The 115,343-nt window shown below is 40.7% G+C and carries 97 protein-coding genes, 6 tRNA genes, 1 other RNA gene, 5 pseudogenes and 1 riboswitch (1 of these 110 running past the window's edge); of the genes and pseudogenes, 72 read left to right on the forward strand and 37 right to left on the reverse strand.

Annotation, left to right across the window (positions count from 1 at the left end):
• Positions 1-236 precede the first annotated feature (236 nt).
• Complete coding sequence (locus IPH84_09750) at positions 237-464, forward strand: hypothetical protein (protein ID MBK7173502.1); 228 nt, start codon at positions 237-239, stop codon at positions 462-464.
• On the opposite strand, the gene IPH84_09755 is transcribed toward IPH84_09750, so the two are convergent.
• The 13 genes and pseudogenes from IPH84_09755 to IPH84_09815 form a co-directional block, all read right to left on the reverse strand.
• Positions 430-819: a DUF4402 domain-containing protein gene (locus IPH84_09755; GenBank protein ID MBK7173503.1), complete on the reverse strand. Its 390-nt coding sequence runs from the start codon at positions 817-819 to the stop codon at positions 430-432. The genes IPH84_09750 and IPH84_09755 overlap by 35 nt on opposite strands.
• Positions 820-1,006: 187 nt before the next feature.
• Positions 1,007-1,509 (reverse strand): annotated as a pseudogene (locus IPH84_09760) (DUF4402 domain-containing protein).
• Positions 1,510-2,259: 750 nt separating this feature from the next.
• Positions 2,260-4,890, reverse strand: a complete 2,631-nt coding sequence (locus IPH84_09765) for a response regulator (GenBank protein MBK7173504.1) — start codon at positions 4,888-4,890, stop codon at positions 2,260-2,262.
• 131 nt (positions 4,891-5,021) lie between these two features.
• The gene (locus IPH84_09770) at positions 5,022-5,465 is read right to left on the reverse strand and encodes a response regulator (GenBank protein MBK7173505.1); all 444 of its coding nucleotides are present in this window, start codon (positions 5,463-5,465) and stop codon (positions 5,022-5,024) included.
• A 51-nt stretch (positions 5,466-5,516) separates the two neighbouring features.
• The gene (locus tag IPH84_09775) at positions 5,517-14,780 is read right to left on the reverse strand and encodes a PAS domain S-box protein (GenBank protein ID MBK7173506.1); all 9,264 of its coding nucleotides are present in this window, start codon (positions 14,778-14,780) and stop codon (positions 5,517-5,519) included.
• A 622-nt stretch (positions 14,781-15,402) separates the two neighbouring features.
• Positions 15,403-15,780: a transfer-messenger RNA gene (gene ssrA / locus IPH84_09780) on the reverse strand.
• Positions 15,781-15,896: 116 nt separating this feature from the next.
• Positions 15,897-17,059 (reverse strand): annotated as a pseudogene (locus tag IPH84_09785) (sigma-54-dependent Fis family transcriptional regulator).
• Positions 17,060-17,179: 120 nt separating this feature from the next.
• Positions 17,180-18,584 (reverse strand): annotated as a pseudogene (locus IPH84_09790) (ABC transporter permease).
• Between the two features lie 13 nt (positions 18,585-18,597).
• Positions 18,598-19,545, reverse strand: coding sequence for an ATP-binding cassette domain-containing protein (locus tag IPH84_09795; protein MBK7173507.1), 948 nt, complete (start codon positions 19,543-19,545; stop codon positions 18,598-18,600).
• A gap of 167 nt (positions 19,546-19,712) precedes the next feature.
• Positions 19,713-20,858, reverse strand: coding sequence for a molecular chaperone DnaJ (gene dnaJ / locus IPH84_09800; protein MBK7173508.1), 1,146 nt, complete (start codon positions 20,856-20,858; stop codon positions 19,713-19,715).
• A gap of 69 nt (positions 20,859-20,927) precedes the next feature.
• Positions 20,928-21,494: a nucleotide exchange factor GrpE gene (locus IPH84_09805; GenBank protein MBK7173509.1), complete on the reverse strand. Its 567-nt coding sequence runs from the start codon at positions 21,492-21,494 to the stop codon at positions 20,928-20,930.
• 149 nt (positions 21,495-21,643) lie between these two features.
• On the reverse strand, positions 21,644-22,948 hold the full coding sequence (gene murA / locus IPH84_09810) for a UDP-N-acetylglucosamine 1-carboxyvinyltransferase (protein ID MBK7173510.1): 1,305 nt from the start codon (positions 22,946-22,948) through the stop codon (positions 21,644-21,646).
• Positions 22,949-23,149: 201 nt separating this feature from the next.
• Positions 23,150-23,812, reverse strand: a complete 663-nt coding sequence (locus IPH84_09815) for a DUF4290 domain-containing protein (protein ID MBK7173511.1) — start codon at positions 23,810-23,812, stop codon at positions 23,150-23,152.
• Positions 23,813-24,229: 417 nt separating this feature from the next.
• On the opposite strand from IPH84_09815, the gene IPH84_09820 reads away from it, so the two are divergent.
• From IPH84_09820 to IPH84_09830, 3 genes are all read left to right on the forward strand, one after another.
• The gene (locus tag IPH84_09820) at positions 24,230-25,639 is read left to right on the forward strand and encodes an MATE family efflux transporter (protein ID MBK7173512.1); all 1,410 of its coding nucleotides are present in this window, start codon (positions 24,230-24,232) and stop codon (positions 25,637-25,639) included.
• A gap of 170 nt (positions 25,640-25,809) precedes the next feature.
• Positions 25,810-27,342 carry a T9SS type A sorting domain-containing protein gene (locus IPH84_09825; protein MBK7173513.1) on the forward strand — a complete coding sequence of 511 codons (1,533 nt, stop codon included), beginning with the start codon at positions 25,810-25,812 and terminating at the stop codon, positions 27,340-27,342.
• 406 nt (positions 27,343-27,748) lie between these two features.
• The gene (locus IPH84_09830) at positions 27,749-29,284 is read left to right on the forward strand and encodes a T9SS type A sorting domain-containing protein (GenBank protein ID MBK7173514.1); all 1,536 of its coding nucleotides are present in this window, start codon (positions 27,749-27,751) and stop codon (positions 29,282-29,284) included.
• A gap of 2 nt (positions 29,285-29,286) precedes the next feature.
• Here IPH84_09830 and IPH84_09835 read toward each other — a convergent pair.
• Positions 29,287-31,608, reverse strand: a pseudogene (locus tag IPH84_09835) (UvrD-helicase domain-containing protein).
• Between the two features lie 244 nt (positions 31,609-31,852).
• Between IPH84_09835 and IPH84_09840 the strand changes: the two are divergent.
• The 42 genes from IPH84_09840 to IPH84_10045 all read left to right on the forward strand — a co-directional run bounded on the left by IPH84_09840 (position 31,853) and on the right by IPH84_10045 (position 60,872).
• Complete coding sequence (locus tag IPH84_09840; GenBank protein MBK7173515.1) at positions 31,853-32,584, forward strand: hypothetical protein; 732 nt, start codon at positions 31,853-31,855, stop codon at positions 32,582-32,584.
• Positions 32,585-32,627: 43 nt separating this feature from the next.
• Complete coding sequence (locus tag IPH84_09845; GenBank protein MBK7173516.1) at positions 32,628-33,683, forward strand: histidine kinase; 1,056 nt, start codon at positions 32,628-32,630, stop codon at positions 33,681-33,683.
• Positions 33,684-33,699: 16 nt separating this feature from the next.
• On the forward strand, positions 33,700-34,446 hold the full coding sequence (locus IPH84_09850) for a response regulator (GenBank protein MBK7173517.1): 747 nt from the start codon (positions 33,700-33,702) through the stop codon (positions 34,444-34,446).
• A 205-nt stretch (positions 34,447-34,651) separates the two neighbouring features.
• On the forward strand, positions 34,652-37,279 hold the full coding sequence (locus IPH84_09855; GenBank protein MBK7173518.1) for a carbohydrate binding family 9 domain-containing protein: 2,628 nt from the start codon (positions 34,652-34,654) through the stop codon (positions 37,277-37,279).
• A gap of 257 nt (positions 37,280-37,536) precedes the next feature.
• Positions 37,537-38,679, forward strand: a complete 1,143-nt coding sequence (locus IPH84_09860; protein MBK7173519.1) for an ATP-binding protein — start codon at positions 37,537-37,539, stop codon at positions 38,677-38,679.
• A 619-nt stretch (positions 38,680-39,298) separates the two neighbouring features.
• Entirely contained in the window at positions 39,299-39,688 is a 390-nt protein-coding gene (locus IPH84_09865; protein MBK7173520.1) for a 30S ribosomal protein S12, read from the forward strand.
• A 37-nt stretch (positions 39,689-39,725) separates the two neighbouring features.
• Positions 39,726-40,193: a 30S ribosomal protein S7 gene (gene rpsG / locus IPH84_09870; protein MBK7173521.1), complete on the forward strand. Its 468-nt coding sequence runs from the start codon at positions 39,726-39,728 to the stop codon at positions 40,191-40,193.
• A gap of 24 nt (positions 40,194-40,217) precedes the next feature.
• Complete coding sequence (gene fusA / locus IPH84_09875) at positions 40,218-42,311, forward strand: elongation factor G (GenBank protein ID MBK7173522.1); 2,094 nt, start codon at positions 40,218-40,220, stop codon at positions 42,309-42,311.
• 35 nt (positions 42,312-42,346) lie between these two features.
• Positions 42,347-42,652, forward strand: a complete 306-nt coding sequence (gene rpsJ / locus IPH84_09880) for a 30S ribosomal protein S10 (GenBank protein ID MBK7173523.1) — start codon at positions 42,347-42,349, stop codon at positions 42,650-42,652.
• Positions 42,653-42,711: 59 nt separating this feature from the next.
• Positions 42,712-43,341, forward strand: coding sequence for a 50S ribosomal protein L3 (gene rplC / locus IPH84_09885; protein MBK7173524.1), 630 nt, complete (start codon positions 42,712-42,714; stop codon positions 43,339-43,341).
• Positions 43,332-43,961 carry a 50S ribosomal protein L4 gene (gene rplD, locus IPH84_09890; protein MBK7173525.1) on the forward strand — a complete coding sequence of 210 codons (630 nt, stop codon included), beginning with the start codon at positions 43,332-43,334 and terminating at the stop codon, positions 43,959-43,961. The genes rplC and rplD overlap by 10 nt, the downstream gene beginning before the upstream one ends.
• Positions 43,962-43,996: 35 nt before the next feature.
• Complete coding sequence (gene rplW / locus IPH84_09895; GenBank protein MBK7173526.1) at positions 43,997-44,287, forward strand: 50S ribosomal protein L23; 291 nt, start codon at positions 43,997-43,999, stop codon at positions 44,285-44,287.
• Between the two features lie 6 nt (positions 44,288-44,293).
• Positions 44,294-45,118, forward strand: a complete 825-nt coding sequence (gene rplB / locus IPH84_09900; GenBank protein MBK7173527.1) for a 50S ribosomal protein L2 — start codon at positions 44,294-44,296, stop codon at positions 45,116-45,118.
• Between the two features lie 18 nt (positions 45,119-45,136).
• Positions 45,137-45,412 carry a 30S ribosomal protein S19 gene (rpsS, locus tag IPH84_09905; protein MBK7173528.1) on the forward strand — a complete coding sequence of 92 codons (276 nt, stop codon included), beginning with the start codon at positions 45,137-45,139 and terminating at the stop codon, positions 45,410-45,412.
• A gap of 16 nt (positions 45,413-45,428) precedes the next feature.
• The gene (gene rplV, locus IPH84_09910) at positions 45,429-45,854 is read left to right on the forward strand and encodes a 50S ribosomal protein L22 (GenBank protein MBK7173529.1); all 426 of its coding nucleotides are present in this window, start codon (positions 45,429-45,431) and stop codon (positions 45,852-45,854) included.
• A gap of 12 nt (positions 45,855-45,866) precedes the next feature.
• A complete protein-coding gene (gene rpsC / locus IPH84_09915; GenBank protein ID MBK7173530.1) occupies positions 45,867-46,625 on the forward strand; it encodes a 30S ribosomal protein S3 in 759 nt (252 codons plus the stop codon).
• Between the two features lie 40 nt (positions 46,626-46,665).
• Positions 46,666-47,094 carry a 50S ribosomal protein L16 gene (gene rplP, locus IPH84_09920; protein MBK7173531.1) on the forward strand — a complete coding sequence of 143 codons (429 nt, stop codon included), beginning with the start codon at positions 46,666-46,668 and terminating at the stop codon, positions 47,092-47,094.
• 49 nt (positions 47,095-47,143) lie between these two features.
• Positions 47,144-47,365 (forward strand): 50S ribosomal protein L29, encoded by a 222-nt coding sequence (gene rpmC / locus IPH84_09925; GenBank protein ID MBK7173532.1) that lies wholly within the window; start codon positions 47,144-47,146, stop codon positions 47,363-47,365.
• 11 nt (positions 47,366-47,376) lie between these two features.
• Positions 47,377-47,634 carry a 30S ribosomal protein S17 gene (rpsQ, locus tag IPH84_09930; protein ID MBK7173533.1) on the forward strand — a complete coding sequence of 86 codons (258 nt, stop codon included), beginning with the start codon at positions 47,377-47,379 and terminating at the stop codon, positions 47,632-47,634.
• 2 nt (positions 47,635-47,636) lie between these two features.
• The gene (rplN, locus tag IPH84_09935; GenBank protein MBK7173534.1) at positions 47,637-48,005 is read left to right on the forward strand and encodes a 50S ribosomal protein L14; all 369 of its coding nucleotides are present in this window, start codon (positions 47,637-47,639) and stop codon (positions 48,003-48,005) included.
• Positions 48,006-48,024: 19 nt separating this feature from the next.
• Positions 48,025-48,342, forward strand: coding sequence for a 50S ribosomal protein L24 (gene rplX / locus IPH84_09940; protein ID MBK7173535.1), 318 nt, complete (start codon positions 48,025-48,027; stop codon positions 48,340-48,342).
• Positions 48,342-48,890, forward strand: coding sequence for a 50S ribosomal protein L5 (gene rplE, locus IPH84_09945; protein MBK7173536.1), 549 nt, complete (start codon positions 48,342-48,344; stop codon positions 48,888-48,890). The genes rplX and rplE overlap by 1 nt, the downstream gene beginning before the upstream one ends.
• A gap of 10 nt (positions 48,891-48,900) precedes the next feature.
• A complete protein-coding gene (gene rpsN / locus IPH84_09950; protein MBK7173537.1) occupies positions 48,901-49,170 on the forward strand; it encodes a 30S ribosomal protein S14 in 270 nt (89 codons plus the stop codon).
• Between the two features lie 33 nt (positions 49,171-49,203).
• Complete coding sequence (rpsH, locus tag IPH84_09955) at positions 49,204-49,602, forward strand: 30S ribosomal protein S8 (protein ID MBK7173538.1); 399 nt, start codon at positions 49,204-49,206, stop codon at positions 49,600-49,602.
• Between the two features lie 16 nt (positions 49,603-49,618).
• The gene (gene rplF / locus IPH84_09960; protein ID MBK7173539.1) at positions 49,619-50,176 is read left to right on the forward strand and encodes a 50S ribosomal protein L6; all 558 of its coding nucleotides are present in this window, start codon (positions 49,619-49,621) and stop codon (positions 50,174-50,176) included.
• A 30-nt stretch (positions 50,177-50,206) separates the two neighbouring features.
• Positions 50,207-50,569, forward strand: coding sequence for a 50S ribosomal protein L18 (gene rplR / locus IPH84_09965; GenBank protein ID MBK7173540.1), 363 nt, complete (start codon positions 50,207-50,209; stop codon positions 50,567-50,569).
• 9 nt (positions 50,570-50,578) lie between these two features.
• Positions 50,579-51,097 carry a 30S ribosomal protein S5 gene (rpsE, locus tag IPH84_09970; protein ID MBK7173541.1) on the forward strand — a complete coding sequence of 173 codons (519 nt, stop codon included), beginning with the start codon at positions 50,579-50,581 and terminating at the stop codon, positions 51,095-51,097.
• A 19-nt stretch (positions 51,098-51,116) separates the two neighbouring features.
• On the forward strand, positions 51,117-51,296 hold the full coding sequence (gene rpmD, locus IPH84_09975; GenBank protein ID MBK7173542.1) for a 50S ribosomal protein L30: 180 nt from the start codon (positions 51,117-51,119) through the stop codon (positions 51,294-51,296).
• 30 nt (positions 51,297-51,326) lie between these two features.
• Complete coding sequence (gene rplO / locus IPH84_09980) at positions 51,327-51,779, forward strand: 50S ribosomal protein L15 (protein MBK7173543.1); 453 nt, start codon at positions 51,327-51,329, stop codon at positions 51,777-51,779.
• On the forward strand, positions 51,779-53,140 hold the full coding sequence (secY, locus tag IPH84_09985; GenBank protein MBK7173544.1) for a preprotein translocase subunit SecY: 1,362 nt from the start codon (positions 51,779-51,781) through the stop codon (positions 53,138-53,140). Before rplO ends, secY begins: the two co-directional genes overlap by 1 nt.
• Before the next feature lie 25 nt (positions 53,141-53,165).
• On the forward strand, positions 53,166-53,957 hold the full coding sequence (map, locus tag IPH84_09990) for a type I methionyl aminopeptidase (protein MBK7173545.1): 792 nt from the start codon (positions 53,166-53,168) through the stop codon (positions 53,955-53,957).
• 3 nt (positions 53,958-53,960) lie between these two features.
• The gene (gene infA / locus IPH84_09995) at positions 53,961-54,179 is read left to right on the forward strand and encodes a translation initiation factor IF-1 (GenBank protein MBK7173546.1); all 219 of its coding nucleotides are present in this window, start codon (positions 53,961-53,963) and stop codon (positions 54,177-54,179) included.
• 30 nt (positions 54,180-54,209) lie between these two features.
• Entirely contained in the window at positions 54,210-54,326 is a 117-nt protein-coding gene (gene rpmJ / locus IPH84_10000; GenBank protein ID MBK7173547.1) for a 50S ribosomal protein L36, read from the forward strand.
• A 32-nt stretch (positions 54,327-54,358) separates the two neighbouring features.
• Positions 54,359-54,739 carry a 30S ribosomal protein S13 gene (rpsM, locus tag IPH84_10005; protein ID MBK7173548.1) on the forward strand — a complete coding sequence of 127 codons (381 nt, stop codon included), beginning with the start codon at positions 54,359-54,361 and terminating at the stop codon, positions 54,737-54,739.
• A 33-nt stretch (positions 54,740-54,772) separates the two neighbouring features.
• A complete protein-coding gene (gene rpsK, locus IPH84_10010) occupies positions 54,773-55,162 on the forward strand; it encodes a 30S ribosomal protein S11 (protein ID MBK7173549.1) in 390 nt (129 codons plus the stop codon).
• Positions 55,163-55,223: 61 nt separating this feature from the next.
• On the forward strand, positions 55,224-55,829 hold the full coding sequence (gene rpsD, locus IPH84_10015) for a 30S ribosomal protein S4 (protein MBK7173550.1): 606 nt from the start codon (positions 55,224-55,226) through the stop codon (positions 55,827-55,829).
• Positions 55,830-55,867: 38 nt separating this feature from the next.
• The gene (locus IPH84_10020) at positions 55,868-56,860 is read left to right on the forward strand and encodes a DNA-directed RNA polymerase subunit alpha (GenBank protein MBK7173551.1); all 993 of its coding nucleotides are present in this window, start codon (positions 55,868-55,870) and stop codon (positions 56,858-56,860) included.
• Between the two features lie 5 nt (positions 56,861-56,865).
• Positions 56,866-57,477 (forward strand): 50S ribosomal protein L17, encoded by a 612-nt coding sequence (gene rplQ / locus IPH84_10025; protein ID MBK7173552.1) that lies wholly within the window; start codon positions 56,866-56,868, stop codon positions 57,475-57,477.
• A gap of 221 nt (positions 57,478-57,698) precedes the next feature.
• Complete coding sequence (gene eno / locus IPH84_10030; GenBank protein ID MBK7173553.1) at positions 57,699-58,988, forward strand: phosphopyruvate hydratase; 1,290 nt, start codon at positions 57,699-57,701, stop codon at positions 58,986-58,988.
• A 145-nt stretch (positions 58,989-59,133) separates the two neighbouring features.
• Complete coding sequence (locus tag IPH84_10035; GenBank protein MBK7173554.1) at positions 59,134-60,459, forward strand: hypothetical protein; 1,326 nt, start codon at positions 59,134-59,136, stop codon at positions 60,457-60,459.
• On the forward strand, positions 60,356-60,619 hold the full coding sequence (locus tag IPH84_10040; GenBank protein ID MBK7173555.1) for a tetratricopeptide repeat protein: 264 nt from the start codon (positions 60,356-60,358) through the stop codon (positions 60,617-60,619). The genes IPH84_10035 and IPH84_10040 overlap by 104 nt, the downstream gene beginning before the upstream one ends.
• A gap of 76 nt (positions 60,620-60,695) precedes the next feature.
• Positions 60,696-60,872, forward strand: a complete 177-nt coding sequence (locus IPH84_10045; protein ID MBK7173556.1) for a hypothetical protein — start codon at positions 60,696-60,698, stop codon at positions 60,870-60,872.
• On the opposite strand, the pseudogene IPH84_10050 reads toward IPH84_10045, so the two are convergent.
• Positions 60,873-61,903 (reverse strand): annotated as a pseudogene (locus IPH84_10050) (ATP-binding protein). It lies immediately after the preceding gene.
• 639 nt (positions 61,904-62,542) lie between these two features.
• Between IPH84_10050 and IPH84_10055 the strand changes: the two are divergent.
• Positions 62,543-63,538, forward strand: a complete 996-nt coding sequence (locus IPH84_10055; GenBank protein ID MBK7173557.1) for a redoxin domain-containing protein — start codon at positions 62,543-62,545, stop codon at positions 63,536-63,538.
• Positions 63,539-63,710: 172 nt separating this feature from the next.
• On the opposite strand, the gene IPH84_10060 is transcribed toward IPH84_10055, so the two are convergent.
• Entirely contained in the window at positions 63,711-65,909 is a 2,199-nt protein-coding gene (locus IPH84_10060; GenBank protein MBK7173558.1) for a S9 family peptidase, read from the reverse strand.
• Positions 65,910-66,176: 267 nt separating this feature from the next.
• Between IPH84_10060 and IPH84_10065 the strand changes: the two genes are divergently transcribed.
• Positions 66,177-66,251 (forward strand) — tRNA-Val (locus IPH84_10065).
• A gap of 201 nt (positions 66,252-66,452) precedes the next feature.
• On the opposite strand, the gene IPH84_10070 is transcribed toward IPH84_10065, so the two are convergent.
• Positions 66,453-67,739, reverse strand: coding sequence for an HlyC/CorC family transporter (locus tag IPH84_10070; GenBank protein ID MBK7173559.1), 1,287 nt, complete (start codon positions 67,737-67,739; stop codon positions 66,453-66,455).
• A gap of 218 nt (positions 67,740-67,957) precedes the next feature.
• A complete protein-coding gene (locus tag IPH84_10075; GenBank protein ID MBK7173560.1) occupies positions 67,958-69,892 on the reverse strand; it encodes a 4Fe-4S binding protein in 1,935 nt (644 codons plus the stop codon).
• A 168-nt stretch (positions 69,893-70,060) separates the two neighbouring features.
• Here IPH84_10075 and IPH84_10080 point away from each other — a divergent pair, with 168 nt between their 5' ends.
• Together IPH84_10080 and IPH84_10085 are read left to right on the forward strand one after the other, a co-directional pair.
• Positions 70,061-71,158 carry an endonuclease gene (locus tag IPH84_10080; protein MBK7173561.1) on the forward strand — a complete coding sequence of 366 codons (1,098 nt, stop codon included), beginning with the start codon at positions 70,061-70,063 and terminating at the stop codon, positions 71,156-71,158.
• 1 nt (position 71,159) lies between these two features.
• Positions 71,160-71,699 (forward strand): DUF192 domain-containing protein, encoded by a 540-nt coding sequence (locus IPH84_10085; GenBank protein MBK7173562.1) that lies wholly within the window; start codon positions 71,160-71,162, stop codon positions 71,697-71,699.
• Between the two features lie 50 nt (positions 71,700-71,749).
• Here IPH84_10085 and IPH84_10090 read toward each other — a convergent pair whose 3' ends face one another.
• Positions 71,750-73,852 carry a ComEC family competence protein gene (locus tag IPH84_10090; protein ID MBK7173563.1) on the reverse strand — a complete coding sequence of 701 codons (2,103 nt, stop codon included), beginning with the start codon at positions 73,850-73,852 and terminating at the stop codon, positions 71,750-71,752.
• A 131-nt stretch (positions 73,853-73,983) separates the two neighbouring features.
• On the reverse strand, positions 73,984-76,413 hold the full coding sequence (locus IPH84_10095) for a hypothetical protein (protein ID MBK7173564.1): 2,430 nt from the start codon (positions 76,411-76,413) through the stop codon (positions 73,984-73,986).
• A gap of 211 nt (positions 76,414-76,624) precedes the next feature.
• On the opposite strand from IPH84_10095, the gene IPH84_10100 reads away from it, so the two are divergent.
• Entirely contained in the window at positions 76,625-78,802 is a 2,178-nt protein-coding gene (locus IPH84_10100) for a CehA/McbA family metallohydrolase (protein ID MBK7173565.1), read from the forward strand.
• Between the two features lie 56 nt (positions 78,803-78,858).
• On the opposite strand, the gene IPH84_10105 is transcribed toward IPH84_10100, so the two are convergent.
• The 6 genes from IPH84_10105 to IPH84_10130 all read right to left on the reverse strand — a co-directional run bounded on the left by IPH84_10105 (position 78,859) and on the right by IPH84_10130 (position 84,511).
• Positions 78,859-80,028 (reverse strand): adenylate kinase, encoded by a 1,170-nt coding sequence (locus tag IPH84_10105; protein ID MBK7173566.1) that lies wholly within the window; start codon positions 80,026-80,028, stop codon positions 78,859-78,861.
• Between the two features lie 463 nt (positions 80,029-80,491).
• Complete coding sequence (locus IPH84_10110) at positions 80,492-81,052, reverse strand: tetratricopeptide repeat protein (protein MBK7173567.1); 561 nt, start codon at positions 81,050-81,052, stop codon at positions 80,492-80,494.
• On the reverse strand, positions 81,009-81,542 hold the full coding sequence (locus tag IPH84_10115) for a hypothetical protein (protein ID MBK7173568.1): 534 nt from the start codon (positions 81,540-81,542) through the stop codon (positions 81,009-81,011). Before IPH84_10115 ends, IPH84_10110 begins: the two co-directional genes overlap by 44 nt.
• Before the next feature lie 100 nt (positions 81,543-81,642).
• The gene (lpxB, locus tag IPH84_10120; protein MBK7173569.1) at positions 81,643-82,749 is read right to left on the reverse strand and encodes a lipid-A-disaccharide synthase; all 1,107 of its coding nucleotides are present in this window, start codon (positions 82,747-82,749) and stop codon (positions 81,643-81,645) included.
• 340 nt (positions 82,750-83,089) lie between these two features.
• Positions 83,090-83,869: a 5'/3'-nucleotidase SurE gene (surE, locus tag IPH84_10125; GenBank protein ID MBK7173570.1), complete on the reverse strand. Its 780-nt coding sequence runs from the start codon at positions 83,867-83,869 to the stop codon at positions 83,090-83,092.
• Positions 83,870-83,890: 21 nt separating this feature from the next.
• Entirely contained in the window at positions 83,891-84,511 is a 621-nt protein-coding gene (locus IPH84_10130) for a DUF502 domain-containing protein (GenBank protein MBK7173571.1), read from the reverse strand.
• Between the two features lie 203 nt (positions 84,512-84,714).
• Here IPH84_10130 and IPH84_10135 point away from each other — a divergent pair, with 203 nt between their 5' ends.
• A complete protein-coding gene (locus IPH84_10135) occupies positions 84,715-85,338 on the forward strand; it encodes a hypothetical protein (GenBank protein MBK7173572.1) in 624 nt (207 codons plus the stop codon).
• 4 nt (positions 85,339-85,342) lie between these two features.
• On the opposite strand, the gene maf is transcribed toward IPH84_10135, so the two are convergent.
• The 6 genes from maf to ccsA all read right to left on the reverse strand — a co-directional run bounded on the left by maf (position 85,343) and on the right by ccsA (position 91,874).
• Complete coding sequence (gene maf / locus IPH84_10140) at positions 85,343-85,945, reverse strand: septum formation protein Maf (protein MBK7173573.1); 603 nt, start codon at positions 85,943-85,945, stop codon at positions 85,343-85,345.
• A 15-nt stretch (positions 85,946-85,960) separates the two neighbouring features.
• On the reverse strand, positions 85,961-86,896 hold the full coding sequence (locus IPH84_10145; protein MBK7173574.1) for a geranylgeranylglycerol-phosphate geranylgeranyltransferase: 936 nt from the start codon (positions 86,894-86,896) through the stop codon (positions 85,961-85,963).
• A 62-nt stretch (positions 86,897-86,958) separates the two neighbouring features.
• Positions 86,959-87,867 (reverse strand): T9SS type A sorting domain-containing protein, encoded by a 909-nt coding sequence (locus tag IPH84_10150; protein ID MBK7173575.1) that lies wholly within the window; start codon positions 87,865-87,867, stop codon positions 86,959-86,961.
• 252 nt (positions 87,868-88,119) lie between these two features.
• Positions 88,120-88,641: an HAD-IIIA family hydrolase gene (locus IPH84_10155; GenBank protein MBK7173576.1), complete on the reverse strand. Its 522-nt coding sequence runs from the start codon at positions 88,639-88,641 to the stop codon at positions 88,120-88,122.
• A gap of 17 nt (positions 88,642-88,658) precedes the next feature.
• The gene (locus tag IPH84_10160; GenBank protein MBK7173577.1) at positions 88,659-89,447 is read right to left on the reverse strand and encodes a DUF2520 domain-containing protein; all 789 of its coding nucleotides are present in this window, start codon (positions 89,445-89,447) and stop codon (positions 88,659-88,661) included.
• 18 nt (positions 89,448-89,465) lie between these two features.
• Positions 89,466-91,874 (reverse strand): cytochrome c biogenesis protein CcsA, encoded by a 2,409-nt coding sequence (gene ccsA / locus IPH84_10165; protein ID MBK7173578.1) that lies wholly within the window; start codon positions 91,872-91,874, stop codon positions 89,466-89,468.
• Between the two features lie 349 nt (positions 91,875-92,223).
• Here ccsA and IPH84_10170 point away from each other — a divergent pair, with 349 nt between their 5' ends.
• The 19 genes from IPH84_10170 to IPH84_10260 all read left to right on the forward strand — a co-directional run bounded on the left by IPH84_10170 (position 92,224) and on the right by IPH84_10260 (position 108,936).
• Positions 92,224-93,354 carry a hypothetical protein gene (locus tag IPH84_10170; protein MBK7173579.1) on the forward strand — a complete coding sequence of 377 codons (1,131 nt, stop codon included), beginning with the start codon at positions 92,224-92,226 and terminating at the stop codon, positions 93,352-93,354.
• Between the two features lie 146 nt (positions 93,355-93,500).
• On the forward strand, positions 93,501-93,695 hold the full coding sequence (locus tag IPH84_10175; protein MBK7173580.1) for a 30S ribosomal protein S21: 195 nt from the start codon (positions 93,501-93,503) through the stop codon (positions 93,693-93,695).
• Positions 93,696-93,824: 129 nt separating this feature from the next.
• Entirely contained in the window at positions 93,825-94,784 is a 960-nt protein-coding gene (locus tag IPH84_10180; GenBank protein ID MBK7173581.1) for a tyrosine-type recombinase/integrase, read from the forward strand.
• Positions 94,785-94,797: 13 nt separating this feature from the next.
• Complete coding sequence (raiA, locus tag IPH84_10185) at positions 94,798-95,097, forward strand: ribosome-associated translation inhibitor RaiA (protein ID MBK7173582.1); 300 nt, start codon at positions 94,798-94,800, stop codon at positions 95,095-95,097.
• A gap of 176 nt (positions 95,098-95,273) precedes the next feature.
• A tRNA-Thr gene (locus tag IPH84_10190) sits at positions 95,274-95,346 on the forward strand.
• Between the two features lie 17 nt (positions 95,347-95,363).
• Positions 95,364-95,445, forward strand: a tRNA-Tyr gene (locus tag IPH84_10195).
• 9 nt (positions 95,446-95,454) lie between these two features.
• A tRNA-Gly gene (locus IPH84_10200) sits at positions 95,455-95,527 on the forward strand.
• A 73-nt stretch (positions 95,528-95,600) separates the two neighbouring features.
• A tRNA-Thr gene (locus tag IPH84_10205) sits at positions 95,601-95,672 on the forward strand.
• 51 nt (positions 95,673-95,723) lie between these two features.
• Positions 95,724-96,911: an elongation factor Tu gene (tuf, locus tag IPH84_10210; GenBank protein ID MBK7173583.1), complete on the forward strand. Its 1,188-nt coding sequence runs from the start codon at positions 95,724-95,726 to the stop codon at positions 96,909-96,911.
• Between the two features lie 121 nt (positions 96,912-97,032).
• Positions 97,033-97,105: transfer RNA gene (locus IPH84_10215), tRNA-Trp, on the forward strand.
• 15 nt (positions 97,106-97,120) lie between these two features.
• On the forward strand, positions 97,121-97,318 hold the full coding sequence (secE, locus tag IPH84_10220; GenBank protein MBK7173584.1) for a preprotein translocase subunit SecE: 198 nt from the start codon (positions 97,121-97,123) through the stop codon (positions 97,316-97,318).
• A 50-nt stretch (positions 97,319-97,368) separates the two neighbouring features.
• Positions 97,369-97,914 (forward strand): transcription termination/antitermination factor NusG, encoded by a 546-nt coding sequence (gene nusG, locus IPH84_10225; GenBank protein ID MBK7173585.1) that lies wholly within the window; start codon positions 97,369-97,371, stop codon positions 97,912-97,914.
• 49 nt (positions 97,915-97,963) lie between these two features.
• Positions 97,964-98,407 carry a 50S ribosomal protein L11 gene (gene rplK, locus IPH84_10230; protein MBK7173586.1) on the forward strand — a complete coding sequence of 148 codons (444 nt, stop codon included), beginning with the start codon at positions 97,964-97,966 and terminating at the stop codon, positions 98,405-98,407.
• A gap of 65 nt (positions 98,408-98,472) precedes the next feature.
• Positions 98,473-99,168: a 50S ribosomal protein L1 gene (locus IPH84_10235; protein MBK7173587.1), complete on the forward strand. Its 696-nt coding sequence runs from the start codon at positions 98,473-98,475 to the stop codon at positions 99,166-99,168.
• A 44-nt stretch (positions 99,169-99,212) separates the two neighbouring features.
• Entirely contained in the window at positions 99,213-99,734 is a 522-nt protein-coding gene (locus tag IPH84_10240) for a 50S ribosomal protein L10 (GenBank protein ID MBK7173588.1), read from the forward strand.
• Between the two features lie 68 nt (positions 99,735-99,802).
• Positions 99,803-100,183, forward strand: coding sequence for a 50S ribosomal protein L7/L12 (gene rplL / locus IPH84_10245; GenBank protein MBK7173589.1), 381 nt, complete (start codon positions 99,803-99,805; stop codon positions 100,181-100,183).
• A gap of 140 nt (positions 100,184-100,323) precedes the next feature.
• Entirely contained in the window at positions 100,324-104,127 is a 3,804-nt protein-coding gene (gene rpoB / locus IPH84_10250) for a DNA-directed RNA polymerase subunit beta (GenBank protein MBK7173590.1), read from the forward strand.
• A gap of 111 nt (positions 104,128-104,238) precedes the next feature.
• A complete protein-coding gene (rpoC, locus tag IPH84_10255) occupies positions 104,239-108,522 on the forward strand; it encodes a DNA-directed RNA polymerase subunit beta' (protein ID MBK7173591.1) in 4,284 nt (1,427 codons plus the stop codon).
• A gap of 102 nt (positions 108,523-108,624) precedes the next feature.
• A complete protein-coding gene (locus IPH84_10260; protein MBK7173592.1) occupies positions 108,625-108,936 on the forward strand; it encodes a DUF3467 domain-containing protein in 312 nt (103 codons plus the stop codon).
• A 43-nt stretch (positions 108,937-108,979) separates the two neighbouring features.
• Here the strand turns inward: IPH84_10260 and IPH84_10265 are convergent, their stop codons facing one another.
• From IPH84_10265 to IPH84_10285, 5 genes are all read right to left on the reverse strand, one after another.
• Positions 108,980-109,267: a hypothetical protein gene (locus IPH84_10265; protein MBK7173593.1), complete on the reverse strand. Its 288-nt coding sequence runs from the start codon at positions 109,265-109,267 to the stop codon at positions 108,980-108,982.
• 105 nt (positions 109,268-109,372) lie between these two features.
• On the reverse strand, positions 109,373-110,593 hold the full coding sequence (locus IPH84_10270; GenBank protein ID MBK7173594.1) for a homoserine dehydrogenase: 1,221 nt from the start codon (positions 110,591-110,593) through the stop codon (positions 109,373-109,375).
• 34 nt (positions 110,594-110,627) lie between these two features.
• On the reverse strand, positions 110,628-111,773 hold the full coding sequence (locus tag IPH84_10275) for a PLP-dependent transferase (protein ID MBK7173595.1): 1,146 nt from the start codon (positions 111,771-111,773) through the stop codon (positions 110,628-110,630).
• Positions 111,774-111,896: 123 nt separating this feature from the next.
• Positions 111,897-112,000, reverse strand: a riboswitch (SAM riboswitch).
• A gap of 118 nt (positions 112,001-112,118) precedes the next feature.
• Positions 112,119-113,720, reverse strand: a complete 1,602-nt coding sequence (locus tag IPH84_10280; GenBank protein ID MBK7173596.1) for a GMC family oxidoreductase — start codon at positions 113,718-113,720, stop codon at positions 112,119-112,121.
• Positions 113,721-113,855: 135 nt separating this feature from the next.
• On the reverse strand, positions 113,856-114,542 hold the full coding sequence (locus tag IPH84_10285; GenBank protein ID MBK7173597.1) for an NYN domain-containing protein: 687 nt from the start codon (positions 114,540-114,542) through the stop codon (positions 113,856-113,858).
• A gap of 618 nt (positions 114,543-115,160) precedes the next feature.
• Between IPH84_10285 and gatE the strand changes: the two genes are divergently transcribed.
• Positions 115,161-115,343, forward strand: the start of a protein-coding gene (gene gatE, locus IPH84_10290) for a Glu-tRNA(Gln) amidotransferase subunit GatE (GenBank protein ID MBK7173598.1). It continues 1,791 nt past the right edge of the window; only the first 183 of its 1,974 coding nucleotides appear in the window; the start codon lies at positions 115,161-115,163; its stop codon lies off the right edge, out of view.

The raw sequence follows: 115,343 nt of genomic DNA on the forward strand, positions 1-115,343 counted from the left end.
AATGATGGTTCAATTCAAAATAATAGAACACGAATTCCACGAATTCCACGAATTTTCACGAATATGATTCTGCTTTCTGACAAATTAATCCGTTTCAATCCGCGAAGCAATCCGTCAGCCGACGGATCCGCGTTCCTTTTTGGACAGCCAGCGCCCCAAGGTGGAGTCTCTAACACATTTTGCATTTTACAATTTGCAATTTTCATTTTGCATTAAAAAAAGAAACACCGGAGAACATGACTAACTCCGGTGCACATCTGTCGCCAAACAAGCAAAGGCAACTTCTGAAAAAGTATCTTGTATTAGTTATAGGCAAAAGTGATAAAGTAAGTACCAGTGTAATTTCCGACCGGGTTATCATTCATGGATCCAACAACAAGGGTTGCACCTACTTTACTTCAAGTGTACCCCCTATTAGTACTCCCGCTCCTATGCCGGGGCTGGGTTGGATTGCCAATCTTTAACGATCATGGTTTTTGTACCTGTACTATTGGTGAGTAATGATTGTCCGGAAGGTAAGCTGATGCTGAAAGTAGCCTGGTCCTCACCTGTGATGATAAAGCTTCCATTGCTATGTCCCCCTCCGCTTAGCACGACGCTGCCATTAACGGATCTCATACCCTGGGGCGAAAGATGAATTTCACCTCCATTGGTTTCCGGGGAGAACTTCCCGAAGCTTAGTTGCGAATTCTCCGTAGCTGTCAGGGCTGCAATCACCTCAGCAAACATGCTGGCTGCTACTCCCGCCTGGGCCTGAACCCGGATTCCAACTATGGTAAGTAGGAGTGTTATGGTGATATATTGGAGAATGAATTTCATTGAATGTATGGAGTAATTATTTGTATGTAAATCTTTAGTTATTGATCAGGGAATTGATTTTACAATTGCTGTTTGCCGATGAATTGACAATGCTGCTGAAGTGAATAGTGAAAATCCAGTGATTACTTTTTTAAAGCGTAGATACAAGGAGAACCTTGTATCTACAGGGGTTTTTGGTTGTTATATCTTAGTTGTAGTTAACGGTCACGAATAAGCTTGATTCGTTGGTGTAAGTTCCTGCAGCTTGAGCAGCGCCTACATTCAGGGTAGCTCCTACTTTTACTTCCTGGCTGCCATTGTTCAGGGCGCCTGTGTTGGAAGGGGTGCTTACAAAGTTTTCAACGGTCATTGTACCTGATGGACTGGTCAATGTGATGGCTGAAGAAGGTAAAGTGATAGAGTATGTGCTGTTGCCTTCACCGGTTACTGTGAATGAAGCGGCTGAAACAGTTCCTGTTACTACGGGGAGGGTAACTCCACCGGTCTTTGTGCGTGCTCCTGAAGTTGGGAGAACAACGGTACCGCCTAATGTTGGACTAACGGCGATGTTACCGAAATTCATATCTACATCTTTTCAATGGCGATTGGGGTGATGATGGTTGCTGTGGTTGATGCGGTTGCGGTTACCTGAGCGAAAGAAGTGGCAGTGAATCCGAGAACGATGATAGCGAGGGCGAGTAAGTTTTTCATTGGAGTAGAGTTTTTACGAGTTAGGAAAGATGAGAGAGTTTGTGAGTGTGCAACTATCTGTTCCAAAGTCGTGCCAAAGAGCAAAAATGAATGAAAAATGAAAAATGCAAAATGAAAAAATTAAAATGAAAATTAGGTAATTACTTAAATAACAACTATTTAAATAATTATAAATATTTTGAAAAATATTATTGGATATACTCGTTTGAATAAAAATCTGTGAGGGTGGGATGTAAGATTTTCTACCTACATGTAAAATAATTTACATGCCTTCGATGGGAAATTGGAAGTTAAGAGGTAATAATTGGACCACGAATCCGCCGGCTGGCGGACGAATAAAGGGTGCATACATGTAAATTTATCCGTTTCAATCCGCGAAGTAATCCGTCAGCCGACGGATCCGCGTGCCATTTGGACTGCCAGCGCATTTTGCAGATTGAATTTTTTATCCATTTATGCTTAAGAATATTTTAAGAGTTGATTCTCTTTAATGTAATTAGTAAATACAAAGGGGAACATTATTAACACAAATGACTCAAACGCTGTCACGGCAGTTGAATGAACACAAATATGTAATAGGTGAGTTAAGCTAAAGTGGTAAAATTAACCTTGAAACTCTAAAAGCATATTTTTTTCATTTTTCATTTTGCACTTTTCATTTTGCACTTTGCTTTTTGGGTTTTTTATCCACAAATGCCTATAATCCGTCGATTGACGGAGAAATTTTCACGAATAAATAGTGTTTACTTTCTAATCAAGGAATTGATGGAGTTTCGAGAAAAGTTCATCCCGTCTGATAGGCTTTGGGATATAATCATTACATCCGGAAGCTATGCATGTTTCTCTGTCACCACTGAGAGAATAGGCTGTAACTGCAATAATCGGAATATCAGGACGGGAGGATTTAATAATTTTTGTGGCTTCCAGGCCATTGAGAAATGGCATATTAATATCCATGAGGATCAGGTCAACCTTTTCAGTGCTTTTGCACAGATCCACAGCTTCCTGACCATTGGCAGCGCGTATAAGCCTGGCATTGGTTTTGGAAAGCAACCTTTCCATATATACATAATTAATGTCATCGTCTTCAGCAACCAGGAGGGTAAATGAGCTGAAGTCCTCATCAGGCAGGCTGGTTACTGCTTTTGGTTTTGCAGCAGTTTCCAATGGAAGATAAGGAATATGAAAATTGAAGGTAGATCCTTTACCAGGTGTTGATTTTACCCATATTTTCCCTCCCAGGAATTCAATGAAAGCTTTAGCAATGGCAAGGCCAAGACCGGAGCCCCCATATTTTCGGGTATAAGAATCCTCAAGTTGTCGGAATCTTTCAAAGATTATTTCCTGATTTTCAGGAGATATTCCAATGCCCGTATCTTTTACATAAAACTCAATGATGGAATCCTTGAGATTATAACCAAGTTCAATGCTTCCTTTATCGCAGAATTTGATTGCATTCTCCACCAGGTTACCAATGATTTGCTTCAATTTCATGTCATCAAAATTGATCATTGAAGACTCATCATTCATTCCAGGGTTGCAAGTAAATTTCAACTTCTTGTTTTTAGCTGAAGGTTGAAACTCAAGGACTAACTCCCTCAGCATTGCATTAAGGTTGAAAGCTATTGGGTTATCCTTAATCTGGCTGGTGGCTATCTTGGAAATCTCCACAATATCATTCATTATTTTTAGAAGTTGCTGCGAACTCTTGCTGATAATTTTAACATATTCCGGTTTCTCTTTTTCCGGGTAATCAGGTGATAGTAAAAGGTCAGCATATCCCATGATTGCATTCATAGGTGTTCGCACTTCATGACTCATATTGGCAAGAAATGAAGTTTTCAATTTGTCACTTTCTTCAGCTTTTTCTTTAGCTTTCAACAACTCTTGTTCCCCTTTTTTTCTCTCAGTCATATCCAGTACCATCCCAATAATCTGGTTCCCTTCAAGGATAGCATTTACCACAACGTTTCTGGTATGTTTTTTTAGTGTGAGTAACTCAACCTCAAAATTCAGGATTTTTCCATAATGTAGAAGGTCTTCAATCAGTTTCTGCCTTTGTTCCGGGAATTTATAGATCGTATCGATGTGTATTCCAAGTAGTTCGGATATTGAATTGCTTTCCAGAATTTTACAGAGTGGTTCATTTACCTGTAGAAACTTGCCTTCAAATGAGGCTGAATATATTCCGATTATAGCATTATCAACAAGTTGCCTGTATTTTCTTTCAGAGGCTTCAATAGTTATTTCAGCAATTTTCCGTTCAGTAATATCCTGTTTAATGGCTACAAATTGTGTGATTAAGCCATCACTATTATACACTGGAGTAATTGTGTTTTCTTCATTATAAAACTTCCCATCCTTTCTCCTGTTGATTAATTCACCTTGCCATACATTACCATTGAGGATGGTTTCCCAAAGATCTTTGTAGAAGTCCTGTTCATGAATTCCGGATTTCACTAATTCCTTGGGGTTTTTCCCTATTGATTCTTCAGCAGAATATCCTGTGAGCTTTGTATAGGCAGGATTGACTGAAAGAATTTGACCATTGATGTCAGTGATTACAATTGCATTTGCTGCTGAGTTGAGTGCTGTACCCTGAAGTTTAAGTAATTTTTCTGAATTCTCCCTCTCAGTAATGTCACGGATAAAACCTCCGATACCTATTTTCCCTTTCTTCAAAAAGACCGGGAATTTTCTTGATTCATAAACTCTGTCACCGATTCTTTCGGTTGAGATTACCAGTTTATTTTGTTCAATGGCCTGAAGGTCTGATGCTCTGCAACTAATTGCGTTTGTTTCTGGCATGAGTTCGGCATCAGTTTTTCCAACAATATCTGATTCATGTCTGCCAAAAAATTCCTGGTTGGCTTTATTAACAAGTATGTATTTGAGTGATTCGTCTTTCAAAAAAGCCAAATCATCAGTTGAATTCATAAATGTTCTATACCTGGCTTCACTTTGCTTAAGTTCAACCTGGGTTTTTTCGTTGGAGATTCTAATTTCTTTTTGAATGAGTGCTTCCCTTACTGCAAATGGAAGCCTTTTCATTTTATCCTTCAGGACATAATCAGTAGCACCTGCTTTTATGCAGGCAACAGCAGTTTCCTCATTAATTGAGCCGGTGAACAGGATTACTGGAATCCCGGGTGCATGTGCTAAGGTTATTTTTAATGCTTCAAGCCCATCGAAAGTAGGCATTGAATAATCAGAAATAATAATATCCGGATCAAAATGAAGCAGTTGATGGAGGAAATCCTCCCTGGTTTCAACCCTGATCCATGTGATATTAAAGTTTTCTTTTTGAAGCTCACGAAGCGCAAGCTCCATATCTACTTCAATATCTTCAACAAAAAGTATTCGAATAGAGTCGGACTTCATATCTAATACCCCAACATTAAATTATACCAGGACACATTCGCAGTAAGATCCTACAATTAATCGAAGGAATACGTAAAGGTCATCGTCCTTTAACAGGCTATTTTATGCTAAATCTGGTAATATTGTCATTTTCAATCTTCCCGGATAGGGGTCATATTGAATCCAAGCCAATATCTTCCAATTTCTGCTACAGCCTCCATAAAATGATCAAAAGCAACAGGTTTTACCATGTAACTATTAGATCCAAGAGTATAACACTCCAAAATGTCTTTTTCTTCAGCAGAAGAAGAAAAAATTACGACTGGAATCAATTTTGTTTTATCAGATGACCTGATCGTTTTCAAAATTTCAAACCCATCAATTTTTGGTAGTTTAAGATCCAGAAGTATTAGTTTTGGTAATGTAAACTGGTTAACGGCAGATAAATCTCCAAGTTTTTTCAGGTAAACCAATGCTTCTTCTCCATCAGCAATATGTTCAATTGAGAAAGAAGGATTGTTTTTGAGTAAAGCCCTCATTGCCAATTCAGCATCATTCAAGTTATCCTCAATTAAGAGAATATCTAATTTGCTCATAATTCAAATGTTTGATAAAATTTCTCTTCCAAAGGGTTAAAGTTACAAAAATCATTCACTTATGGGTTTATTAGGTAAAGAAAAGTAAAAAGTAGCACCCTTCCCAAGTTCACCGGTGGCCCAGGTTTTTCCATTATGGCGATTTATAATTCTTCTCACTATTGCCAGCCCAACCCCGGTACCTTCAAATTCGGAGGCTTTATGTAGCCGTTGAAATACGCCAAAGAGTTTATGTGTAAATTCCGGATTGAAACCTACTCCATTATCTTTGACAGAATAGGTTGTCATGAAACCATCTTTATAGCAGGAGATTTCAATTTTTCGATCCTCTTTAGGCTTGGTATATTTAATAGCATTAGAAATCAGGTTAACCCAAACTTGTTTTACAAGGTTGGTATCTCCGTTTCCATTCAGTAACTTGGGGATGGTAAATTCAATATTCAAATCACCCATTGTTTGAGAAAATTCATTAATGATTCCTTTAACCATTAAATTCATATCAATCTGGCTGTGTTTGATCTCAAACCTGGAAATTCGCGAAAGGGACAATAAATCAGTGATAAGCTGATCCATTTTCAGGGTATTGTCCCTGATTACTTTTAATATCCGATGGCCTTCATTATCGAATAACTGTTCATATTCGTCCTGAAGTATCTTTGAGAATCCTTCAATGGCTCTTAGTGGCGAACGAAGGTCATGAGAGACTGAATAGGAAAAAGCTTCCATTTCATGCATAGCTGCCTCAAGATCGGAAGTTCGCTCTGCTACTCTTTGTTCCAATTGAGCATTTAGCTGATAGATCTCTTCCTCAGCCTGTTTCCTGTCGGTGATATCCCTTATGGATTCTATACTTCCAATTCTGAGTCCGTTTACATCAAATAAGGGGGCCCCAATATTTGACAGGTAAGCACCTTTGCCGCCATAAAGATTAGGTGCAAAAATTTCAGCATGTAATGTATTTCCTTTTTTATAGATATTATGATATTTTTGTCTGAGTTCATGTTCATCAGAATCCAGGAAATCGAGAAGTTGCTTTTGCTTCTTACCATAAAACGGGATCGTATAATGGTGATCCCCTTTTCCTATCATCCCTGCTTTACTGATTCCTGTCATCTCTTCTATGGCTTTATTCCAGGCAATGACTTTTTTCTCATTATCGATTACGAAGGTTGCATCAGGCAGAAAATCAATGATATCCATAAGCTGCTGACGGGAAGACCGTAATGCCTCTTCAGCCAGTTTTCTCTCTGTGATATCAGTGATCATAGCAGCGAATTTCCTGGGTTCTGGAGAAAACGCCATCACATGATAGTACTTATTCAGAGAGGCTGCATAATCTTCGAAATTCAGTGGATTTCCTGAAATAGCCACCTTCCCGAAGTTATTTATCCACGAAGGTTCTATTGATGGAAGTACATCAAGCACTGTTTTCCCCACAATCTCACTTGCTTTTAATCCTGTCATCTTTTCAAAGGCCGGGTTCGCATCGAGGAAGCGATAATTGACAGGAGTATCATTTTCATCACAAATGATTTCATGTAAAGAAAAGCCTTCAAGCATCTCATTGAAAAGAGATCTATAGCGTTTTTCACTTCTTTGGATGGCTATTTCAGCAAGGCGGCGTTCTGTGATGTCATCCAGGGTAGTAAATACCTGGAACGGCTGTTTCTCGCCAGGATGGAATTGAGGGACAGCATCTATCTTAATCCACACTATTTGTTCTATCTGAGGATTAAAGATTCCCATAATTTTGTTTTTCACCGGCTTGCCAGTCTTCAATGCCTGCATCGAAGGATGCTCTTCACCGGGATAGGGTGATCCATCTTCATGGATACTTTTCCACATTGGAGAAGTGGACTCTTTGCCTTTCATTTGTTCGGTAGATAATCCCAATAACCTTTCTGCAGCTTTATTGCATGAGAGAATACGGCCTGTGGCATCCTGGTATACAACACCCTGAGCCATTGTTTCATAGAGTGTACGGTGTTTTTCTTCACTTAACCGTAATGCAAGATCTGTTTGTTTCCTTTCACTTATATCCCTTCCAATCCCTATCAGGCCCATAGCTTTACCATGATCATCAAGAAGTGGAATTTTGGATGTAAGCAACCATCTTTGGATACCCTCATTATCAATAAAATCCTCTTCCTTATTAAACAGAGGTTTCTTTGATTTCAGAACCTTTAAATCATCCCGCAATCCTCTTCCCCCAATCTCGGGCCCGAGTAGCTCAATGTCATCTTTCCCGATAACTTCTGATTCTGACTTAAACCCCATGACCTTTAAATCAGCACGATTGGCGAGGACTTTCCTTGCCTGATTGTCTTTTACATAAATAGTGTCCGGAAGATTATCAATCAATGTCCTGAGTAATAATCTTTCCCGCTGCACTTCTTCTTCTGCCAGTTTCCGATCTGTAATATCTACCACAGATATGATACCGGCAGGTTTCCCTTTGAAAATCAGGGAACTTCCGGTGAGGAAGACCCATTTTCTAATCCCATGTTTAGTGATGATCTGGAATTCATAGGAGGCGTCCGGTATTTGTCCTTTTTGCCTGTTCCTTCCCAGGTTTCTAATCTCATTTCTGAATTCAGGAGCAACAATTTCCCAGAATTTTATAGTATGAAGTTCTTCAGCACTATATTCACAGATTCTTTCACCCGACGCATTGGTATATACCCAGACATCATCCTGGTATATCATAATAGCATAAGGAGACGATTCAGCAAGGGTCCTGAATTTATCTTCACTCTCTTTTACCGCTTCTTCTGCTAGTTTACGCTGGGTAATATTTTCATGAGTAATAACAGCCCCTCCATTTTCTGATGACAAAGGAGTAACATACATAGAGAACCATTTCTTTTCCTGAACCGAATGGCAAGGGTATTCAGTTTCATATTTTCCTATCCTGCCATTAATTACATCCTTGATTCCCTGCTGTATTTCAATTAAACCAGAGTCTCCTTCCTGAATAGCTTTCTTAATGACTTCAAGGTAATTGACATTTTCAATACTACCCATGAAGGTATTTATCCCATTTTCCAGTCCGAAATGACGCCAGGGTTCATTAACAGAAATAATCATTCCATCAGAATCCAAAACAGCTACATGTGCATGAAGTGAATTTAGGACAGCCCTGGTGAGTCCTTCACTTTCTCTCAAAGCTTGTTCCGATTTTTTACGTTCAGTGATGTCCCTGAAAACACCATGCATGACTTTTCTGCCTTTCAGATTGATCACACTGGCAGATATTTCAACCGGGATTTCCAATCCGTTAGCACGGGTTATCAGGTTTTCAGTTGGATTCATCTCACCGGCTGATTGATATCTGCTTGATTTTACGTTGAAATTACCAACTGAAAAGTCGTGGAATCGCTTAGGATGCAGGCTGGTAAAGTGTTTACCAATTATTTCTTTTTCCTCTTTGCCTATGAGTTGAGTGGCTGCAGAATTCACTTCAACAATTATACCTGTCTCAACATCAGCAAGAATTATAGCATCGGGCGACGAATTGAATAACGACCTGAACCGGGTTTCACTCTCATTCAATGCTTCTCTTGCCAGTTTATCGGCAGTGATATCTCTTGATATCCCTTCAATGGCAATCAGATTGCCTACTGTATTATAGATGGGTACAATACGGCTCTCCATCCATTTATAGCCACCCGCTTTGATATTCCAACGAAGAAGGATCGGCTCCTTAGGGACTACTTTTTCTAATAAAAGTTGAATTAGTTTGGGCTTATCTTCTGGATATATTTTGTCGAGTATTTCTCTCTCTCCAGTCTCAAATTCACTTTGAGAAAAACCTGTTGTTGCTTTGATACTTGGACTGATATAAGAAACCTTAATTTCCGGGTTTAACTCGAGCCGGAATATGATATCCACTGCATTATCAGTAAGTCTGCGATATTTTTCTTCACTTCTTAACAGAGCCAACTGAGCTTCTTTTTGTTCAGAAATATCAATAAATGAGCCCATAAGCCCGATGATATTTCCATGTGAATCTACAATGTTGGTGGTGAGGAACCAAACAGGAAATGCTGTGCCATCTTTCTTTTCAGCCATCATTTCCCCTGAACAATGACCAAGGGTAAGTGCTTTTTGTATGGAATCAGTAAGTTCTTCCGGTGATTTCCAAAAGTTCATGGCAGGTTTTCCAAGCAGTTCTTCAGCAGAGTCATACCCCCACATTTGTACCAAAGCAGGGTTTACATAGGTCAACAGACCATCCAGATTGGTCATGCCAATGCCTGAACTCGCTGAATTTAATGCAGCATCTTTTACAAGGAGTGCCTCTTCAGATTTTTTCCTCTCCGAAATATCTGTATGCGTTCCTACCATACGGAGTGGTTTCCCGTCAGGACTCCACTGCAGGACTTTTCCCCTGTCGAGAATCCATTTGTAACTTCCATCCTTGCATAAAAGCCGGTGTTCAGTTAAATAGCTGGCTGTTTCACCTTTCAAATGCCGGTCTATTTCTTTAATAACAGCGTCTTTATCTTCAGGGTGTAACAGTTTTGACCAGGCATTAACATCTTCACTGATATCATTGGGTTCATAACCCAGCATCTCTTTCCAGCGATTTGAATAATAAACGGTGTTGTTTGAAACATCCCAGTCCCACATACCGTCATTACTGCCTTCAACAGCAAAAGCCCATCGTTCCTCACTTTCAAGTATAGCTTGTTGAGCCGCTTTCCGTTCCGAAATGTCCCTGACAATATTCATTAATGCCATCCTGTTATTATAAAGAATTGGAATAATGAACAATTCGACATCAATCAGATGACCATCTTTATGTATAATCTTAGTTTCAGTATTAACAAAGCCTTTAGTGAGCAACAGGTTTCTTCTTTTTTCCAGCAACTCTGGCCCGACATTTACCTCAAAATCGACGACGGAAGAGGCTAAAAATTCTTCTCTTGAGCAGCCAATCATAGCTGCTGCAGCTTCATTAACTTCTACGAAAGTGCTGAGTGTTTCATCCGGATTTACATAAAAAATGGAGATTCCATCCTTATTGGCTTCAAAAAGACCCTTGTATTTTGATTCACTTTCTTTAAGTGCTTGTTCAGCCTGCCAACGCTGGGTTATATCATACATATTGATAACCAGTCCATTGATGGAAGGATCGGTCAATTTATTGGCGGCTACACATTCAAGGTAATGCCATGATCCATCCTGATGGAGATTGCGAAATACAGCATTAACTGGTATATCTGGTGATTCAATTAATTGATGAATTTTATCACGAACCATTGGCAAATCGTCTTCATGAATAAATTCAAAGCCATTTTCGCCGATCCTATCCTTAATATCTCTTCCTGTAATCCTGCTATATGCGGGGCTTTCATATAAAATAGTGGCATTCTGGTCGATTACAATGATGGCATCTGAACTGTTTTCAATCAAAGCCCTGAATCGTTTTTCACTATTATGTAAGGCATCTTCAGCCTGTTTCCTTTCATTTATATCCCTGAAATTGATAACGATAGCCTCGACGCTTGGTTCTGATAACAGATTCCGCATCGTGCTTTCAATCCAACGCCAACTGCCATCTTTATGTTGAAACCGATATTGGATGGTGGGTATGAATGAGGGGTCAATCATTAAATGTTGGAGGGCTTCCAACACCATGGGTAAGTCTTCAGGATGAGTAAGTGAATCAGGATGGAAATTGGTTATTTCCGATTCTTCATACCCAAATATTCTCATGGCTGAGGGACTGGCATATACAAAACGGCCATCAGCTTTAACCAAAGCAATACCATCAGGGGCTTTTTCAATCAGATTCAGATAGTGATCATGAGTACTCTGAAGGATGGCCTGCGACTTTTTTTGTTCTGTGATATTATGTAAGGCAAGGATCAGGTGCAACTTCCGGTTCAGAATTATAGGCTCAATACTATAACGAAACCAGACGGATTTGCCCCCATTAGCTTGTTCTTGTAATAACTCTGATTCCCTGTCACGAATTACAATTTGTCTTTCAAGGGCTTCCAGAATTGAGTTATTTATGTTACAAGCTTTACATTCCGGGTTGTGGCCACAGCCGGCATCAGTTGAATTTCGGTTTATACAACCCAGGAATTCTCCACAAGGCATATTTAGCATTTCATTTAGGCGGATACCGAAAATCTCTGCTGCAGCTTCATTGGCTTGTGTTATTTTTTGATCTTCATCAAGGATAATCATACCAACAGGTGATGAAGATAAAATGGATTGCAGGTTATCACGCTCTACCTGCAATTTCTCTTCAGCCAAAAGGCGCTGAATGGCTATTGAAGCCTGGCTGACAAGTGTTTCAAGTAAATTCACATGGGTTAATGGCGCATCTTCCTTCAACATGATCACAACACCTCCATAGGCCTGTGTGTCATTACTGAATCCAATTGAGTAAAGTACCTTAATTCCCAGGAGTTTTTCGATTGATCGGGCTACTTTTCTACTGATTTGGCTGGCCGAGACAGTATAGATGATATCTTTTGTAATCCGTGAAAAGGCCAATCGCTTAAATAGTTGCAATTCAACTTCCGACATTTTATTGATCGGAGCGTTAAAGTGATTTGGGTCAATACCCAGGAGTTTTTTGATCATATCCAGAATTTTCCCAAAACCAAAAACTCCCGCAATCTGGACATAATTTTCTGATTCATCAATCGAAGAAACCACTACATAGGATTCACCTACTACCTTATGAATACATGACCCAATGTATTCATAGATATCTTTTCGATTCTTCATCGAAATCAGGTTACCTGCAACTTCAGCAAGAAATTTTTGCTCTTGCAGGTGACGGCTAATTTCTTCCTGCTCAATCCTGCGTTCAGTGATATCCCTTATAATGGCCAGTGATTCTGACTCTGAAAGGAGGATGAAACGGCATTCGAAGGTTTTTAATTCATCACCGATTTTCAGATTATATTCGAAATCTATTTGCTTTCGGACCAGGAATACTTCTTCAAGCTTGTTGTTCAGTAGCTTTGAAAGCTCCGGCGGAAATACCTCCTTCAATTTTTTCCCGATGAAATTTTCAGGGATGGTAAAAAGTAATTTGATATCATTTGCTCTGTAATTAAGGATTTTCCCCTCTCTGCTTATATGAAACAATAAGTCTGGTACAGCTTCAACAATGGCACGATTCTCAACTTCACTTTTCCTGAGTGATTCTTCTACTTCTCTCCTTTCTAATTCTCCGGCGGCTCTGATTGCTACCATTTTGAGAATGGTTTGCGCCAGGTGAGGATTTGATAAAGGATTCCTGTCGATCAGAGCCAGAAGCCCGATAGGATTGCCTGTTGAGGACCAAAGCGTAGTGCCAATATAGCTTTCTGCTTTCATTTCCTGAAGAACCTTGTCTTTTGGGTACAAGTCCTTGACTTTTTCCGGGATACAACACACAGTCTTTTCAACAACATCGCCACAAGGAGTATCTTTTAATGAATAAGTGAGATTGTCCTCAAAAACACCACTATAGAAAACGGCAATGGTTGTTGCCATTTTCATATTTTCTGAAAGTTTGTCAATACAGACATATTCCATATCCAGGATTGAAGACAGAAATTTTGCCAAAGACTGGAAGAATTCTTCCTGTTTCGAATTCCATCCGGAATGAATGAGAAATAGTTGAACCTCTTCTATTTTCTTTCTTTCAGTAATATCTTCAATAGCACCATAGAGATTGCATTTTCCAGGTTCCTGTTCCAGTTTAACACATTCAGCTGAGGCAGTAATCCAGATAATTCTACCATCTTTTCGTTTCATCCTTAAATCACATTTATCCGATGATCCGGGACTAACTTCAAGAATGTGCTTTTTAAAAATCGGGATGTCCTCATCAATAATCAGATGTCCCCAACAAGAGAAATTCTGGAATTCTGCTTCTGTGTAACCTGTAAGTTTTTCAACAGGCCCATATACCCAATCTAACGAAAATTCATTTTTTTCATTTGTGACACAGGAATAGGATAAATCTGAAATACTGGAAGAAATATGCCTGAAGCGCATTTCACTCTTCCTCAACTCCATTTCAGTCGTTTTTTGTTCAGTGATATCAATCAGGTTCCCAACCACTTTGATAATAGTATCACCGCTTTTCACAATTTTGCCAATGGTTCTTATCCAATGCTGTGTTCCATGAGCATCGATTAAAGTAACTTCAAGGTCAAAAGGGGTGCCATCTTTACGGAGTGAATTGAATGCATTTCTGATAACTTCCTGGTCAGAATCGGAATAATAGCTAAGTACAGATTGAAGGGTAGGTATATATTCATCTTTAAAAAGACCATGAATCAGATACATCTCATCCGTCCAGGTAAGCTGTTCTGTCCTTAGATCATATTCCCACCCTCCAGTATTTGAAAGCTCTTCAGTAACAGAAAGAATTTGTTGTTGCTGCTGTAAAAGAAGAGTCTTTTGCCTTCTGTTATCCTCGTTACCTATCGCATTCGAAATCAATTCTATCAAACGAAGATCATCTTCACTAAAATCTATATCATCCTGGTAGACAACACAAAGGGAACCAATCGCTTTCCCTTCGCATCTGACAACATGCCCACAATAGGTTTTAAGGGCATACGCTTTCACGTTAGGATCAGAGGTATTGTACGATGTATCAGGCAGATTCTTAACTATGATGGAGTTTTCAAGATTATTTCTGATGACATCAAAACAAATATGTCCTTCAGGAGCATCCCTTTCAATGAAATCTTTCGGTGTATTCCATTTACCTGCAGAGAATAATTTCCCATCTTCCAGGCGGTTATAAAGTGCACAGGTAGCTCCTAGTAATTCCCCACAAATTGAGGTCAGGCTATTGATATTTGCATCATGATCTGTACCTAAAGTGGTAATGCAATCAATCACACTTTGGATTCTTGTCCTTTGTTTCTGTAATTCTTGTTCTGTGTTCTTTTGAATGGTGATATCTTCAATCATGCTAAGAAAGTACAGGAAATCACCGTTATCAGAATTTATAATACTAACTTTTATCTTTCCCCAAAGGATTGATTCATCTTTACGCAGATATCTTTTTTCTGTTTGATATTCAGTTATTTCATTTTTTAACAGTTTTTGCAAATTATAAACATCTTGCTCTATATGATCTGGATGTGTAATATGTTTAAATGTTATACCTAATAACTCTTGCTTTTTATATCCAAGCATTGAGCAGAATTGCTGGTTTACATCAATAAATTTCCCGTCTGCTCCAGCCATTATAATTCCAAATGGACCTTCTTCAAAAATCTTCCGAAAACGAGTGTGGTTGTCGGAGTTGACTTTTTCAATATTGTTTGCCTTTTTACTCATAACCGGAGAATATGCAGGTTTGGATTGAAGTTTTTACTCTAATGTTTGAACAAGGATTCTTTTGAAAGTGGCATTCAATTCTGTGAATGATTCAAATGAAAGAATTGGCTTGAATGTGCTTTGTAATAGTACATTTCGGGTTCAGCTAAGCACTGATTTCCAGAACCTTCTTTTTGCTTGTAAACAGAAATATATTGCTTGCAACTCACTATTGATTGTTGAACTATGATCAAATATACATTAAATGTAGGGTTTTAGTATTTACAATGATCGATGGAAAAAAAATGATTTCAATTTTTTTTCATCACTTATAAAGGGCTTTTATTCCAGTCCTGTTAGATTTGAACTTGTATTGAAGAGTGTTATTCCAAAATTTTGGCTATGTTTTGAGGGAAGTATTTAGCCTGATTTTGTTATTTTGAGCTTTAGCCATAATTTCCTGAAGCCTACGGTTTGTAGTATTTTGAGTTTAAGTTCAATATAGAAGTAAAGCTGATATTGTTCGATCTCGCACTGAAAACCTCGGTATTTCAAAACCCCAATTCTCTCCCCGGAAACTTCTCCCCCGCAGATTAAAATTCAAAAGCCTGGAATTCATTCGAATTCCAGGCTTTCATCAATTTTGTGGAGCTGCCGGGAGTCGAACCCGGGTCCAAACAGTCAGCAAAATCGCTTTCTACATGCTTAGCCTTCAGTTGATTGTCGGGAGCCGGCCGGCAAAAAGCCGCCCAACCGGTTCCGTATTCCTTTTGGTTTTCGAATTGTCACCAGGACCTTAACAACCTTATCCTTCCATTTTTGATGCCCGGGTGCGGGACGCCGGAGGGCAGGGCTTCCCGTGGGGCAATCGGCAGGTTAATACTTGTGATTAAGCGGCCAATGCGTAGTTGTAATCGTTGCCATTTATGTGGCTTGAGCATTTGGTTTTAACGGGCCATCTACTCAAAGTCCCGGCATGCTTACCATCCCACTGTCACTGCTGTCAAAACCGGTCAGCCCCGATCGTGGATTGTGACTACAAAGGTAGTCCCAAATTCTATTAGCAAAAACAATCATTCCTGGAATAATGAAGGAAGAATCTTCCTTAACAAGAACTTTAATAAAGCAGGCGAATCATTATCCCCTGAATGGACGGGCATATTTTGTTACATCTTCAGCAGAAATAACCGGTCCGCACAAAATGGCCATTCTTTCAATAATGTTTCTTAGTTCCCTGATATTACCGGTGAACTGGATCTTTTTAACTCTTCAAGTGCATCCTCCATAAAGATTGCAGGCGTCTTTCCCTCGTTTTCTGCAATGGTTTGCATGAAATGATTGGCTAATAAAGGGATATCATCCGCCCGGTCGTTCAGTGATGGAACATGTATCAGGATTACACTTAACCGATGGTATAAATCTTCCCTGAAGGTTTTGTTTTGTACTTCTTCCAGCAGGTTTTTATTGGTGGCGGCAATAACTCTTACATTGACCGGGATTTCCTTCTCTCCGCCAACCCGCATAATCTTATTTTCCTGCAAGGCTCTTAAAACTTTTGCTTGTGCCGAAAGGCTCATATCTCCGATTTCATCCAGGAAAAGGGTGCCATCATTTGCCTGCTCAAAATCTCCTTTTCGTTGTTTGATGGCAGAAGTAAAGGATCCCTTTTCATGCCCGAATAACACACTTTCAATCAATTCAGAAGGAATGGCGGCACAATTCACTTCAACAAAAGGACCTTCTGCACGATTGCTCTTTTCATGCAGCCATCGGGCTACAAGTTCTTTTCCGGTACCACTTTGGCCGGTAATAAGAACACGGGCATCAGTAGGGGCTACTCTTTCTATAATATCTTTAATCGCACTAATAGCAGGTGCTTCTCCTATCATTTCCCACTGCTTGCTTACTTTCCTTTTCAATGCCTTTGTCTCAGTAACTAGTCTGGATTTGTCCAACGCATTTCTAAGGGTTATAAGCAGCCTGTTAAGATCCAATGGCTTGGAAATATAATCATAAGCCCCTTTCCTGATAGAATCTACAGCTGTTTCAATGGTACCATGACCAGAAATCATTACCACCGGGACTTCTGAAATCCGGAGTATTTGTTCCAGGACTTCAATTCCATCCATCTGTGGCATTTTTATATCGCAGAGGACAACATCATAAGTTTCCTTTGTAAATTGCTCTAACCCGGAAAGACCATCAACAGCTTCATCTACCTGGTAATTTTCATATTCCAGTATTTCCCGGAGTGTACTCCGAATGGCTCGTTCATCGTCTATTACTAAAATTCTCGACATACTGGTTTATTTAATCGTATTATTAAGGTATGATTATTTTGCAAAACTCTTTTTAGAACAGGATTTTTAAGCAAAACCTTTACTCTGGTATAATGATGATATTTTGGGCTTCATACCAGTTTAACCTCTATATCTCATCCATTTCCATAACTCCCTGTAATTCACTTTCTTGCCATACATCAAGATACCGGTTCTATAAATTTTTGATGCAACCCAGGTGGTAAAGAGGAAACCGGCAACCAGAAGAACCATGGAAAGTGCAATTTGCCATCCTGGAACTCCAAAGGGTATCCTTACCATCATGATAACAGGTGAGGTGAAAGGTATCATTGAAAGCCAGAAAGCAAGCGAACCATTAGGATCATTTACTATTGATTGTGCAACTACCATGGCAAAGATGAGAGGGGACAGTTATCAGCAACATAAAATTGTTGTGTATCTGTTTCATTATCCACAGCAGATCCTATAGCTGCAAACAGTGCCCCATAAAGAAGATAACCACCAATGAAGAAAAAGATAAATGAGGTGATCAGCAAAGTGAAGGGGATTGTGGCAAGTGCCTCAAGTACAACGTTACTCGCCTGGGACTGAGAATCTGCATTAATCACGTCTGCCGGAACCTGGCCATTGGTTTGGAGATCAGAGGTTACCGGAACCTGGATTTGTTGTTTAGGCTTAAATTGATCAGGGAATGCCTGCTGCACACCAGCAATCAGGATGCCTGTAAATAAAATCCAAAGCAGGAATTGTGTTAATCCAACCATAGCTACTCCGATGATTTTTCCCATCATCAATTGAAAGGGTTTCACTGAGGAAACTATGACTTCTACTATTCGGTTGGTTTTCTCTTCGATTACACCCCGCATCACCTGTGCTCCAAACATGAAGATAAACATGTATATCAGGATGGAGAATACAAGTCCGGTAATCATATATGCTTCAGTATAGCTTTTCTGTTCTGTACCACCTTCTGATAATTTGATAGAAGTTAATTCTACATCAGAGCGAATATTTTCAGAATAGTTTCACTCATGAGGTCTTCACGCGTGGTATCCCTATCACTCTCATGCTGGGGTGATAATTTGATCATCTCCTTTCGGATCTCAGCAGCGAGTTTATGTTTCTCAATCTCCCGGTTCATCACATTGGAGATGTAACCTTTCAGGTTTAAAGTGGGTGGATTATCGGAATAAAGGATAGCCTTGGCCGGCACCGATAATTGGGTTGATGGAATATACAGCAGGGCTTCTCCCGACGATTTTTGAAGATTCTGTTTTGCGTCTTCAAGGCTTAAAGCGATAGGAAGAAAAGTGTAATTATCTGTATTCTCAAATTTTGAAGCAAACCAACCGGTCTCATCGATCACCTGTATCTGCCTTTGTTCATCCTGTTGTGTGGCAAGATATACCGGAAGGATGAAAATTAATGCCATGAGTATGGGGCCGAGTATAGTCATGACAATAAAGGAACGTTTCCTGACACGGGTCAGGTACTCTCTCTGGATAATCAGCGAAATCTTATTCATAGCTTAACTTAGATCAGGATTCAAGGATTGAATTGGCATTCACCGCATTTTCTGCATTTACTTCTGAAATAAAGATATCATTCATTGAAGGAATCACTTCAGAGAAATAGGCAATCTGAAGGTGGGGGAGGAGTTTGCCTAATAGCACGCCCGAATCAGTCCCTTTGGGTATTTTAATCAATGCTTCATGCAATCCATCAGATTGGGAGGCTTCAAGCAGTTCAAATCCCGGCATTAACAATGGTTTAAGCTCCTGAGTCGGATTCCTGTAGTGAATTCTGTATGTATCATTAAAATGCTGCCTGCGGATCTCTTTTACATTTCCATCCAGGATTTTGTTTGACTTGTTGATTAGAACAATATCGTCACAGAGTTCTTCTACCGAAGCCATATTATGGGTAGAAAAGATGATAGTGGACCCTTTTCTTCTCAGTTCAAGGATTTCATCCCTTAACAGGTTGACATTTATTGGATCAAAACCACTGAAAGGCTCATCAAAGATTAATAATTTCGGCTCATGCACAACAGTTACTATGAATTGAACCTTTTGTTGCATACCCTTAGAGAGTTCCTCCACTTTCTTATTCCACCAGGCTTGAATTTCAAATTTTTCAAACCAGTATTTCAGTCTCTTAACTGCATCATTCCTGCTAAGCCCTTTTAATTGAGCAAGGTAAATCGCCTGTTCTCCAACTCCCATCTTCTTATATAAACCACGTTCTTCAGGAAGGTAGCCGATTTCAGCAATGTCATCGGGATGTAATTTATGCCCGGAATAAAACACTTCGCCTTCATCAGGTCCGGTAATCTGGTTTATGATGCGGATTAAGGTTGTTTTCCCTGCACCATTAGGCCCAAGGAGTCCGAAAATCGCCTGATCGTTGACTTCAAGGCTTACTCCATTCAATGCAGTAAAATCCCCGAATCGTTTGGTCACTTTGTTGGCAGTCAGAATTGCCATAGTTTTTACGTTAAAGTGGTTGAAAGGTACTTTTTATTAATTGAATGAAAAGATGCAACAGATGATCATGAAGGTGATGCTTTGTTTATATGCTCATGTCTAAAGTAACAGCTATATTGTTACTGGTCTTGAGATAAATTTGGCTTATGCTAACTTACATATTCCTCTCACTGGAAATATTCTCTCATTCTATCGAAAAAGCTTTTATCCTTGCTCCCCGGAGCGGGTTTAAAGTTTTCACTGGATTGCAGGTTTTCAAGGATTTCTTTTTCTTGCCTGCTGAGACTTTTTGGTGTCCATACATTGATGGTGATCAAAAGATCGCCTTTACCATATGAATTTAAAGCAGGTAAGCCTTTACTTTTTAATCGGAGTAACCGACCGGCTTGTGTACCAGGTTCAATTTTTATTCGTGCTTTACCTTCAAGGGTTGGGATATCAACTGAAGTTCCAAGGGCTGCATCAGGGAAACTGAGGTAAAGATCATACATCAGATTATTGCCATCACGTTGTAAAAAATCGTGCGGGGCTTCCTCAATCTGAATGATCATATCACCCGGTACGCCTCCCCTGGCCGCGGCATTACCCTTTCCACTCACCGAGAGTTGGATGCCTTCTGATACACCTGCAGGAATATTTACCGGGATTACCTCTTCACCCTTTATAACTCCATTCCCTGCACAATGAACACATTTATGCTGAATGGTCTGACCTTCTCCTCCACAAGCAGGGCAGGTAGAACTGGTCTGCATCTGGCCAAGAAAAGTATTGGTAACCCTGGTTACTTGTCCGGTCCCACGGCATGTTGAGCAAGTGCTGTAAGCCGAACCATGCTCAGCACCTGTTCCTTTGCAATGCGTACAACCAACATATTTACTGACTTTGAGCTTTTTTTCAACACCGGTATTAATTTCTTCCAGGGTTAGACGAACTTTCACCCTTAGATTTGATCCCCTGTTGACCCTTCGCTGGCGTTGTCCTCCACTAAATCCCCCGAAAGATCCTCCGAAAGCACCTCCGAAAATATCTCCAAAATGGCTGAAGATATCGTCCATACTCATACCGCCACCAAATCCACCACCTCCGTTTTTAACCCCATCATGACCAAACTGATCATATCGGCTTTTTTTCTCAGGATCGCTAAGCACTTCATAAGCTTCAGCGGCTTCTTTGAATTTATCCTCAGCTTCTTTATTGTTCGGGTTTTTGTCCGGATGATACTTCAATGCCATCTGCCTGTAAGCTTTTTTTAGCTCTGCTTCATTAGCATCCCGGTTCACTCCTAGGATTTCATAAAAATCTCTTTTGGCCATCTATTGGTTTTTTACTTAGGTTCCGATTTACCCGCAACCTACTCAAGGTTCAAATTCACTACATTTTTTCTAACTGCCTACTACTACTTTGGCAAAACGGATTACTTTTTCATTCAGTTTATAGCCTTTCTGGACTTCATCCACTACTTTATTTTTCAGATCTTCAGATGGTGCCGGAATATGGGCAATAGCTTCCTGCTGATCAGTATCAAAAGGTTCCCCAACGCTAGTAATTTCCTGTAATCCCTTCCCGTTAAGTATATTTCTGAATTTGGAAAAGATAAGATGTACACCTTCCTTAACCGCATCCAGGTTTTCTGTAGTGTTCATGGATTTTATTGCTCGTTCAAAATCATCTATCACTGGCAGAAGATCTGTAATAAGGTCTTCAGCAGCAGTTTTGCTCAAATCCTGTTTCTCTTTTATAGTGCGTTTCCGGTAATTATCGAACTCGGAGTATAAACGCAATAACTTGTCATTGAGTTCAGCTATTTTTTCCCTGGGATCAGTTTCAACTGTTTTTTCCTGGTCTTGATCGGAAGTTCCGGCAGCATCCTGATTTTCTGCAACATTGGCAGTGTCCTCAGTTTCCTTACTATTATCATTGTTCTTGCCGGGTTCTTTCTTGTATTTCATATTAAGCCTAATTTAATTTGTATTAAGTCATGCTAAAATGTCAAAAAGTCCTGATTTTACAGGACTTTTTTACTATGCAAAATTGCTGCCAAAGGGTTATTGCCGACAAATTGGCAGTTAATTGTTTAGCAGCCCAATCAACTGATGATTTATATCCTTCTTATTTGTGCTCCTATGGCATTTAACCTGCCGTCAATATCCTGGTATCCCCTGTCGATTTGGTCAATATTATCAATGATGCTGGTGCCTTTGGCGGAAAGTGCGGCAATTAGCAGGGAAACCCCAGCTCTAATATCGGGCGACGACATCCTAATGCCCCTTAACCGGTTCTTCTTATCCAGGCCAATTACGGTTGCACGGTGAGGATCACAAAGGATAATCTGTGCACCCATATCAATGAGTTTATCTACAAAGAAAAGCCTGCTTTCAAACATCTTTTGATGAATTAAAACACTGCCTTTAGCCTGGATAGCTGTAACAAGTGCAACACTGATTAGGTCAGGCGTGAATCCGGGCCAGGGTGCATCACTGATAGTCATAATGGAGCCATCCATGAAGGATTCAACTTCATAATGATCCTGCTCCGGAACATGGATATCATCTCCTTCCAGATATAGTTTAATACCTAGTTTTTTGAATACATCAGGAATAATCCCTAGGCTATCATACTGAACATTCTTTATGATGATATCTGACTGTGTCATAGCAGCAAGGCCAATAAAACTTCCAATCTCTATCATGTCAGGAAGCAGGGTATGTTCTGTTCCCTTTAGCGTTTCCACTCCATGGATATGAAGAAGGTTCGAGCCAATTCCTTCGATGTTTGCCCCCATCCTGACCAGCATTTTACATAGCTGGACCAGGTAAGGCTCACAGGCAGCATTGAAAATAGTAGTCTTACCTTTTGCCAGCACTGCAGCCATTACAACATTAGCTGTTCCTGTAACTGATGCTTCGTCGAGAAGCATATAAGTTCCTTTGAGTTCTTTGGCAGTTACCCGGGTAAAATGCTTCACTGAATCCTGGTCGAAATCAGCACCCAGCTTATGAAGCCCGATAAAATGTGTATCAAGGCGCCTTCTTCCAATCTTATCGCCTCCTGGCTTAGGAATAGAAGCTTTCCCAAAGCGGGCCAGGAGTGGGCCGAGTATCATCACTGAACCTCTTAAACTGGCAGCCTGCTTACGGAATTCATCTGTTTCAAGAAAGTCCAGGTCTATTTGGTCGGCTTTGAAAACATAGGAACCCACTTTATGTTTTGTAACATTTACACCCATGCCCCTCAACAACTCTATTAGTTTGTTTACATCCAGGATATCAGGAATGTTATTGATTACAACTTCTTCTGGTGTGAGAAGAACTGCACATAATATTTGAAGTGCTTCATTTTTAGCACCCTGAGGGATGATTTCCCCTTTTAGCCGATTCCCGCCGACAATTTCAAATGAGCTCATAATTCAATGGTTGAAATATGCGGCAAATTACAAAATCAAAACCAAAAATGCTGAATTATAGCTGAGAATAAGAAGTGGATTGTCATTTAAATGAAATGCTCCCTTTCCATGCATCTAATCATCAGTATAGCTGATAGATACCAGGATGACAGCTTCACCGGGCAACCCGGTAAGCGAATAAATCAAAAGGTGAATCGAAGATTAGTATTTTCTCCTGTGACGTCCGTTGTTATTATCCTTCTTGGGAATAAATTTACGACGATGCTGCTGCTGTTGTGGCTGGGTTGATTGTTGAGGTACTTGCTTGTTGGCTTTCAGGATATCCACAGTTGAATGAAGGCGATCATCTTCACCTAACTTCAGTCGTCCGGCTGAAAGGAGGTCCAGATGTTCATGAATCAACTCATCATTCACTGAATCGCGGTTCCAGTTAAGGTACATTTTCTTCAGGCCATTGGCAATGGTTTTCACAAGTGCTTCTTTTTCCGCGCCTTCTTCAAATAACGTAGCTTTTTCAATGATACGTTGCATATATTTCCCATAGGGCCTCAGTTTGATTTCCTCCTGGGTATAACGAACTCTCTGTGGACCAGGAGCTTCCTGGGGACTGGGTGGAATGGGATAGGGAGAATCAACATCAAGTTTAAATTCTGCCATTACATGGAGGTGATCCCATAACTTATGCTTTAAATCACCCTGCTCACGCATCTCAGGGTGCATATTAGCTAAAACATTGACGAGGGTATTTGCCATCCTGTTCCGCTTTTCACGGTCCTCAAGACTGCAGATGTATTGTACCATGTCCTGTACATTCCTGCCATATTCAGAAATGATCAGATTACCCCGGGTTGTATTATATTCCATAAAGGTATTTGACTATAAAGTTTTTGCGATTTGTCGCTATGACCTGGATCCGCCTTATTTGGCTGTTTTTAAATTCAGAAAAGCTGATCTGTAAAAACGTAGGATGGGAGATTTTTAAAACTGCTGCAAAGGTAAGTAAATTTTCCGGATATGCTTTTTAGTGATAATGAAATCTCTTTTGAATAAATAGCCTATTCTGAATTGAGACTAAATGTGATTGGGGGGGGGGGGGGGGGGGGGGGGGGGGGTGGGGGGGGGGGGGGGAAAAAAAATTGGGGGGGGGGGGGGGGGGAGGAAGAAGGAAGAGCCCCCCCCCCCAAAAAAAGGGGGGGGCCATTCAAAGGAGGGCGGGGGTGGGTTATTTTATCAATGTAACGCAGTAAAATTTGCCCATCTTTGCAAAAAAATGTAGCATTCTTGAATAAGAAAATCCTTCAACTTGCGATTCCGAACATAGTTACTAATATCACCATTCCTCTGCTGGCAATGGTAGACCTTGGACTGATGGGTCATATGGAAGGAGAGAAGTATCTTGGAGCCATTGCACTGGGTGGGATGATATTTAGTTTCCTTTTCTGGGGATTTGGCTTTTTGAGAATGGGAACAAGCGGTTTTACTGCCCAGGCATATGGCCGTCGGGACCTTGGTGAAGCAAGTGCTGTGCTGACACGAGGTTTCATCACAGCATTGTTTTCTGGTATTCTTCTCATATCCTTTCAATACCCGATTTCATGGGTAGCCTTGAGATTCATCGGTGGAAGTGAGGAAATCGAATCCCTCGCAATGAGCTATTTTCAGATAAGGATATATGCTGCACCTGCTACTTTGATCATGTATGCCCTGACAGGCTGGTTCATTGGAATGCAAAATGCACGGATTCCCATGATCCTCGCAATTGCAGTAAACTTACTTAACATCATACTGAGTCTCATATTTATCAGGGTTTTTGGATTGGCTTCTGATGGTATTGCCTGGGCAAACCTTGTCAGTCAATATATGGGATTATTGATGAGCCTTGTTTTCTTAAGGTTATACTGGAAGAAACTGAAGGCATACTTCAATATCAGGAAGGCTTTAAGCTGGTCACAATTCCAGGAGTTTATTCATGTAAACAAGGATATTTTTATCCGTACACTCTGCCTTATCTTTACGCTCTCCTTTTTTACAGTGCAATCAGCTAATACGAGTGATACCATATTGGCTGTAAATACGTTGCTGTTTCAGTTTTTTTACTTCTTCTCCTATTTTGTAGATGGGTTTGCCTATGCTGCTGAAGCCCTTACCGGACGATATATTGGCTCCCGTGACAAGAAAAATTTACATAGATCTGTTCGGTTGTTATTCATTTGGGCAACAGGTATAGCCACTGTGTTTACAATTGTATATCTTGTTTTTGGCAACCTGATTCTTAGGTTGTTGACCGATAATCAACAGGTGTTGCTGGCTGCTAAACCTTATTTAGTATGGATAGTATTGGTTCCGTTTGTAACTTTTTCGGCATTTGTGTGGGATGGAATTTTTGTCGGAGCCACAGCCTCTAAAGCAATGCGGAACAGTATGGTTATTATTACAACTGTAATTTTTCTCCCGGCCTACTACCTTCTTGAGCCGGTTATGGGAAACCATGGACTATGGCTGGCTATGATGCTCTTCATGGGGGCAAGGGGGATTTTTCTGAGTTTTTATGCAAGGAAGGCAGTGTTTGCACAAATTATACTCAATCGCAATGAATTTGCGAAGCAAGATTCTTGCAGATTGAGTTATACCGGGGCGCACAGGTATCCTCCGCCAGCCGGCGAATCGCAAACTGATTCAGCAACGGTATAATAAGCGCATTTCAGCATAATTTGCGTCTTCTATCTTTTCCTTTAACAGGAGGTTTTTTATTGAAACGGATAGAATTAAAGTCGTTGTTTCATTTTTTATGAATCATTTACTAAGACTGTAGGGGTAAAAGCAAGTTCGAGTGTCTTACGTATATTATTTAATATCTGTTTATGAAAAAGGTATGTACTTTAATCTGCTTAATTATTTTCAGTTGCCAGCTATCATTTTCCCAGGACTGGCAGTCCGTAAGAACAGGTGTAAGCCAGGTTTATTCAGGACCTGCGGATGTTTACATATACAATCTAAAGAGTATACGTATTGATACTTCCTATTCCCTGGATGGAGTCTCCCATTTAAAAAACCTTAGTTCAGTAGGAAGTGCTGATGGGAATTGCTTTTCTCCATTTGGAAACTCCTGGATAGGTAGAGAGGTAATTTCGTATCCAAACGGAGATAATTATTTTATTAATTACAATGAAGATTCATTGTTGATCAGGACTTTGGGCCTGATGGGTGAATCCTGGGTATTTCTCAGGAACCAGTTATTAAACCTCGAACTGCATGCTAATATCATGTCTGTGTCTGAAGACACCTTCCTGGGGATTACTGATTCAGTAAAAGTTATTGAATTGCAAGCATTTGATTTAACAGGAAATGCAAAAAGTCATGCATTAAACGGGACTCAGCTCATTTTGAGCAAACACTATGGATTAACCCGGCTTATTGAATTTTTTGCTAATCCACGTCAAACCTATTATTCTCCTGAGAAGATATACGACCTTGTAGGAATGACAGATCCCATACTTGGGATACAAAACCTTGAATATTCTCAAATATATAATTTCGAAATTGGAGATGAATTCCACACTCTTGCGGATGGTTATTATACCTCGGGTTCTGCCTGGGATTCTACCCAGAAAATTAGTTATGTGATTGATAAAGCCATAAGCGCATCTGGTGATTCTGTTACCTATACATTCTTTCACAAATGGAGAAATGTTTCATTTGTCGGACCGGAACTCTATTGGCTGAATTTCGGGCAGGATACTGCAATGATAACGTATTCATTTAGATCTGAAACAGCAATCCAGTTTTTGAAACTTCCGGGGGAAGCGATGGTTTTCCAATCCGGACCCACAGAAGCATATATTAAAGATGCAGCGCAAGGTTCTTCTCAATTGTATAACGGCCGGCAAATAAAGGAAGATCCCAGCGGCGGGAATGTTCATTATTTTGGAACCTGGGGAGATAGTTGTTTCCAGTATTATGCCTGGGGATATCCTGACCTGACTCATTTTGGCCAATATATTGAAGGATGCGGGGGACCTTACTGGTTTGAAACTGCCTATCATTTAGATAGGGAATATAAACTGGTCTATTTCAGGAAAGGCAGTGAAACATGGGGGAGTCCCTTTAATGATCAAACCTGGCTAGGTCAGGTGGAAATTCCGGCATCAATCGATAATATAAAAGTGTACCCCAACCCGGTTGTTGATAATCTTACTGTTGAAATTGCAAATCCAGGCAAAGAAGGTTGTTTGATATATATGATAACCTCATTACTGGGAAAAACTTCCTGCCAGGGCACGATCAATGAAATGAATTTCTCTATCCCGACTCGTGGGTTTGCACCAGGAATGTATGTTCTGAGAATATTTAAGGATGGACAGGCGATCGGACAAAGAAAGTTTGTCAAGCAATAATTCCGGATTAACCAAGGATTTTCAACTTGGCAAACCTGAGGAGTAGCTGTTTAAACCCTACCACCTCAAAAGCAATGCGCAACACTATGGTTATTATTACAACTGTAATTTTTCTCCCTGCATACTACCTTCTTGAGCCGGTTATATGAAACCATGGACTATGGCTGGCCATGATGCTCTTTATGGGAGCAAGGGGGATTTTTCTGACTGTCTTGTCAAAGAAAGCTGTAATAGTAAAATTATTCTGAAAGGAAGGAGAACCTTAATTATGCTAGTAAATTAGACAGTAAGTAAAAACATCTAAGAAACAGAAAGTATATAATCAAAAAATCAATTTGATAAAGATATTTGTCAGGGTAAAACAAGTTTCAAGGGGTTTACTTAAATTTGACTAAATCATTCGTAGATGAAGAGTATTTTTAGTTTCATTATTTTATTTATGATTTTCGGGAGCCGAATAAATGCACAGGACTGGCAGTGTATTCATGACAACTTCATTGCATATTATTATTCCACGGATGCTAAAACAACCTGGACGGTCAATATCGATTCTGTAGTCACGAAAGATAATTATAAATATTATTATAATTCTCCTATTATTAGATTAGAATATTCCTATTACGATTTTATTGGCAATTCTACTTCCTGTTATGATCCCTTTAGCCCGTCATGGATCGGAAATTCTATGTCAGCTGGGGATGCAGGGAACTTTTTCTTTAACAAGGCTGGTGATGGCATCAGGATTCGAACTGATAAGCATAAAAACGATTCCTGGATATGTTGCAGAATAACTGATACTACCCGACTATATGCAGAAGTGTCTTTGGAACAGGTAGATACAGTTTTGGGAATGGCTGATTCAGTTAAGTATATAACATTTCAGGCAAAGAACATAAACGGTGTACTGATATCACACCCACTGAACAACCAGGTATTTAAACTGAGTAAAAGCTTCGGAATGCTCACCTTATTCGATTTTTATACATTTCCTGAATATTTATCCACGCAGCCGGTTCATTTACTTTCAGGTATTTCAACATCCATTAAGGCTATCGGGACTCAAAATATAACGTATAGACAAGTATATTCCTTTGCACCAGGGGATGTATTTCATAGCTATTATGAACCTTACCATATGGAAATTACTGATCATGAAACCAGAAAAACTATCAGGATTATATTGGATTCATGCTGGAATTCAACAGGTGACACGGTAAAATACAAAGTTGCCAGGTTTATTAAGAGTGTCTGGCCTTCGGATAATATTCCAGTATATACTTATGATCTTATAACAGAGATATATAGCTTTATTTCAGAGACTGCTGAACAATTTGATAATAATCCAGGGCACACTTCAATTATCTATGATTCGGATGATACAGCAGCTTATTTTTACTATAATCAGTTTTGTGATTCAAAGTATAATAACCGTAGCACTAAAAATTTAGTTGGGTATTTCTATCCTGGTTCCATGTGTGGTGATACATTGGTTAATGGCAGTCGATTTGGGACCGAATATTCCTATTACATCGATGGATGCGGTGGAGAATATTATTCCCATAGATCTAAAATAGATCTCATACATTATAATGTAGCATATAACTATCTGGTCTATTTTAAAAAAGGATCAGAAACCTGGGGAACTCCTTTTGATACTTCAGATTGGGAAGAACATGGTTTAATGAATAACTATGATTCCGGCACAAAGTTATTTCTATACCCAAATCCTGCTGTAAATTCTATAACGGTCGCAATCCAGGGATACCAAAAAGGAGTTTACAGCCTGGAAATTGTTTCACTCCTTGGTATCAAACAGCTTAAAATTTATTTTGAAGCTGATGAGATGACAATTCCTGTTGGAAATCTAAAAAGGGGAATTTATCTCCTCAGGCTTTATAATGGAAATAAGCTTGTCTCACAAAAGAAACTGGTAAAAACCTAGTTTCAATGCAGTATTCTCAGCTTGGCAAATCGCAGTAATAACTGCTTAATTCCGACTCCATCAAATTTCACCGAGGCCTTTTTATTAGGTCCCGCGCCTTCCACACTCAAAACTTTTCCATTACCAAATGTGGCATGGTAAACACTCATACCAGCCTGTATGAGTTCAATATCATCACCATCTTGTGAAACCGGTGAGTGAGTTGATACAGGCGTATTACTCAGTTTTTTGAATCCTGGTCCGGGGGATGCTGGTTTCGGAGAAGGAGGAGGTGAAGAACTTTTTGGTTGAACCGGGGCGGCTGGCTTTCCAGGGATTTTTTGCTTGATTGTGCTTTTCCCGGGTTCCTCAGCAAGCCTGTTCCATTTGGTTTTTGTGGGTAATTCAAGAAATACTTCATCGATCTCATCGATAAACCGGCTTTTTTCTGCCATAGTCAGCTGGCCCCATCGGTATCGTGATTCTGCATACGAAAGGGTTACCTTTTTTTCAGCCCGGGTAAGGGCTACATAAAATAGCCGCCTTTCCTCCTCCAGATCTGCCCTTGATGAAATAGACATAAAGGAAGGGAAAAGATTCTCCTCCAGTCCGGTGATGAATACATAGGGATATTCGAGGCCTTTTGCCTGGTGAATGGTCATGAGTGAGACGCGATCGGTATCATTAGGGTCATCATTATCCTGATCGGTAATCAATGAGACCTCCTGCATGAATTCATCCAGGTATCTGACAGGAATGGCTTCTTCTTCAGGACCGGGTTCACGTTCAGTAAATTCCTGGACAGCATTCAGCAATGCTTCTATGTTCTCAAGCCTGCTTTGACCTTCAATGGTCTTATCTTCGTCCAGTTCTTTCAATAAGCCGGAAGCTTTGGAAATATACTCAGCAAGGTCAAAAGCATTTCGGGAGTGCAACTGCGCACCAAAGGCCTCAATCATGGTGCAAAAAGCCGAAATGGAAGCAGCAGTCTTGCCCGCAAATCCCATTGAATATGAATGATGGTTATTCAGGATTTCCCAGAGTGAACAATTATTCTGGCTTGCCTGGATCGCTATTTTCTGCATGCTGGTATCACCAATTCCCCTGTGAGGGTAATTAATTACCCTTCTCAGCGCCTCTTCATCATTACGATTAACAGCCAGTCTGAAATAGGCCAGCATATCTTTGATTTCCTTGCGGCTGTAAAAGGAGAGACCTCCATAAATCCGGTATGGAATGTTAAGCCTTCGAAGCGCTTCTTCAATGGAACGTGATTGGGCATTCGTGCGGTAAAGAACTACAAATGCATCATTTTTGAGGTATTGATTCATCTTGGTCTCAAAAATGGCATTGGCAACAAGGGTGCCTTCTTCACTATCACTGGTGGCTTTCAGAACTTTGATCAATGATCCTTCTTCGTTCTCTGTCCATACTTCCTTTTTGATCTGGTCTTTATTATTGGCTATTACCCCATTGGCAGCATTTACAATGGTCTGAGTTGACCTGTAATTCTGCTCCAGCTTATATAGTTTATACTCCGGGTAATCATTCTTGAAATTCAGGATATTCTGGATATTGGCACCACGGAAAGCATAGATACTTTGTGCATCATCACCAACCACACATATATTTTCAAACCTGGAAGCCAGTTTCTTTACAATAATATATTGTGAATAATTGGTGTCCTGGTATTCATCCACGAGTATGTACCTGAATTTATCCTGGTATTTATAAAGTATTTTATCATGGTCACGCAACAGGATATTGGTGTTGAATAACAGGTCATCAAAATCCATGGCTCCTGATCTGAAGAGTCGCGCCTGGTAGATGGCATAGATCTGGCCAATATGAGGTTTCCGGTTCTGACGGTCTTGCTCCATAATCTCCTGGTTATTGATGTAATCCTCAGCGGAAATCAGGTTGGACTTGGCAGCAGATATTCGTCCCAGTACAAAATTGGCAGGATATTCCTTAATATCCAGGTCCATCTCCTTAATAATGTTCTTTAGAAGGCTTTTGCTATCATCGGAATCATAGATCGTAAAACTGGAGGGATATCCCAGTAAGTGGCCATCAGCCCGTAATATCCTGGCAAAAACTGAATGGAACGTTCCCATCCATACATTCCTGGCTTCACTCCCTACAATACTGATAATCCTTTCTTTCATCTCCCTTGCTGCCTTATTGGTAAATGTCAGGCATAGGATATTGAAGGCATCAATTCCCTGGTCAATCAAATAGGCAACCCTATAGGTGAGCGCACGGGTTTTTCCTGAGCCGGCACCAGCTATAACCATTACCGGCCCAACGAGTTGCTCAACAGCTTTCCGTTGGGCATCATTTAATTCATCTAGTATTTTCCTGCTCACTCTTGGTTTTTCTTTGATTGTACAACCCACAAAAGTACAATTTAAGCCTGTTCAGCTAATGGGATTTTATCAACAGTGCCGTTTGAATCAGCATGAAGATATTTTCTATATTTACACAGTATCAATATTTACCGACCTATTTCCGGCATTCACCGAAATTGACTTTCGCCAATGGATGACCCGTTTTACTTTTGCTTCATTAATTTTAAAACATCGAAAAATGGAATACAATTATAATGAAACACAAGAAAAATCTGCTGCCCGGTTCAAAGGGAAAAGCGTTGTATTTGGCGTCCTGGTTATCCTGGCCGGCCTTTTACTTATGGCTCGTAATACCGGAGCATTGGAACCTTCTGTCAGCAGGATCATCTTTTCATGGGAGATGCTATTGATTGCTATTGGAGCCATTAACCTGTTCAGCAGGCACTCAATCTGGTCAGGTTTTATTCTGATGTCAATCGGAGTATTTTTCCTGTTAGTCAATTATTTCTCCCTCCCATTCACTCTATGGCATGTCTTCTGGCCTGTGCTGATCATCTTTGTTGGTCTCAGCATGATCTTCGGAGCGGTCAAGTTGAGGAAACATCATTTTTTCAAACAACCATCCACTGCCAATGAGGAAGTTTTTGAAGACTTCGCATTATTTGGTGGAGGGGAAAAGAAAATTCAATCACAATCATTCAGAGGGGGCAAAATCATCGCTGTTTTTGGGGGTTCTAAAATTGATCTCTCGCAATGTACCCTGGCACCAGGGACAAATATGATAGAAGTAGTTGCTGCTTTTGGAGGAACTTCCATAGTTTGCCCTGCCGATTGGAATGTGAAAGTGGAAGTATTCAATATCTTTGGTGGATATGCAGATAAAAGAAGCGTTTCACAGGTAGATATTAATAAAGTATTGATCATTAAGGGCGTAACCATATTCGGTGGAGGTGAGATAAGAAGTTTCTAAACTGATTGGCTAATTATTTCACTAAACTTTTAAATGCTTATCGATGATCAACCGATTTCTCTCCAGGAACTTATGGTTTTTCTATATTGTATTTTGGATAGCCCTTGCCGCTATCCAATTTGCATTGATAATAGAAAGGTTCGATTTTCCAATCTGGTTGAGTTTACTGGATTCCCTTGTTTTTAGCGTATTATTCGGGTTGATGGGTATTGGATTATGGTTCATGGTTCAGTTCTCTGGCAGAATGCAGCGCAACTGGCTGGAAACTATTATTTTTCATGTAACCGGTTCTGCATTTGCAATGCTTCTTTGGTTAGGATTAGGAACTTTCATTATGAAGTCTCTAGCTGATGATGAAGAAATTTACATCAATTTCCTGCTGCAATCGCTTACATTTCGCATTCTTGCCGGTATCCTGATCTATTTTCTTCAATTGGCAGTTTTTTACCTGATTCTCAGCTTTAAAGAGTTACAGGAACGAATGGAAAGGGAAGCATCCTTAACTTCAATGTTGCGGGAAGCAGAAATAAATACACTAAAAGCTCAGATCAAACCTCATTTTCTTTTCAATAGTTTAAATTCTGTCAGTGCTTTGACCCTAAAATCACCGGCTAAAGCCCAGGAAATGGTGATTAAACTTTCTGAATTTATGAGGTACTCACTTTCCATGTCAGAACAATCCATGAGTACCCTGAAGGCAGAACTGTACCATGCCAGCCTCTACCTTGATATTGAAAAGGTCAGGTTCAGCGATCGATTAAATGTAGAGGAAATCATTGCCCCTGATTGTGACAATTGGCCCCTGCCGGCAATGATCCTTCAACCTTTGCTTGAGAATGCCGTTAAACATGGAGTATATTCCCTTTCAGGACCTTCATCCATTCTATTAAACATCAGGTGTGAAAATGAATACCTCATCGTGAGTATAATGAATAGCTTTGACCCCGATACGCTGCCCAGGCGAGGCACAGGAACAGGCCTGGCGAATGTTACTAAAAGAATGACAGCCATATATAGCAGGCCGGACCTGATCACCATCGATAAAAAAGAAACAACTTTTGAGGTAGTATTAAAATTTCCCTCGATCACTTCCAATTAATTAACAACCAGGAATCATGTCAGTAAAAGTATTAATCATCGATGATGAGCCCCTTGCCAGAGACCTTGTCAGGAGTTACTTATCCAATCATTCTGAAATTGAAATACTTGGAGAGTGTGTGGATGGTTATGAGGCTTTAAAAAGTATTCAACAATGGAATCCGGACCTGGTATTCCTCGATATCCAGATGCCTAAACTTGACGGATTTGAATTATTGGAAGTTTTACCTCAAAAACCGGAAATCATTTTTACCACAGCATATGATCAGTTTGCCATCAAGGCATTCGAAATGAATGCAGTGGATTACCTGCTCAAACCTTTTGCAAAGGAAAGATTTGATGCAGCAGTAAATAAAGCCGTTCAGCGGATCAGCCAGGGCCAGGCAAACCAGGTTAGTCCTGTGGAAAAGCTAAAAGAACACCTGGAATCTGCTACTCAGATGGTGGAAAGGGTTGTTACCAGGTTGGGATCTAAAGTTACGGTTATTCCTGTCGACCGAATCTGGTATATTGAAGCGCAGGATGATTATGTGATGATCTATTCAGAATTAGGAAATCATCTGAAAGAAAAAACCATGAAGTTCTTTGAACAACATCTGCCCTCCAATAACTTCATTAGAATTCATAGAAGTTCTATCATCAATATATCTCAGATTGCCGCTGTTGATCAATATACAAAGGATACCCACTTAGTTACCCTCAAGTGTGGGGCTAAGCTTCGTGCCAGCGAAGAAGGCTACAAACGACTCAGGGTGTTTTTATAAACCGGGATAAATACTCTCGTAGATATACAGTCTCCTGATCCTTTCTAAAAACGGATTTTTCCTTGTCAACAAAACGATAATCAGATAATTGAGAATTCGGGTACTCATACAATAAGTTTATTTTGTCAATCTTGTAACTTATTTGCAGGCCCATTCGTTTTATTCTGATTGTTTAAATTACTAATAATACCTTCCCAACTGTATGATGAGCCGACTCCATACCAGTATTTTCCTCTTTGTTTTAGTCACCCTTCCATATCTCTCTTTTTCTCAGAAATCATATCAAACATCCCGCCTTTCCGGAAAACAACCGGAAATCGATGGGATGATCGATGAGGAATGCTGGAAGAGTGTTGAATGGGGGACAAATTTTACCCAAAGAGAACCCAATGATGGTCAATCGCCTTCACAAAATACTTCTTTCAGGATACTTTATGATGACAACAACCTTTATGTTGCAATAAGGGCATATGATTCAGTGCCATCAGAAATTGTTACCAGGCTGACCCGAAGGGATAATACAGATAGTGACTGGGTAGGAGTGATTGTTGACAGCTATGATGACAATCTTACGGGTTTTGGATTTGCTGTTACTGCCTCAGGTGTGAAAATGGACCTGATGATAACCAATGATGGGATGGATGATCCAACCTGGGATGCATTATGGCTCGCAAAAACAAAATTGGATGATAAGGGTTGGACAGCTGAATTTCGCATTCCCCTCACTCAACTCAGGTTTGGAAAGGCTGATGAATTATCATGGGGCTTAAATGTTTTCAGGTATATTTATCGCAAACAGGAAATGTCACTTTGGCAACCCATTGCGAGGAATGCTCCTGGATTTGTTAGCCTTTTCGGTACTTTAAATGGTTTGAAAGGAATTAAACCAAAGAAAGATATTGAAATATTACCTTATGCAGTTGTCAAAGCTGAGTATGATGAAAAGGAAGAAGGAAACCCCTTCGAAAAAGGCCATCAGTATGGCTCGGCGATAGGTGTAGATGGAAAGGTTTCCCTCACCAATGATATTACTCTCAACTTCACGGTTAACCCGGATTTTGGTCAAGTCGAAGCTGACCCCTCTGTTGTTAATCTTTCTGCTTTTGAATCCTATTTTTCCGAGAAAAGGCCCTTCTTTATCGAAGGTAAGAATATTTTCGACTATAGCCTTACAGGGGGTGATGGGGATGATACCCGGAATATCCTTTTCTATTCCAGGCGGATAGGTCGAGCACCGCATTACTCTCCTGATCTGGAAGATGGGGAATATGCTCAAATGCCTTCAACTACGCATATACTTGGTTCTTTCAAGGTTTCAGGAAAGACTCGGAACGGACTTTCCATTGGGGTTATGGAATCACTTACCCGTAAGGAACAGGCCACAATCGACCTGAATGGCGAGCGCAGAAAGGTTACTACCGAACCAATGACCAACTATTTTATCGCCAGGGTGCAGCAGGACTATAATAAAGGTACATCCAGCCTGGGTGGAATGGTAACAGCCACCAACAGGTCCATTCAATCCGATTACCTGAACTTCATGCCCAGGTCAGCCTATGCTGCTGGTTTGGATTATAACTATACCTGGAAAAATAAGACCTACTATTTCGACCTTAAATTTGTGGGAACCCGACTTGAAGGCAATAAGGAAGCAATCACTGAATTGCAGCAATCTTCAGCCCGTTACTACCAAAGTCCGGATAAGAATTATGTGAAACTTGATACAAATAGAACCAGCTTATCCGGCTACGCATTTACTTTTGATATTGGAAAATCCGGCAACGGACATTTTAATTATATGGCTTGGCTTACCTTGCGTTCACCTGGGGTTGATTTCAACGATGTCGGATATATGCGACAGGCCGATGAAGTTCAGCAGGTTGTTTGGATTGGATACAGGGAGTATAAACCCAAGAGACTCTTTAAATACTATGGACTCAATTTTAATGAGTATATAGGATGGAGCTTTGGAGGTCAATCCATCTACAAGGGTGCAAATGTTAATGGATTCGGACAATTCAACAACTACTGGAATATTGGGTCAGGGTTTAACATGGATGCCGAATCCCTGGATCGGTCACAACTCAGAGGCGGACCTGGACTCATGGTTCCCGGTGGTTACAATTACTGGATTGATTTATCCTCTGATGGCAGAAAGAAACTGAGCATGGGTGTGAATGCGTGGTTATACAGGGGATTTGAAGAATATACATCCATGAATGGGCTATCATTATCTGCTACCTTTAAACCCATTAATTCACTTTCAATCTCTTTGTCGCCGGATTACTCATGGGGGTTCAATGAATTGCAATATGTAACGGATTTAACTTATAATGAGTCCACAAGATTTATCCTTGCTCGTCTCGACCAACATTCATTTGGTGTATCGGTAAGACTAGATTATTCACTTACTCCTGACCTTTCTATTCAATATTATGGACAACCGTTCCTTTTCGCAGGGAACTATTCCAATTATAAACGGGTCATCAATGCAAAAGCCTCAGATTATGAAGATCGGTTTATCGACTTTACAGAAGGTGTTGAATTATTTGAAGGGGAAGATGAAAATGAATGGCAGGTTGATGAAAACAGGGATGGAAATGTGGATTATACATTTTCCGATGATGATTTCAATTTTATGCAATTCAGGTCGAACCTGGTAATGAGATGGGAATACAGGCCGGGTTCCTCATTATACCTGGTTTGGTCGCAAGGCAGAACCCAGGATGATACCCATGGGGACTTCGCATTCAGAAGGGATATGAATTACCTGTTTGATAAGCACCCCCAGGATATATTTTTGGTTAAAGTGTCGTATATGCTTGTATTCTGATTTCCATCTTTGATCAATTTTCATTCTGGAGTTATTGATATGACTATATTCGTGGAGTTGTTATCGATTATTGCCATATCTGAACTATCAATCACCCCATCCCCATTAACATCTACTGGAAACCTTCTGGGTTTAAGCAAATATAAGAAGAAAGAGCCGAGGCATGACGCAACCACTAAGTGTGTAACCAAATAGTTTGCAACCAGTAGGTTTCATGATAATAATGATTATATTTGCAATCAAAATAGTAAATAAATATGCAAATAGCTAATAGCCCGTTCATTTTCGGAAGGAAGGCGGTAGGAGATAATTTTACTGACAGAAAGGGTGAAACAGAGCGATTGATTTCCAATTTCCGAAATAAAGTAAATACTATTCTGATTTCACCCCGACGCTTGGGGAAGTCGTCGTTAGTGAAAAAAGCAGGTGATCAGTCAATTTCCAGCACATTGATTGTTATTCATCTGGATGCTTTTGGAATACGTGATGCAAATGAGTTTTATAAGGTTCTGGCAACCGAAGTCATAAGAAGTACTTCAGGTACTATTGAAACATGGATTGAGAATGCCAAACGATTCTTTTCGCGGATCACGCCTCGCTTCTCATTTGGTTCCGATCCTGTAAACTCATTTGAACTTTCATTTGACCTCGATTCAATAGAAAAAAATTATCAGGAAATACTTGATCTGCCAGAAAAAATTGCTTCTGAAAAGGATATTAAACTTGTGATATGTATTGATGAATTTCAGAATACAGCTCTTTTCAGCGATTCAGTTTTGTTTCATAAACGGCTCCGAACAGCCTGGCAAAATCATCAGTCTGTTACATATTGCATTTATGGGAGCAAATACCATATGATGTCAGCATTGTTCGAGAAACAGTCCATGCCATTTTACCGGTTCGGTGAAATTATTCACCTTGGTAAAATACCTGCTGATGATTGGGTAAAGTTTATTGCTAAAAGGTTTCGATCCACTAATAAGACAATTGATCTGTCATTGGCCCAATCCATTGCAGATACTGTAAAATGCCATTCATACTATGTACAACTATTGTCGCATCTTGTTTGGTTGCGTACTTCTGATGAGGCTAATGATGAAATCCTTACTATTGCTAAAGATGATATGATTGTTCAGAATGCGATGCTATACCAATATGAAACTGAAGCCCTTAGTGAAACACAGTTGAATTTCCTCAAAGCGGTGGCAACAGGTATAAAAGCCAATTTCAATAGCGGTCAGGTCATTCAACAATTCAGATTAGGCACTTCAGCCAATGTTAGTAAGGTAAAAAAAGTGCTGATTGATAAAGAGATCATTGACTTGTCTGGGCAAGGTGTGGAATTCCTTGATCCAGTCTATGAATTATGGTTTATCCGAAACATATTGAAACGAAAATAAAATTCAAATGACTGAAAAGTTGCAGGAAATAAGCGATTCGCTGGGTCGATATACTTTGTCATACCATTGAATGTCAGTACTTTTGTTAAATCAGGCATGGAGGAAGGTAGTAAAGCTCAGTATGACTGTGATGTACTGGAGTTTGTCTTCTTGTTGCATTGACAATGTCGGAATGCAAAATATTTAAAGTTTTTTCAACACTCCCTTGTTAATTAAAAATATTCGTGTAATTTTGCACCCTCAAAAAATGAGAACCCATCACTGGATAATCATTTATGATCGAGGGACTAAGGCTGGTACTGGTCCGGGAAACCTGAAAAAGTAAGACACCTATAGGTTTCAAAATACAACTTGGTTCGCTTCTGGCGGACAATTTACCCAAAGGTTGTGTTTGATGGTCTTACTTCTAAAGGTATATTCCCCTCTTAAACTGGCAAATTCCCTCCACGATTTCAGGTCGCGGCAATGTTTTTTTGTGTATTGACGCGACTTTCCGACAGGCTGAAATGGTGTTCATGTTTATTTTAAGTAACTGGTTAATAATTAAGAAATAAATTATACCTTTGCAGCCCTTTTTGGAAAAACAGAGCTGAAACCCCGAAAAATCAATAGTAACAATATGCCTACAATATCACAACTGGTTCGTAAAGGTCGTCAAAAATTGACGGATAAGAGCAAGTCACCGGCATTGGATTCATGTCCACAGCGTCGTGGTGTTTGCACCAGGGTATACACTACCACTCCCAAGAAACCTAATTCCGCAATGCGCAAGGTTGCCAGGGTTCGTTTAACCAATGGTAAGGAAGTGAATGCATATATTCCAGGTGAAGGTCATAATCTTCAGGAGCACTCGATCGTTATGATCCGCGGTGGTCGTGTAAAGGATCTCCCCGGAGTACGTTATCATATCATTCGCGGTGCACTGGATACATCCGGTGTAGATGGCCGCAACCAACGCAGGTCAAAATACGGAACCAAGCGTCCAAAGAAACAGGCAGCAAAGAAATAAATAAACTGATTCTTAAGAACGATAAGGATATCTTACAATGAGGAAATCAAAACCAAAAAAACGCGTCATCCTTCCTGACCCCAGGTTCAACGAAACAGTGGTGACAAAATTTGTGAATAATATTATGGAGCGTGGGAAAAAGAACCATGCCTATGAAATTTTTTACGATGCCGTTGATATCGTTACTGAAAAGATCAAGGAAGATGGACTTGAAGTATGGAAAAAAGCCTTAGCTAACGTTACTCCTAACGTTGAAGTTAGAAGTCGCCGTATTGGTGGTGCTACTTTCCAGATTCCTTCAGAAATCCGTCCTTCACGTAAACAATCAATTGGGATGAAAAACCTGATTTTGTTTGCTCGCAGACGTCATGAAAAATCAATGGCTAATAAATTGGCCAGTGAAATCATGGCTGCTTATAAAGAAGAAGGTGCCGCTTTCAAGAAAAAAGAAGATACTCATCGTATGGCCGAAGCTAACAAAGCTTTCTCCCATTTCAGATTCTAAATTAATACTACTCCGGATACTATCATGTCAGAAAAACTGAAATATACGCGTAACATCGGAATCATGGCCCACATTGATGCTGGGAAAACCACGACCACCGAGCGTATATTGTATTATACCGGTCGTAACTATAAACTAGGTGAAGTACATGATGGTACCGCTACTATGGACTGGATGATCCAGGAACAGGAACGCGGAATTACCATTACTTCTGCAGCTACTACAGTTAGTTGGGAATATAAGAACCAGGAATATCGTCTGAATATTATCGATACTCCGGGCCATGTTGATTTTACTGTTGAAGTAGAACGATCACTTCGGGTTCTCGATGGTGCCGTTGCAGTTTTTTGTGCTGTAGGTGGTGTTGAGCCTCAATCCGAAACTGTCTGGAAACAGGCTGATAAATATCTCGTCCCCCGTATTTGTTTCATCAATAAGATGGACCGTTCAGGGGCTGATTTTTTTAATGTAATAAACGAAATTAAGGAGAAACTGGGAGCTAATCCTATTCCTTTGCAGCTTCCTATTGGATCTGAGGATTCATTTCAGGGTGTAGTAGATCTTATTTCGAATAAAGCAATTGTTTGGGACGATGATTCCAAAGGAATGCATTATTTCGAAGGACCTGTGCCTGAGGATATGCTTGAAATAGTTGATGAGTATCGTACCATGCTGGTTGAAGGTTGTGCTGAAGAAGATGAAGCCCTCATGGAAAAATATTTCTCTGATCATAATTCAATCACAGAAGAGGAAATGCATGCGATTATTCGCAAAGCAACCCTCGAAATGCGCATTGTTCCCGTTGTTTGCGGTTCAGCTTTCAAAAATAAAGGTGTTCAGAATCTTCTGGATGCAATCGTTTCCTTCCTTCCAAATCCTTATGAACTTGCTGCTGTTACAGGAATCAATCCTGATACTGAAAAGGAAGAATCTCGTAAGCCGGATCCGGATGAACCTTTTGCTGCACTTGCATTCAAAATTGCTACCGATCCTTTTGTAGGCCGTATTGCTTTCTTCAGGGTCTATTCAGGTACTCTTGAATCAGGATCATATGTCCTGAATGCCGGTACCGGTAAGAAAGAAAGAATTTCCCGTATCTTCCAGATGCATGCCAATAAGCAGACTCCAATCAGTATGATTGAAGCAGGTGATATTGGTGCTGCAGTTGGATTCAAACAGATACGCACTGGCGATACGCTTTGTGATGAAAAGCACCCGATTGTTCTCGAATCCATGAGTTTCCCTGAGCCTGTTATCAGCATGGCTATCGAACCCAGGACACAGGATGATGTTGATAAACTGGATTCTGCCTTAGGCAAACTGGTTGAAGAAGATCCTACACTCACCGTTCGTACCGATACCGAAACAGGTCAGACGATCCTTTCAGGAATGGGCGAACTTCACCTCGATATTATTACAGACCGCCTGCGCAGGGAATTCAAGATTGAAATAAATCATGGAGCTCCTCAGGTAGCTTACCGCGAAGCTGTTGTTTCACTGGTTCACCATCGTGAAGTCTATAAGAAACAAAGTGGTGGCAGGGGTAAATTTGCAGATATTGAATTCGAACTCGGTCCTGCCGACGAAGGATTTAAAGGGCTGCAGTTTATCAATAATGTTCGTGGCGGTAATATTCCAAAGGAATTTATACCATCAATAGAAAAAGGTTTCAAAGCAGCAATGGTCAATGGCGTACTTGCCGGCTTTGCAGTGGAAAACCTTAAAGTAACCTTATTGGATGGATCTTTCCATACAGTAGATAGTGATTCATTGTCCTTTGAAATTTGCGCAAAAATCGCATTCAAGGAAGCAGCCAAAAAAGCTAAAAATGTATTACTTGAGCCTGTAATGAAAGTGGAAGTCAGTTGTCCGGATGATTACGTTGGAGATGTTACAGGTGACCTGAACAAACGCCGCGCAGTGCTGGAACATATTGATGCCAAAATTCGTTACCAGATCATAAGAGCCCGTGTTCCCCTTTCAGAAATGTTCGGATATGTAACTTCTTTACGAAGTGTCACATCCGGAAGAGGAACATCAAGTCTGGAGTTTTCACATTACCAGGAAACTCCAAAGGAAATAGCCGAAGCGGTTATTTTAAAAACCAGAGGATATTAATTCAGACAAAAATAAACGTTTAAAAGTTTACCAACGTGAACCAGAGGATTAGAATAAAGCTGAAATCATACGATCACAACCTGGTGGATAAATCAGCCGAAAAGATCGTGAAGACGGTGAAATTGACCGGAGCTATTGTTAATGGCCCGATTCCTCTTCCCACCGACAAGAAGATCTACACGGTACTACGCTCAACTTTCGTCAATAAAAAGTCGCGTGAGCAATTCCAGTTATGTACTTACAAAAGATTACTGGATATCTACAGCTCAACTGCAAAAACGATTGATGCATTGATGAAACTGGAACTGCCCAGCGGTGTTGAAGTTGAGATCAAGATCTGATGATAAGGAAGAAATAAGTTAAAAAAGTATTGAGTAAATAACACTAATACCTCGATATAATGTCAGGAATTATCGGTAAAAAAATAGGGATGACCAGTATATTCGATGCCAATGGCAAGAATATGGCTTGTACCGTGATCGAAGCGGGTCCCTGTGTTGTAACCCAGGTCAGGACCAAGGAAAAGGACGGCTATGAAGCTATCCAGTTGGCTTTCGACGATAAAAGTGAAAAACATGCTACCAAAGCTGAGATTGGCCACTTCAAAAAAGCTGGTATCTCTCCTAAAAGGGTGCTAATGGAGTTCACACGTTTTGAAGAAGACCACAAGAAGACTTTCGGTGATGTTCTTAAAGTGGATATTTTCGAAGAAGGAGAATTCATCGACGTAGTTGGAATCACTAAAGGAAAGGGTTTCCAGGGAGTTATCCGTCGCCATGGGTTCAGTGGAGTTGGTGGAGCAACACACGGCCAGCACAACCGCCTCAGGGCACCTGGTTCAGTAGGAGCATCTTCCTATCCAAGTAAAGTTTTCAAAGGAATGCGGATGGCAGGCCGTATGGGAAATGACAGGGTGAAATTGATCAACCTTCAGATTCTGAAGATTGTACCCGAAAAAAACCTGATCGTAGTTAAAGGTTCCGTTCCAGGACCAAGTGGTTCATATGTAATAGTTGAAAGATGGAGCTAACAGTATATAACATTAAAGGCGAAAAAACGGCCAGAACTGTTACTTTGAATGATGATATTTTCAATGTAACTCCTAATGATCACGCGATCTATCTGGATGCTAAACAATACCTTGCCAATCAACGTCAAGGCACTCACGACTCACTGGAGAAATCAACCATTAGCGGTAGTACCAAGAAGTTAAAAAAGCAAAAAGGTACAGGCGGTGCCAGGGCTGGTAGTATTAAGTCTCCCTTATTCAGAGGTGGAGCCAGGGTTTTTGGACCTCATCCCAGGGATTACAGTTTCAAGCTCAACAAAAAGCTAAAGAAACTTGCCAGGATGTCAGCATTGGCTTATAAAGCAAAAGAGAACAATATTGTTGTAATTGAGGATTTTACATTTGAAACCCCAAAGACCAAACAATTTTCAGCTGTCCTGACTGCATTGAAACTTACAGCCGGAAAAACACTTATGGTTTTTCCAGAAACTAATACCAATGTAGTTCTCTCTGCACGCAACCTTTCGAAGGCTTGGGTAACCAGGGTCAGCGAACTTAATACTTACGAAATTCTCCGTGCCAGTAACCTGGTAATTACTGAGAGTTCAGTAAGTGAAATTGAAAAGATTTTTGGCAATTAATAAACGGTAAGCATTAACTGATAAAAAATAAAGCGATGGGTATCATCATCAAGCCGATCATTACCGAGAAAATGACAGCCCAGGGCGAAACGCTGAACCGTTATGGTTTCATAGTGGACAAGCGTGCCAATAAGCTGCAGATCAAAAAGGCAGTCAAAGAATTGTACGGCGTTGTACCGGATGAGGTCAACACAATGAATTATGCCGGTAAGAATAAATCACGCTTTACCAAGAGTGGAGTGATCTCCGGTAAGACCAATTCATTTAAGAAGGCTATCGTAACTTTAGCCAAAGGCGAATCAATCGATTTTTACAGCAATATCTAACGAATAATGGCTCTCAAGAAATTCAAACCAACCACACCGGGTCAGCGCTTTAAAGTAGCGAGCGCGTTCGACGATATCACCACCTCGGTGCCAGAGAAGAGTTTACTCGAACCTCAAGGCAAATCAGGTGGCAGGAACAATGAGGGAAAAATGACCATGAGGTACATGGGTGGTGGTCATAAGCAACAATACCGCATCATTGATTTTAAACGCGATAAGGAAAATATTCCCGCTGTTGTTAAAACCATAGAATATGACCCTAACCGTACAGCCCGTATTGCTTTACTGCATTATGCCGATGGTGAGAAACGTTATATTGTAGCTCCTCATGGACTAAAGGTTGAACAGGAAATTATAGCTGGTAAAGGAGCTTCTCCCGAAATTGGCAACACACTATACCTTAGTGAAATTCCTTTCGGAACGATGATTCATAATATTGAACTTCGTCCTGGTCAGGGTGCAAAAATGGCTCGTAGTGCCGGTTCAGGTGCTCAGCTGATGTCACGCGACGGTAAGTTTGCCGTAGTTAAGATGCCTTCAGGTGAAACCAGGCTGATCCTTCAGTCTTGCAAAGCAACTATTGGTATTGTTTCTAATGGTGACCATAGTCTCGAATCATCAGGTAAAGCTGGTCGTTCCAGATGGCTGGGCCGCAGACCAAGAGTACGTGGTGTTGTTATGAATCCAGTGGATCACCCAATGGGTGGTGGTGAAGGCCGTGCAACCGGTGGACATCCACGTACACGTAAGGGTATGCCAGCTAAGGGATACAAGACACGTTCGAAAACCAAAGCTTCGAACAAATATATTATCGAAAGAAGGAAGAAGTAACCTAATAAATAAATTACCATGAGCCGTTCACTCAAAAAAGGGCCCTTCATAGAGTATAAACTGGAAAAGAAAATACTCGATCTGGTTGAAAATAAGAAGAAAGTCGTTATAAAGACCTGGTCGAGGGCATCAACCATCACACCAGACTTCGTTGGCCAAACAGTTGCCGTTCACAATGGTAACAAATTCATCCCGGTTTATGTAACCGAAAACATGGTAGGCCATAAATTAGGCGAATTTGCACCTACACGTATATTCAGAGGTCACGCCGGAAGTAATAAAGGTAAGAAGTAAATAAGAGCAAGCAACAATGGGAGCACGTAAACATAATACAGCTGAACAAAACAAAGAAGCGAAAAAGAAGCTCTATTTCGCAAAGCTGAACAATTGCCCGTCATCGCCTAGGAAAATGAGGCTCGTAGCTGAATTGATCAAAGGTAAAAATGTTGAACTGGCACTTAATATCCTTCAGCATACACCTAATTATGCTTCTGAGAAGCTTTTCAAACTGCTGAAATCAGCAATTGCTAACTGGCAGCAGAAGAATGAAGGTGTTCGCATGGAAGACAGCCACTTATTTGTGAGCCAGGTAATGGTTGATGAAGGAAGAATGCTGAAGAGGGTTCAACCTGCACCTCAAGGTCGTGCACACCGCATCCGCAAGCGTTCAAATCACGTAACAGTGATCATCGAAAGCCGCGTTAGTCAAGAAGAAACCAAAGTAGTAACCAAATAATCACAAAGCCTAATGGGAAATAAGACAAATCCGATCGGCAACAGGTTAGGAATCATCAAAGGATGGGATTCGAACTGGTACGGAGGCAAGAAATTTGAGAATAAGCTTGTTGAAGACGATAAGATCCGCAAGTACCTGAATGCCCGTCTGGCAAAAGCCGGGATTTCACGAATCATCATTGAGCGTACTCTCAAACTGGTTACGGTTACCATTAATACAGCCCGTCCCGGTATCATTATCGGTAAAGCAGGTCAGGAAGTTGATAAACTAAAGGAAGAGCTCAAGAAACTCACAGGAAAAGAAGTTCAGATTAATATCTCTGAAATTAAACGTCCTGAGCTTGATGCGATCATCGTTGGCAATGCAATTGCAAAGCAGATTGAAGGACGTATCTCTTATCGTCGGGCTATCAAAACTGCCATGGCATCAGCCATCAGGATTGGTGCTGAAGGTATTAAAGTTCAGATCTCTGGTCGTTTAGGCGGAGCTGAAATGGCACGCCGTGAGCAATTCAAAGAAGGACGTATTCCTTTGCATACACTCAGGGCAGATATTGATTATGCAATTGCAGAAGCACATACTACCTATGGACGTATCGGTGTTAAAACCTTTATCTGCAAGGGTGAGATTTATGGAAAAGTGGACCTCGTTCCTGGAACTGAAAATGTTATCAAGGACAAGGCTCCTGCAAGTCAGGGTGGAAGGCCTAACAAACCAGGCCGTTCAGATGATCGCAGGGGTGGTGGAAACCGTCCGCGTGGAAAGAAATAATTGGTAAATAGAAGTCTAATCATCATATTCAGTAATAGCGATGTTACAGCCTAAAAGAACAAAATTCCGGAAGCAGCAGAAGGGTAAAATGAAAGGCAATGCCAAACGAGGATCAGAATTGGCATTTGGATCTTTTGGAATCAAGACCCTCGAAGAGACCTGGCTTACAGGAAGGCAGATCGAAGCAGCCCGTCAGGCAATCACCCGTCACATGAAACGTGAAGGTCAGCTCTGGATCAGGGTATTCCCCGATAAACCTGTTACTAAGAAACCTGCAGAGGTGCGTATGGGTAAGGGTAAGGGAGCTCCTGAATATTTCGTTGCCCGTATCACTCCTGGTCGTCTGCTTTTTGAAATTGAAGGAGTAACAGCAGAAGTAGCTAAAGAAGCTATGAGGCTAGGAGCACAGAAATTGCCTGTAATGACTAAGTTCGTTACTCGCAGGGATTATGTGGAAGAGTTGGCATAAGGAATGCGCTGAAAAAGAAGAAAGTTGCTAATCGTACAATAAACGTAAAATGAAACAGGAAGTTATCCGTGAACTGTCGACTCCCGAGCTAATGGAAAGGCTTGAGGACGAACGCATTCAGCTTAGCAGGCTTAAAATGAACCATGCTATTTCTCCTCTCGAGAACCCCAACAAAATTAAAGCATACCGTAAAACTGTTGCCAGGTTAACTACTGAAGTTACAAGGCGTCAGAATGAAGCGGCCGGCGCAACCAAGCCAAATAACAAGTAATTCGCTTAGCAATGGAAGAAAGAAACCTTAGAAAAGAAAAAGTTGGTGTTGTCATCAGCAACAAGATGGAGAAATCCATTGTTGTCCAGGTTGAAAGGCGTGTAAAACACCCGAAATACGGAAAGTTCGTAAAGAAAACTTCCACTTTCGCAGCTCATGATGAAAAGAATGATTGTGGTATTGGAGATACAGTTCGTATTTCTGAAACCCGTCCTCTGAGCAAGACAAAATGTTGGAGATTAGTTGAAATTATTGAAAGAGCTAAATAATTATGATACAGCAGGAATCAAGACTAACAGTTGCCGATAACAGTGGTGCTAAAGAAGTTCTTTGCATCCGGGTGCTTGGTGGAACACGCAAGCATTATGCCTCTGTGGGTGATAAAATCATCGTTTCGGTGAAAAATGCCCTTCCTTCCGGCAATATTAAAAAAGGTACTGTTGCAAAAGCAGTAGTAGTCCGCACCAAGAAAGAGATACGTCGTGTAGATGGTTCCTACATCCGTTTCGATGACAATGCTGTGGTCCTCCTGAATAACGGCGGTGAAATGATCGGAACCCGTATTTTCGGACCGGTTGCCAGGGAACTCAGGGAAAAACAGTATATGAAGATTGTTTCACTTGCACCCGAAGTGCTTTAATCAATAAGGAATACAGAATATGAAACTTCATATCAGAAAAGGTGACAATGTGATGGTCATCGCGGGCGATTCAAAAGGCCGCACAGGAAAGGTACTGGAAGTGGAAGTTGAGAAATACAGGGCCATCGTTGAAAACGTGAACCTGGCAACCAAACATACCAAACCTAATGCCAAGAATACTAAAGGCGGTTTGGTAAAACAGGAAATGCCTATCCACATTTCTAACCTTATGTTGGTTGATGCCAGTGGTAAACCAACACGCGTCGGGAGAAAAACCGATCCTAAATCCAATAAAAGTGTACGTGTTTCAAAAAAATCGGGGGAGGTAATTAAATAATGAACTACTCAGCACGTCTTAAAGAGAAGTACTATACAGAAGTGGTTCCTGCTTTAAAGGAGCAATTTCAGTACAAAAACACCATGCAGGTCCCTAGACTTGTAAAGATCAGTCTTAACCAGGGATTGGGATCAGCCATCGCTGATAAAAAACTGATTGAAGCCGGCATCACAGAGATGTCTTCTATTGCTGGTCAAAGAGCGGTTTCAACAAAATCAAGGAAAGACATTTCCAACTTCAAACTTCGTAAAGCCATGCCAATTGGTGTGAGAGTAACTTTACGTGGTGAAAGAATGTATGAATTCCTTGACCGTCTGATATCTGTTGCCATTCCACGTGTTCGTGACTTCCGTGGGATCAATGAAAAGGGTTTCGATGGACGTGGTAACTTTACAATGGGTATCACAGAGCAGATCATTTTCCCAGAAATCCTGATTGATAAAGTAATGAAGATCAATGGTATGGACATCACTTTTGTGACTACTGCCCGTACCGATAAAGAATGTCTTGCTTTATTAAAAGAATTCGGAATTCCATTTAAGAAATAACAACTAAACCATGGCAAAAGAATCCATCAAGGCTAGAGAAGTAAAAAGGCAAAAAATGGTTGCTAAATATGCTGCCAAGAGAGCTGCCCTGAAAGCTGCCGGCGATTATGTTGGTCTTCAGAAACTTCCAAAAAATGCTTCCCCGGTTCGCCTCCACAATCGTTGTAAGATTACCGGCAGACCAAAAGGATATATGAGGCAGTTTGGAATTTCACGTATCAACTTCCGTTTTATGGCTCTCGACGGCTTAATTCCGGGAGTAACCAAATCAAGCTGGTAATAAAGTAGAAAAAACAAATACCATATATTCAAAATGATCACAGATCCGATTGCAGATTATCTTACAAGAATAAGGAATGCCGTGATGGCCAACCATAGGGTTGTTGAAATTCCTGCATCTAATCTCAAGAAGGAAATAACCAAAATCCTTTTCGACATGGGGTATATCCTGAATTATAAATTCGAGGATGAATCCAAGCCCGGGCTTATTAAAATAGCCTTGAAGTATCACCCTATCACCAAGCAATCTGCAATTACGCAGATTGAAAGAGTGAGCAAACCTGGCCTTCGCAGGTATGTGGGAGTTGAAGAACTTCCCCGCGTACTGAATGGCCTGGGAGTCGCTATTGTTTCGACTTCTCATGGTTTGATGACGGATAAGGAAGCCCGGACAAAGGGTGTGGGTGGCGAAGTTATTTGTTACGTTAGCTAATAAGGAGGACAGAAGCATGTCGAGAATAGGAAAACGGCCGATTGCCATTCCGTCCGGAGTACAGATAACCGTGTCGGATAAAAATTTAGTTACAATTAAAGGTAAAAAGGGACAACTTGTACAACAGGTTGATCCGGATATCATCATCAAGGTAGAAGGTACTGAATTATTGGTTCAACGCCCTACTGACCAGCAAAAGCATCGCGCATTACATGGATTGTACCGCTCCCTGCTTGCTAATATGGTTACTGGTGTTCACGACGGTTTTACCGTAGTACAGGAACTTGTTGGTGTTGGTTACAAAGCTGCTGCTACCGGACAAATCCTTGAACTTTCTCTTGGGTATTCACATAATATCGTTTTTGAATTACCTGCAGAAATACAGATCACTACCGTAACTGAGAGAAGTAAGAATCCTACCATCACAATGGTAAGTCATGATAAACAGCTCCTCGGACAGGTAGCCGCCAAAATCAGGTCACTCAGGAAACCTGAACCTTATAAAGGTAAGGGTATCAAGTTCCAGGGTGAAATACTCAAACGCAAGGCTGGAAAGTCAGCATCTGATAAATAATAATTGAGAACAGAATAATACCATCAAGCGATGTCTTTTAAGGTAGATAAAGAATACAGGCGGTCAAAAATCAAGCAGAGAGTCCGCAAGAGAATTTCAGGTACTGCTGAACGTCCCCGGATGACAGTTTTCCGTAGCAATAAGGAAATCTATGTTCAATTGATTGATGATCTTTCAGGTAAAACCCTGGTTGCAGCGTCTTCTCGCGACAAAGGGGTTGCGGAGAGTAAAATGACAAAAACCGAGCAAGCCAAAGTTGTTGGTAAGCTGGCCGCTGAACGTGCAGCAGAAGCAGGCATTCAGACAGTTGTTTTCGACCGTAATGGTTATTTATATCATGGTAGGATTAAGGCATTAGCCGATTCAGCCAGAGAAGGTGGCATCAAATTCTAATCAACGATCATGGCAAACGTTAATATAAAAAGAGTAAAATCGAGCGAAATCGAATTCAAGGACAGGCTCGTCGCCATACAGCGCGTTACTAAGGTTACCAAAGGGGGCCGTACTTTCAGCTTTTCTGCCATTGTTGTGGTTGGAAATGAAAGTGGTGTTGTTGGTTATGGTTTAGGTAAGGCAAAGGAAGTGCAGGCTGCAATCACTAAAGGGATTGAAGATGCAAAGAAGAATCTGATTCGGGTTCCTGTGCTTAAATCTACCATTCCTCATGAACAATATGGTAAATATGGTGGAGCTTTAGTATTCCTGAAACCTGCCGCTCCCGGTACTGGCGTAATCGCCGGTGGTGCTATGCGCGCTGTACTGGAAAGTGTTGGAGTAAAGGATGTACTTGCCAAATCAAAAGGATCATCAAATCCTCACTCTGTAGTAAAAGCTACAATTGATGCACTAGTTCAGATGAAAGATCCTTATACCATTGCTCAACTTCGCGGCATCAGCCTTGACAAGGTATTCAATGGTTAATCGATAAAAAGGAACCACGATGAAAACAGTAAGAATTACACAGGTAAAGAGTGGCATCAAACAGCCGGAACGTCAGAAAAGAACCCTGAAAGCTTTAGGCATTTCAAAATTGGGCCGCCCTGTTGATATAGAAGCTACACCACAGGTTGAAGGCATGATAAAAGCCGTAAGTCACCTGCTCAAAGTAGAAGAAATCTAATTGTAAACTATCAAAAGAAAAATATTAACCATGGATCTTAGTAATCTAAAACCCGCTACTGGTTCAGTCAAGACAAATAAACGTCTTGGACGTGGACAGGGCTCCGGCCGTGGAGGAACATCTACTCGTGGTCACAAGGGAGCCAAGTCTCGTTCTGGCTACAGCCGCAAGATCGGATTTGAAGGAGGTCAGATGCCTCTCTATCGTAGAGTTCCGAAATCAGGCTTTAAGAATATCAACAGGGTGGAATATAGTGGCATCAATATCGATGTTGTCCAGAAACTTGCTGAAGAAAAAGGTCTTACTGTAATTAGTCCGGAAGTACTGATTGAGAATGGTCTTCTTGCCAAAAGAGATTTATTGAAGGTATTGGGACGCGGAGAGTTAAAGCTAAAGCTGGATATTACCGCCCATGCATTTTCTGCTAAGGCAATACAAGCAATTGAATCAGTTGGTGGAACAGCAACAAAAATCGAACGTTAATGAAACGCTTCATACAGACATTACGCAACATCTATAAAATCGAAGAACTCCGCAAAAGGATCTTCTATACAATCGGTATTATTGCCTTGTATCGTTTAGGTTCGTATGTGGTACTTCCCGGTGTTGACCCAAGTCAATTGGCAACCTTGCAGAATCAAGGTTCACAAGGACTGTTAGGACTTCTGAATATGTTTTCAGGAGGTGCCTTCAGCAATGCCTCTATCTTTGCCCTGGGTATCATGCCATACATTTCTGCTTCTATTGTTGTTCAGTTGTTGGGGATGGCTATTCCTTACTTCCAGAAACTTCAGAAAGAAGGAGAAAGCGGTCGTAAAAAGATTAACCAGATCACCAGGTATCTTACTGTTATCATCACTGCTTTGCAGGCTCCAGCCTATATTGCTAACCTGATCTCACAATTACCCGCAGAAGCGATCTCACCTTTTGATCCTAATGTAACCACTCCTTCAGGATTCTTCTGGTTCTCTTCAGTTGTCATTCTTGTTGCCGGTACCATGTTCGTAATGTGGTTAGGTGAAAAGATTACTGATAAGGGCCTTGGAAACGGTATTTCACTTATCATCATGGTTGGTATTATGGCCAGGTTACCTTTCGCTTTATTCAGCGAATTCCTCTCCCGCATGGAGATGAAGGGTGGTGGTCTTGTATTCTTCATTGTTGAATTGGTTATACTGGTCCTGGTTATTTTACTCTGTATCCTGCTCGTTCAGGGAACACGTAAAATTCCTGTTCAATATGCAAAAAGAATTGTGGGTAACAAACAATATGGTGGCGTTCGACAGTACATTCCACTTAAGGTGAATGCTGCTGGTGTAATGCCTATCATCTTTGCCCAGGCAATTATGTTTCTTCCACTAACACTTGCTGGTTTTGCAGAAAGTGAAAGCCTGAGAGGTTTTGCTGCAGCATTTACCAACATCAATGGGTTATGGTATAACCTTACTTACGCTATAATGATCATTGTTTTTACTTATTTCTATACAGCTATTACGGTTAATCCTAATCAAATGGCTGAGGATATGAAAAAGAACAATGGTTTTATTCCTGGAGTGAAACCAGGTAAAAAGACTGCTGATTTCATTGATTCAGTAATGTCACGTATTACTTTCCCCGGTTCTTTATTCCTTGCGCTTGTGGCAATTATGCCTGCTCTTGTGAGTCTGATGGGTGTAAGTAATCAATTTGCACAGTTTTACGGTGGAACTTCTCTGTTAATTTTGGTAGGAGTTGTGCTTGATACATTACAACAGATTGAAAGTCACCTGTTGATGCGTCATTATGAAGGCTTGACAAAATCAGGCAGGATTAAAGGCCGTTCAGCTGGAGTTGCTGCTTACTAGATGAAGTCTGAAACAGGGAGGAAGAATGGCCCAGGTTAAGACAGATATTGAAATAGAAAAAATACGTAAGAGTTCTTTACTTGTTGGAAAAACGATTGCTGAAGTAGCTCGCCATATGCGGCCAGGGATTTCAACTATCGAACTGGATAAGATCGCTGAGACTTTTATTCGCGACAATGGTGCATTACCAGCGTTTAAAGGTTACCACGGTTTCCCTGCCACTCTTTGCATATCAGTAAATGAAGTGGTGGTACACGGTATACCGGGTAAAAGGGAATTGAAGGAAGGAGATCTCGTCTCAATTGATTGTGGAACTATCATTGATGGTTATTATGGTGATTCTGCATTCTCGTTCGGAATAGGTGAAATTGCTGAAGACATCAGGTTACTGATGGAGAGGACTAAAGAATCATTGAACCGGGCAGTTTTGGCTGCATGTGCAGGAAAGCGAATCGGTGATATTGGTTTTGAAGTTCAGTCGTATGTGGAATCCTTTGGATATGGTGTGGTTCGCGACCTTGTGGGTCATGGACTTGGGACCAGCCTCCATGAAAAACCTGAAGTACCAAACTTCGGGAAAAGAGGAACAGGTACGAAGTTGGAAGAAGGAATGGTGATCTGTATTGAACCGATGATCAATCTCGGAACCAGGGTAGTAATCCAGGAACGCGATGGTTGGACAATCAGAACAGCAGATATGAAACCTTCAGCTCATTTTGAGCATGCAATTGTAATCGGGAAAGAGAAGGCTGATAAACTCTCCAGTTTTGAAGAAATTGAACAGGTAAGTAATCAGAACATCTATATAATAAAGTAGCAAATGGCCAAACAATTGGTAATTGAGCAGGATGGTGTGGTGAGGGAGTCATTGGGAAATGCCATGTTCCGGGTAGAATTGGAAAATGGACACATGATTACAGCCCACATTTCTGGAAAAATGAGAATGCATTACATAAAAATATTACCTGGTGACAAAGTGAAGATTGAAATGTCGCCCTATGACCTGAGTAAAGGAAGGATTATCTTCAGATATAAATAAGTAACCTAACGAAAATAATAGATACAAGCAATGAAAGTCAGAGCATCCGTAAAAAAAAGAACCCCAGATTGCAAAATCGTGCGGAGAAAAGGGAGAATCTATATTATCAATAAGAAGAACCCTAAGTACAAGCAAAGACAAGGTTAATCATTGTGAAATTTCAAAAGCAGTAAAAAGATATGGCACGTATTGCTGGTATTGACTTACCGAAAAATAAAATAGGTGAAGTAGGCCTAACCTACGTTTATGGAATAGGCCGTCCATCTGCACAGAAAATTCTTAATGAAGCCGGAGTGGCTTTGAATAAGAAGGTTCAGGACTGGACTGATGATGAACAGAACAAGATACGTACAATCATCAATGACCAATATAAGGTTGAAGGTGCATTACGTTCCGAAACTCAGCTCAATATCAAGCGTTTAATGGATATTGGTTGTTATCGTGGGATTCGTCATCGTCTTGGTTTGCCACTACGCGGACAAAGTACGAAGAACAATGCCCGTACCCGTAAAGGGCGTAAAAAGACAGTTGCTAATAAGAAGAAAGCAACCAAAGGTTAATAAGTAACGAAACAACGTTGAAATAAATTCACTATGGCAAAGACCACCAAAGTTTCAAAGAAAAAAGTCGTAAAGGTTGACGCTATCGGAAGGGCATATATCTTTGCTTCTTTTAATAACATTATCATTTCACTGACCAATAGTGCCGGGCAAGTTATTTCCTGGGCTTCGGCAGGGAAAATGGGCTTCAGAGGTTCAAAAAAGAATACTCCATATGCTGCCCAGATGGCTGCAACAGATTGTGCAAAAGTTGCATATGACCTAGGACTGCGTAAAGTAAAGGTTTTCGTTAAAGGACCCGGTTCAGGACGCGAATCTGCAATCCGTACTTTACATACAGCCGGAATTGAAGTGACAGAGATTTTTGATATTACTCCTCTGCCACATAACGGATGCCGTCCTCCCAAACGCAGAAGGGTATAATGATCTCAATGAAACTTGGGGAAGAAAAATAACAGTTAAATCATCATAATAATTAGGCTTTATGGCAAGATACATTGGTCCCAAGTCTAGGATAGCAAGGAAATTCAAGGAAGCTATCTATGGCCCCGACCGTTCTTTCGAAAAGAAAAACTATCCTCCCGGACAACACGGACAAAGCAAACGCAGAAAGAAAGTTTCTGAATATGGTGTTCAGTTGAACGAAAAACAAAAAGCAAAATATACTTATGGTATTCTCGAGAAACAGTTCAAGAATACCTTCCTAAGGGCTTCTGCTAAGAGTGGAGTAACAGGTGTTATCCTTCTTCAATTAATTGAAGCACGTCTGGATAATGTAGTTTTCCGCCTCGGAATTGCACCTACCCGTGATGCTGCACGTCAGTTAGTTGGACATTGCCATATTACTGTAAATGGTAAAGTGATCAATGTTCCTTCCTATGAAGTAAACAAAGGCGATGTAGTTGGTGTCAGGGAACGTTCAAAATCACTTGAAGTTATCGTTAATTCACTCACCGGAAGGTCACATCGTTTCTCTTGGCTCGAATGGGATGAAGCCAGCATGAGTGGGAAGTTCCTTAATTTCCCCGAACGTGATGAAATCCCAGAAAACATTAAGGAACAACTTATCGTTGAATTGTATTCGAAGTAATCGTTTATCTTGCAACAATCAACCAAGAAAGGATATTTATGGCCATTTTAGCATTCCAGAAGCCTGATAAGGTTATTATGATACAAGCCGACGAGTTCGACGGTATCTTTGAATTCCGTCCTCTCGAGCCAGGTTTTGGTATCACTATCGGTAATGCTTTGCGCAGGATACTTCTTTCATCGCTTGAAGGATATGCCATTACTGGTATACGTATTGATGGAGTAGATCATGAGTTCTCCTCTATCAAGGGCGTTGTGGAAGATGTTACCGATATAGTTCTTAACCTTAAAAAGGTTCGCTTCCGTAAGCAAATTGAATCGGAAGAAAGTGAGAAAGTAAATTTCTCAATTACAGGCAAAGATGTCGTTACAGCAGGTGACATCGCCAAACACCTCTCTATATTTCAGGTGCTGAACCCGGAAGTTGTGATTTGTCACATGGAATCTTCTGTGAAGCTGAATATGGAAGTAAGTATCAATAAGGGTAGGGGATATGTACCGGCAGAAGAAAACAAAGTGCCTACAGCATTACTTGGAACAATTGCCATTGATTCTATCCATACTCCTATTAAAAATGTGAAGTATAATATCGAGAATTTCCGCGTTGAACAAAAAACCGACTACGAAAAACTCGTTCTTGAGATTAAGACTGATGGTTCAATCCATCCAAAGGAAGCTCTCAAAGAAGCAGCCAGGATTTTAATTCATCACTTTATGTTATTCAGTGATGAGAAAATTACCCTGGATACTGAAGAGAAAGCTGTTGCTGAAGAGTTTGATGAAAATACCCTTCACATCCGTCAGTTGCTCAAAACCAAGCTGGTCGATATGGACCTCTCCGTTCGTGCTCTCAATTGTTTGAAAGCAGCTGACGTGGAAACCCTTGGCGACCTTGTATCATTCAATAAGAATGACTTGCTGAAATTCAGGAACTTTGGAAAGAAATCACTTACTGAACTTGAAGAGTTGGTGAAATCAAAGAACCTTGAATTCGGGATGAATACCGCTAAGTATAAATTAGATAAGGAATAAGCGAAATGAGACATCAAAAAGCAGTTAACCACCTGGGTAGAACAAGCGCTCACCGCAAAGCAATGCTCGCCAATATGGGCAGTTCTTTGATCATGCACAAGCGCATCACCACCACCCTCGCTAAGGCTAAGGCACTCCGTTCATATATTGAACCACTGATTACAAGAGCCAAGGAAGATTCAACTCCCAGCCGTCGTTTAGTATTTAGTTATCTTCAGGATAAAGAAGCTGTTACAGAACTCTTCCGTGAGGTTTCCGTTAAGGTAGCCAATCGCCCTGGTGGATATACCAGAATCCTGAAAACAGGCTTCCGCCTTGGTGATAATGCCGATATGTGTATCATTGAGCTGGTTGACTACAACCAGGCAATGCTGGAGGCTAAAGAAGCTGCTCCAAAGAAAGCTACACGTCGCCGCCGTTCCACCGGTAAGAAAGCTGAAACAACAACTGAAGTAGAAGCAAAACCAAAAACCTCTAAAGCAAAAGATAAAGCTGAAGTAGTAGAAGAAAAAGTGGAAACCAAAGTTGCTGAAAAGGAAGTTGAAACTCCGGTAGCTGAAAACATTGAAGAAGCTCCTGATGAAACAACTGGTGAAGATACCGAGAACAAACAATAATATGTAATTGTATTATAAAAGGATAAGGTGAAGAATTCTTCACTTTATCCTTTTCGCTTGTCAGAACATTTAGTTATTTTAAATTAACAATATGTTCATTTGTTGTAAACATCAAAATCCTATTATCAACCAGTTAAAGGCGCTGTATAATAAATAGCTATTCTTAGGTATACTGACAACCTTTTCTTGTTGACATAATTAAATAATTTAAAACTTTAAACATGAGCCAGATTGTAAACATTACAGCCCGCCAGATCCTTGATTCTCGCGGAAATCCAACAGTTGAAGTTGACGTATATACCTCCAATGGTATTATGGGACGTGCTGCCGTACCATCAGGCGCTTCCACAGGTGTGCACGAAGCCTGCGAATTACGTGATGACGATAAAAGTACCTACCTTGGAAAAGGAGTTTTAAAAGCAGTTCAGAATGTAAATAAAACTATCGCTGAAGAACTCAAGGGTGCGTTTATTTCGGAACAGAACGAAATCGACCGTCGAATGATTGAATTGGATGGTACACCAAATAAATCAAATTTAGGAGCTAATGCAATTCTTGGAGTTTCTCTGGCTGTTGCAAATGCAGCTGCCCAGGAATCCAGCCAGTTCCTTTATCGTTATGTTGGGGGAGTTAATGCCAATACCCTCCCTATCCCAATGATGAATATCATCAACGGTGGTTCTCATGCCGATAATAGTATCGATTTTCAGGAATTTATGATCATGCCTGTTGGAGCTCCAACATTTGCCGAAGCTCTCCGTATGGGAGCCGAAGTTTTTCACAGCCTGAAATCTGTTCTTAAAAAATCTGGTTATTCGACTAATGTAGGTGATGAAGGCGGTTTCGCACCAAACCTTAAGAGCAATGAAGAAGCAATTACTGTTATTCTTCAAGCCATTGAAAAAGCAGGTTACAAACCCGGACAGGATGTTTATATCTCCCTCGATCCAGCTTCAAGTGAATACTATCTCCCCGAAGAAAAAGTATATCACCTTCATAAATCAACCGGCGATAAACTGACCTCTTCACAAATGGTTGATTATTGGAATAACTGGATCCAGAAATATCCTATTATTTCAATTGAAGACGGTATGGCAGAAGACGATTGGGACGGTTGGAAACTGATGACCGACACCATGGGTAAGAAAATCCAACTCGTTGGTGATGACCTTTTTGTTACTAATACCAAACGCCTCCAAATGGGTATTGATAAAGGCGTTGCTAATTCCATTCTGGTAAAGGTGAACCAAATCGGGACACTTACTGAAACCATTGAAGCTGTTACCTTAGCCTATCGTAACTCTTACACAGCAGTGATGAGCCATCGTTCAGGTGAAACGGAAGATACTACGATTGCCGACCTGGCAGTTGCACTTAACACTGGTCTTATCAAGACCGGTTCAGCCAGTCGTACCGATCGTATCTGTAAATACAACCAGTTACTCAGGATTGAAGAAATCCTTGGCAGCTCCGCAAAATACCTTGGCAAAGACTTCAAGTACGCACGATAACTGGTAAAAGGGAAGCCTCTTTCCTGATAAAATACCAAAAACACCCCCTGCAGAGGTTCTCAATTCTGGACTGCTGCAGGGGGTAACTTTTCTTCAGATACAGACAATTTAAATAAGAGTTGTATTTTTGAATAAAATCCATTTTGTGAAAATTGCCACTAAAGAATCAGAAAAATTAAGTTCAAGTACCCGGGTTGAGAACCAAACCTGGTTTAAAGGTGTCAATCCCGGCCTGATTCTTTCGGGAAGCCTGCTATTGATAGCTGTTGTAACATGGTTTACTTATCATTCCTCATTGTGGAATGGGTTTGTTAACTATGACGACAACCTGTATATCTATGAAAACAGTGATATCCGGAATTTATCCTGGAACAATATCCTGGGTTTCTTTAAAGGGAATATTGGGCAGTATCCTCCACTTACCATGATTGCCTTTTCATTGATTTATCATTTCATAGGTCCTGAACCAACCTCTTTTCATGTGGTAAGTTTGGTATTACATGTTTTCAATAGCCTGCTCGTATTTTTATTTATCTATCACTTTGACCGCAAGGTTCTTGCCGCACTTGTTTCTGGATTGTTATTCGGGCTTCATCCCATGCACGTAGAGTCGGTGGCATGGGCAACGGAACTAAAAGATCTGTTATATACGGCTTTTTTCCTGGGTGGGCTTCTGGCATATCAATCGTATCAGCAATTAGGAAACCAGCGAAAATACCTGGTAATAGCCCTGGTTTTGTTTATTCTCTCTTGTCTTTCGAAAGGAATGGCAGTGGTTTTTCCATTGGTATTGTTGCTGATGGATTTTTACAATTCAGGGAAGATCAGTAAGAAACAATGGTTGGAAAAGAATTCCATTTTTTGTTTTGGCTTTTATTTGGGGTTTTTTGACCCTGATCACCCAGCAATCGATGGGGGCATTGGATGGTGGAACCTCAGTCACCTTTTTGAAAGACTATTTGTTTTTTCACATGGAATTCTCTTTTACCTTACAAAAGCCATTTTCCCTATTCAGCTTTCTGCCTTCTATCCTTTCCCCATGGGATATGGCGGAGGTCTTCCTAATTCGGTTTACTTTAGCATAGTTGGAGTGATATTTCTTTGTGCAGTACTTTATTTTGCTAAGAAATACCGCAAAATTCTGGTTTTCGGTTTTCTTTTCTTTCTTGTAAATTTATTACTTGTCCTGCAGCTCTTGCCAGTTGGTATGGCTATTACTGCTGACCGCTATTTTTACCTGTCATCCATGGGTCTTTTCTTTATTATAAGTTATTTCTTGGATGAATTGATTCACCATCAGCCTCGTTTAAGGGCCAGTGTGCTCAGTATAACAATTTTCATCCTGGCAGGATTGGCAGTGCTGACTCATTCAGCTAAAGATTTGGGAAAACAGCATATCACTCTGGAACCAGGTTTTAACAAATTCACAACCATACAAAGGATATGCCTTAGCCTATACCAACCGGGGTGATGCCTATGCTGACCGCAATGATTTTGATGCTGCCATCAGGGATTATGATAAGGCGCTTGAATTGAATCCTGAATATATTGATGCCTTGAATAACCGTGGAATGATTAAAGGGTTGAAACAAGAATATGCCGGAGGCAAACTCGATTTTGATGCTGCCTAGTCATTCGTCCCGATTTCGCCAAGGCCTATAATAATCGCGGGAATGCTAATCGTTTTCTGGGGATGCCGAGGCTGCACTGGACGACTTCAACAAGGCCATCACTATCAAACCTGATTATCTTGATGCCTATATCAACAGAGGAGTTATGTTATACCTCGTTGGTGATTCCCTGGCAGCCTGTCGTGACTGGAAAAAAGTCAGGGACGCAGGTTCCGGTGCGGCGGACCAGTTGTTAAAGGATTATTGCAAGTAATCAGGCTGGCAATAGGAATTGCTTGTAATTTTCTTTGGTAATAACCTTACATTCACTTTCAGGATAAGCACCACGAAAAGTTTTAGGAAAAAACACCTTTCTTGCAGGGTTCCACTTGAATTCGTAGGCGAATAATTTGCCGTCCTGTTCTTCAAGATAATCTATTTCCTGCTGTGCAGTGGTCCTCCAGAACCAGCGGTTTACCAACTTCTCATGGTAGTCAAGGTATTTGGTGCGCTCACTTATAAGGAAGTTCTCCCACAATGCTCCTGTGTCGTTACGCAATTCCAGCGGCTGAAAGTTAGAAATTAGGGCATTCCTGATCCCATTATCGTAGAAGTAAATCTTTTTCGCTGCTTTTAATTCATTCCTGAGGTTTCTGCTGAAAGAGTTCAACCTGAAGATTACCTGCATCTGTTCCAACAAAAGGATGTATTTTTCAATGGTTATTTTATCGATTTCAATCAGGTTGCTGAGTTCATTGAATGAAACTTCATTCCCAATCTGAAAGGCAAGCGCCTGTACAAGCCTGACCAATTTATCCGGTTTTTTAATTCGTTCCCATACTAGTATGTCTTTATATAAGTAACTCTCTGTCAGTTCATGAAGTACTTTTTTCTCATTTCCGGGATTTGATACTACTTCCGGGAAATATCCATAGATCATTCGTAATTGCAAATGTTTCATTTCCTCAAAAAGTCCGTGATGAGCTGCCATTTCCCCAAATGATAACGGAAAGAGCTGATACTCCCATTTCCTGCCTGTAAGTGGTTCATTAATCTCGTTAGCCAATTCAAGAGCTGAACTTCCAGAGGCAATAACCTGGATTTCAGGGATATTATCAATTACCAATTTTAGTTTAAGCCCGATATTTTCAATCCGTTGTGCTTCATCAATCACAATTACTCTGTTATCCTCGAAAAGTGTTTTGAATTTTTCCGTTGTAATGTTCTCAAATAGTGTCCTGATGTCAGGTAATCTCGTCTCCATTGAACCATAGTACCTTTTGCATGTTCCGTTTGAATCAGCATTTTCAGTAATGTAGTTTTACCTGCCTGTCGTGCCCCAATAAAAATAATTGCTCTTCCCTGTCAAAATTATTTCTGATGGTTCTGTAATAATACTATTAATCATTTTGCAGCATTTATTCGACAAAAGTATAATAAAATGCGATCGTAATCGAAAATTAATATAATAATTTGTGATTATACCCTAAAAATATACATAAATGTATGAATCAAAAGCAGGTTTAAATCAGCCGATACGTTGAAAAAAGTTCTAAATCATTAAGGTTTCAATCAGTTTGGGCTAACTATAAATGCATAATTTTTTTGAATCATCCTTATAATGTAATTCAAGCTATTATCTTTGATAAAAAAGTGTTGTGAAGAATCTGTATATATTACTTGTTTTTTTGTTGTGTTTAAGTAACGGCTTTTCACAAATTGTCATTCGTTTAGTGGGAGCTTGAGAAGAAAATACTATACTTCCAAACCTTCACCCTTTCAGGCTACCAGAAAATTGACAGTGCAAGGGTAACCAATGGTGAACTTACATTCCCGATTACAACAACGACCCCTTCTGGAGTTTATAGGATTGGGGATGGGAAAAACGGGTTTGATTTTATATTGAATGAGAAAGAGATTCGCTTTTCTACCTCCTGGCCGCAAATGCAGGAAAATCTGAAAGTGCTGAAATCTGATGAAAATCAGCTTTGGCAAATATACAGTAAGAAAAGAGATCAATCCTATCTTCACCTCGACTTGTTAAACCAGGTGCTGGTTTATTATGATTCCCAAACTGATTATTACGCAACTACATTAAAGGAATTTACCGGAATTCAGGAAACCTTCAGGAACTGGACCGATTCTATTATCACTGTTCAACCTAAATCCTATGTTGCCAGGTACATCCGTGCCGACCGGAAACCTGTTATTCCACCGGGGTTAACATTGAATGAACAAAAAGTATTTTTCAGGGAACATTGGTTTGATGGCATCGACTGGAAGGATAATTCCATGATGACCTCAGAAGTGCTAACAGCTAAGATTACTTCATACCTGGGATTATATTCGAACTCCAATGCAGGGAAAGCTGAATTATCACAAGGATTTATGATGGCGGTGGATAAGATCTTACCTCTTGCAAAGCAGAATCCGGAAGTTTATGATTTTTGCCTCAAGTACCTTATCCGTGGTTTTGAACGATATGGTTTTGAAGATGTGATCTTGCATATGGCAACAAATTATACATCTTCCCAGCAATGCGAAAATGAACATCAGGCTGAAACACTTGCCCGGCTTGAGAAGTACAAGTTGTTAAGCGTAGGGAAAGTTGCACCCGATATTCATATGAAGGACTTGTCAGGAAAGGATTTCATACTTGGCAGTATTAAACAACAAAAGCTAATCGTTTTCTGGGCCAGCTGGTGCCCACATTGCAAGGAGCTGATTCCGGATATTATCAATTGGTCGAAGCAGCCTTCAAATCAAAAAATTCAGGTGGTACCTGTTAGTCTGGATGAAGACAAAAACGCTCTTGAGAATGCAATAAAAGAGCTGGGAATTCCCTGGCCGGTTATGTGTGATTTCAAAAATGGAGTTCCCAGGTGGCGGTGGATTATAATATCTATGCTACCCCACCATGCTGCTATTGGACAAGGATAATAAGATCATGGCAAAACCTATGAACCTTGCAGAACTTCAGCAAGCGATGAATAAATAGTCGCTAAGGAATAAATAGCCTGCCGGCAAGGCAGGAATTTCACGGATCAGGACGGATTTACGCGTGGATCGCTGACGTTCCATTTAGGTCAGTTGTTCTGTGTCCTAAAAGCTTTTACAGGTTTTTTAACAGGAAGTCAGTCATTCTGGTATAGAGGTGATGGGAAGTATTCCCTCCATAAATACCATGATTCCGGTTGGTATATAACTGCATGTCAAATTGTTTCTCTGCCTGTACCAATCGTTCCGAAAACTCAATGGTGTTTTGAACATGCACGTTATCATCTGCTAAACCGTGACAAAGCAGGAGTTTTCCTTTCAGGTTCTCGGCAAAATTCAGTGGTGAATTCTGGTCATATCCTTCAGGGTTTTCCTGGGGAGTACGCATGAATCGTTCGGTGTAAATATTGTCATAATACCGCCAGTTAGTGACCGGAGCCACTGCAATACCTGCTTTGAAAACATCTGCTCCCTTAACCATACAGGAGGCGGAGACATATCCGCCGAAACTCCAGCCCCAGATACCTATGCGTGAGGCATCTACATAAGGAAGGCCTGCCAGGTATTTACCTGTTTCAATCTGGTCGATGGTTTCATATTTGCCCAATTGAAGATAGGTCATCTTGCGGAATTCTTCACCACGGGCACCAGTGCCGCGCCCATCCACACATACGATCAGATAGCCGAGCTGTGCCATATAATTTTCCCAATCCAGTTCCCAACGATCAATAGCGCTCTGAGAGTTTGGCCCGCTATACTGTGTCATAAATACCGGATACTTTTTATTGGCATCAAAATCAGGTGGTTTTACCATCCATCCGTAAAGCTTTACATTTTCGGAAGTAGTGAATGAAAAGAATTCCTTAGTGTTGAACTTGTATTCTTTGAGTTTTTCTGCCATTGCTTTATTGTCGTCGAGAACCCTGACCAGTTTCCCTTTTGTATTGTATAAGGAGGTTTGGGTAGGAGTGGTTGAATTACTCCATGAGATAGTGTAATATTTAAAGCCTTCACTGCATCGAATGCTGTTATTTCCTGCCTTTTCCGACAGTTTTTTCTTATTGCTGCCATCCCATTTTATGCTGTAAATTTCCCTCTGATAAGGCAGGGGCTCGGCTGAAACATAGTAAATGGTCTTGTTTTTTTCGTCGCAACCGATATAATCCATTACATCGAAATTGCCTTTTGTCAGATTAGTAACAAGGGTGCCATCCATTTTAAAGAGAAAAATATGGTCCCAGCCATCTCTTTCCGAACGGGCAATAAAGTGCTGATTATCTTCGAGAAACTGAATGTCGTCAAATGTTTTTTCGTCAATAAAATATTTATTCTTTTCCTCATATAATAAAGTGGTACTTCCGGTGAATGGGTTGGCTAACAGAATTTCAAAATGATTTTGAAGCCTGTTTAAGCGGAAAACTGCAAGTTTATCAGCATTCTTTGTCCAGCGGATTCGCGGAATATAGATGTCGGTTTCTTTTCCAATATCAACTAATGTTTTTTTACCATTATCCAGTTGATAGGTATGCACGCTCACAATTGAATTAGCTTCCCCTGCTTTGGGATATTTAAAGCTGGAGCAATGTGGATATAATTTGTTTTCATCCAATGAGGGTTCAGCCCCCTGGAACATACTCATGCTGAACTCAGATACTGCAGTCTCATCGAAACGGATCCATGCCAGGGTTTTGCTATCCGGTGACCATTCATAAGCCTGGTTGAATTCAAATTCTTCTTCATACACCCAATCCGGGGCGCCATTTATGATGAAGTTAAATTTTCCATCTTCAGTGATCTGAACTTCTTTCCCCGTGGTGAGATCAACGTAGAACAAATTGTTTTGCCTAACAAAAGCTACTTTGGAGGCATCGGGAGAGAAAGTGGCAAGCTGTTGTTTGCCGTTTGTCGAGAGTGCTTTTAATTCCTTCGATTTCAGGTCGAAAATATAATAACTGGCAGTGAAAGAACGGCGGTAGATAGCTTCCTGGTCAGTGGTGAGTAAAACCTTGCTTTCATCTGAACAGAAGGCAAAGTCACTGAAAGCAGCGATTGCAGGATTGTTTAGCTTTTTGAGGTCGATGAGGGTGCCAACGGTATCTCCTGTTTCATAGCTTCTTTTTACAAGTTTAGTACCACGGCCTTCAGCGGCGCAATAATGGATCCCATCTTTCATTGAGCGGAGTCCTCGTGCCCCGCGGGCATAGAAACTGTAGTTTTTGGTGAAGTCTTCAAGGACAAATGATTTGGTTCCATTCTGTGCTTCAGCTAAAAGAATGGTGAGTATGAAGGTAATGAGGAGGAAAAGTGGCTTCATCTGCGATGTATGTTTAGAATTTGAAATCAAAAGTAGGATTTTAGGGGGAGACTGCAAAGTTTGTGAGAGATTGCTCAGGGAAGTGCAGGATGCCTGTGTGAGTAGGCTATAATTCTAACAATACTTATGATTTCCATTAATACCAATTGCCGACCTTGGTTTTTCGTTGGAAATTTTTACTTTTGCATTGAAATCGCGTCGTTAGCTCAGTTGGTTTAGTCCGCCAGCTGGCGGATGACAGGGTAGGGGGCACAAGAATTATTATATGCGTCGTTAGCTCAGTTGGTTTAGAGCATTACCTTGACAGGGTAGGGGTCACTGGTTCGAGTCCAGTACGACGCACAAAAGGAAGGCCGGAGGCCTTCCTTTTTTATTTGCATTTTAGAGAAAAACTCATAATGTCTGCTCAAACATCAAGTTGTAAGTAATTTTAAACCTGACAGGTTTCCAAAACCTGTCAGGTTTAAAACCAATTCGCTATTGTTGAGGATCAGCTATATTGAGTCTTCTAAATCGCTTATCCATGCTTGCTATTTTTTAAGTTTACATTTTCCTTGCCTTCACTAGTGCTACCCTGTTACCATCCATTTCCATAACTTCCAGTACATAGCCTTTAACTACTATCTGATCGCTTGTAACTGGGATACGATTAAGAGTAAACATCATAAATCCGGAAACTGTATTAGGCCCAGTAAGTGGCTCTTCTGAACTGAAAAGGGATTTGATGTCAAGTAAATCCTGCGCATCTTCTATGGTCATAGCTCCACTTATTAACAATGACCCATCTTCAAGCCTTTCAGCCTCTGATTCACTTTCATCATTGCTCATAGGCATATCGCCCAGTAAATTTTCTGTTACATCGTGAAGCGTTACCACTCCTTCCATTAATCCATATTCATTGAGAACAATTCCGAAATGCTTCCTGGCTTTCCTGAATTCTTCAAGGACCCTGATTGCAGGCATATGCTCAGGGAAGTAAAGGGGGTCAGTGATGAGGCTTTCAAGATGAATATGACCATGCCTGATATAGGCCATCAGAATATCCTTCTTTGGAATGATACCCAGTACTTCTTCTGTCGGTTTTCGAATAATCGGTAACACTGAATGACTTGCCTTTTCAAGTTTTTCAAGAATCTCTTGATCATTTAACCCCGTGTCAAGCCACTCCACATCTACCCTGTGTGTCATAAGGGTATTGGCAAACTTGTCCCCAAAACGGATCACTTCATTGATAATGACGGATTCTTCTTTCTCAATAATACCATGCTCTGATCCCTGTTTTAGCAGTAACCTTAGCTCTTCTTCTGTTACCGGTGCATCGTCAGTTTTTTTTATTCCGGATATTCTGAGGACAATATTCGTGGAAATGCTTAATAGCCAGACTGCCGGATAAAGCACCTTTCCAACGGAGTGCATGGCTGGAGAAAGCAGAATGGCAATTTTTTCCGGATTATTGAGTGCAATGGTTTTAGGCACCAGTTCACCAATAATAAGTGAAAAATAAGTAATCAGTCCTACAACAAATATTACCGACAAGGTATCAGCATAAGGGGCCAGCCAGCTTATTTTCATAAGAAAAGGTACCAAGTCTTCAGCAAGCGCCAGCCCGCCATATGCCCCGGAAACAATTCCTACCAATGTAATCCCTACTTGTATGGCTGATAGTATTTCTTCAGGTTTTTCCCTTAAAGCCAATGCCACCTTGGCCCCCTTACTGCCATCACGCTCTTTGTCCTGCAGCCTTGATTTCCGGGAGGAAACCAATGCAATCTCATACATGGCAAATAGTCCATTCAACAATAGCAGAAGGCTGATGATAAGTATTTCCATGGAAAAGATTTAAGAGTACAAATTTAAGGTAGAATGAATCGGTAAAAAATTGTGGGTGAATCTTTGAGAGAACTTACTTAATTCTTTCAATGAAGATTAAGAAGCGGGATAATGAATTTAAACCTGACAGGTTTCCGAAACCTGTCAGGTTTTAAATTACTCAACAAATAGTCAAACTAGATTGAAATATAATTTTCCCTTAAACTTCCCGGCATTGATTACTCAATAATCCTGTTATCCCCCAGTTTAAATGGATTTTCCACCTCTTTCACCGACTTATCCGGGTAATGAACCAGGAATTTCGGGGCATTTATGAGTTTATTAATCTTTTCAGGTGTGGTGAGTGATGGAACATAGGTTATTTCCAACAGCGGGTCAGTGGCTGTAAACAGAGTTTTGAAACGTACAATTCCATCATCATTGGATAAATGCGAAATCAGGAAAGGCATCCATTGCTGAAGAGCCGGATCAATAGCTTCATTGAAGATGAGCCGGTAAACTTTCAATTCCTCAGTTTTATAAGTATCGAATTTGTTGAAACTCACATCATTGGCGTCAAAGTAGGTAGCAAGGAATACCTCCTTCGAAACATTGCCTGTCTTTAAACCAGCCTTATTTACAACGAAATCAAGCTCTTTTTCTACCTGGTCTTCTCCTTCACCAAATATGACAGACTTCTGGCCAATCCATGCTTCTATCTTACCGGGTTGTGTTAGGGTGGAATCATAGTAGAAGGTGGCTTTTACCGGTTCGCCATAGGAAGTTTCCATCGCTAATATTCCCTTATGCAAAGTCATTAAATCGGCAAGCAGATATTGATCATTGGGATCAAAGCAATGGTCGATGCCCAGGGTTACAAAACTGATATGCTCAATTGCAGAAGCCGGTGGGTTCATAAACAGGGCCACCGGACTGAAAATAGCTTTTTTCAGGGCTTCCGGATTAGTAAGGGATTTATCGTAATACACCACAACTTTAAAATGTTTCACATAGGTTTCAACCCCTAAAACTCCCGGAACATCCTTCATCTGGTTGGCAAACGCCCTTGAACTGCCAAAGCACTTAATGTTTTTTAAACCTGATAGCTCAAAAACCGATGCATTGCTAATCTTTTCAGAATCCACCCATCGTTCGCTGATGGTAGGAAGTTCGTAGCGGTTGGCAATCAGGATGGAAGCGGCAATCAGAATCACAGTGGCAACGGCAGGCAACCATTGAATGGGCCTTTTATTAATGCTCAAAGCTCCTTTTTCAGGGCATTTTACAATGCAATCGGTGCAAAGGTGGCAATCAATATGGTTAACCTTATCTACAGTGGAAATCTCCAGGGCCATCGGGCATTTTTTATCGCAGATTCTGCAGCTCGTGCAAATATCCTTGTCGCGGGTGATGCGTAATGGAGGGAAAATTAAAAATTTCAATGTAGTAGCTTCGAGGATAAATCCTGTAATACAGGCTGCTCCCAATAACCAAACCCAGGAAATATCCAGGTTCAGGAAGCTGTTCAGCATGACCCAGAGAAGGGATAGAGCTGCCACGGGTAAGGCATACACTGCAAGATTCGTTACCGCACTCAAAGGGCAGAGGTACTTGCACCAGAACTGACGGATAAAGAAAGAGCCAATAATTGTGAAGATCAGTGCCGGCAGGGCAAAGTACCATACTACATCTCCCGAAAAGCCTGTGAATGCAGCATAATAGGGGTCAAATTTCTTGCAGAACAGTTCGCTGTTGGTAATAGAATAATAGAAAGTGATGAAGAGCAAAGCATATTTAATAAGCCTGAGCGCTTTATCGGCAGGGCCTTTGATGGTAACCTGCATTTTCAGCTTCCTGGCCTGCATTCCCAGCCATTCGGTAAGGGTGCCAATGGGACAGACAAAGCTGCAGAAAAGTTTACTTAACAAGATGACACCCAGGAGAAGTGCCAGTCCTAATGCAATCTGCACTGTGGTCATGGAGCAGGTGAGGGTATTACGCTGGAAGAAGCTTCCCAGGGCTTGCATACCACCAAAAGGGCAATAGGCTTCGAAATCAGCAAAGTACTGCCTGTCGAAAAAGGGCCGTACCGACATATATGCCAGCAGTGTTAGTATTCCCCACTGAAGGGTAAGCCTCAGGTAATTGCGACGGTTCCTGGAATTTTTACTCATGTAGCGTGGTTTTTTCTGGTATGTATTTGAAAGACCGAAATTAACGAAAGCATAAACCTGTTAATAATTAGGAGTCAATTTAGAATTATTCCAGCGAAGCATGGCCTGATTATTGAAACTTTACGAAACCTTACTATTCTGTATCTTTGAACCGTCAATATTTTCATTATGACCTTGTTGAAATTTTCATTAGCCATTTGCACCTTATCTTTTGTAATGCTGACCTCCTCATTTTCTCAGGAAGCTGGGAAAGGGGCTGGTGAAGCATTAAATGCCACCAAATCAGCCGATTCCAGAAGAGGAGAAACAGGTATCAGGCTAATGTTTTATAATGTGGAGAATCTGTTTGATGTGGTGAACGACAGCCTGACTGCAGATGATGAATATACTCCGGAAGGAATGCGCAGATGGACTTATGCCAGGTTGCAGCGCAAGATAAATAATATATCAAAGGTCATCATCAGGGTAGGAGGCTGGGAACCCCCTGAAGTGGTGGGACTTTGCGAGGTTGAAAATCGTTATGTTCTTTCACAGTTAGTGAATGATTCGCCTTTGAAAAACATTGGCTACAAAATCATTCATAAGGATTCACCTGATCCCAGGGGCATAGATGTTGCCTTGCTTTATCGTCCACTGAAGTTCAAACCAGTCTATTCAGAGTTCATCACTGTGAAATATCCTTTTGAACCCTCTTCCCGCACACGGGATATCCTTTATGTGAAAGGCCTGGTATTGGGAAAGGACACTGTTCATATATTTGTAAATCACTGGCCTTCGAGGTTTGGCGGACAAATGGCTACTATTCCGAAAAGGAATTACGTAGCGCAGTTGCTCCGGACCAGGGTCGATTCCATTCATTCAATAAATCCAGCTGCGAAGGTGGTTATCATGGGAGATCTGAATGATGAGGCAACAGATGAAAGCGTGGCAGAGGTGCTTGGTGCTAAACGGGATTCTGTCAACCTGAAACAAATGGATCTATATAATATGATGTCCGGGGCCGGAGGCAATTGGAATCGTGGCACCATAAAGGACAAAGAGGTTTGGATCATTATCGACCAGTTTATTGTTTCGGCTTCGATGCTTGAGTCAACAGGATTTCACACAACTCCTCATTGGGTTCATATCATGGATGCACCATTCTTATTACAGAAGGATGAGTCCTGGTTTGGCCAGAAGCCCTTCAGAACTTATTTCGGTGCTAAATATACCGGAGGGTTCAGCGATCATTTGCCCATTTACATGGATTTGAAAATTAAAGACTGAAATGAAAAAAAGAAAAATCTCACTCTTTCATATAGCATTGGCATTTATGCTAATTGCAGTGCTCACACTTGCCGGACTCCTGGTATTTATGAAACCTGCTAAGAAGCCTTTAAACAGGAATGTTGCTTCCAATGATACTATTGCAGAAGAGCCAAAGCCGGTTTTCAGGAAGGATGGCGAAGTTGTTTTCTGGAAAAAGGAAAGCAATAAGGAAATTGTCCGTATTGATGTGGAAATTATGGATGATGAGGCTGAAAGGGCTTTGGGCCTGATGTATCGCGATTCATTGCCGCAACAATCGGGGATGCTGTTTCTTTTCCCGATGGAAGCCCCAATGGCTTTCTGGATGAAGAATACCCGATTTTCACTGGATATTATTTATATCAATGAAAATAAGGAGATTGTGGATATTGCGAAAGGCACAACTCCTTATTCCGTCGAACAAGTTCCATCAAAATTACCAGCCCAGTATGTAGTGGAAGTTCCAGCAGGATTTACTGACAGATATGGAATTAATGAAGGAGATTTCCTGAAGTTCTAAGGCCCTGAAAAAAGCCAATTTTACTTTTGAAGTACATCTGTTTTATTCAGTTATCTCAAATCTGCTATAAACGCACCCTTTTCTCTTGTGCTCCAGTATGGTATGCCCTTCTTTTTGCAGGATTCTATATACTTATTACATCTGGATGTTGCTACTGATCCATCAAGAATAATCATTTCAGGGGAATAGTATTTAAGTAACTGATCCAGTGTTAGCCATTGATTTCCGGTAATCACCAGGTAATCAAGCGTAAGTTTTGAAGCGCATTTGCGTGCAAGTGGTAACCCTTTTATCAGGCCAATCTTTTTATTTTGGTATTGCAGTATTTGCCCGTTTATTAGACTTTTTGGAATTTGTTCATATAAAAAGGTTAGCTGGTGATATGTAATGTCCTTTAAGCCGAAAAATGTACGGCTTCCACCCAGGTTAAAATCAATGGATTTAATATCCCCGCTTAATAAAGAATCCATGTGTAATAGGCTACTTCTGCCATTAATAAAACCAATGGCTGTATGCTTGTTAATATGATAAACTACAATCTTGTTTTGGTGCATGAATTTCAAGTTGTCAAAAGTGCTGAGCAGACAAAAGGCTGTCCATAAGCAGAAAGCGATTTTAAAGTAAGTTTTCCTCTTCAGGATGAGAGAAGAACTGATGGCAATAATGCATCCATAAATCAGCAGCATGCGGGGCATAGTCAGGTACAAGTTGGGAACCAGGGAGTAGGGCAGGGAATCGATAAAATGTGCAATCCCATTAAGGGCAGTTACCATATAGGAAGTTATGAGTGCAATAATATTACATAGCCATGGAATGAAGGAGGTAGCCAATACACCCATTCCTGAATAAATGACCAGGTTTGAAAGAGGTATTACCAGCAGGTTGGCCGGAAGGAAATACACCGGGAATTGATGGAAATAGTATAGCGACAAAGGGAAGGTAACCCATTGTGCAACCAGCGACATGGCTGTCAGGCTCCAGATTTTATCGATCCACCAAGATTTGGGTTGCCATATCCGGTAAACGTATTCATAGATGAGTACAATTCCGCAGACTGACAGATAACTGAATTGAAAGCCAATATTGGTTATCAGGTATGGATCCATCAACAACAGGAAAAAAGCGGAAGTAGCCAGTGAATTGATGATATGCACATTCCTTTTACCGGTATTGCCAAGCACCACAAAGGTGAACATGGCTGCAGCCCGCTGAGCTGCCGGGGAAAGTCCGGTGATAAAGGCATAAAACCAGATCAGAACCAGGATCAGTACCAGCTTGATATATTTCCCATGCCTGATCCGATCCAGAAAGCCCAGCATCATATTCAGGACAAGGTAAATAATACCCACATGTAATCCCGATATCCCGAGTATATGAACCACTCCTGCACTGCTGTATTCCTTGCGGGTTGAATAATCCAGCTCATCATCATATCCAAGGATCAGGGTAGCAGCCACTCCAAATTCCTCGCCCTTTAAATCAGTGTTCTTCAGGATATTCAATAAATAGTCGCGAATGCTGACAGCTGCTGATTTTAAGGATAAGGATGAGTTTTTTTGTACTATTATCCATTCCTTTCCTGTAAGGTAAACCTGGTGATAAATGCCTTTGCTTTCAAGGTATTTTCGGTAATTGAAAGAACCCGGATTAGAAGGAGGAGCCACCTCAACGGGACGTTTACCAATGAAAAGGATATCACCATAGGATGGCAACTGAATGGCACTATCTTTAGATAAGTAAATTAAAACGTTCCCTGAACAAGCTTTGTAAATGCCTTGATCCCTAATGGCAATAACTTCTGCAATCAGCTTCCAGGATCTTTCCTTTTCAGTTGCAGGTTCTGAAATCCTGACCATACAAGAAGTTCCGGTTTCTATGGAAAGATGGCCCGGGCGGTCTTTGTAAATATGATTAATCAACGACTGATATCCCAAAAGGATGAGGCATAAACTCAACAGAAATCCGAAAATCCATCGGCTTTCATATTTGCCTTTTCTTTTATTCCGGCTGTTCCAGGCTACAAGTGCAAAAAAAAATGCCAGGATAATCGGGCCTATCCACAAACTAATGTATTGAAGCCAGATTGCCAATATGATTCCAAGCATGTAAGGAGCAAGAAGCCTTATCATCGGGAATTGATGACGGTATTGCATAACTAATATTTAAACTTTATAAAAAATTGATAATAAGTATAATAGAAAATAATTGTAAGCTATGTAATGATATGTCAAAGCCTTGGCAAAGATACAATAGCTCTGTCTGGTTTGTTCCCGGTGTTATAAACTTATTTCTGAGTTACAAGTTCTTTATATGCAACTTGTATGTCAGGATTTGTGTGATTACTTAGAAGCTGATCGATGCGGGAATGATAAGCTGATTGCGCATTAAAATACTTCAGGCAATCAAGACTGGCATTCCTTATTTTGTAGTTCCAGTGAATAAGCCCGCTGCCAAGATTCAGGATTACTTCATCATTGCAGTAATTCAGCTTTTTCAGGACATTCATGGCGTTAATCCTGGTCTCAAATTCATAGCTTTCACTGCTGTAACCGACTAATTCATTCAGATGCTTTTTCGATCGTTCTGATGAAATTTCAAGCCATTTCATCCGGATATTCTTCCCTCTCCAGCCTTCTTCATTTTTTGTTAAGGAAAGGTATCGGGATTGTTCAGAAGGAAATGACCGGCACAGAAGTTCCAGTGCAAGTTCCACATTCAGGTAGGAGGGGTCGGTAAGGCATTTTTCCAGTCCGGCTTTCAGTTCTGCAGGTACACTTTTGAGGTTTTTAAGCACTGCCAGTCGCACCTTGTCATTTTGATCCGCTATCGCTTTTTGTAATATTTCAATGGATAAAGGATGAGTGTCGCTTGCTAACTGGGCCACTATTTCTGACCTGATCAGCACTGAAGTTTCCTTGTAAAAGCGTACATAAAGATCTTCTCTTTTTGTTTCGAGCTTAATTTCCTTCATTGCGAGCAAAGCATCATACCTGTCGATCATGTTTTCTGCTGAGGAAAGTTGTGCAATCAGTTCAGAATAAGTCCTGTTGAATGTCACATGTTTAATGATTTTCCTTCCGGGGTCAAAAATTACAAAAGCAATTTTCTTTCCTTCTGGATTTGGAATGCTAACCCATTCGCGTTTCTCACTTATCCATTGCTCTTTGGAACTAATACTCCCGTCAGCATAATGAACTTCAAAACCAATGGGCATTTTGAAAAGGCCGATAAGCTTTCCTGTCTCATGCCTCTGTTCCACCATGATTCGTGTTTCATCCTGACCGGTTTTATTTTTAATCTCTTCATAAGAAACCTGGTAGCTGGGTTCACCTCCGTGAAGGATCCATTCCTCGAAGAACCATTCCAGGGATTGCCCGGTGGCTTTCCTGATACACTGAAGAAGGTCAGAAGTTTCGGCGGTTTGATAGGGGAATGTTTCAAGGTACAGCTTGATTGAAGCTTTGAATTCCTCATCTCCCAAAACATCCCGAAGCATATCAAGTACCAGCGAACCCTTAGGGTACCAGCGGTCACGGCCACCCATCGAATGGCCTACCGGATAAGCATCCTTCATACCTGCATCAAGCGTTTCCTGAAGTTCCTTATTCCTTACTTCCTGGTAATAATCCTCTCCGAATATATGTTGCTCAAATTTCTTGGCATAATAAGTGGCAAAACTCTCTGTAAGCCAGACATCCTTTCCTTTAAGATGGGAAACATAATTCCCAAACCACTGGTGCGCCAGTTCATGTGCGTTTACATTCACATAATTCCTTCCTAAAAAGCCTCTTTCATCCACCATGAGATAGTCGCCGAAAATGGTGGCAGTGGTGGTTTCCATGGCTCCATACATATAATCAATTACCGGAGCCTCCCGATAGAGTTCCCAGGGGTAGGCCAATCCAAACTCCTCTTCAAAAAAATCAAACATCTCAGGCATATACCTGTAGGCTGGTTCAACATGATCTTTCCAGTCGGGGTAATACCAGAGTTCCAGCGGTAAGCCTTTATTTGTTTTACGACCTTCAAACTCATATTCACCAATTACCAGGCTTGTAGAAAAGAAGGGGTGTGGGTGGTTCATAGCATAAACCCAGGTTTGGGTGTGATCATCGTTTTTAATCACTTTCTGCCTTACACCATTGTTAAAAACCTTGTACCTTTCATCCACCTTAATGGCCATATTAACTGTTATAATCCCATCCTGGTAAGGAATCCAGTGATTCGGGCGATGTGCCCATATCTGCTTTCTTTTTGTCTTTTTTGGATCATTCCATCCTACAAAATACAATCCATCTGTTGGTTTGGCTGAATACCTGAAATAGACCGTATTTCCGGATGACCATTTGGGAATGTTTCCTGGAAAAATCAAAACATCACTTCCTTTCATGGAAAAGGGGACATCCACACCATTGACCCTTACACTGTCGATATTGATTTCTGGAACTGAGAAAACCAAAGAATCAATTGTTTCTTCGAGACTGCTGAAGGTAAAGGTGGCTGATCCCTCAACCAGTGTATCATAAGGCTTTATGTATAGATGTGCGTCCAGGTGATTCAGCCGGATATTTTTATCTTGTATTTCATGGGAAGCGTCATAAGGATAAAAAATAACCTTTTCCTGTCCTGAAGTAGGAGAAATCAAAGCACTGATTTGAACAATAATCATGAAAGCAAGTAGCGCTTTCTTCCGGGAAAGTAAATTGAATAGCATCTTTATCAATTGTGATTTGAACTCAAAACTAAGGGATTAATTCTTTGTAATGATATTCTTAAAGCAGAAGATTTACTGATTTGTATGTGGCGATAGAGAAAACTGATGTTAAATGTATTTCATTTCAATCAAAAAAAATTTGCCGGAGGCTTGTAATGAGTGAGATATTATGGTATCTTTAAACTTACCAAACCCTTCTATGTTTTTCAGAATGAACCGAGTATCAGTGTCCCTGGCTTTCGTGCTATTATTATTGGCATGCAGAATTGAAGCCCAACCCGTATTAGACGGTTATAAAGTATATTATGGTGATCTGCATAATCATTGTAATGTTTCTGATGGACAAGGCACAGTTGATGCAGCTTATAACTATGCTAAAAATACATCACAACTCGATTTCTTTGGACTCTCCGATCATGCAAACCTGATGAGCCAAAGCGAATGGACATTAATTAAGAATACTGCCAATGCCTATAACGAGGATTCGGTGTTTGCAGCATTCTATGGTTTTGAATGGACAACCTACTTCAGTTATGGGCATGTCACAGTGGTAAACACCGATGATTTCTGCTCGAGTGGCTCTCCTACCAATACCTTTGTGGGGTTAATGAATTGGCTGGGAACCCGGAATGGGATTGCCTTTTTTAACCACCCGGGCTGGGATGCTTTAGCTTTTAATGAATTTGATCATTTTGCCGATCCTCCATCCGATAAATTTGTGGGTATTGAACTTTTTAATGATCAGGATGGATTCAGCAAGTATTATTACAATAATGGATATTATAATAATGATGGTAACAAAGGGTATTATGATGAAGCCTTAATCCGCGACTGGAAGATTGGGGCTGCAGGTGGTGACGATAACCATACGGCCAACTGGGGAAATAAAACACCCTGGAGGGTAGGGGTCTTGGCTACTGCTTTAACAAGGACAGATATCTTCAGTGCTTTTCAAGCCAGGCGATTCTTTTCCACTATGGACAAGAACCTGGTTGTTTCGATCAATATTAACGGGTTCGATATGGGCTCAACTATTCAGGGGGGTAATTGGAATGCAGTGGTTGAAGCATTTGATGGCGATAATGAACTGATTACAGATATTAAACTGATGAAGAATGGATCCCTTTTACTAACATGGGATCAGGATGATACGCATCCAATAGCTTCATTTCCCGTTGCTTGTGCCGATGGTGACTACTTCTATGCGATAGTGCATGAAGCGGATGGGAATGAAGCCATTTCTTCCCCGGTATTCATTTCAGGCATTGCACAACCGCCCTTAATTACACTTACGGCCCCAACCAATGGAGCCATTTTTCCTTCCGGTTCCAATATCTCTATGGCCGCAACGGCATCCGACAGCGATGGTTCAATCACCTGGGTCAAATTCTACCTGGATGATGTATTAATTGGCCAGGATAGTCTGGCTCCTTATACTTACTCGTGGAACAATGCCAGCACCGGAACTTACAGTATTTATGCCAGGGCTTTTGATTTCACAGGCTTAGTTACTGGTTCGGATACTATTGTCGTTACGATCGACCCTCCCCCGACGCTTTCGGTTACACCTGAATCCAGGCAAGTTAGCTATGAACCTGGAACCACGACCTATGAAGTTAGTTCTAACATAGGGTGGGTGGTAAGTTCTGATCAGACGTGGTGTTCTGTAACTCCTGCCGGATCAGGAAATGCATTGATAGAAGTATCGTATAGTGAAAATCTTTCTCCATCGCCGAGGACGGCTATCATTACTATTGACGGCCCGGGCTTGCCTCCTGTAAATGTTACAGTTAACCAGGATGGAGTCCCTTCCCGGATGCTTAACCTTGGTTTACTTTTGCAAGGATTATACCTCGAAGCAGGACAGATGCGGCCGGCATCGGATGCGTCAGGAAATCCTTTTTTTGGACAAGGAATTGCTGACAAGATTATAGTTGAACTTCATGAAACCGGCGATTATTCCAGTATTGTGTATTCCTCCGAACCTTCAAACCTGCTTATTGATGGTTCTGCGGTAGTATTGATTCCGGAGATTTATGGGGGTAATTATTTTGTGACTGTTAAACACCGGAATAGCATAACTGTTGTAAGTGCCCAGCCCTTATCATTCGCGGTATCTGCAGTAGAGTTGGATTTCAGGTTGGAAGGAACGGCTTTTATGGATAATATGCAGGTTTTGCCCGAGGGAGAAAGGCTGATGTTTGCAGGTGATATTAACCAGGATGGAGTTGTGGATATGAACGATGTAAACCTGATAGAATATGAAGCAGGTATTTTCTTGTCGGGGTACAGACCCACTGATATTAACGGCGATGGATGCATCGATAGTTCAGATCTGATCCGGGTGGATAATAATGCCCGTTCGAATGTGAGTGCTGTCTTTCCTTAAGATGCCTCTGCAAAGGAAAGCATCCTTTTTAAGAAAGATCTTTTGTGTCGATTTGCTTACCTGATGCTCCGGAACTTTCCTTCAATTTCAGAGGAAATTCTTCCAAAAACCTCCTCAAAGGAACCCAGTCCATCCACCTTGCTCACCCCATGAAGCTGGTTGTATTTCTGAATAACTGGCATGGTTTTTAATTCATGCTCCTGCAATCGCTTAACAATTTTTGCCGTACTGTTGTCGTAAGGCATACATCGTTCGGTTTTGCTCCTGGTATCCAGCCTGCTGATCAGTTCAAGGGTAGGAACTTCTATCTCAATCACCATTGAAATGGAAGAATTATGCTTCTTCAGCAGTCCATCGAGAATATAGGATTGCACCAGTGTTCGGGGATATCCTTTAAAGATGAATCCTTTTATCCCCTTACTTTCTTCCAGTTTCTTTTCAATGAGTTGAACAACTATCTCATCAGGAACAAGTTGTCCGTTTTCATAGAGTTCAGTTATTCTTTTCCCTGTTTCTGTTTTTTTTCTGATCTCATGATCGAGCATCGGGCCAGTAGCTACATATTCGAGGCCGAAATGCTTTGCCAGTGCTATTCCCTGCGACCCCCTGCCGGATCCAGGATAACCGAATAAAACAATATTGAAAAGGCTCTTGCTTAATTCAAGGGCAACAATTGACTTTATTTTTTCATGAACCTTTTCGATACTGAGCGTTCCATCAACTTCAAAATAGATACCTCTGTCGCGATAAAACTGAAGCACTGGCAGCGTTTTTTCATTGTATTCACGCAAACGGTTCCTGATTACCTCTTCATTGTCATCAGAACGTCCGGAAGTCTTTCCCCTGTTCATCAGCCTGCTCACCGATTCCTCTTCCGGCACGCTAAGGCTGATCAGGCAATTCAGAGAAGTATTCAGTTTGATCATGAGTCCTTCCAGAATATATGCCTGAATATAGGTCCTGGGGAATCCATCGAACAGGAAGCCATTTGAACCGGTATTCTCAGTAATGGTTTTTTCAATGATCTGAACGATGATTTCGTCAGGAACCAGTCCACCAGAGGCAATGATATGCTGGGCTTCAATGCCTAATTTGGTTTTTTCAGCCATTTCCTTACGAAGTAAAACACCTGTTGAAATATAGAACAGGTTATATTTCTTTACAAGGAATTCTGATTGGGTTCCTTTTCCTGCTCCCGGAGGGCCAAATAATGCGATATTGAGCATAACAATGATTAAAAGTTTACTATTCAAAGGTAACCTGATTAGCTCTCATTTTAAAGAGTAATCTGTAAACTTTCGTACGTCTCAAATGGAGGAATGTTTGGTGTTGCGCTGAATCTGAAATAATCGATGCCTGTTTTTCACTTTGAATCCTGGAGGGTAGAGGCAGTATATTATGGATACCTTGCAATTCTGCTCGTCGGCTACATTCTTCAAAAGTCAGTGAATCCGCATCAGGCAGAGATGTAGACTAAGTGATTGAGTTCTTATGATTCATGAATATGGATTCAATATATAGCATTCTTCGTTTTCAACTGCAAGATATCTGAAAAGAAGTGTCTTGTATCACTGATTACCAAAGCGTCAAATAGAGTGAGTGTTCCTACCTGGGAGATGCTACATTGAAATAACTCCCTGTGCGATTCATTACCAGAGGCATGAATCTCCACAGGGAGTTATTCCGGTCTTAAGATTTTATAATCTTACTTGCAGTATTTTTCAAGGTAGCCCTTAGCCTTGTCATTGCCCATTGCTGCAGAAATTCTCCAGTCGGGGCACATGAGTCCGTCGCCCGACAAATAATGTGCAGCCCCCTGTTGAAATAGGCGTCCTTATTTTTTGGCTCATGAGAGATAGCAGAACTGAAATCAGCTATACCCGATTTGTAATCCTGTAACTGAACGTAGCAGTTTCCCCTGTTGAGATAGCTCAGGACATGTTTTGAATCGAGTTCAATAGCTTTACTAAAGCTAACGATTGCTCCCTCGTAATCTCCTGTTGAGGCCTGGGATGTACCTTTGTTGTAATAACTTAGCTGGTAATTTGGATTACTGATAATGGCAGAGTCGTAATCTGACAATGCTTCTTTATGTAAACCCATTTTAGCTCGTTCTACCCCACGGTAATTATAAGCATCTGCAAAGTTCTTTTTTAATCGTATGGCTTTTTCGAAATCTATCAGTGCCTTACCACTCTGGAAAGCATCACTGTACATTTTTCCCTCTGTAATAATAGTAAATTGCTTCATCTGGTTTGTATTGAATCGCCATATTAATATCTTCCATGGCTCCTTCTTTATCACCGGATTCGATACGCGCTTTTGCCCGATAGAAATAGGCATTGAAATTTTTTGGAAATTTTTTAAGTGCAGCAGTGAAATCAACGATTGCTCCCTCTAAATCACCCTTCTGGGCTTTTTGTAATCCTTCAAGTAAAACCGGTGGGCGATAGGGGTCAATAAATTTTGGGGGAGCTGGCTTTTTCCCGGTTTTTGAAAGTGTGTCACCGCTTTCAGCATTCATCCTTTCACTTGCCTGGCTCCATGAAGTATCCGTCAATGCTGATGATTGGAATCCAGGCTCTTTTTTCACCTTCGTTGAATCCGGAAGGTTTTGCTCCCAGTTGAAAAGAGGGAATGATTCAGTGAAAGAAATGGATTTGTTCCCAAATAGGTTCTGATTGAAACTTATCAACAGCACCAGGAGGAGGATTGAAAATCCGTTATTTAATTTGGTCATATTTTTTGTCTGTATTTGTTATATAGTTAAGTGCATTTTTTAATTTGACTTGGTTTAAATTCAATCTTTTTTGATCATCAGTCAAATGTACCAGGATTCCTTACTGATGATTTTCAACAATTAGTTTCGCTGCTTTTGCTGAAGCTCCGTTCTCTCCTAATTTGGTTTTCATCTCTTTATAATCAGATTTCATTTGAGAATACTTATTCTCATCTTGCAATATCGAGTGAAGTTCCTTTGAAAGGGCACTCTTTGTAAATCGATATTGAATCAGTTCTTTTACTGCTTGTTTCCCAAGTACCAGGTTAACGAGTGAAATAAATTCAACTTTAACCAGCATCCATGCCAGCAAGGCTGTAATAAAACTCATCCTATAGCAAACCACCTGGGGTGTTCCGATGAGTCCGGTTTCAAGAGTGGCTGTGCCTGAGGTAACTATTGCCGCTTTAGAAAAATGTAGAAGGTCATAGGTTTTCCCGGTAATTACTTTTATCGGTAAATCCCTGGTAAATTTCTTATAAAAACCTTCTCCCAGGGAATTTACTCCTGCAATCACAAACTGGTATTCTTTGAATTCAGGGATGATACTAAGCATAATGGGGAGAATTCGTGAAATCTCCTGTTTCCTGCTGCCCGGTACAACTGCAATAACTGGTTTGCCTTCCAAACCATATTCCTTAATAAATGATGGGTCTGGAATAAACTCATTGATCGTATCTAATAAAGGGTGACCAACAAATTCTACATGATATCCGAATTTAGCATGGAAGTCTTTTTCAAATGGAAGGACTACAAAAGCCAGGTCCGTTCTTTTATGGATATTATGTATGCGACTTTGACGCCAGGCCCAAACTTGCGGGGAAATATAATACACTATCCTGATTCCTTTATCATGGGCATATTTTGCAATTCTCATATTAAATCCGGGATAGTCGACCAATAGCACGGTATCTGGTTTCCAGGTATCAATATCAGATTTACAGAACTTAATATTCTTTAGGATAGTCCTAAGATTAAGCAAAACTTCCAGGAATCCCATAAAAGCCAGGTCCTTGTAATGCTTTACAATTGTGCCTCCGGCTTGTTGCATGCGATCACCTCCCCAACACCTGAACTCAGCGGAAGGATCAAGTAATTTGATTTCCCTGATTAAGCGTGAACCATGCAGGTCCCCGGATGCTTCTCCTGCTATTACGTAGTATTTCATAAGCTAATACTTGAAATGATCAGAAAGGCAGGTTGAAAGGTTTCCCATGGATGAATATAAAGAAACATGCCATCATAATTACGGTGATCCCAAGGATGGCACGTCCGGATTTCTCTAGCTTTGCCTTCACCATAAAGTATCTCATGATCAATAAGTTGGGGATGAGACATAGCAATAATAAATTGGAGTCAAAAAGGTTTGTCATCCTGAAAGAAGACATTATGAGTCTACCGATAGGAATAAAAACCAATACCGATACACAAGGGATGATCAAGGCAATAATTATACCATTTAAATACCCGTCAGATTTTAGAAAGGATTTTATACTCATGAACCTCGACTATTTATTTTCTATTGAAAAATCCCAGTCATTCAACTGTTTAATGGACAGGTAAGAAGTCAGGTCGATATGAACAGGGACAACACTGACATAATTATTCCTGATTGCCCATTGATCAGTATCTGTGCCTTCATCCAGGTCTACGAAGCGGCCCTGAAGCCAGTAATAATTGCGTTTATGAGGGTCTTTACGTTCATCGAAGGATTCATCCCAGATTGCTCTTCCCTGCCTGGCAACCTTCACCCCTTGGAGCACTTCATCGTTCTTTGCCGGGAAGTTCACATTCAGGCATACTCCGGTATGCAGCCCTTTCTCAAGGACATTATTGCATATAGTGGTAATATAATCCCCACAATGGCTGAAATCAGCATAATAAGAATAGTCATTCAACGAAAACCCAATCGATGGAATATCCTCCATGGCTCCTTCCAATACAGCAGCCATAGTTCCTGAATACAAAATATTGATAGAAGAGTTAGACCCATGATTGATTCCGGAAACAATAAGATCCGGATTTTGCCTCATGATCACTTTCTGACCAAGTTTAACACAATCGACAGGCGTTCCGTTGCAGCTATATTCTTCGTATCCTTCTTCTTTTGCAATTTCATGAATCCTGAGTGGAGTCTGGATGGTAACAGCATGTGCCATCCCGGACTGAGGCTTATCAGGAGCAATAACTGTTACATCTCCCAGGTTTCGCATAATACCAATCAGGTATCTTAAACCAGGTGCAGAAATGCCATCATCGTTTGTAATCAGTATCTTAGGTTTTATCATCTTTAAAATGCAATAAAAATCTTAATTATTGGCCTTATCCTCGGTTAAGGATGCTTCGTGGTGGTGACTTTCCGGTATACTGGTTACACCGGCTGTAACAATAAACTTCATCACCTCTGTGGGTGATGCGTCAATAGCAGTAACATTTTCAGCAGCAATAATGAACAGATTGCCTGAAAAGTTATAGGAATGAGGCAGATAAACAGCAACCATTCCTTTTTCAATGCCTAGTTTAGTGAGGTCATGCTGTGTGATGAACCCCAGTTTATAGAGTTCAGCATCTTTATTAACCCTAACAAGCACAGGCTCGGTAAATTTCTTATCCTTCCCTACAAAGGCTGACATGAAATCTTTTATAGAAGTATAGATGATTTTTACCAATGGAGCCTGGCTGATGATTTTGTCCAGTGAATTCAGAATTGGTTTAAAGAGGATGGTTCCTCCAAGATAACCAATAAATGTAATGGTTACAAGGATTATTACCAATCCTAGTCCGGGGATCTTTATTCCTGTGAGGTTTGTGAGTGCCACAATCAACAATCCATCCACAAACTCAAAAAGCATCACCAATGCATAGATTGTAATTGCTAATGGAGCAATAAGTATAAGTCCCTGCAGGAAAAACCGAACAATCTTTGCCATTTTTATTGAATAATCTGCAAAATTACGGATTTAATTGCCAGCTCTTCTATCACTTACTGATTTAACAGCAATTAACAATCTTCCTTTTATTACTTACCCCATACTGTTACACGAAATGTAAATCCAGCAGAATAAAATGGAAATACAACCTTTTCTTCAGAAATTCCCCCTTTGTACTTGTTTTAATATTAAATCATTTTATAATGAAAGCAATATTTATAGTTTTAAGTGTCAGCATTTTAATCGCTGGTTGTGGGAAATTGACTGATGATTCTGATGCTTCGGTGGAAGTAATGAATTATCATGACCAAATCATCAAATCCTATGATACAATAATAGTGATTCCATATAGCGACGATGGAGGCAGCTATTATCCGAGGAAAGACGAAGCCTGCGACTCAATTGACTATGATAATGATGGTGTATTGGATTTTCTGCTCTATTCAAGTCATGAACAGCGCACAGGTCAATCCCCTCATGCCTGGTATATTGACCGTCTCGCATTTATCCGTTCTATTAACCCGGATTATACAATTGCTTTAAGTCCTTCAATCCCGGAAGGGATAAATAATTTTACAATGGGTGACAGGGTGAACAAAAGCTTCCTTTATTCCGAGAAGGGATTTATCTACCGTGACTTTAACGATGTGAACTCTGTTGAAAATGTGATACACAATGCAGGGGAGATTTTTATTGGTATCCGCAAGGAGAATGGATATCACAAATATGCATATGGATTTATTCAAATGCGGTTTATAGGGTATATTATCCTGCAAAGGTCAGTGCTTGGGAGCCATTGGACAGGTTGCCAGGTAGTGCCTTATTAAAATACTAGTGCGTATCATCTTTAAGGAATTTTTTTAATTCCTCCCAAAACAATTGCACCGGAAATCCCATTACATTGTAATAACACCCTTGAATGCCGGTTACCCCGGTATACCCTATCCAGTCTTGTATCCCATAAGAACCCGCCTTATCATAAGGACGATGGTGGTCGATGTAAAAATGTATCTCAGCATCAGAAAGGATTTTGAAACTGACTGATGTTTCAGCATGGAAAACATGTAATGAATGATTCGATTTCAGACAAACTCCTGTAAATACCTGGTGTGTTTTACCTGATAACATTTTCAGCATTTCGATGGCCTCCTTTTTCCCGGAAGGCTTTCCGATATACATCCCATCCAGCCATACAATGGTGTCTGCAGTGATAAGTAATGACTTGTCAGGATATGCTGAGATGTTGAATGCATTGGCTTTAAGTTCACATAAATACCTTGCAATTTCAACACCTTTAAGCTCTTCAGGATAGATTTCCTCCACATCAATATCCACTAATTCATATTGTAAGCCTAGTTCTTTAAGCAGATGTTGCCGACGGGGCGATTTTGAACCGAGAAGAAACCGGTGTTCAGGAAAGCTGTGTGGTATCATTTAATAATATGTATTTCAAAGTTTAAAGTTTATCCAGATCCAGGCCATTGAAGCAATACCTCCAACCATAATCCATTTTACCAAAGTACTTAGTCTGTGGAATGATGCCTTTGATTTTGCCCGGAAGAGCAATAGTATTAACACTAACATCGGTAACTCCACAGCAAATATCAACCAGGCCACAACCATTGGGAAATCCATTTTACTTAAAAAAACCTGTCCAATTATGAGCAGAGCGAGAAGCACTATGCACAATCCAAGCAAAAGAAATCGTGTTTTTTTTACCCCGAGTACAATCGGAACTGACCGGCAGCCATGGCGGGAGTCACCTTCCATGTCTTCCACATCTTTGATAATTTCCCTGATGAAACTGAGCAGGAAGGCAAACACTACTATACCAATAGCAATTTTTGAAATAGGTTTTGTTTCATAAAGATTGATGCCAGAACGTTTCAGCAAAATCCATTCAAAAAACCAGGCCATTCCAAGTGTTAACGATGACATGAACGACACAGCAAGATTTCCCCAAACCAGGCTTTTTTTAAGCCGGATAGCATACCACCAGACAGATATTAAAGCAAGTATGAGTGGAATCAAGGGTGTAGAGGTACCCATCATATAGGATAGTAACATCATTCCGGCCAGGCTCAGTAAACTCAAGGCAAGGGCACTTCCCTTTAGAATACCTGCATTGAAATTACCATCAACAGAAGGTCTGTCGGGGCGATTTACAAGATCAATATCGATATCATGATAATCATTGATTAAATAGCCTGTTACTGCTATGAGCATGGTAATCATCACCATTAGCCCGAAAGCAGTTGTTCCCATCTGAAAATCAGTGCCACTCATCGAATAATAAGGCTTCACAACGAAATACCTGAATGCATACATTGTCAATGCAATAATGACCAGGTTTGGTAATCGGATGAGTGTGATAAGCGACTTCAAGGACTTGGATTTAAAAGATGAGAGGCCTGTTTGAGATTTTATCGGATTTGAGATTTGAATATTTAGGGATAAATGATAATCTTCTGCACTGATTGTAATCTTTTGTCTTTAACAACCTGTAGCAGATAAATGCCTGGTGTTATCCCATTTATAGTGAGATTCGGAGATTGAATTTCGGAACGCTGAAACACGATGTTGCCAGGCATGTTAACAATAAACACATTTTCCAGACTCTCGCCGGACTCCTGCCATATCGTAAATGAGCCTTTAGAAGGATTTGGAAAAACCTTGCAATGATCATCGCAATTGTTAAATATGGGTATTGATGTTATTAACCCGCAGGGAATTGTATTGTCGGGATATAGTGTGATACCATCCTGACGGAAACAGTTAAGTACAAAGGTAGAAGCATCAGTTATATATCCGGGAGTAGGTTGTATCAACCCAAATGAGGAACCTAAACCTTCAATGATCGAAATTCCATACCAGTTGTTGATATTCCAACTTTTGCGATACGTTTCTCCAATCTTTACAGAATCAATGGATTCAACAATGGCAGGTGAAAAAGTAAATGTTGAAAGTACTCCCTGAATTGTATCTCCTAACAGAAGATTAAAATCATAAAGAAGTTGTTCTGTTGTTTCAGATGGTGCTATAAAGTAGACTTTTCTCTGTTGTTCATCTTCCCTGATCGCACCTTTATATCCGGGAGTATTGTAAGGTGAGCATGAGCCTAATGAACTAAAATCAACAAATGGAACTGTCAGTTTCTGGCAGGATGTTCCATTGATAGTAGTATCTCCTGAAAGAGTAATAGAGTATTCTTCAAAGCCAAAACCAAACATGCATTGTGCCTGGGTGTAATCAAAGTTCCAGGTGGCATTGCTATCTGGAAAAGGATGATAAAGGCTTGTCTGGGAAATGGCCTTAAAAGAACCTATCAAAAGAAAGAGAATGAGTAACTTTTTCATCAGCCTGAATTACTAAATAGGGTATATATAAATAGGATTTTAAGAGCATTAAGGTTGCAGTGTTATTTTTTCAAATTGCCGAGCCGAAGGCTTCCCTTCGGGAAATTGTCGAATTGTCGAATTGTCGAATTGTCGAATTGTCGAATTGTCGAATTGTCGAATTGTCGAATTGTCGAATTGTCGAATTGTCAAATTGTCAAATTGCCGAATTGTCAAATTGCCGAATTGTCAAATTGTCGAATTAACAATTGATCACCAATGGTAAGCATCTTCATTCATCCACTGTCCCTGGACTTTCAGAACCTGCTCAATCACATCGCGTACGCATCCATGTCCTCCGTTATGATGTGAAATATATGTTGCCAGTGCCTTGATTTCTTCAGCCGCATCAGAAGGACATGTGGGAACCCCTACCTTACGCATGATTTCATAATCAGGGATATCATCACCCATGAACAGAACTTCTTCAGTGCTGAGGCCATGTTCGGCAAGATATTCTTCAAAAACTTCTATTTTGCGTTCTACTCCGAGGAAAACATCACTTACCCGTAATGATTCAAAGCGTTTTTTTACTGATTCAGAATAAGCTCCGGATATGATGGCGATGCGATATCCCTTTTTCATAGCAAGCTGTAAGGCATATCCATCTTTGACATTGGCAGTCCGCAAAGCTTCCCCGTTACTCATGAGGATTACTGTACCATCTGTTAGTACTCCATCGTAGTCAAAAATGAAAGTATTGATCTTGAGGAGGCGTTCCTTATAATTTGACATAACTTACCTGAATGAAATTAAGCATTGAATCTTGAGATGATTTTTTCAGCCAACAATCGGTAAAGTTCTGCATATTCAGGCTGAGAAGCAAGTAAGTCAATGTGTTTCTGAATTACCTCAAGATCATTTCTTTTCGCCGGTCCTGTCTGGACCATCGCTGGATCCCCCAGGCAGGCTTTCCTGGATGTTTCGGTTATCAGAGGTTTAAGATCGTCAAAGTTCAGACCTTCCTTCCGAAGGATATCACTGGCCATCGTGAACATGAGGTTGGTATAATTTGAGGCAAAAACAGCCGCAACATGTAACATCATTCTCTGCCTGCTATCTGCAAAACGAACAATATCTGAAAGATCGGAAGCAAGTTTTTCTAAAAGTCTGAGTGTTGTTTGCCCTGAAGCTTCAATAAATATTGGAACTCTTGTGAGATCCAGTGGGATATCTTTTGAGAAGGTCTGGAGAGGGTAAAGGATACCATATTCGGAAGATAGGCTTGCCAGTGCCTCCATATTTATTGAACCTGCTGTATGCACGACTATTTGATTCTTCAGTTTGAGTTCTTTAACAACTGATGAAATCGCTGAATCAGTAACAGCAAGTATGAATAGATCCGTGTCCTGTCGGAGGTTCAAAAGAGAGGAAGTGTGGAAACAACCAAGTTCGTTTGCCAGCTTTTGTGCAGAATCTTCATTTCGGCTGTACACCTCTCTGATCAGGTATCCTTTTCTTTTCAATCCTTTCCCCAGGTGCCAGGCAACATTTCCGGCACCAATCAGACTAATACTCCGGATTTCGGAAGGGAAGGTCATGGGTTAGAGCTGCTAATCTTATTCTTTGGTAGTTTCTGTCGTCTTTCCTTCTTTTTTAGTGCTAACCCTTCGTATGATAGCATAACTTAAGCCTGAGAAAAGCAGGATGATCCCAAACCAGAGTACATTCATATAAGGGAATATCACAGCCTTTATAACAATGAAATCTTCCTTCTTTTCATAAATTCCAACCATGATGGCCTGAGAATCAGGGGACACGCCTTCAAAACTCAATTTCACGTTCAAAGCATCAATATTTGCATCTTCCCTCTTAAGTTCACCATTCACTATAAGGTACTTCATACTGGTTTCCAGGGCCCCCGCATTCATACTGAGTACCCTGAAATTGGCAGTCAGGGATGCATTATTGGGGTCTTCCTCCTTCATGTCGGCGATAATGGTATCGAGGATTACATAGCTTCTGGAAATGATGATCGTATCCTTCATATGCATCTCTTCCACACCTGACCTTGAATAGCCTGCTGAATCCACCGGACCATTGATTGTCTGGGTAAAACTGATGAAAGTATAGATGTCCTTATCAATAAAGTGCTTGGTATCCGGATTGTATACATTTCCCATTCTTTCATTATGATTCACGGAAGGGAATACAGAAAATGCGATTTTCCCTTCTGAAAAGTCCTCTTTTTTAACAAAATCAAGTTTATAGAATGTTTCACGGCCTTTTTCCTCACTACTGCTATATGTCACCAGGTATTTACCCATAGGCTGACTTATACCTTTCATCAGAAGCAGGTTTTCCTTATTGTCTTCTGCCTGACCGAGGTCCATTCCTGAAGTATTCCTGGAAATTACTTGTGAATTGCTGAAAGCAAGCAAAACGCCAAGAATGAAAATGGCAAAACCCGCATGAGTGAAAGCTGAACCAAGGTTCGTAGTTTTGCGCATGTATTTAATGATATAATCAATGGAAACTGTGGTGGCAAATATTACAAAATATAACAACAACAGGTGACTAATACGGGTAATGCCATCTCCAAAAGCCACCAGGGCAGATACCAGCAATGCAATTCCCGCATTGATCATCATCTTTTTTAGAAAGGGCTTTACTTCATTTCTGCCATAAGTAAGATACTGGCTGATGGATATCAGTAATGCGACAAGTAAAGCGAATGGTAGTTGCCATGTGTTATAAAAATTGACATTATCAACAGGAGGTGCGATAGCAGTGCCAAGGACTTTGTTAATAACTGGGATTGAAGTAGTAAGGATTACCTGGAATGCTGAAAGTACTATGATAACAGAACCAATAAGCATCCAGAATTCCTTCGAAATTACCTCATCACCATCTTTCTTTGCGAAATATTTCCTCTTTATTATCAGTAGAATAATTGGTATAATAAGGAAGAGCCCGTTGAAGATTAGCATCTGCAATGCCATTCCGCTGTCTCCAAAGGCATGAACAGAAGTTTCTCCAAGAACCCCGCTTCTGGTAAGATAAGTTGCATAGACCACAAAGAACCATCCTAAGAAGGTGAACAGGTAGGTTGTTCCATAGGAATGGAATCTTTTACTGGCAATCAGCATGAGGTGTAAGGATGCCACGAGCAATAACCAGGGAACAAATGAGGCATTCTCAACCGGATCCCATGCCCAGAATCCACCAAAAGTAAGGGACTCATAAGCCCATCGACCACCCAGGATAATCCCGTTTCCGAGTAATAAGATTGAAGCCAGTGTCCAGGGAATAGCAGGACGAAGCCAGCTATGATATTGACCTCTCCAGAGAGAAGCCAATGCATAACTGAAAGGTATAAGGGTGATGGCATATCCAAGGAATAATGATGGCGGGTGAATGACCATCCATATGTTTTCAAGTAATGGATTCAGTCCATTGCCATCAATGATCATGGAAAGATAATTTGGCTCTTTAAAAAGGTCAATTCCCATATTCTGTGGCATTTCCCTGAGGAGGTTGAATGGACTGGCTCCAATGTTAATGCCACCTAATTTAACGCCTAATACCATAGATATAAGGAATACCTGGCCGGAAAGAAAAACCGTCATTACCCATGGTTTCCATTCCTTTGCTGTCCTGAAGAGGATTAAACCGAGGAAGCCTTGTAAAAGTGCCCACGTCAGGAAACTTCCTTCCTGACCTGCCCATAAACTTGAAAGGAGGAATTTGGGAGCCAGGTCTTTTCCCGTATATTGCCACACATAAGAATATTCAAAATAGTGGTTGAATATTAAGAAATAAAGAGTTCCTATTGTAGCTAAGAGGGTTAGGAAGTGTAGGATAAAAAATGAATCTGCCGTCAATTCGTACTTCACGCGGATCCCAGGTTTCCGGGTAGCCTGAATGTAGAAAAAGATGGAAATCAGCAATGAAATTGTGCTTGCCCAGATAAATCCTTTACCTAAAGAACCAGCGAGGAGGTGCTCTCCTATATATTGTATATTCATGTATCGAAATATGTTTATGGCACAAATTTAATCTTAAAAACAAATAGAAAATGAACCTGCTTGTAATTTGGAATGCAATATTTAGAATCATTCAATGAAATGGAAACTGCCTAACCATTTTAAAGTATTGATAATAAGTCGTTTTTCCAATATTATTTCATTTGGCAAGACAAGATAAATTGAATTGAAGCAGTTGCTGAATATTCATATGTACATTACGACCGGCCATTTATTTCTTTCGTTGTGAAATGAAAGCCCAATTCTATACCTATGGATTAATTATTAGTGAATAATTTATTAATTTATTATTATTGCCTGTCGATTTCTTGTTTGTATCAAAATTTGTCTAATGGTTATTGAGATAAAGGAAGTTAAAAGCAAAAAGGATTTGCACCGGTTTATTCATCTGCCTGCTATTATTCATGAAGGTCATTCCAACTGGGTACCTCCAATTTATCTTGATGATCGTACTTTTTTCAATCCTTCTAAAAACAAAGCATTTGAATATTGCGACACCATTCTGGCACTTGCTTACAAAAATGGTAAGGTGGTTGGTCGGATTATGGGGATTGTGAATCACCGGTATAATGAGATTCATCAGGAGAAAGATGGACGTTTTTGTTTTATGGAGACATGGAATGATACGGAAGTATTCCATGCACTTATCTCATATGTAGAAAACTGGGCAAGGGAAAAGGGAATGCAGAAACTTGTCGGCCCCCTTGGCTTCTCAGATAAAGACCCACAGGGATTCATGGTTCATGGTTTTGGTGAGCCCATTGTATTGGCTACCAATGGCAATTTCCCTTATATGCCTGAGATGCTTGAAGCAGAAGGTTATACAAAGAAAATTGACTGTGTGGTATATAAGGTATTAATTCCTGATACTATTCCGGAATTCTACCAGGCCATTTATAAAAGAGCCTTGATTAATAATGATGTCGAAATCCTGGAATTCACCGAACGGAAAAAAATCAAACCTTTAATTCACCCTGTACTTAGGTTACTAAATGAAACATTTGCTGATTTGTATGCATTTGCTCCATTCGATGAGAAAGAAATGGATGATTTTGCCAACCGATACCTGCCATTGCTAGATCCCAATTTTATAAAAGTTATACGCGACCGCCAAGGCAATATTCTATCCTTCATTATAGGAATGCCTGATATAAGCAAGGGGATTATCGCTTGTAAAGGGCGGATTCTGCCATTTGGTATCCTTAGAATCATTCATGCCAGAGCAAAATCAAAGCAGTTAAACCTCTTATTGGGAGGAATAAGAGAAGAATATCGGGGGAAAGGACTGGATGTAATCATGGGGATAAAGATGCTGGAGACAGCAAAAAGGAGAGGGATGCATTTCATCGACAGTCACCTGGAACTCGAGACAAACCATAGGATGCGTCGTGAGATGGAGAAAATGGGAGGGGAGGTTTATAAAAGGTACAGGATTTATCAAAAACAAATAGTTGATTATTGAGCATTGAGTATTGGTTCACAGGTAGCCTTGTCGTAAAAGAATATTATTTATTTTGAATTTCTTTATCATTATAAATTCTTTTCATATCTTTGCACCCCTCTAAATAATTCAGTATTAATCACTAACCGAAAGGAAGTTATTTCATCATGATCATTGTTCCTGTAAAAGAAGGCGAAAGCATCGACCGCGCGTTGAAGAAACTGAAACGTAAATTTGAAAAAACCGGTGTCGTTAAAGAACTCCGCGAAAGGCAGAAGTTCACGAAGCCATCTGTGAAACGTAGAGAAGAGATTCTCCATGCTGTTTACGTTCAGCAGCTCCAGCAGGCAGAGGAAAAGTGATTTTAAGGTAATTTTTTTTACCGATTGGCAGGAAGTAAGTCTTGCTCTTTTCAAAATAATGTTGTATTTTTAGCGTTAGCTAATTAGAACTTTTGAAAGAGCGTGGTTACTTCCTGTTGATTTTTTAGAATGCTGAAAGAGAGATTTATTGATTATCTTAGGTTTGAAAAGCGGTTTTCTCCGCATACCATCAAGTCATATGAGCATGATTTAATGCAATTCTCTGCATATCTGCAGGCTCAATACAATGAAGAACATCCGGAAAATGCCTTACCTGAAATGATTCGGTCATGGATGGTATCCCTTCTTGAGGCTAATATCACATCCCGTTCAGTCAACAGGAAATTATCCACACTAAATTCATTTTATCATTTTTGTCTTCGGAGTGGAGAAATTGAACTCAATCCATTAAAGAAAGTGAATGCTCCGAAATCATCTTCCGGTTTACCTGTTTTTTTGGACAAGGATAAAATGGAAGATTTATTCCAGGAAATACATTTTGAGGATACTTTTGAAGGATGCAGGGACAGGACAATGATTATGCTGCTATATTCAACCGGAATCAGGCGATCGGAACTACTTGGGCTAAAGAGTCAGGATTTAGACCTGGTTAAGGGCACATTAAAAGTGTTAGGAAAGAGAAACAAAGAAAGAATTATTCCAATTGGTAGTTACATTTGTACTCAATTGGAAATATATATCAGGAGTAAGGAAAAAATTATGCTGGAACAGGCTTTAATTACTGATGACTTATTACAAACAAACAGGAGGAAGGTGAAGTCTGCCAATTATTCAAAACAGAGAAACAATACCGATATTTTATTTGTTACATCTGCCGGACGACCGATCGGGGCCAGGCAGGTTTATGATATTATTCATAAGCTGTTATCGCAGGTTTCATCACAGTCGAAGCTTAGCCCTCATGTATTGAGGCATACTTTTGCAACACATATGCTGAATGATGGTGCTGACCTGAATTCAATAAAGGAATTACTCGGACATACCAGCCTGGCGGCTACCCAGGTTTATACTCACAATACGATAGAGAAATTAAAACTGATATTTAAACAAGCCCATCCAAGGGCGTAAAAAAGGAGGAACTATGAGAGTGAAGATTAACTCAGTTCATTTCAAGACGGACAAGAAACTTGATGATTTTATTTCCGAAAAGATGGACAAACTCGTAAGCCTTCACGATGGAATCATCGGGAGCGAAGTTACCCTCAGGGTTGATAATACGGATGCACCGGATAATAAGATAGCCGAGATAAAGTTAATGGTGCCGGGGAATGATCTTTTTGCGAGAAAACAGAGTAAATCCTTTGAAGAAGCGGCTGATACTGCTGTGGAAGCGCTACGTCGCCAACTAACTAAACACAAGGAAAAACAGAGAGGAGAATAAATATTAAAAAAATATTCATTACTCATTTGGTAATTCAAATAAAGTGTCTAAATTTGCAGTCCTTTTTGAAAGGACTGCTTTTGTTTTATAAAATATCATTCTAATTTACTGGGATTAAGGTTGTTGGATTGCGAGGATTGAGTAAAAGCTAGTATTTTAAACAAAAGTGGGAAATTGCCGATGTAGCTCAGTTGGTAGAGCAGCTGATTTGTAATCAGCTGGTCGGGGGTTCGAGTCCCTCTATCGGCTCTGTTCATTAATATGTTGGGGGGATACCAGAGCGGTCAAATGGGGCAGACTGTAAATCTGTTGGCTAAGCCTTCGGAGGTTCGAATCCTCCTCCCCCCACAAACATCAGCGGAAGTAGCTCATTTGGTAGAGCGATAGCCTTCCAAGCTATAGGTGGCGGGTTCGAGCCCCGTCTTCCGCTCAAGATATAGTTCTCGGCTCCCGGTTTTCATTCCAAGATTTCCGGGTGATGCTGTTAACAGAAGGGATTAAAAGCCTTTGTAGCTCAGTGGTAGAGCACTTCCTTGGTAAGGAAGGGGTCAGGAGTTCAACTCTCCTCAAAGGCTCAATTTTTTGTGCTTAAACATTAACAAGTAAATCCATAAACATTAATTATCATGGCAAAAGAAAAATTCGATCGTTCAAAACCTCACGTGAACATCGGTACCATTGGTCACATTGACCATGGAAAGACCACGCTCACGGCTGCTATCACTCTTGTGTTGGCTGAAAAAGGTCTTTCGGAATTCAGGTCATTCGATTCAATTGACAACGCTCCGGAAGAAAAGGAAAGAGGTATTACCATTAATACAGCCCACGTTGAGTATCAGACTGCGAATCGTCATTATGCTCACGTTGACTGTCCAGGTCATGCTGACTATATTAAGAACATGGTTACTGGTGCTGCCCAGATGGACGGTGCTATTATCGTTGTTGCTGCTACTGATGGTCCAATGCCTCAGACCCGCGAGCATATCCTTCTCGCACGTCAGGTAGGTGTTCCTCGTCTGGTGGTTTTCATGAACAAGGTTGACCTTGTTGATGATGAAGAAATTCTTGAAATCGTTGAAATGGAAATTCGTGATCTTCTCACATTCTATGGATTCGACGGTGACAAAACTCCTGTTATCCAGGGTTCAGCTCTTGGTGGACTGAACAAGGAAGAGAAATGGGTTGATAAGATCATGGAACTCATGGATGCTTGTGATAATTGGATCCTTTTACCAGAGCGTTTGGTTGACAAACCATTCCTTATGCCTATTGAAGACGTATTCTCAATCACAGGCCGTGGAACAGTTGCTACAGGTAGAATTGAAACCGGTATCATCCATGTTGGTGATCCAGTTGATATCATCGGTATGGGTGCTGAAAAAATGAAATCAGTTTGTACTGGTGTTGAAATGTTCCGCAAACTTCTTGACACTGGTGAAGCTGGTGACAATGCAGGTTTGTTACTTCGCGGTGTTGATAAAGACACCATCCGTCGTGGTATGGTTATTGCAAAACCAGGTTCAATTACTCCTCACAAACATTTCAAAGCTGAGGTTTATATCCTGAAGAAAGAAGAAGGTGGACGTCATACTCCATTCCAGAATAAATATCGTCCTCAGTTCTATTTCAGGACCACTGATGTAACAGGTGAAATTACCCTGCCAGCTGGTGTTGAAATGTGTATGCCTGGTGATAATATCACAATTGAAGTTCATTTGATCGCTGAAATCGCTATGAATATGAACCTCCGTTTCGCTATCCGCGAAGGTGGTCGTACAGTAGGTGCAGGTCAGGTAACTGAAATTCTGGACTAATACATAAAAAACACAGGAGTGGTGTTCCCGTCATGAGGAACACCTTTCCTGCCTTAAATAATTAATGTTTGTGGTTGTTTTGCCTGTCCTAGGGCAGACGAACTGAACAGGCAAGAACTGAACGGGTGTAGCTCAATTGGTAGAGTGGCGGTCTCCAAAACCGTAGGCTGTGGGTTCGACCCCTACCACCCGTGCTAAATATTAGAAAAATGGCAAAGAATAAGTTCGTAGAGTACGTCACAGAGAGTTACGATGAACTCATGCACAAAGTATCCTGGCCTACCTGGAGTGAGTTACAAAACAGTGCTGTCGTAGTATCCATTGCTTCCCTTATCATTGCACTTGTTGTGTTTTTGATGGATAAGGCGTTTACAGTATTGTTGCAGCAGTTTTATCAACTGTTTTAGCAGATTTACTGCAGTCTAATATTAATACCAACCTTAATTCACCATCCGGCATGGGCGATCAAGTGAAAAAATGGTATGTGGTACGAGCCATCAGCGGGAATGAGAAAAAGGTTAAACAATACCTTGAAAGTGAAATTAATCGCCTGAATCTTCAGGACTACATTTCACAAGTGCTTATTCCAACTGAGAAAGTATACCAGGTGCGTAATGGCAAGAAAATCAGCAAAGAGCGTAGCTATTTGCCTGGATATGTTCTTGTTGAAGCAGTTTTGGTGGGCGAAATTCCACACATTATTCGCAACATTCCGGGGGTTTTGGGATTCCTTGGCTCGAAGGATGAACCCGTTCCCCTGAGACCGGCCGAAGTGAACAGAATTCTGGGTAAAGTCGATGAGCTCTCTGAGCAAGGCGCCGAACTCAGTGTACCGTTCATAGTTGGTGAAACCGTAACTGTGACTGACGGTCCTTTCAACAGTTTCAGCGGTGTGATTGAAGAAATCAATGAAGAGAAGAAAAAGCTGAAAGTCATGGTAAAGATTTTCGGGAGAAAAACACCTCTCGAATTATCATTCATGCAAGTTGCAAAGGAATCTTAATTCCTTTTACGTTAATCCGCAAGTACAAATCCTTTAAGAAAATTGCAAAATGGCAAAAGAAGTTGCTGGCTTAATTAAACTGCAAATCAAAGGAGGTGCGGCTAATCCTTCGCCCCCTGTTGGACCTGCTTTAGGCTCCAAGGGTGTGAACATTATGGAGTTTTGTAAACAGTTTAACGCACGTACGCAAGATCAGTCTGGGAAAATTATTCCAGTGATCATTACTGTTTATAAGGACAAATCATTTGAATTTGTCATTAAAACATCTCCAGTAGCCGTTCAACTCCTTGAAGCAACAAAGCTGAAAAGCGGCTCTGCCGAACCTAACCGTAAGAAAGTAGCATCTGTTACCTGGGAACAGGTACAAGCTATTGCCGAAAACAAGATGCCTGACCTCAATTGCTTTGAACTGGAATCAGCCATGAAAATGGTTGCCGGTACAGCAAGGAGTATGGGTATCACGGTTAAAGGCGAAGCCCCTTTTGCACTGTAATAGCTATGCATAAGCATTCCAATTACATTCAACAATGTGTATCATTTCTATTAACCTGACGTGAAATGGCTAAACTGACTAAGAATCATAAACTGGCTTTAGCTAAATACGACAAGGACGCTGCTTATGCGCTTGCTGATGCTGCACGAATTGTCAAGGAGATAACAACATCTAAATTCGACGCTTCTGTTGATATTGATGTTCGCCTTGGCGTTGACCCCCGTAAAGCCAACCAAATGGTACGTGGTATTGTTACCCTACCCCATGGAACTGGCAAAGTTGTGAGGGTCCTCGTGCTCTGTTCTCCTGAAAAGGAAGAAGAAGCAAAAGCCGCAGGAGCTGACCATGTAGGTCTTGATGACTATATCCAAAAAATAAAGGAAGGTTGGACTGATGTTGACGTTATCATTACGATGCCGTCCATCATGCCTAAAGTCGGTGCTCTGGGACGTATCCTCGGACCTCGTGGTCTGATGCCAAACCCCAAGACCGGTACCGTTACAATGGAAATAGGAAAAGCCGTACAGGAAGTGAAAGCCGGGAAAATCGACTTTAAAGTTGATAAGTACGGGATTATTCATGCCTCCATCGGTAAAGTTTCTTTTGAACAGGATCAAATCATTGAAAATGCAAGAGAGTTAATCTCTACCATTATCAAATTGAAGCCATCCTCTGCAAAAGGAACCTACATGAAAAGTGTCTTCATGTCCAGTACAATGAGTCCTGGAATTCGTATTGATCAAAAATCGATCACAGCCTAAGCCTGGTAAGAGTAAGTATTTGATCCTTAAGAACAAACATCATTATGAGAAAAGAAGATAAGAATCAGCTGATCGATACCCTTACCGAAGAATTAAAGGCTTCAAATTACCTTTATATTACTGATATTTCAGACATGAACGTTGCTAACACTAATCGTTTGCGCCGTTTGTGCTTCAAAAGGGATGTCAAGTTGATTGTCGTGAAAAATACCCTGCTCCAAAAAGCAATGGTTCATTCCGGCAAGGACTTTAGCCCATTGTTTGATGTTCTGAAAGGTCACACCTCAATTATGATCGCAAATCAGGGAAATATCCCTGCCAAGCTGATCAAGGAATTTAGGAAAACATCCGATAAGCCCCTGTTAAAAGGAGCCTATGTTGAAGAAATGACTTTTATCGGTGATAAGGAACTTGATGCACTCATTGCTATCAAGAGTAAAAATGAACTTATCGCTGATGTTGTCGCTCTTCTTATGTCACCTGCAAAGAATGTTATTTCATCTCTTCAGTCAGGCGGACAAACATTATCAGGTGTGCTCAAGACCTTATCCGAACGTCCTGAATAATTTTCAGGTACAGTGAGCAAAAAAACAAAAATTAATCTAATTAGTAAAACACTTTAAAATCAAATAAAATGGCAGATTTAAAAGCTTTCGCTGAACAGTTGGTTAACCTGACAGTTAAGGAAGTAAACGAACTGGCTAAAATTCTCAAAGATGAATATGGTATTGAACCAGCAGCAGCAGCTCCAGTCATGATGGCCGGTCCTGCAGCAGGTGGCGACGCTCCTGCAGCTGAAGAGAAAACCAAATTCGACGTGATCCTCAAGAGTGCAGGCCAAGCAAAATTGGCTGTTGTAAAACTTGTTAAGGAACTTACCAGTCTCGGTCTTAAAGAAGCAAAAGACCTCGTTGATGCTGCTCCAAAAGCCATCAAAGAAGGCGTTTCAAAAGACGAAGCTGATGCCCTTAAATCACAACTTGAAGAAGCCGGCGCTGAAGTTGAGGTTAAGTAAATAATGCTATTTGGCACAATTACCAAACAGACTGCTTACTTATGCCTTACGCGTAGGTGAGCAGTTTGTTTCCTTCCCGATTCTTGAATCGGGATTAATTGTTTAAATACTTTATTTGTTCATCCTTAAATTTTACTGCATTGGCTTCAAATAAAATCGAACGGATCAATTTCGGTACCACCCAGATAAAGGCGGATTACCCCGATTTTCTCGAAATTCAGATCAAGTCATTCCAGGATTTTTTCCAGCTGGAAACAAATCCTGATAATCGTATCAATGAAGGACTATTCAAGGTTTTCTCCGAGAATTTTCCTATTACTGATGCGAGGAATAACTTCGTTCTGGAGTTTCTTGATTATTACATAGACCCCCCTCGCTATTCCATTGAGGAATGCCTGGAAAGGGGTTTAACTTATAGTGTCCCCCTTAAAGCAAAATTGAAGCTTTATTGTACCGACCCGGAGCATGAAGATTTTGAGACCATTATTCAGGATGTATATCTTGGTATGATCCCATACATGACTCCTAAAGGTACTTTTGCTATCAATGGAGCTGAAAGGGTAGTAGTATCACAGCTGCACCGCTCCCCGGGTGTATTCTTCGGGACAAGCTACCATACCAATGGACAGCAGTTGTACTCCGCCAGGATTATCCCTTTCAAAGGTTCCTGGATGGAATTTACTACTGATATCAACAATGTGATGTATGCTTACATCGACAGGAAAAAGAAACTTCCTGTTACCACATTGCTGAGAGCTATCGGTTATGAAAGCGACAAGGATATCCTTGAAATTTTTGACCTCGCTGAAGAAATAAAAGTCAGCAAAGCAGGTCTTAAAAAATATGTTGGTCGCCGATTGGCTGCCAGGGTACTCAAAACCTGGATAGAAGATTTCGGTGACGAAGATACCGGTGAAGTTGTATCCATCGAACGTACAGAAGTAATCATCGATCGTGAAACCGTATTGGAATCCAATCATGTGGATATGATCGTTGATTCTGGTGCCAAATCCATACTTCTGCATCGTGAAGATGTCAATTCCCAGGAATTTGCCATCATTTTCAACACCCTTCAGAAAGATACCGCCAATAATGAGAAAGAGGCTGTAGAGTACATCTACAGACAGCTGCGTAATGCAGAACCTCCTGATGAGGAAACAGCACGTGGTATCATTGATAAATTGTTCTTTTCCGATAAACGTTATGATCTTGGCGATGTTGGTCGCTACAGGATTAATAAAAAATTGGGAATTAACACTGACCTGGATACCAGGGTTCTCACCAAGGAAGATATCATCTCAATTATCAAGTATTTGATTGGTCTTATTAACTCCAAGACCGAAGTAGATGATATTGACCACTTGAGCAATCGTCGTGTCCGTACTGTAGGTGAACAGCTTTATAACCAGTTTGGTGTAGGGCTTGCCCGTATGGCCAGGACTATTCGCGAACGTATGAACGTTCGTGATAACGAGGTTTTCACTCCAATGGACCTCATCAATGCTAAAACACTTTCGAGTGTTATCAATTCATTCTTTGGGACTAACCAGTTGTCGCAGTTCATGGATCAAACCAATCCACTGAGTGAGATCACCCATAAGCGCAGGGTTTCCGCCCTGGGTCCAGGGGGTCTTTCCAGGGAAAGGGCCGGATTTGAGGTGCGCGACGTTCACTATACCCATTATGGGCGTCTCTGTACAATCGAGACTCCTGAAGGACCGAATATCGGTCTCATTTCTTCTCTCTGTGTCTATGCTAAAATCAATAAGCTGGGCTTCATTGAAACTCCTTATAAGAGAATTACTGATGGTAAGGTTGAACTGAATGAAACAGTTTACCTGAGTGCTGAAGAAGAAGAAAATAAGATTATTGCCCAGGCTACCACATCAATCGATAAGGATGGCCTGATCACATCAGACAGGGTTAAGGTACGTTACCTTGCGGATTATCCTTTGATCGAAAGACAAAAGGTGGATCTCATGGATATTGCCCCTAACCAGATTGCCTCCATTGCAGCTTCGCTCATCCCGTTCCTCGAACATGATGATGCAAACCGTGCGCTGATGGGATCAAACATGATGCGTCAGGCAGTTCCTCTCTTAAACCCGGAAGCACCTATTGTTGGTACCGGGCTTGAAGGGAAAGTTGCCCAGGATTCCAGGGCTCTTATCAATGCAGAAGGTGACGGAATGGTTGAATATGTTGATGCAACCCAGATTGTTATCCGATATGCAAGGATTGAAGAAGAAAGACTTGTTAGTTTTGATGATGATGTGAAGGTATATAACCTTACTAAATTCACCAGGACGAACCAGAATACCTGTATAAACCTTCGTCCGATCGTTAGAAAAGGCGATAAGGTGAAAAAGGGACAGGTTCTGTGCGAAGGCTATGCCACCCGTGGTGGAGAACTGGCATTAGGTCGTAACCTGATGGTTGCATTCATGCCTTGGAAAGGGTATAATTTTGAGGATGCAATCGTTATCTCTGAAAAAGTAGTGAAGGAAGATATCTTTACTTCTTTACATATTGAAGAATTTACCCTCGAAGTTCGTGATACCAAACGTGGTGTTGAAGAACTCACCAATGATATCCCTAATGTTAGCCAGGAAGCTACCAAGGATCTGGACGAAAATGGTCTGATCCGAATTGGAGCGGAAGTGAATGAAGGTGATATTCTCATTGGAAAGATTACTCCAAAGGGAGAAAGTGATCCCACACCTGAAGAGAAACTCCTCCGTGCAATCTTTGGCGACAAAGCCGGTGATGTGAAGGATGCTTCTCTTAAGGCGCCTCCTTCAATGAAGGGTGTTGTTGTTGATAAACGATTGTTTTCCAGGGTGATTAAGGATAAGAAACTTAAAGCCAAGGAGAAAGATATCGTTAAAGATCTCGACGATGAATTCATGAAGAGCACCAATGAGCTGAAACAGAAGCTCGTGGATAAACTCACTGTTCTTGTAAGTGGTAAGACCTCACAAGGGGTTTACAACAACTTTAAGAATGAGATTGTCCCCAAAAAGGTGAAATTCACTCAAAAAATGCTGTTAGGACTTGATTATAATAGCATTAACCCCAACAAATGGACAACTGATAAGGAAGTTAATGACCTGATCAAACAGCTCATCAACAATTATATTATTAAGTACAAGGAATTGCTGGGTGTTTATAACCGGAGGAAATTTGTAGCCACAGTAGGTGATGAATTACCCAATGGTATTGTTCAGATGGCAAAGGTTTATGTTGCCAAGAAGCGCAAGCTGAAGGTAGGTGATAAGATGGCCGGTCGTCACGGTAATAAGGGTATTGTTGCCCGTATTGTTCGTGAAGAAGATATGCCATTCCTGCCTGATGGCACACCGGTAGACATTGTACTGAACCCGCTGGGTGTACCTTCCCGTATGAACCTCGGACAGATTTTCGAGACTGTATTGGGATGGGCCGGAGCAAAATTGGGGACAACTTATGCAACTCCGATTTTTGACGGGGCATCGATATTCCAGATCAATGATTTGATGGATAAAGCCAGTCTTCCGCACAATGGCAGGGTATACCTGTATGACGGAGGCACCGGTGAACGTTTTGACCAGCCTGCAACAGTAGGTTACATCTATATGCTGAAACTTCATCACATGGTTGATGATAAGATGCATGCCCGTTCCATCGGACCTTATTCACTTATTACACAACAACCCCTTGGAGGTAAGGCCCAATTTGGTGGTCAACGTTTCGGGGAAATGGAAGTCTGGGCATTGGAAGCCTTTGGGGCAGCCAATATTCTGCAGGAAATTCTAACTGTTAAGTCCGATGATGTTGTAGGTCGTGCAAAAGCCTATGAAGCCATCGTTAAAGGTGAGAATATGCCTACTCCGGGTATACCCGAATCATTCAATGTACTTGTACACGAATTGAGAGGCTTAGGCCTGAACGTAAGTTTCGAATAAAGATATCTGCCGGTTCTGTATCTTCCGGAATTCCGGATGATACAGGATGCCGGTAGTTCTGCATTCTCAAAGTCTCTCTAAATGTTCAATACGTAAATCCTTTCGAAATATATGGCTTTCAGAAAAGAAAATACAGCCAACAGCAATTTTTCCAAGATCAGGATTAGCCTGTCATCACCGGAATCGATCCTTGAAAGGTCAAGTGGTGAAGTGCTCAAGCCCGAAACCATTAATTACAGAACCTATAAACCTGAGCGTGATGGCTTATTCTGTGAACGGATCTTCGGACCTGTGAAGGATTGGGAATGTCATTGCGGTAAGTATAAACGGATCCGTTATAAGGGAATCGTTTGTGATCGTTGCGGTGTTGAAGTAACGGAAAAGAAAGTAAGACGTGAACGTATGGGACACATCCAATTGGTTGTTCCTGTGGCTCATATCTGGTATTTCCGCTCCTTACCCAATAAGATTGGCGCTCTGCTTGGATTACCCTCCAAGAAATTAGATGCCATTATCTATTATGAACGATATGTTGTTGTTCAGGCAGGTACTATGGCAAATGAGGGTGTGAAGTACCTTGATTTCCTTACAGAAGAAGAGTACTTCGATATTCTTGATAAATTACCAAAAGAGAATCAGTACCTTGAAGACAGTGATCCTAATAAGTTCATTGCTCGCATGGGAGCTGATGCTTTATTTGAAATACTTAGCCGCATTGATCTGGATACTGTCAGTTATGATCTGCGTCACAAGGCTAATACCGAAACATCACAACAACGTAAAGCTGAAGCATTAAAAAGGTTACAGGTTTTTGAAGCTTTCCGTGATGCCAAATCCAGGGCTGAGAATCGCCCTGAATGGATGATCGTGAAAGTTGTGCCTGTTATTCCACCTGAACTTCGTCCTCTCGTTCCTTTGGATGGTGGTCGTTTTGCTACCAGTGACCTGAATGATTTATATCGTCGGGTAATTATCCGTAACAACCGCCTTAAGAGGCTGATTGAAATCAAAGCCCCTGATGTGATCATGCGTAATGAAAAACGTATGCTCCAGGAAGCCGTTGATTCATTGTTCGATAATTCAAGAAAAGCCAGTTCAGTTAAGACCGAATCCAATCGTGCTTTGAAATCCCTGAGCGATAGTCTCAAAGGAAAACAAGGACGTTTCCGTCAAAACCTGTTGGGTAAACGTGTCGACTATTCAGGTCGTTCAGTTATTGTTGTTGGACCCGAACTGAAGCTTCATGAATGTGGCCTTCCAAAAGATATGGCCAGTGAGCTTTTCAAGCCGTTTATTATTCGTAAAATGCTTGAAAGAGGCATTGTTAAAACTGTAAAATCAGCAAAGAAAATCGTTGACAGGAAAGACCCTGTAGTATGGGAAATCCTTGAAAACATCTTAAAAGGCCATCCTGTATTACTAAACCGTGCTCCTACATTGCACAGGCTTGGTATCCAGGCATTCCAGCCTAAACTGATTGAAGGGAAGGCTATCCAGCTCCACCCATTGGTTTGTACCGCGTTCAATGCCGACTTCGACGGTGACCAGATGGCTGTTCACGTTCCCCTTGGAAATGCTGCTATCCTGGAAGCTCAGATACTCATGCTGGCTTCTCATAATATTCTGAATCCTGCTAACGGAGCTCCTATTACCGTTCCTTCACAGGACATGGTACTTGGTCTTTATTATATTACTAAAGGCCGTAGAACAGAAGGCGAGAATATTGTTAAGGGAGAAGGAATGAAGTTCTATTCACCTGAAGAGGTAATCATTGCCTTTAATGAGAAAATGGTTGACCTTCATGCATATATTAATGTGAAGGTGAATGTATCAGAAGATGGAGAACTGGTTAATAAGCTAACTGAAACAACGGTTGGACGTGTTCTTTTCAACCAGGTTGTTCCGGAAGAATATGGTTATATCAACCAATTACTTACAAAGAAATCTTTAAGGGATATTATCGGTGATATTCTGAAGAAAACTGGCACAGCCAAAACTTCAGCCTTCCTGGATGATATCAAGGATATGGGTTACAAGATGGCTTTCAAGGGTGGATTATCATTCAACCTTGGAGATGTTATTGTTCCGAAATTGAAAGAAGAACTGGTAGTTGCAGCCAATATTGAAGTTGAAGAAGTAATGAACAACTACAATATGGGTTTCATCACCAATAATGAACGTTATAACCAGATTATTGATATCTGGACCCATACAAACTCCAACCTTACCCGTAAGGTAATGGAAGATCTCTCAAAAGATAAACAAGGTTTCAACCCGGTATATATGATGCTGGATTCCGGAGCCCGTGGTTCAAAAGAGCAGATCAGGCAGTTATCAGGGATGCGTGGTTTGATGGCTAAGCCTCAGAAATCAGGTGCTACCGGCGGAGAAATTATTGAGAATCCGATTCTTTCTAATTTCAAGGAAGGCTTATCAGTTCTTGAGTACTTTATTTCTACTCACGGTGCCCGTAAGGGTCTTGCTGATACGGCTCTCAAAACCGCAGATGCTGGTTACCTTACACGTCGTCTTGTAGATGTTGCCCAGGATGTTATTATTTCTGAAGAGGACTGTGGAACACTCCGTGGTCTGATGTCAACAGCACTCAAGAAAAATGAGGAGCTTGTTGAATCATTGTATGACAGGATTTTAGGTCGTGTAACCTTACATGATATTTATCATCCTAATTCCGGCGAATTACTTGCAGCTGCAGGTCAGGAACTAACGGAAGAAATTTGTCAGCGCATTGAAGATTCTCCGATTGAAACCATTGAAATCCGTTCGGTATTGACTTGTGAATCCAAGCAAGGCGTTTGCGCCAAATGCTATGGACGTAACCTGGCTACCGGCCGATTGGTCCAGAAAGGGGAAGCTGTTGGTGTTATTGCAGCTCAATCCATTGGTGAACCTGGTACTCAGCTTACCCTTCGTACTTTCCACGTTGGGGGGGTTGCCGGTGCCAATATTGCTTCTTCATCCAGAATTATTGCGAAATATGATGGTCTCATTGAAATCGATGAACTCCGTTCTGTTGAATATGTGAATGAAGAAGGAAAATCCTACGATATCGTACTCGGACGTTCCGCTGAAATGAGGATTATGGATACCCATACAGGTATTGTCCTTGCTTCAGGTCACATCCCATATGGTGCAAACCTTTATCTCAGGAATGGAGATACTGTAAAGAAAGGTGACCTGATCACTGATTGGGATCCTTACAATGCTGTTATCCTTTCAGAAGTAACCGGTAAAATTGTTTTTGATAATATCATTGAAGGGGTGACCTTCAAGGTAGAAGCTGATGAACAAACCGGATACCAGGATAAGGTTATTATTGAATCACGTATTAAAACGAAGAACCCGGTTATAAAGATTGTTACTCCGGATGGTGAGGAGATGAGGAATTACGATATCCCGGTGGGATCACATCTCCAGATCGACGATAACGGAAGTATCAAAGCCGGTGAAATCCTTGTTAAAATCCCCAGAGCTGTTGGTAAAACAGGTGATATCACCGGAGGTTTACCACGTGTAACGGAATTATTCGAAGCACGTAATCCTTCTGATCCTGCAATTGTTGCTGAAATTGATGGTGTGGTTTCATTCGGTAAGAAACTAAAACGTGGAAACCGTGAAGTAATCATTACCTCAAAAACCGGGGAAGAACGCAGTTACCTTGTTCCTACCACCAAGCAAATCCTGGCACAGGAGAACGATTATGTTCGCGCCGGAACACCTCTGTCTGATGGTGCTGTTACACCTGCTGACATTCTTGCCATTAAAGGCCCGATGAAAGTACAGGAATATATCGTTAATGAAATCCAGGAAGTATACCGACTCCAGGGTGTAAAAATTAACGATAAGCACTTTGAGGTTATCGTCAGGCAGATGATGCGTAAGGTTGATGTTGTTGATCCGGGTGATACTAAGTTCCTTGAAGGAGAATTGGTGAATAAGACCGATTTTAATGATGAGAATGACTGGATTTTTGGCAAGAAAGTAGTTGAAGATCCGGGTGATAGCGCTACGCTGAAACCAGGTCAGATTATCACAGCCAGGAAACTTAGGGATGAGAATTCATTACTAAAGCGTCGTGATAAGAAGCTTGTTGATGCCCGCGATGCAAAACCAGCTACTGCTAAACAAGTGTTGCAAGGGATTACCCGTGCGTCACTCCAGGTTAGAAGTTGGATTTCTGCGGCCTCATTCCAGGAAACTACTAAGGTGCTTACACAGGCATCAATCCAGGCCAAGAGTGATGAACTGTTAGGCTTGAAGGAAAATGTTATTGTAGGTCACCTGATTCCTGCCGGAACCGGATTGCGTGAATATGAACACCTGATCGTTGGATCAAGGGAAGAATATGCTCGTATGCTGGCATCCAAGGCTGAATAATATTGAAGTAATCCATAATTTATAGAGCTTATGAAAGCGAATTGTTCATTTGAATGAATAGTCAGCTTTCATAAGCTTTTTTCATGATAAAGAAGAAAAACCATGAACGACCCCAAAAATCAAAATCAGATCAATATTGAGCTTAGTGATGAAATGGCTGAAGGTATCTATTCAAACCTGGCCGTTATAACTCATTCAGGAACCGAATTTGTTGTTGATTTTATCAAAATGATGCCGGGAGTGCCAAAAGCAAAAGTGAAAGCGCGTATCATTCTTACTCCTCAGCATGCCAAACGCTTATTTCGTGCTATCAAAGAGAATATTGCAAAATATGAAGCTCTTCATGGCCCTATCAAGGAATCGGAGGGAGGCGACTTGCCTTTTCAATTGAGTGGCCCTGTTGGACAAGCATAAAAAAAAGCAGCGATGAGCTGCTTTTTTTATGCACTATTTCAACTCAATGATTGACCAGGTATTTATAAACCAGGTCTACCTTTTCAGTTGAAAGTTTAGCTTTAGGACCCATCTTTTCAAGGATTTTTGTCCATTGGTCAGCAGAATGGTCAGCAGGTTTTGAAATCTTATGACAATTTCCACAATTGGATTTATAAAGCTCATAACCCTGCTGAAGTTCGGCTAGCGATGCAGTTTGTACCTTGTTTACATTTTTTTCGGCCGGAATATACAATGGGGTTGTGCAGGCGGCGAAAATGAATAAGACTAAAAGAGCGGCAATAGTTCTCATTGAAATTATGAATTGATGAATGTAGAAGAATTTACATGTTATTTCAAAGATAAGGTAATTAATTCAAAAGGATAGTGTTTTTAACAACAAATAGTTTTCCCATCCTTAAGGCTCAATTGTATTTATGATACTTTCAAATGATCCATCTGCTGTTATGAGGATTGAGATATCCGGATTGTTTACCCATTTTGATTGGATAAATGTGCTGAATAGTATTTTCCCTACAAGGTAATTGCCTTCTTCTGAGAAAAATCTTTCGGAGATACTGGTAAAATCATCCAGGTTCAAATCGGCTTCATTAGAATACCTCACAAAGATTTCCATTATAAAATCATGAGTGAGGGATAGGGATTGCTGATGCATCTTTTTATATTCATATCTGTAGAGGTATGATAGTGCTGAAATATCGCTCAGTACAGCTGATGCAGTCGGAAATGCACCTGCCCCTTTCCCAATAAAGAATTGTTTGTCAGCAAAACTGGTTTCTGTTTGAACACCGTTATTAACGTCATCAACAGTAAAAAAGCGACTTGTTGAATCGATAAACTGTGGTAACACAAAAGCAACGACCTTATCATTGCTCAGTTTTCGGGCATGAGCAAGTAATTTGATTTTATATCCTTTCTCAGAAGCCAGTCTGATCTCAAGTGGTCCCAGTCTTTGAATACCGAGGTTAAAGATCAGATCTGGTTTTTCAACAATACCAAAAGCGTGTGCAAGTAGTATAGTAAGTTTGTATTTTGCATCATATCCTTCCACATCCAAAGCAGGATCACTCTCCGCATAACCCAGATCCTGGGCCAGTTTCAATGCCTCTTCATAGGAAATCTTATCTTCAGATGTTCTAGTTAATATATAGTTGGTAGAGCCATTAACAATACCGGAAAGCGAAACCAATAAATCATTATCATAATATTCCTCCAGATTCCGGATTATTGGAATACTTGCGCAACAAGCGGCTTCATAAAGGAAAGGGACTTCGTGTATTTTTTGTAATTCAAGGAGTTGCTCCAGATGCTCGGCGATCATTTTTTTATTGGCACTTACAACTCCTTTTCCACTTTTCAATGCAGTCGTGACAATTTCAAAAGCAGCATCTGCATCATCTATCAACTCAACAATCACATTTATATCAGGATCATTCAACAGTTCCTCCTTTTCAAAAGTAAAGATTTCAGCAGGCAGTGACCTTTTCTTGTTTCTGTCCTTCACACAAATCTTTTTGATTTCAGCTTTTAATCCTGGTGTCTGGTTGATGACATCCCAGAGGCCATTCCCTACCACCCCGAATCCAAATAATCCTATTGTTATATTTTGCCTGGTCATTTTCAATTATTTTTAGTTGAATAAGAATCAAAAACTATAAGGATCCTAAAGCAGATTCCAGATCAGCAATTAGATCATCAGGTTCTTCAAGGCCTACGGATAACCTTATCAGACTATCAGTGATGCCCGCATTGTATCTCATTTCTGCAGGAATTGATTTATGTGTCATACTTGCCGGGTGGCAGCATAAGCTTTTCACTCCACCCAGGCTTTCAGCCAGTTTGAAATACTTTGTTGAGGTAACAACCTGGGTTGCTGCTTCAATGGTGTCATTATTCAGGCTAAAACTCACAATGCCTCCAAAATACTTTTGTTGCCTGGCTGCTATTTCATGATTTGGATGGTTCTTCAAGCCCGGATAATAGACTTTTTGAACTTTAGGATGTGAAAGCAGGAAATCTGCAATCTTTGTTGCATTTTCCGAATGTTGCCTGAACCTCAGGTGGAGTGTTTCAATTCCCCTGATAACCAGCCAGCTATCAAAGGGGGAGAGTATTGCCCCGCTGGCATTCTGGATAAATTTGATTTTTTCTGCCAAAGCTAAATCATTGGTGACAACCAGGCCGGCTATCAAATCACTGTGACCACCCAGGTATTTGGTGGCTGAATGGATCACTAGGTCAGCACCTAACTTCAATGGGTTTTGGGCCACAGGTGTCGCAAAGGTGTTATCAACCGCAAGTAAGGCTCCATGACGATGTGCAATTGATGCAATGGCTTCAATATCTGATATTTTTAGTGTTGGATTGGTAGGGCTTTCAATCCAGATGAGTTTTGTCGAAGGATTGATTGCTTTCTCGATAAGGTCAAGGTCCTGGGTGTCGACATACCTGGTTTCAATGCCAAACCTTGAATATACCAGGCTGAATAGCCTGAAGGCACCACCATAAATATCGTCGATTGCAAGTATTTCGTCTCCGGCATTCAGTATGGATCTGACGGATGCATCGATAGCAGCTAAACCACTGGCAAATGCAAAGCCATGATTTCCACCTTCCAGGACTCCTATTAAGTTTTCGAGTGTTGCACGGGTAGGATTATTTGTACGGGAATAGTCAAAGCCCTTGTGAACACCAGGTGCTTCCTGGACGAAGGTTGATGTTTGGTAGATCGGAACTGAAATAGCCCCTGTTAATGGATCAGAAGGAATTGAATGAATAATTTTTGTCTGTTCTTTCATGGTAGTAAGGGATTAAGAAGTTTATAAAAATCCACTTACCAGGAATTCCTTGCTTCAGGGCATAAAAAAAGCCCTTCAGCAAGTCAGAAGAGCAGCAATGCATAAAGCACTTTATATCTATCTGACTTATCTATTTCCGATAATCTCGGAATTGGAATTGGCACCTTGCATTTCTGCAGGTTGCCAAGGCATCATAGGGCCAGTCCCTCCGCCTTTCTTGATAAGTGTTATGTAATGAACGAGCTGCAAAAGTAGAAATAAAAACCAATACGATTTACCAATCCCATTCAAAATGAAGAAAAAAATATTTTAATCAGTTTATTATCAGTGAGTTGAAAATTGATATTATTTCTTAAGCATAGCGATTTGTTCTTCCAAAGAAATTCTTTGATTGCCTGGTTTTTCCTGAATATGAGAGCATGCATACTCACTTATGGCAGTAATTGTCAGACTGGGATTCACCCCGAGATTGCAAGGGATTACTGAACTGTCAAGGATGTACATCTCAGGGTACTGATGTACATGAAAATGATGGTCCACAACTCCTGAATCGGAGGATACACCCATTGGACAGCCACCAATAATATGAGCTGTAGTTGCCATGTTGAATAATGATTCTGCAATACTATTCATTGCAGTAGCACCGGTTTCTTTGGAGAGGCGGTGAAGGATATCCTGACCTTCAGGAATGAAAGCAGGCACTCTTTTATTATCCTTATGAAACCTGATTCCACCGCCCAACAGGTTCCTTCTCCAGATCATTTTCATAGCACTATCAGTTGTCTGCATGACCAAAAGAACGATTGAATTTTTGCACCAGCGAGGCATAAAGAGCAATCGGAGGAATTTGACAGGATGTTGAATGGTAAGGAAAAGTTGTTTCCAGGCCCTGACAGATGGTGAAGGGTCTTCACATGCGAATCCGCTTAAATGTGTTACGGATCCCGATTGATCATTAAATTTGACCAGTTCAATATGGGTATTCGGAGTAGGGCTGAAAATGGAGGTAATCGCCGGACCATTATTCAATTTCCTGTCTGCATTAACAATACCACTTATGGATTGGGAGTTTGTCCTGATCTGGTGTCCAAGTAATGGAGACAGCAGGGGAAGAGTTTTGAACTTGTATTTTTGTTTTAGCAGCAGTTCCAGGGTGCCTAAAACGCCTGCACTGACAATAATTCCTTTGCTGCGATAGATATTTGTCCTGAATCTGTTGAATGGTGAGGCTGTGTGGATAGAATATTGATTTTCTGAAAATTCAATTTTTATTGCTTTGGTTTCAGGAAGAATCTTAACTCCATTTTTCTCAGCAAAGAAAAGGTAATTCTTGTCCAGTGAATTTTTGGCATTTTCATGGCAACCTGTCATGCAGCCTGCGCAACCATTGCAACTATTGCGCAATGGACCCAGGCCTTCGAAATATGGATCTTTGGGCGAATTGGTCTCTTCCAGGTTTATACCTACATTAATAGTTGAAAAGGTATCTTCCTTTCCCAATGATTGTGCGATTTTAAGCAGAGCAAGATCTTCATCAGCCATCTTGTTATAAGGGACACTTCCCAACATTTTGGAAGCTTTTTTGAAGAAAGGTTGAAGAGATGAGCACCAATCCTGACCTTCGATCCATCCTTTATCTTTGAACACAGTTGGGGAAGGCTCCATCAGAGCGTTGGCATAAACCAGGCTACCACCGCCAACACCGGTGCCACTGAGAATAAACATTTGTCTGAAGAAACTCAGTTGTAGTATCCCTTTAAATTTCAGGGAAGGAATCCACAAGAATTTTTTCAGGTTCCAATCAGATTTTGGGAAATCCTTGCTTTCAAACCGTTTTCCTTTTTCTATAACCAAAACCTTATAGCCTTTCTCTGAAAGTCGCATAGCGGCAACACTTCCACCAAAACCAGAACCTATGATGATATAATCAAAAAAGTCGGTATGCATGATACAATCCTGATATTATCCAAATATAAGCAATAAAAAAAGCCCTGGAAAGGGCTTTTATAAATATTGTAATGTACCTGTTAATTATCGGTATTCATCATTACGAGAACTCAGACCATTTGAAGGTCTGGCTATTCAAACGTTAAAAAGTGCATTTACGATAGGATCATTTTTACTGGTCCTGTCATCAATTCTTTTATCCATCATAATAGGATAAACGCACTCATCAATCAGGGCCTGGCTTGTTCTTGTAGTAACTTTATAGGTCCTGCCTGCGGAAGAAGTGGTTTCATAATTGAAATCCCAGCCTAACACCATAACACGGGTACCTAATCCGTTGATTTTGCGAATAAGGGGAACATAATCGGTATCTCCGGCAATCAGAACTACAACATCAAATTTTTTCAATGTAGTAAGTTCATATGTTTCCAGTGAAAACCAAACATCTATTCCTTTTTCCTCTGCTTCACCGGTACGTGAATCAACCAAAAGAGGGTAATTGTGTGTTACAATGCCTTCATACATAAAAATGTCATCAATCCTGCGCTCATTCGTCATTTGAGTGAGGCGGTATGTGTCGTCAGGGTACTTTTTCTCGAGCTGACTAGTAGAATATCGGCCTCTAAACCAATGGATTTCTACTACCTGGCAGTATCTTTTATCGCAGCCTTCAAGCTTAGATACTTCATCGCGCAGAAATTCTGCCAGCCCGTTGAAATTAATAGTGCTTTTCCTTTCGTGATGATAACGATAATAGGAATTTACTTTCAGAAAGAAAGTTCCATCGATAAACATCGCGACTTTTTTAATTTTCTCTTCCATGGATTATTTGTAAATTAAAATTAGTTGCAAAACACTGCACCTACGAACAAAACAATAAAGGGTTTGAATATGTTCGCCCACCAGACGCAAAGTGTTTAAAATACATATAACTAGACGTTGAATTAATGCAGATGTAATTAAAATAATAAATGAACTCTAGAAACATTTAATTCAAACTGAGTACAAATATATGACAACTATTCAATAACTAATATTTTTTAGTAATTATTGTGAGGACAATTTGATGATTTCCTTATTTCATGATTCTTAATATGTTAACATTGGAATCCTATTTATAGGCTATTTGAATAATTTAGAAATGGGTAAGGATTTAGAGTTATTATACACGTTTCTAATGCTAAAACTAAAATAGGGTCATTCCCTTTTTAATCTCTCTGTTTTCTTGTTTTAGATATGGGTTGTTAACTTGTGAACAATTTCTTAACATATATATTGTGTTACTTCATATTTCCTACATTTGACGCATTAAATCGGTGTTTTATCCATGAAAATACTACTTGAAAATTAAAAGACTAACTCTTTCTGGAAGATTGAATTTTCTAATCATAAAGTCATCCTGGTGGGGGAAATGACTTATAAGAATCAAAATATTGACAGATGAAAGAATCCTTTGATCCTATTAAAAATTACGAATCAACCCGTATAGAAACCGGATTTGTACCACGACAGCAAGCAACCCAGGAAACCTATGACCGGATTGGGTTCATGTCGGGTCTTGAAGTACACCAGCAGCTGAATACCTCAGAGAAATTGTTTTGTCGCTGCCCGGCAGGGGTGTAT

The sequence above is a fragment of the Bacteroidales bacterium genome (assembly GCA_016707785.1).
Taxonomy (GTDB): domain Bacteria; phylum Bacteroidota; class Bacteroidia; order Bacteroidales; family UBA4417; genus UBA4417.

What these genes read in the sequence shown, in the direction of transcription:
- IPH84_10070 (MBK7173559.1), bottom strand. Translation starts at nt 67,739, where the DNA reads ATGGAAATACTTATCATCAGCCTTCTGCTATTGTTGAATGGACTATTT.
- rpmJ (MBK7173547.1), top strand. Translation starts at nt 54,210, where the DNA reads ATGAAAGTCAGAGCATCCGTAAAAAAAAGAACCCCAGATTGCAAAATC.
- IPH84_10260 (MBK7173592.1), top strand. Translation starts at nt 108,625, where the DNA reads ATGAACGACCCCAAAAATCAAAATCAGATCAATATTGAGCTTAGTGAT.
- IPH84_10175 (MBK7173580.1), top strand. Translation starts at nt 93,501, where the DNA reads ATGATCATTGTTCCTGTAAAAGAAGGCGAAAGCATCGACCGCGCGTTG.
- IPH84_10110 (MBK7173567.1), bottom strand. Translation starts at nt 81,052, where the DNA reads ATGAAGCAATTTACTATTATTACAGAGGGAAAAATGTACAGTGATGCT.
- rpsE (MBK7173541.1), top strand. Translation starts at nt 50,579, where the DNA reads ATGGCAAACGTTAATATAAAAAGAGTAAAATCGAGCGAAATCGAATTC.
- rpoC (MBK7173591.1), top strand. Translation starts at nt 104,239, where the DNA reads ATGGCTTTCAGAAAAGAAAATACAGCCAACAGCAATTTTTCCAAGATC.
- rpsC (MBK7173530.1), top strand. Translation starts at nt 45,867, where the DNA reads ATGGGAAATAAGACAAATCCGATCGGCAACAGGTTAGGAATCATCAAA.
- rpsH (MBK7173538.1), top strand. Translation starts at nt 49,204, where the DNA reads ATGATCACAGATCCGATTGCAGATTATCTTACAAGAATAAGGAATGCC.
- IPH84_09840 (MBK7173515.1), top strand. Translation starts at nt 31,853, where the DNA reads ATGGAATACAATTATAATGAAACACAAGAAAAATCTGCTGCCCGGTTC.
- IPH84_10060 (MBK7173558.1), bottom strand. Translation starts at nt 65,909, where the DNA reads ATGAAGCCACTTTTCCTCCTCATTACCTTCATACTCACCATTCTTTTA.
- ccsA (MBK7173578.1), bottom strand. Translation starts at nt 91,874, where the DNA reads ATGAATATACAATATATAGGAGAGCACCTCCTCGCTGGTTCTTTAGGT.
- IPH84_09805 (MBK7173509.1), bottom strand. Translation starts at nt 21,494, where the DNA reads ATGAAATACAAGAAAGAACCCGGCAAGAACAATGATAATAGTAAGGAA.
- IPH84_09765 (MBK7173504.1), bottom strand. Translation starts at nt 4,890, where the DNA reads ATGAAGTCCGACTCTATTCGAATACTTTTTGTTGAAGATATTGAAGTA.
- IPH84_10270 (MBK7173594.1), bottom strand. Translation starts at nt 110,593, where the DNA reads ATGACCAGGCAAAATATAACAATAGGATTATTTGGATTCGGGGTGGTA.
- secE (MBK7173584.1), top strand. Translation starts at nt 97,121, where the DNA reads ATGGCAAAGAATAAGTTCGTAGAGTACGTCACAGAGAGTTACGATGAA.
- IPH84_10240 (MBK7173588.1), top strand. Translation starts at nt 99,213, where the DNA reads ATGAGAAAAGAAGATAAGAATCAGCTGATCGATACCCTTACCGAAGAA.
- infA (MBK7173546.1), top strand. Translation starts at nt 53,961, where the DNA reads ATGGCCAAACAATTGGTAATTGAGCAGGATGGTGTGGTGAGGGAGTCA.
- raiA (MBK7173582.1), top strand. Translation starts at nt 94,798, where the DNA reads ATGAGAGTGAAGATTAACTCAGTTCATTTCAAGACGGACAAGAAACTT.
- IPH84_09845 (MBK7173516.1), top strand. Translation starts at nt 32,628, where the DNA reads ATGATCAACCGATTTCTCTCCAGGAACTTATGGTTTTTCTATATTGTA.
- rplV (MBK7173529.1), top strand. Translation starts at nt 45,429, where the DNA reads ATGGGAGCACGTAAACATAATACAGCTGAACAAAACAAAGAAGCGAAA.
- IPH84_09825 (MBK7173513.1), top strand. Translation starts at nt 25,810, where the DNA reads ATGAAAAAGGTATGTACTTTAATCTGCTTAATTATTTTCAGTTGCCAG.
- rplP (MBK7173531.1), top strand. Translation starts at nt 46,666, where the DNA reads ATGTTACAGCCTAAAAGAACAAAATTCCGGAAGCAGCAGAAGGGTAAA.
- rpsN (MBK7173537.1), top strand. Translation starts at nt 48,901, where the DNA reads ATGGCAAAAGAATCCATCAAGGCTAGAGAAGTAAAAAGGCAAAAAATG.
- rplD (MBK7173525.1), top strand. Translation starts at nt 43,332, where the DNA reads ATGGAGCTAACAGTATATAACATTAAAGGCGAAAAAACGGCCAGAACT.
- IPH84_10180 (MBK7173581.1), top strand. Translation starts at nt 93,825, where the DNA reads ATGCTGAAAGAGAGATTTATTGATTATCTTAGGTTTGAAAAGCGGTTT.
- IPH84_10055 (MBK7173557.1), top strand. Translation starts at nt 62,543, where the DNA reads ATGCAGGAAAATCTGAAAGTGCTGAAATCTGATGAAAATCAGCTTTGG.
- IPH84_10115 (MBK7173568.1), bottom strand. Translation starts at nt 81,542, where the DNA reads ATGACCAAATTAAATAACGGATTTTCAATCCTCCTCCTGGTGCTGTTG.
- rplK (MBK7173586.1), top strand. Translation starts at nt 97,964, where the DNA reads ATGGCAAAAGAAGTTGCTGGCTTAATTAAACTGCAAATCAAAGGAGGT.
- fusA (MBK7173522.1), top strand. Translation starts at nt 40,218, where the DNA reads ATGTCAGAAAAACTGAAATATACGCGTAACATCGGAATCATGGCCCAC.
- rplN (MBK7173534.1), top strand. Translation starts at nt 47,637, where the DNA reads ATGATACAGCAGGAATCAAGACTAACAGTTGCCGATAACAGTGGTGCT.
- IPH84_09795 (MBK7173507.1), bottom strand. Translation starts at nt 19,545, where the DNA reads ATGGCAATTCTGACTGCCAACAAAGTGACCAAACGATTCGGGGATTTT.
- IPH84_10130 (MBK7173571.1), bottom strand. Translation starts at nt 84,511, where the DNA reads ATGGCAAAGATTGTTCGGTTTTTCCTGCAGGGACTTATACTTATTGCT.
- IPH84_10020 (MBK7173551.1), top strand. Translation starts at nt 55,868, where the DNA reads ATGGCCATTTTAGCATTCCAGAAGCCTGATAAGGTTATTATGATACAA.
- maf (MBK7173573.1), bottom strand. Translation starts at nt 85,945, where the DNA reads ATGATACCACACAGCTTTCCTGAACACCGGTTTCTTCTCGGTTCAAAA.
- map (MBK7173545.1), top strand. Translation starts at nt 53,166, where the DNA reads ATGGCCCAGGTTAAGACAGATATTGAAATAGAAAAAATACGTAAGAGT.
- IPH84_09855 (MBK7173518.1), top strand. Translation starts at nt 34,652, where the DNA reads ATGAGCCGACTCCATACCAGTATTTTCCTCTTTGTTTTAGTCACCCTT.
- IPH84_10080 (MBK7173561.1), top strand. Translation starts at nt 70,061, where the DNA reads ATGACCTTGTTGAAATTTTCATTAGCCATTTGCACCTTATCTTTTGTA.
- IPH84_09775 (MBK7173506.1), bottom strand. Translation starts at nt 14,780, where the DNA reads ATGAGTAAAAAGGCAAACAATATTGAAAAAGTCAACTCCGACAACCAC.
- IPH84_09750 (MBK7173502.1), top strand. Translation starts at nt 237, where the DNA reads ATGACTAACTCCGGTGCACATCTGTCGCCAAACAAGCAAAGGCAACTT.
- IPH84_09830 (MBK7173514.1), top strand. Translation starts at nt 27,749, where the DNA reads ATGAAGAGTATTTTTAGTTTCATTATTTTATTTATGATTTTCGGGAGC.
- IPH84_09755 (MBK7173503.1), bottom strand. Translation starts at nt 819, where the DNA reads ATGAAATTCATTCTCCAATATATCACCATAACACTCCTACTTACCATA.
- IPH84_10135 (MBK7173572.1), top strand. Translation starts at nt 84,715, where the DNA reads ATGAAAGCAATATTTATAGTTTTAAGTGTCAGCATTTTAATCGCTGGT.
- IPH84_09850 (MBK7173517.1), top strand. Translation starts at nt 33,700, where the DNA reads ATGTCAGTAAAAGTATTAATCATCGATGATGAGCCCCTTGCCAGAGAC.
- rplX (MBK7173535.1), top strand. Translation starts at nt 48,025, where the DNA reads ATGAAACTTCATATCAGAAAAGGTGACAATGTGATGGTCATCGCGGGC.
- rplW (MBK7173526.1), top strand. Translation starts at nt 43,997, where the DNA reads ATGGGTATCATCATCAAGCCGATCATTACCGAGAAAATGACAGCCCAG.
- IPH84_10100 (MBK7173565.1), top strand. Translation starts at nt 76,625, where the DNA reads ATGAACCGAGTATCAGTGTCCCTGGCTTTCGTGCTATTATTATTGGCA.
- IPH84_10085 (MBK7173562.1), top strand. Translation starts at nt 71,160, where the DNA reads ATGAAAAAAAGAAAAATCTCACTCTTTCATATAGCATTGGCATTTATG.
- rpsD (MBK7173550.1), top strand. Translation starts at nt 55,224, where the DNA reads ATGGCAAGATACATTGGTCCCAAGTCTAGGATAGCAAGGAAATTCAAG.
- IPH84_10090 (MBK7173563.1), bottom strand. Translation starts at nt 73,852, where the DNA reads ATGCAATACCGTCATCAATTCCCGATGATAAGGCTTCTTGCTCCTTAC.
- rplR (MBK7173540.1), top strand. Translation starts at nt 50,207, where the DNA reads ATGTCTTTTAAGGTAGATAAAGAATACAGGCGGTCAAAAATCAAGCAG.
- secY (MBK7173544.1), top strand. Translation starts at nt 51,779, where the DNA reads ATGAAACGCTTCATACAGACATTACGCAACATCTATAAAATCGAAGAA.
- rplO (MBK7173543.1), top strand. Translation starts at nt 51,327, where the DNA reads ATGGATCTTAGTAATCTAAAACCCGCTACTGGTTCAGTCAAGACAAAT.
- tuf (MBK7173583.1), top strand. Translation starts at nt 95,724, where the DNA reads ATGGCAAAAGAAAAATTCGATCGTTCAAAACCTCACGTGAACATCGGT.
- IPH84_09770 (MBK7173505.1), bottom strand. Translation starts at nt 5,465, where the DNA reads ATGAGCAAATTAGATATTCTCTTAATTGAGGATAACTTGAATGATGCT.
- rpsM (MBK7173548.1), top strand. Translation starts at nt 54,359, where the DNA reads ATGGCACGTATTGCTGGTATTGACTTACCGAAAAATAAAATAGGTGAA.
- rplQ (MBK7173552.1), top strand. Translation starts at nt 56,866, where the DNA reads ATGAGACATCAAAAAGCAGTTAACCACCTGGGTAGAACAAGCGCTCAC.
- rpsS (MBK7173528.1), top strand. Translation starts at nt 45,137, where the DNA reads ATGAGCCGTTCACTCAAAAAAGGGCCCTTCATAGAGTATAAACTGGAA.
- rpmC (MBK7173532.1), top strand. Translation starts at nt 47,144, where the DNA reads ATGAAACAGGAAGTTATCCGTGAACTGTCGACTCCCGAGCTAATGGAA.
- IPH84_10280 (MBK7173596.1), bottom strand. Translation starts at nt 113,720, where the DNA reads ATGCATACCGACTTTTTTGATTATATCATCATAGGTTCTGGTTTTGGT.
- rpsK (MBK7173549.1), top strand. Translation starts at nt 54,773, where the DNA reads ATGGCAAAGACCACCAAAGTTTCAAAGAAAAAAGTCGTAAAGGTTGAC.
- nusG (MBK7173585.1), top strand. Translation starts at nt 97,369, where the DNA reads ATGGGCGATCAAGTGAAAAAATGGTATGTGGTACGAGCCATCAGCGGG.
- rplC (MBK7173524.1), top strand. Translation starts at nt 42,712, where the DNA reads ATGTCAGGAATTATCGGTAAAAAAATAGGGATGACCAGTATATTCGAT.
- IPH84_10170 (MBK7173579.1), top strand. Translation starts at nt 92,224, where the DNA reads ATGGTTATTGAGATAAAGGAAGTTAAAAGCAAAAAGGATTTGCACCGG.
- dnaJ (MBK7173508.1), bottom strand. Translation starts at nt 20,858, where the DNA reads ATGGCCAAAAGAGATTTTTATGAAATCCTAGGAGTGAACCGGGATGCT.
- IPH84_10150 (MBK7173575.1), bottom strand. Translation starts at nt 87,867, where the DNA reads ATGAAAAAGTTACTCATTCTCTTTCTTTTGATAGGTTCTTTTAAGGCC.
- IPH84_10095 (MBK7173564.1), bottom strand. Translation starts at nt 76,413, where the DNA reads ATGCTATTCAATTTACTTTCCCGGAAGAAAGCGCTACTTGCTTTCATG.
- IPH84_10285 (MBK7173597.1), bottom strand. Translation starts at nt 114,542, where the DNA reads ATGGAAGAGAAAATTAAAAAAGTCGCGATGTTTATCGATGGAACTTTC.
- rplL (MBK7173589.1), top strand. Translation starts at nt 99,803, where the DNA reads ATGGCAGATTTAAAAGCTTTCGCTGAACAGTTGGTTAACCTGACAGTT.
- IPH84_09860 (MBK7173519.1), top strand. Translation starts at nt 37,537, where the DNA reads ATGCAAATAGCTAATAGCCCGTTCATTTTCGGAAGGAAGGCGGTAGGA.
- rpsQ (MBK7173533.1), top strand. Translation starts at nt 47,377, where the DNA reads ATGGAAGAAAGAAACCTTAGAAAAGAAAAAGTTGGTGTTGTCATCAGC.
- murA (MBK7173510.1), bottom strand. Translation starts at nt 22,948, where the DNA reads ATGAGCTCATTTGAAATTGTCGGCGGGAATCGGCTAAAAGGGGAAATC.
- IPH84_10075 (MBK7173560.1), bottom strand. Translation starts at nt 69,892, where the DNA reads ATGAGTAAAAATTCCAGGAACCGTCGCAATTACCTGAGGCTTACCCTT.
- IPH84_10160 (MBK7173577.1), bottom strand. Translation starts at nt 89,447, where the DNA reads ATGACCTTCCCTTCCGAAATCCGGAGTATTAGTCTGATTGGTGCCGGA.
- rplF (MBK7173539.1), top strand. Translation starts at nt 49,619, where the DNA reads ATGTCGAGAATAGGAAAACGGCCGATTGCCATTCCGTCCGGAGTACAG.
- lpxB (MBK7173569.1), bottom strand. Translation starts at nt 82,749, where the DNA reads ATGAAATACTACGTAATAGCAGGAGAAGCATCCGGGGACCTGCATGGT.
- rpsG (MBK7173521.1), top strand. Translation starts at nt 39,726, where the DNA reads ATGAGGAAATCAAAACCAAAAAAACGCGTCATCCTTCCTGACCCCAGG.
- IPH84_10265 (MBK7173593.1), bottom strand. Translation starts at nt 109,267, where the DNA reads ATGAGAACTATTGCCGCTCTTTTAGTCTTATTCATTTTCGCCGCCTGC.
- IPH84_10275 (MBK7173595.1), bottom strand. Translation starts at nt 111,773, where the DNA reads ATGAAAGAACAGACAAAAATTATTCATTCAATTCCTTCTGATCCATTA.
- IPH84_10235 (MBK7173587.1), top strand. Translation starts at nt 98,473, where the DNA reads ATGGCTAAACTGACTAAGAATCATAAACTGGCTTTAGCTAAATACGAC.
- rpmD (MBK7173542.1), top strand. Translation starts at nt 51,117, where the DNA reads ATGAAAACAGTAAGAATTACACAGGTAAAGAGTGGCATCAAACAGCCG.
- eno (MBK7173553.1), top strand. Translation starts at nt 57,699, where the DNA reads ATGAGCCAGATTGTAAACATTACAGCCCGCCAGATCCTTGATTCTCGC.
- rplE (MBK7173536.1), top strand. Translation starts at nt 48,342, where the DNA reads ATGAACTACTCAGCACGTCTTAAAGAGAAGTACTATACAGAAGTGGTT.
- IPH84_09815 (MBK7173511.1), bottom strand. Translation starts at nt 23,812, where the DNA reads ATGGAATATAATACAACCCGGGGTAATCTGATCATTTCTGAATATGGC.
- surE (MBK7173570.1), bottom strand. Translation starts at nt 83,869, where the DNA reads ATGATAAAACCTAAGATACTGATTACAAACGATGATGGCATTTCTGCA.
- IPH84_10155 (MBK7173576.1), bottom strand. Translation starts at nt 88,641, where the DNA reads ATGTCAAATTATAAGGAACGCCTCCTCAAGATCAATACTTTCATTTTT.
- IPH84_10105 (MBK7173566.1), bottom strand. Translation starts at nt 80,028, where the DNA reads ATGCTCAATATCGCATTATTTGGCCCTCCGGGAGCAGGAAAAGGAACC.
- IPH84_09865 (MBK7173520.1), top strand. Translation starts at nt 39,299, where the DNA reads ATGCCTACAATATCACAACTGGTTCGTAAAGGTCGTCAAAAATTGACG.
- rplB (MBK7173527.1), top strand. Translation starts at nt 44,294, where the DNA reads ATGGCTCTCAAGAAATTCAAACCAACCACACCGGGTCAGCGCTTTAAA.